Here is a 115,343-nt window from a genome sequence, read left to right on the forward strand (position 1 = left end):
CCTGGCCCTGTGGCACGGGCTGAACCCGGCCCTCGGCCTGTCCTGCGCGGCGTGGGCCGGCGGCCTGCTGCTGTTCCTCGCCGCGAACCCCGTCCTGCGGGTCGGACAGGCCCTCGCCTGGCGCTCCGCCGACCGGGTCTTCGGACGGTGCCTGCTCGCCCTGGAGCGCACCGCCCTGCAGTGCACCGGCTTCGTGCAGCGCGGCTCGCTGTCGGTGTACCTGGTGACGACGATGAGCGTGGTCCTCGCCGGACAGCTCGCCGTCCTCCTCGCGGACGAGCCCTGGACCTCGGTGCCCGCCCCGCGCTGGTGGGACCATCCGGCCCAGGCCGCCGTCGCGGTGCTGACCTGCGCCGCGGCCCTGCTGTGCATGGGCGTGCGGCGCCGGATGAAGGCCGTCGTGCTCGCCGGGCTCACCGGCTACGGCACCGCGCTGCTCTTCGTCACGCAGGGCGCTCCCGACCTCGCGCTGACCCAGTTCTGCGTGGAGACCGTCTCGATGATCGTCTTCGTGCTGGTGCTGCGCCGCATGCCGGTGCACTTCGAGGAGAACTACAGCCGGTGGCGGCGCCTGCTGCGGATGCCGGTGGCGCTCGCGGGCGGCGCCTGTGTCGCCCTCGTCGTCTGGATCATGGCGGGGCACCGGCGGGCCGACAGCGCCGGGGCGGCGATGGTGGAGGAGACCGCCCACCACGGCCTGAAGGACGTCGTCGCCACGATCCTCGTCGACCTCCGGGCCTGGGACACGATGGGGGAGTCCGCGGTGCTCGCCGCCGCCGCGATCGGCGTCACCAGCCTCATCTACCTGCACCGCCGCACCGACGGCGCCGAGCAGCCCGTACTGCCCCTGCCCGGGGACCACCCGCACGCCGCCCTGCGCACCGCGTGGCGGGCGACTCCGTACGAGTCGGCGGGCCTGCCCAGCGGTGACGAGGGCGGGCCGGAGCGGACCTGGCTCGCGGCCAGTTCCACGCTGGCCCCCGAGCGCCGCTCCCTCGTCCTGGAAGTGGTCGCGCGGCTGATCTTCCACCCCATCCTGGTCCTCTCCGTCTACCTGCTGATGTGCGCGGAGAACCTGCCGGGCGGCGGCTTCGTCGCGGGGCTGACCGCCGGTGTCGCCTTCATCACCCGCTACCTCGCGGGCGGCCGGCACGAGCTCGCCGACGCCGTGCCCTTCAAGCCGGGCCTGTTCACCGGGCTCGGCCTGTTCGTCTCGACCGGGGTCGCGCTGGGCGGCCTCGCCGAGGGCACCGTGCTGCACGGCTGGACCTGGAAGGGGCACCTGCCCGTGTGGGGCGACGCCCACCTGTCCACCGCCGTCCTCTTCGACTGCGGCGTCTACCTCCTGGTCCTCGGCGTGGTCCTGGACATCGTCCGGGCCCTCGGCGCGCGCATCGACCGGCACATCGAACGGGCCGCCGCGCGCAGCGCCCCGCACGGAGAGGCGGGCCCCGCGTGACCGTCAGCCTCTCCCTCCTGGTGTCCGCCGCCGTCCTCGCCGCCGTCGGCGCCACCCTGCTGCTGACCCGGTCCCTGACCCGGATCCTGCTCGGCGCGGTCGTCCTCGGCAACGGCGTCAACCTGCTGGTGCTCGCCTCGACCGGCAGCGCCGGCGAGGCGCCGCTGCTCTATCCGAACGTCATCCGCAACCGGGTCACCGACCCGCTGCCCCAGGCCATCGCCCTGACCGCGATCGTCATCACCCTCGCCACCACGGCGTTCCTGCTCGCCATGGCCTACCGCAGCCACCAGGTCACCGGCTCCGACGAGATCAGCGACGACACCGAGGACCGGCTGGTCGCCCTGCGCGCCGAGTTCCTCCACCGGCGCAGCGAACTGCGCGACCGCTACCGCGAGGCCCGCGCCGAGCCGGGCACCGACCCCGAGCTGGACGCCCGCTACCGCGCCGCGCGCAAACGGCTGCGCAGGCGGGTCCGCGAGGAGCGCGCCTACCAGGCCCGCGCCACCGACGTCTCCGGAAACCTGTGGAACGACATCCTCGGCGCCGACCCGGAGGACTACCGCGAGGGCCGGGAGCGGGGCTCCACCGACGCGGCGGGCAGGCCGGGGCCGGCACCGGCCCGCGACGCCGGGCCCTCCAACGACCCCGAGGAGACCGGCCGCGAACCCGACTCGCACCCCGGCGAGGACTCCTGCCACCCGGTGCCCGACCAGCCCGACGACCTCGGGGGCGCCGGTACGGAAGGCACCGAAAGCCCCGAAGGAGCAGAAGGCGCGGAAGGGCCCGAAGGCCCCGAGGACACCGAAGGCCCCGAAGGAACAGACGGCACGGAAGGAACGGAAGAACCCAGGTGAACGCGCTCGTCCCGCTCCCCGTCCTGCTGCCCCTGTGCGTCACGGGCCTGAAGCTGGCCATCGGTCCGCGGCTCCAGCGGTTCCAGCGCTTCATCAGCCTCGCCGTGCTGGGCGCGGTCCTGGTGCTCTCCGTGCTCCTCATGGTGGCCGCCGACCGCCACGGCCCGCTCAGCGTGCACCTCGGCGACTTCGCGCCGCCGATCGGCATCACCCTGGTCGCCGACCGGCTCGCGGGCCTGATGCTCACCGTCTCCAGCGCCGTCACCCTGCTCGTCAACGTGTACTCGCTGGGCCAGGGCATGGCCGACCGGGACGACCGGACGCCGGTCGGCGTCTTCCACCCCGCCTACCTGATCCTCGTGGCGGGCGTCTCCTGCACCTTCCTGGCCGGAGACCTCGTCAACCTCTACGTGGGCTTCGAGATCATGCTCGTGGCGAGCTTCGTCCTGCTCACCATCGGTGGCACCGCGACCCGGATCCGGGCCGGGTCGACGTACGTGATCATCTCGCTGTTCTCCTCGGTGCTCTTCCTCGTCGCCATCGCCATGACCTACGCCGTGGCGGGGACCGTGAACTTCGCCCAGCTCGCGGTGCGGCTGCAGGAAGTGCCGGTCGGGGTGCGCACCCTGCTGGAGGCGATGCTGCTCACGGTCTTCGCGATCAAGGCCGCGGTCTTCCCGCTCGCCGCCTGGCTGCCCGACTCCTACCCGACCGCGCCCGCGCCGGTCACCGCCGTCTTCGCGGGCCTCCTCACCAAGGTCGGCGTGTACTCGATGCTGCGCACCCAGACCCTGCTCTTCCCGGGCCGCCGCCTCGGCGACCTGCTGATGCTCGCCGCGCTCGCCTCCATGGTGATCGGCATCCTGGGAGCGGTGGCCCAGACCGACCTGAAGCGAGTGCTCTCCTTCACGCTCATCAGCCACATCGGCTACATGGTCTTCGGGATCGCGCTGGCCGGGCGCGGTTCGATCAGCGGGGCGATCGTGTACGTGGCCCACCACATCACCGTGCAGACCACCCTCTTCCTCGTCGCCGGGCTCATCGAGCGGCGCGACGGCACCACGGAACTCACCCGTCTCGGCGGCCTGGCGAGGGCGGCACCGCTGCTCGCCGTGCTGTTCTTCGTGCCCGCCATGAACCTCGCGGGCATCCCACCGCTCTCCGGCTTCATCGGCAAGCTCGGCCTGATGCGGGCGGGCGTCGACAACGGCGGCGGCTGGGCCTGGGCGCTGGTCGCCGGGTCCGCCGCCACCAGCCTGCTCACCCTCTACGTCATGGCGAAGGTCTGGAACCTCGCGTTCTGGCGCGACGCGCCGCCCGGCGCCGAGCACGAGGGCGTGGTGCTGGAGTCCGCGGAGGACGAACCGGACGACGACAGCGACGACAGCGACGACCGAGACGACGGCGACGACCGAGTCGACGGCGACGACAGAGTCGACAGCGCCGGCGACGACGGAGACAGGACCGGCGGGCACGGCGCGATGCCCGGCCCCGGCCCCGGCACCGGACTGCCGGTGCCGGCGGGCGCCGTGGTCCCCGCCGGTTTCCTCGGGCAGTCCATCACCACCACCAAGCGGCTGCCCTGGCCGATGCTGGCGGCGACCGGTGCCGCCGTCTCCCTCGGCCTGCTCTACACCGTGCTCGGCGGCCCCCTCACCACGTTCACCGAGGCCGCCGCCGCCGAACTCCTCGCCCGTACCCCCTACATCGAGGCGGTGCTCGGCCGGTGAGCAACCTCTTCCGCGACCGCTCCCCGTACAGCTGGTCCTTCCGTCTGGGCCGCGGCCGGCGCATCCTCGACCTGCCCCTGGTCGCCTGGCTCGCCGTCATCTGGGCCCTGCTGTGGGGCACCCCGTCCTGGGCCAACCTCGTCAACGGCGTCGTCGTCGCGGTGTGCCTGTGCCTCGCCTTCCCGCTGCCCGCCGTGGACATCGGTCTGCGGCTGCGCCCGCTGGGCATCCTGCGGCTGGCGGGCTACCTGCTGTACGACATGTTCTCCTCCAGCGTCGAGGTCACCCGGCAGATCTTCGCCAGGGGCCCGTACCACGCCGCCGTCGTGGCCGTCCCGCTGCGGGTGCGCAGCGACCTCATGCTCACGGCCACCGCCGTCGCCGTCTCCAACGTCCCCGGCGGCTCCGTCATCGAGGTGCGCCGGTCGACCGCCACCGTCTTCCTGCACGTCCTCGACGCCGACGACCCCGGCGAGATCGAGAGCGCCCAGCGGTCGGTGTGGCGCATGGAGGAGCTCGTCGCCCGCGCCTTCGGCACCGCCGAGGACATCGCCCACGCCGCCCAGCCCGTACCGGAAGGGGACTGAGCACCATGACCACCCTGAACGCCGTGGAGGACGCCATGCTGGCCGCCTCCGCCGTGATGGTCCTCCTCGCCGGCGCCCTGCTGCTGTACCGCATCTGGTACGGGCCGTCGATGCTGGACCGCGCCGTCGCCCTGGACGTGGCGGCGGCCCTCATCATCGCCGGCGTCAGCGTCAAGGCCGCCCAGGACGGGGACTCCTTCTACTTCCCGGTGATGCTGGTGCTCGCCTTCCTGGGCTTCACGGGTTCCGTGGGCATCGCCCGGTTCATCGCCGTACGCGACCGGCCCTCGGTGCGCGCGGACGGCCGGGAGGACCACCGGTGAGCGGCTGGGCCGAGGCCGCCGACCTGGTCGGGGCGACGCTGCTGCTCCTCGGCTGTCTCCAGTGCCTGCTCGGTGTGATCGGGATGCTGCGCTTCCCCGACGTGCTCTCCCGCAGCCACGCCGCCACCAAACCGCAGACCCTCGGGATCCTCCTCGTCCTGGTCGGGGTGGCGCTGCGGCTGCGTCACGGAATCGACCTGGGCACCCTCGCGCTCATCGTGTTCTTCCAGTTCCTCACCAGCCCGGTCGCCTCCCACCTGGTGGCACGCTCCGCCTACCGCACCGGACAGACGGGGTCCCGGGGCCTGCTGCGGGACGACCTGGACCCGCAGCTGAGCCCCGGGGAGCGGCCCGAGGAGTAGCCCCGGGCGGTGCTCAGAGCACGCAGCCCACGTGCGCCAGCGCCTGCTTGAGCAGCACCCCGTGCCCGCCCGGCATCTCGCTCTGCACCGCCGGGGACAGGGCCTCCTGAGGGCTGAACCACACCAGGTCCAGCGCGTCCTGGCGGGGCCGGCAGTCGCCGGTCACCGGCACGACGTAGGCGAGCGAGACCGCGTGCTGCCGGGGGTCGTGGTACGGCGTGACACCGTGCGTGGGGAAGTACTCGGCCACCGTGAAGGGCTGGAGCGAGGACGGCACCCGGGGCAGCGCCACCGGCCCGAGGTCCTTCTCCAGGTGGCGCAGCAGGGCGTCCCGGACCCGTTCGTGGTGCAGCACCCGGCCGGAGACCAGCGTCCGGCTGACCGTCCCGTCCGGCCCGATGCGCAGGAGCAGGCCGACGCTCGTGACTTCGCCGCTGTCGTCGACGCGCACGGGCACGGCCTCGACGTACAGGATGGGCATGCGTGCGCGTGCCATCTCGAGTTCGTCGGTCGTCAGCCAGCCCGGCGTGGTTTCGGTCATGTCAGACATCGCTTGATCATACTTTCAGCCGTTCCTGCTTCCCGGGCGGCGCTCCGGGACTGTGACGGGTCCCACGCCGCTCAGCCGTCGTCGGCCGGGCCGCCGGGGAGCCGGTAGACCCGGCGGGCGTTGTCGCGTCCCGCCCAGCGCGCGAGGCGCAGCGCGTCCGGCAGGGACATCTCGTCGGCGGCCAGCCGTTCCCGGAGCAGCCCGGCCAGGCCCTGGCGGAAGGCCAGTGCCCCCAGGTGGTGGAACTCGGCCAGGCCGTAGGCGTCGGAGCTGTACAGGAGTTTGCGGAAGGGGGTGATCTCCAGCGCCTCCGCCAGGATTCGCGCCCGCACGGGCGGGGCCGACGTGGTGCAGGGTGAGCCCCACGTCGAAATAGACCCGTTCGAAGACCGCCGACAGGTAGGCCGCCTGGCGCTGGTAGGGCCAGCAGTGCAGCAGCAGGACGGGGATCGTGCCGGCGGTCAGGTGCAGCCAGTCGGTCAGGCGAGCGGGGTCCACGCGGTGCAGGCGGATGTCGCTGTCGCCGAAGCCGGTGTGCAGTTGCAGGGGCCTCCCCAGGTCCACCGCGGTCCACAGCAGGTGCCGCACCAGCACCGGGTCCTCGAGTCGGCCGCCGCGGGCGAGCCACCGCCGGGCGGCCTCGGTGACCCGGCCGGGCGAGGGGCGGGCCGGGTCCAGGTCGAAACCGGTGCGGTAGGCCGCCACCGACTTGACGCCCACCACGCCCGGTCGCCCCACCGCCTCCCACGCGGCCGTGCGGAACGCCTCCGCGTACGCGTCCGGCTCGACACCCCCGGCCGCCACCGCCTCCGCGACACCCTCCAGCCGGACCACCTCGTACGCCACCGCGCCGGCCGCCCCGGCCAGTTCCCCGGGCGAGGTCGCCCGGTGCGGCGCGTGTCCGGTGTCCACGCAGAACACGCCCGTGCCCGCGGCGCGCAGGAACCGCCGGTTCACCTCGGCCGCGCCCAGCTCCGCCCGGCGGGCCAGGTACGCGTCGACGGGAGCGTGGCGCGGCAGGTCCAGCAGGGGAGCGCAGTGGCGGCGGACGGCGAGGCCCACGGGGGTGTCGAACGGGGAGACGCCGGGCCACGCCTCGCCCTCGGTGAGGAGGGACTCGAAGCCCGCCCGGTCCAGCTCGTCGGTGACGGCGCCGTGGCAGTGGTGGTCCACCAGGTCCAGTGCGGCGAGCGTCTCCTGGACGGCTCCGGCGGTCATGTCAGTACGTCCAGCGGTAGGCCGCCGCCACCCCGTCGTCGTCGAGCCCGTCGACGGCGTCGATCTCCCCCCGCCGGACGGCGGTCACCGCGTCGGCGAGGACCGGCCCCAGCGCGGCCCGGAGCACGTCGTCGGCGCCGAACGCCTCGACCGACTCCGCGAGCGACTCCGGCAGCCGGCGCACACCCCGCGCCGCGGCCTCGGCCGCGTCGTACCGGACCGGGTCGCCGGTGATCTCCTCGGGCAGCGAAGCCGACGACGCGAGCCCGTCCAGACCGGCGGCGATCACCGAGGTCAGGGCGAGATAGGGATTGGCGGCGAGATCGACCGGCTTCACCTCCAGGTTCGACGCCCGCTCGCGCTCCCCGGCCGTGCCGGTGACGACCCGCAGGGCGGCCTCACGCGTCTCCCGGCCCCAGGCGGTGAACACCCCCGCCCATTGCGAGGGGCGCAGCCGCAGACGGCTGGCCGGGCTCGGCGCGGTCAACGCCGTGAGCGCCGGGAGGTGGTCCAGCACGCCCGCCACGAAGGACTCGGCGTCGGCCGTCATGCCGTACCGGCCCGGCCCGCCGGCGTGCAGGTTCCGCCCCTCGCGCCAGGCGGAGATGTGGAGGTGTCCGCCGTTGCCGACGCCCTGCCCGAGGACCGCGGGGGCGAAGGAGACCCGCAGCCCGTGCCGCCGGGCCACCGCCCGGATCGTCTGCCGCACCAGCACGCTGCGGTCGGCCGCCGCCACCGGGTCGAGCGCACCCACCGAGATCTCGAACTGCCCCGCCGCGTACTCGGGGTGCAGCTGGTCCACCTCCACGCCCTGCGCCGCGAGGGCCGCCAGCAGGTCGGCGGCGCAGTCGCTCAGCTCGATCTGCCGGGTGGCGCCGTACGCGGGGCCCGACACCGCCGGGACGAAGGCGTCGCCGTCCGCGTCTCCGCGGCCCGCGGCCCACTCGATCTCGACGGCGGCCCTGAAGGCGATGCCGTGCCGCTCGGCGGCCCGCGTCACCGTCCGGCGCAGCACGGTGCGTCCGCACGCCGGGTGCGGCTCGCCCTCCTGCGTGATCCGGTCGACGGGCGCCCAGGCCCAGCCGGGCTGTGCCGCCAGGACGGTCAGCCGGTCGAGGTCCGGGTAGAGGCGCAGATCACCGTCGGGGGAGCCGAGGACGTCGGTGGCGACGATCGCGTCGTGCGCCAGGAAGGTGTCGAACACCGGTGACATGCCGACGCCCCAGGCCGCCGCCGCGGCGAGCTTCGCGGTGGGGACGGTCTTCACCCGGGCGATCCCCGCGGTGTCGACGTAGGCCAGCACGACGCCGTGCACGCCCTGCCCGGACAGCTCACCGCTGAGGGCGGTGGCCCGCTCGACCTCACCCGGGCGTCCGCCGGGGACGGGGTCGCTCTCGCTCACGTCTCGGCTCCTTCACGCGTGCGCCGTCCGACGCGCACCATTGTGCCGTTCGGTGATCAGGCTGTCCGGGTTTCGCCCGAGGTGCGCACAGGGCGGTGCGCCGGGCGGCGTGCCACGGGGCCTGGTGCCGGAGCCCGCGGTGAGGAGCGGTCAGTCCATGGTGGTGGGCTGCGGCGACGGGGTTCCGCCGTCCAGGACGGTCTTCAGCCGCTCGGTGCCCTGGCGCACCGCCTGCTCCACGGCGGAACCCTGACCACCGTCCAGGCCACCGCCGGTGACGGTGAGGGCCGAGGTGCCGACGCGTACGGCGGCGATGTCCAGGGTGAGCGTGGCCGGGGCGTCGGCGGCGTCTCCCCGCACCGTCACGTGCAGGCCCTGCCGGGCGTCGCCGGTCTCGGGCACCGACGCCTCGGTCACCTCGACCGTGCGCTTCCCGCCCGCGGAGTCGGTCGCGGTGAACCGGTCGCACGTGTCCGGCAGGGTGCCCATCCACTTCAGGCGGGCGTCCAGGCCGGCGCGGTCGTAGCCGGCGACCTGCTCCAGCAGGCGGGAGTCGCCCTGTTCGAAGCCGGTGAGCGCCGACGGTCCCGACGGCTCGCCCAGCAGGTTGTCGCGGTAGAGCCCGTCGAGCAGTTCCTGGCAGTCCGTCGCGTCGGTCTTCGCGGTGAGGAAGTCGGACACGTCGACCTCGCCGACGAGCAGCCGGTCGCGCCACTTGTCCGCGTCCTGCACCTGGTTCCAGCCGCCCTCCAGATCGGCCTCGGTGAGCAGGGCGGCTTTCGCGCCGGACTCGGTGAGGGCGGAGGGCGACGCGCTGGGGGAGCCGGTGGCCGAGCCCGAGGGGGAGCCGGTGGGCGAGTAGGTGGGTGCCTTCTTCGCCGCGTCCTGCTCGGCGGCCCGGGCCCGGGCGGCGGCGGTGTCCGAGGTCGCCTCCGAGGCGCCGCCCCCGTCCGAGCAGGCCGCCGAGGTCAGCAGCGCGCCCGCGGCCAGGGCGGCGGCCAGCAGACGGGCGGGGTGGGACGGACGACGGCTCATCGCGGGATGCCTCCTGGGACGGGAAACGGTGTCCTCAGCGCATCACCGCGCCCGCGGACGCACCAGCGCACGGGGCTGTCCGGGTGACCGTGCCGGAACGGCTTCCCACCGGGCCGCCGACCGTGCGCCGACCGAGGGCTCCTCGCGGCGGTGAGCGGTCGGCGTCCCGTGGCGGTGAGCGGGGGACAGCCGACGGCTACCGGGCGGCGCCGTCACACACCCCCACGGTTCAGTCGGCGTGGTCGAGGGCGTCCCGCGCGACTCCGCGGTCCACCGAGGCGCGGACGAGTGCCGCCGCGAGGACGGCGGGATCGGTCGACCCGGCGAGCTCCAGCAGGCGGCCGGGGTCGTCGGGCAGGCCGAGCCGCTGCGCACCCTGGAGGGCCTTGCGGTCCAGGTAGGGAGCGATCCCCGGCCAGACCCGCTGGACCTCACGCAGGAAGATGTCCGCGCCGGTCGGGCCGATCCCGGGGAACTCCTGGAGCAGCCGCCGCGTCTCGGGGACCTCGCCGTCCGCCTGCTCGCGCAGCCGGCGAAGATCCCCGCCCCACCGCTCGGTCAGCAGTTCGGCGGCGTCGCCGAGCTGGGTGGCGGTCCGCTCGTCGTAGCGCCGGTAGCCGCCCCGGCCGAGGGCGTCCACCCGCTCCTGCCAGTCGGCGCCGGCCATGCGCCGCGGGTCGCGCAGCCCCGCCTCGTGCAGGGCCCGGGCGGTCGCCACGGCGATCGAGCCGCGGATGCGGGCACTGAGCAGATGGGCGAGGACCAGCAGCCGGTACAGCGGCTGCGGGGTGTCCCGCAGCCGGATGCCCGCCTCCTCGGCGTACGTCCGCCCGTGCGCGTCGAGGAGTTCACGCAGGACACGCCCCGGGTCGCGGCTCACGGTCAGGGCTTGAGCGGGTCGTGACCGACTGTCATCAGCCGGTGCCGGAGCCCGGCGTCCTCGGCGCGGGGCTCGTTCTCCAGGTCGGCCTGCGACGTCACGGTCTCCACGACCTGGCGCATCGCACGGAGGTCGTCCTCCGTCAGGTCGGTGCGCCGTTTCTGGAGGATCGCGAGGACGTGCCGGCCGAGCGGCGAGCCGGCGTCGTCCGGCAGCGGCTCGGTCAGCTCGCCGGAGTCGCGTACCCGCAGCCAGTCCGCGAGTTCCGCGGAGGTCATGTTCACCACGCGGTGGAAGTCCTCCCACAGCGCGTCGAGTTCGAGGGCGTCGGCCATCGGGGCCCCTCATTTCGTCGTGCGTACGTGCGTACTCCGTGGTCGTTCCGTGGGAGCGGAGCGAGGCGTCCGACCCGGGGGAAGGCACGGCCCGGCCGCTCCACGGGGGCGCGGGTGCCCGTGGGGCAGCAGGTGCAAACGCCGGTGCGTACTCAGCGGGCGAGCACGCCGTCCAGGAAGTCCGTGACGTCCCTGAAGACCTCGGCCCGGTTCGTCTCGTGGAAGACCTCGTGCCGGGCGCCCGGACAGATCCGCTCGGTCAGGCCGCCGCCGGCGAGCCGCTCGACGCCGACGCGGCTGCCGGGCAGCGGCACCAGCCGGTCGTCGTCCCCGTGCACCCACAGCAGCGGCAGCCCTCCGACGTCACCGCCCTCGGCCACGGCGCCCAGGGTCCGTACGAACGCCTCCAGCGTCGGCCGCTTCATCGGGCCGTGCCACACCAGCGGGTCCGCCGCGTACGCCGCACCGACCGCGGGGTCGCGCGAGAGCGCGGCCGGGCTGATCGGGACGTCGGGGATCTCGTCGTGCGCGAGCAGCCGGCGCGGCAGTTCCCAGTCACCGATGACCGGCCCCGACAGCACGAGCGCGGCGGACCCGCCGGGATGGCGCTGGGCGTAGCGGGAGGCGATGAGACCGCCCATGGAGTGCCCGATCACGACCAGCGGCAGGTCCGGATGGGCGGTCCGGGCCCGCTCCGCCAGGGTGTGCACGTCGGTGACCACGTCCTCGAAGTCCTCGATCAGCACCCGTTCGCCGTCCGACCGCCCGTGTCCGATGTGGTCGACGCCGTACACGGCCGCGCCGTGGTCCGTCAGGACGCCCGCCACCTCGTCGTAGCGGCCGATGTGCTCGCCGTAGCCGTGCACCAGCAGCGCCACGTACCGGGGCGGCCCGGTGGTCCACTCGCGTGCGGCGAGCCGTCCCCGCGTTCCGGTCAGGACGTGCTCGTGGGCCTCGGTCATGGCTGCTCCGGCCGGGTCGGTGAAGGTCGTCCGAGGATCTTCCCAGGGAGGGCGCCGACGGTCTATAGTCCAAAACTAGCAGTGCTAATTAATGTGTGGTCCTCCATGGGGCCCGGATCACGGGTCCGGAGCCGTGGAGGCCGGCCGGACGGTGGTGTGCCGCCCGGCGACCGAGCGACGACGGTCAGGAGCTCTTGTGCGTCCCGTCCACTTCGCGGCCGCCCGCCGCACCCCGATCGGCAAGCTCCGCGGTGCCCTGTCCGGCGTGCGGCCCGACGATCTCGCGGCCACCGTGATCCGGGGCCTGATCGCCGACGTGCCCGCGCTCGACCCCGCCCGGGTCGACGACGTGTACTGGGGCGCCGCCAACCAGGCCGGCGAGGACAACCGCAACGTCGCCCGCATGGCCGCCCTCCTGGCCGGCCTGCCCGAGAGCGTGCCCGGCGCCACGGTGAACCGGCTGTGCGCCTCCGGCCTGGAGGCCGTCACCACCGCCGCCCGCACCATCGCCGCGGGCGAGGCCGACATCGTGCTCGCGGGCGGCTCGGAGTCGATGAGCCGTGCCCCCTTCGTGCTGCCCCGCCCCGACGAGGCGCTGCCGCACCGGATCGAGACCGTCGACACCCGGCTGGGCTGGCGCCTGGTCAACCCCGCGATGAAGGAGCTGCACGGCCTGCTGGCCATGGGCGAGACCGCCGAGGAGGTGGCCGAGCGGTACGGCGTCTCGCGCGAACGCCAGGACGAGTTCGCGCTGCGCAGCCACCGCCTGGCCGCCGAGGCCCGGAAGAACGGCCACTTCGACGACGAGCTGCTCCCGGTGGAGCGCCCCGACGGCGTGATCGTCGACGCCGACGAGTGTGTCCGCGAGGACACCTCCGTCGAGAAGCTGGCCCGTCTGGGGCCGGTCTTCCGCCCCGGCGGCACCGTCACCGCGGGCAACGCCTCCCCGATGAACGACGGCGCAGCCGGCCTCCTCCTGGTCAGCGAGGAGGCACTGAACGAGCTGGGTCTCGAATCCCTCGGACGCTATGTCGCGGGCGGCTCGGCCGGCGTGCACCCGGACGTCATGGGTATCGGCCCCGTCCCCGCCACCCGCAAGGTCCTCGCTCGCGCCGGCTGGAGCGTCGACGACCTCGCGGAGGCCGAGTTCAACGAGGCGTTCGCCGCCCAGGCCCTCGCCTGCGTGGACCAGCTGGGCATCGATCCCGGCCTGGTCAACCCCAGCGGGGGCGCCATCGCGCTGGGCCACCCGCTCGGCTGCTCGGGCGCCCGCATCCTGACCACCCTGCTCCACCGCATGCGCCGTACGGGAGCGGCCCGCGGGCTCGCCACGATGTGCGTCGGCGTGGGGCAGGGCAGCGCGGTGCTCGTCGAACGGCACTAGCCGGCCGCGTACGCCACCCCACCCGCAGAGCCGCAGCAAGGAACGGAGCAACACTCCATGGCAACCCTCTCCGTCGCCGCCGTCCTCGCCGAGAACGCCCGGCGCCGTCCCGACAAGGAGGCGCTGGTCGAGGGCGACCTGCGGCTGACCTTCGCCGAGGTGTGGCGGCGGGCCCGGGCCCAGGCCGGCGCCCTCACCGGCCTGGGTGTGCGGCCGGGGGACCGGGTCGCGCTGATGGCGCCCAACACCGCCGAGTTCCCGCAGGCGTACTACGCGATCGCCGCGATGGGCGGCGTCGTCGTCCCGGTCCACCTGCTGCTGTCGGCGGGCGAGGTCGAGCACGTCCTGCGCGACAGCGGCGCCACCCTGCTGCTGTGCCACCCCGCCCAGGCGGAGACCGGAGCGGCCGCCGCGCGGGAGGCGGGCGTGCGGATGGTCGCCCTCGGTGAGGAGTTCGAGAAGCTGGCGGCGGACGCCGAACCGCTGCACTCGTACGTCACCCGCGACGCCGACGACCCGGCCGTCGTCTTCTACACGAGCGGCACCACCGGCGTCCCCAAGGGCGCGGTGCTCAGTCACTTCAACCTGGTCATGAACGCGACCGTCAACGCCTTCGACGCCAACGACATCCGGCCCGACGACATCGCGCTCGGTGCCCTGCCGCTCTTCCACGCCTTCGGCCAGACGGTCTCCCTGAACTCCACCTGGCGCGCCGGGGCCACCCTCGTCCTGCTGCCGCGCTTCGACGCCGCGCGGGCGATCGACCTGATGGTGAAGGAGAAGGTCAACACCTTCCACGGCGTGCCGACCATGTTCGTCGCCCTCGCCGCCGCGGCGGGTGGCGCCGACGCCCTGCCCGGCCTGCGCGTGTGCGTCTCCGGCGGTGCCTCCCTGCCCGTCGCCGTGCTGGAGCGGTTCGAGGAGGCGTTCGGCGCGAAGATCTACGAGGGGTACGGGCTGTCCGAGACCTCCCCGGCGGCGGCCGTGAACCAGCCCGTGTTCGGGGCCAGGCCCGGCACCATCGGCCACCCCCTGTGGGGCGTGGACGTGGAGATCGCCCGCGCCGAGGTCGAGGGGCGGGTCGAACTGCTGCCGCCCGGGGAGCTGGGCGAGGTCGTCGTCCGCGGCCACAACGTCTTCTCCGGCTACCTGGGCCGTCCCGAGGCCACCGCCGAGGCGCTCGTCGACGGCTGGTTCCGCACCGGGGACCTCGGCACCAAGGACGACGAGGGGTTCCTGAGGATCGTCGACCGCAAGAAGGACGTCATCATCCGGGGCGGTTACAACGTCTATCCGCGGGAGGTCGAGGAGGTGCTGACGCGTCACCCCGGCATCGCGCAGGTCGCCGTCATCGGGCTCCCGGACGAGCTGCACGGCGAGGAGGTGTGCGCCGTGGTCGTCCCCGCGCCGGACGCCCCGCGGGACGCCGTCGGGATCACCGAGTGGTCCAAGCAGTACCTCGGCAAGTACAAGTACCCGCGCCGTGTGGAGTTCGCGGACGAGTTGCCGCTCGGCCCCAGCATGAAGGTGCTCAAGCGGGAGCTGCGCGTGCGGTACGCGGGAGGCTAGACGTGGCGGCCCGCCCCGGACCCGTCGGGGGCCGGGGCGGGGCGGGGTCCTCCGTGGTGTGGCCGGGTCAGCCCCACGCGGGGGCGGCGAACATGCTGGCCGCGTTGTATCCCGAGTGGGGATAGGTGGCGCCCCAGCTCACGGCCTCGGGCTGGCTGCGGGGGAAGTCCGCGGCGACCAGCGTCGCCAGGTCGAAGTAGGCCTCGCGGGTCCGCGGCTTCATCCGCTCCAGGTCGACCTCCGCGCCCGTGGCGAGGTGCTCGTCGAACGGGATCATGACCACGCCCCGGCAGCGGGCCCGGAAGTGGTCCAGGACGTCGTTCACCTTGACCATCTTGCTCTTCTTGCGGGCCTCGGAGATCACCGTGATGCTCCGCTGCACGAGGTCCTCGTAGTGGTGGGCGTTGAGCCAGTCCAGGGTGGTGCTGGCGCTGGTGGCGCCGTCCACGCTCGGCGTGGCGACCACGATCAGCTGGTCGGCGTGGTCCAGGACGGCGCGCATCGCGCTGTGCAGCAGGCCGGTTCCCGAGTCGGTCAGGATGATCGGGTAGTGCTGCCCGAGGCAGCCGACCACCTGCCGGTAGTCCTCGTCGTTGAACGCGGTGGACAGCGTGGGATCGGCCTCGTTGGCGAGGATCTCCAGCCCGCTCGGGGACTGGGAGGTGAAGCGCCGTACCGCCATGTAGTTGTCGAGGGCCGGGATCTCGGCCACCAGATCGCGGATCGTGGCGCCGGTCTCCCGGCGCACCCGGCGGCTGAGCGTGCCCGCGTCGGGGTTCGCGTCGATGGCGACGACCCGGTCCTGGCGCTCGGTGGCGAGCATGGCACCCAGGGCGGTCGTCGTGGTCGTCTTGCCCACACCGCCCTTGAGGCTGATGACAGCGATCTTGTGGCACTTCATCACCGGCGTGCGGAGGATGGCCAGCTTCTGCTCGCGCTCGCGCTCCGCGGACCTGCCGATGATCTTCAGGCGGCTGAGGCCCCGACGGTCGCCCGACCGGCCGCGCAGCAGGCGGTCGGAGGAGAGCTCGACCGCGGCGCTGTGACCGATGCGGCCGGAGTCCGCGGGCGGCCACAGCGCGGGGTTGTGGGGCGCCGGCGGACGCAGGTGCGGCGGCGCCGCGGAGGCGCCCTGCGGCAGGTGCACCCGTCCCGCGTAGGGAGTGGACAGGGGCTGCGCGCCGACGCCGTGCATGACGGGTACCGCGGGGTGGTGTTCCGCCGCGCCGGGGTGCGGCACGGCCTGGTGGGCGGCCGGGACGGCGGGGCCGGGCTCGGTCGGCGCGGCGCTCCGGGACCCGTCGGCGGCGTACGCGCCGGGGGCCGGCGGGGACGTGGCCGGACCCGTCGGCGCCGTCTCCACCCCTGGCGGCGGCGAGCTGTCGGCAGAGGTGTCGCGATCGGTGGTCACGATGAGTCCTTTCGAGAAGACGGTGAATCCGTCGGGCACCGGGACGGTGACGCGTCGACGGTCGTGCTCCTTGGCCGGCAGCACGGTCCTGCTGCCGGCCCGATGACCTGGGTCCTCGGCGCCGCGGAGACCGCCGGCCGGAACGGGGGTGAGTGCCGGCCGGCCGGAGGTCAGGCCCCTGAGCGGCGGTTCGGGCGAGCCGACGATCGTGGGACGGCCGAGACCACGCGCGAAGCGGTGTGCCCGGGGCCCCGCGGGGGCGAGCGCGGGAGGCCCGCCGGGCCCCGCGGGGAGGGCGAGCGGTACGTGCTCCCTCCGGCGCAGGACGGCCGGGGCCGTGCCGTCCGCTGCGGGGCCGACGGCCCGCATCGGTTTCGGCGGCGTGATCAGGGGGATCGGCGGGTCCGCGCGGACGAGGGTGCCGTCCTCGGCGAACGTCAGGCCCATGGATATGAACTGGGCCGCCGTCAGGACCTGCTTGTCCCCGCGCCGGACGAGCGCCGCGAGAGGAACGGCCCGGGCGTCGCCGTCGTGGGGCCCGGCCGACATCGCGTGCGCCGCCGGGCGGAGCCGTCCGGCCTGCACGGTCCGCTGGACGTCCGGCGGGACCTCGAGCCGGCTGCGCACGCGGAACTGGCCCGCCTTGAGGCTCTCCGTCCGCTGGAGCTGCACCTTCAACGGACCGACAAAGGCATATTGTTGCTGGTCGGCGTAGTCGCGCAGCTTCTGGACCAGATCCTCACCGATCATGACGAGGCACGCGCTGTACAGCTCGTGGTCGCCCGGACTGAGCTCCACGATGAAGCCGTTGGGTGCGATGGTGGTGTCCCGGTTCCAGATTCTGGCGTTGACGTCGCATTCGCGCCGCAGTGCTCCGATGAACTCCATGGGCTGGACCGCGGACTTGAAGACCTTGGCGAAAGTGCCGTTGATCAGAGACTCGAAACGCTGTTCGATCTTGGTGAGCGTTCTCACTGCGGCCTCCGAAATGCCGATCTGCCGCAATGCAGTCAGAAGGGGCGAGGGTGACAGATAATACGTATATAGCCACGTTCGGTGACCGGCGTCGGTGTGTCGCCGCAATTCACCGGATCGGTCGCAAAGTCCCTTGTCGCGTCGGTCGTGACGCCCCGCGCGCGGCCGGTCCCGGATGCCGCGACCTGGCCCTCCGGCCGGGCCGGGAGCGAGCCTCCGTCAGGTGCGCATAGCATCGATCTTCGCCATGGACACGATGACACTGTGGAACCTCACCGGCTGGGAGTTCGCCGCACTCGCCTTCGCGGCACTGCTCGTCGGCTTCTCCAAGACCGCCGTGAGCGGGGCCAACACGGTCAGCCTCGCGATCTTCGCGATGGTCCTGCCCGCGCGCGCCTCCACCGGCATCCTGCTGCCGGTCCTCATCGCCGGTGACCTGCTGGCGGTCCTCACCTACCGGCGGCACGCACACTGGCCCACGCTGTGGCGGCTGTTCCCGGCGGTCGCGGCCGGCGTGGTCGTCGGCACCGTCTTCCTCGTGTGGGCGAACGACGCGATCGTACGGACGTCGATCGGCGCTATCCTGCTGCTGATGGCCGCGGTGACGGTACGGCGCCGACGGCGGGCGGGCCCGGACGGGCGACCGGGTGAGGCCACACCCACCACGGGTCGGGCCAGGGCCCGCTCCTACGGCGTCCTGGGCGGCTTCACCACCATGGTGGCCAACGCGGGCGGTCCGGTGATGTCGATGTACCTGCTCTCCGCCGGCTTCCGGAAGCTCGGCTTCCTGGGCACGTCGGCCTTCTTCTTCCTGATCGTCAATGTCGCCAAGCTGCCCTTCAGCGCCGGCCTGGGCCTGATCGACGGCCGTTCGCTGCTGCTCGACGCCGCGCTCCTGGTGTTCGTGGTGCCCGGTGCCCTCCTCGGCACGTGGGCCGTGGGCAGGATCGACCAGCTCCTGTTCGAGCGCCTGGTGATCGCGGCGACCGTGCTGGGCGGCCTCCAGCTGCTGCTGGGCTGACCCGTAGCCTCGACCCATGTCCCCGCACGTGCTGATCCTCGGCGGCACCACCGAGGCCCGCCGCCTGGCCGCCGCTCTCACGGCGCGCCCCGGCGTCCGCGTCACCACCTCGCTCGCGGGGCGGGTGGCCCGGCCGGAGGCGCTGGCCGGGCAGGTGCGCACCGGCGGCTTCGGCGGACCGGAGGGGCTGGCGGCGTGGCTGCGCCGGCATCGCGTGGACGCCCTGGTCGACGCGACCCATCCGTTCGCCGCGACGATCACGGCGAACGCGGCCCGGGCCGCGGCGGCCACCGGCACCCCCGCGGTGATCCTGCGCCGCCCGGGCTGGCAGGCCGGCCCCGGCGACCACTGGCATCCGGTCGCTTCCCTCGCCGAGGCGGCCGACGTGCTGCCGGACCTCGGCCACCGCGTCCTCCTCACCACCGGCCGCCTCGGGCTGGCGGCCTTCGCGCACCTGCGCGACCTGCACTTCGTCGCCCGTTCGGTGGAGCGGCCCGAGCCGCCGCTGCCGCCGGACACCCACGTCGTCCTGGCCCGCGGCCCGTTCACGACGGCGGGGGAGAGGGCCCTGCTCCGCGAGCACCGCATCGACGTACTGGTCACCAAGGACAGCGGGGGAGCGGCCACCGCGGCCAAGCTCACGGCGGCCCGGGAGCTGGCCCTGCCGGTGGTGGTCGTCCGCAGGCCCCCGCTGCCGGAGGGCGCGCAGACGGTGCCCGACGTGCCGGCGGTCCTGGAGCGGCTGGGCCTCGCCGGGACGTGACCGGCGGGCGCGGGCGCCGCCGCGGTGTCCGTACCCTGGCCCGGCGTGTGGGGGCGTCTGTGCCCCGGGCCCGGTGCGTGGGGGCGTCTGTGCCCCGGGCCCGGCGTGTGGGGGCGTCTGTGCCCCGGGCCCGGCGTGTGGGGGGGCGTCTGTGCCCCGGGCCCGGTGCGCGGGGGCGTCCGTGCCCCGGGCCCGGTGCGTGGGGGCGTCCGTACCCCGACCCCGGCGCGCGGGGCCGTAGGTGCGCCGCCGCGTCAGGGGGACCCGCTGGTGGCCGCCTGTCGCACGCGCTCGGGGAAACCGTTGCCGAGGTCCTCGACCAGCAGGCGTTTGGCGATGGCGTCGACCGCCGCGCGCAGCTCCGCGTCCGAGGGGCGGCCGATGTCCTGCTCCACCCGGTCCTCCAGCCAGGCCGCCCAGGCCCGGCCGATCACCAGGGCCTCGCGGGCGCCCGCGTCGGTGTGGGAGAGGAGCGAGCCGTGGCGGGTCAGGAAGCCCTCCTCGACCATCCGGTCGAAGACCGGCAGCAGCACCTCCGGCGGCATCCGGCGACGGGCCGCGATCAGACCGAGGCTGGCGTGTCCGACCAGCCGCGTGAACAGTTCGACCTGCATGACGGCCCAGGCACCGGCGACGTCCAGCCGGGTGTCGCTGCCGGCGATGATCCGGCGGGCGGTGTCCAGCTCCGTACGGCCGATGATCTTCCCGACGGCGGCCTCCAGCGCCCGTCTGCTGCTGGCGTCGTGCGGTGAGGCGAAGCCCTCGCCCATGTCGGTGGAGCCCGCGCGGGCGCTGTCGCGCAACGGGACCTGCTTGAGGAACAGGGCGACGAGGAAACCGAGGGCGGCGACCGGCACCGTCCACAGGAACACGGTCTGGATGGTGTCCGCGTACGCGCCGACGATCGGCGCCGACGCTTCCGCGGGCAGCCGGTGCACGCCCTCCGGACTGGTCGCCGCCCCGCTGATCACGGCCGGATCGGCGGCGCCGGTCCGCGTGGCGTCGGACACGCCGTCCCGCAGGTTGGGGCCGAGCGCGTTGGCGTAGATCGTGCCGAAGACCGCGGTGCCGAAGGAACTGCCCAGCGTGCGGAAGAAGGTGACGCCGGAGGTCGCGGTGCCGAGGTCGGAGTAGTCGACGGTGTTCTGCACGGCGATGGTCAGCACCTGCATGGACAGGCCGATGCCCGTGCCCAGCACGAACATGAACAGCGACTCCAGCCCGGCACCCGTGGACGGCCCCATCAGCGACATCAGGTACAGGCCGACACCCATCACCAGGGTGCCCACGAGGGGGAACAGCCGGTACCGTCCGGTACGGCTCACCACGCTCCCGCTGAAGACCGACGCGATCAGCAGTCCGGCGACCATCGGCAGCGTCCGCACGCCCGAGACGGTGGCCGAGTCTCCGTCGACGTACTGCAGATAGGTCGGCAGATACGTCAGCGCCCCCAGCATCGCGAACCCCACGATGAAACTGAGGACCGAGCAGACCGTGAACACCGGGTTGTCGAAGAGCCGCATCGGCAGCATCGGCTCGGCCGCCCGGGTCTCCGCCCAGCAGAACAGACCGAGCGCGACCAGTCCGCCCGCGAACAGGCCGATGATCACGACCGAGCCCCACGCGTACTCGTTGCCGCCCCAGCTGGTCGCCAGGATCAGCGCGCTCGCACCGACCGCGACCAGCGTGATGCCCAGGTAGTCGACGACGGGCCGGGCGGCCGACTTCACCACCGGGATGGTGCGGGCGGCGGCGATGACGACGACGACCGCGATGGGCACGTTGACGTAGAAGGCCCAGCGCCAGGAGAGGTGGTCGGTGAACAGCCCGCCCAGCAGCGGGCCGATGACCGTGGCCACCCCGAACACCGCGCCGATGGCGCCCTGGTACTTGCCGCGCTCCCGCAGCGGGATGACGTCCGCGATCAGCGCCATCGACGTGACCATGAGACCGCCCGCGCCGACCCCCTGCATCGCCCGCCAGATGATCAGCAGCGGCATGCTCGTGGCCAGCCCGCACAGGAACGAGCCCGTGATGAAGACGATCGCGGAGACCTGGAAGACGACCTTGCGGCCGAACATGTCACCGAACTTGCCGACCAGCACCGTCGCCACGGTCTCCGCGAGCAGGTACGAGGTCACCACCCACGACATGTGCTCGCCGCCGCCCAGATCCGACACGATCGTCGGCAGCGCGGTGCCGACGATCGTCTGGTCCAGGGCCGCGAGCAGCATGCCCAGCATGATCGTGACGAAGACGACGTTGCGGCGGCGCTTGTCCAGTACGGGCGGCTGGGCGGTGGCGGTCCGTGGCGTTCCCTCGGCGACTGTCACACGGTCACGATCACACCGGTGCAGCGGCCACGCATGCGGGGGCGGTCCGCCCGGGTGCGGTGGTCCGCCCGGAGCCCGACCGCTCGGTAAGCGTCGCCCGGGTTGCGCCGTCGGCTATGCGTCGCCCGGGTTGCGCCGCAGGCTAAGCGTCGCCCGGGTTGCGCCGCAGCAGGTACGTGTCCATGATCCAGCCCTTGCGCTCCCGGGCCTCGGCCCGCAGCCGCTCGATGCGGGGCGCGGCCTCGGCGATCGGACCGGAGGCGAGGATCTCGTCCGGGGTGCCGAGATAGGCGCCCCAGTAGATGTCGATGTCCTGGTCCGCGTACCGCCGGAAGGCCTGGTGGGCGTCGAGCATCACGACCACGTCGTCCACGCCCTCCGGGAAGCCCTCCGCGAGCCGCCGCCCGGTCGTGATCTGAACCGGCCGCGCCACCCGGTTCAACCCGGTCCGGTGCCGGGCGACGAGCGAGGAGACACTGCTGATGCCCGGCACCACGTCGTACTCGAACGCCACCGCGCCACGCTCCAGGATCTCCTGCAGGATGCCCAGCGTGCTGTCGTACAGCGCGGGATCGCCCCAGACCAGGAACGCGCCGCTCTCGTCCTCGCCCAGCTCCTCGGCGATCATGCGTTCGTAGATGCCGGCCCGGGCACTGCGCCAGTCCCCGACGGCCGGGGAGTACGCCGCGCCGCCCGCCCTCCGGTCCCGCTCGGGGTCGCGGGCCTCGACGACCCGGTACGTCCCCTCCGGCAGGTGCGTCTCCAGCATCTCCCGGCGCAACCGCACCAGGTCGGCCTTTACCTCGCCCTTGTCCAGGACGAAGAACACGTCCGTGCCCCGCAGCGCCCTGACCGCCTGCAGGGTCAGCTGGTCCGGGTCGCCCGCGCCGATACCGATCACATGAATCTTCCGCACGCCACGAGTCTGCCGTACGCCACCGGCGGTACTCAGACCGGGCCGTCCTGCACCGGCGGTGCTGCCGCACCGGTGGTGCTCAGGCTGGGCCGCCTCGCACCGGTGGTGCTCAGGCTGGGCCGCCTCGCACCGGTGGTGCTCCGGCTGGGCCGCCCCGCACCGGTGGTGCTCCGGCCGGGCCGCCCCGCACTGGCACGGCCGGGCGCCGTACGCCCCCCGCCCGGCCCTTCAGCCCCGCAGCCGGGGTGCCCGCGCCCCCGCGTCCACGGCGGCGCCGCCCTCCACGTCCCCCGCCAGCTGCCGGGCCCATCCGGCGACCCCGCCCAGGTCGATCCCGTACGGCCGCGGGTGCCCGGACGCCGCGGCCGCCCACTCCGACACGGCCCCGGCCCCGCGGCGCAGCAGCCTGGCCCCGCCGGTGACATTGCCGCGTGCCGCGTGCGTGAGCCCGACGGCCAGCTGGGCCAGCCCCCGCCACAGCTCCCGCTCCTCCTCGGGCCCCGACTTCCAGGCGTCCTCGAAGACCTCGTGCGCGTGGAACGGCTTCCCCTCGTCCAGCAGCCGCTGCGCCTCCGTCACCGTCTCCTCGGGGGGCCGCACCACCCCCTCCGGCTGGCGGGGGACGCCGGCCGCGCCGTACGGCAGCGGGCGTCCCAGCCCGTCCCGCGGCCTGGCGTTGCGCGCGCGGCCCTCGTCGTCGCGGTCGCGGGCGTCCACCGGCCGGTCCGAGGCCGTGCTGTCCATGGGGCTGTCGGCAGGACTGTTCATGGGTCCGATTGTCCCCCGGCCGTGCCCGCTTAGGCGTGGCCCGGCGTGTGGGGTAAAGTGCAGTCCGCGTGATCGCGCGGTTCGCCGTGCGTGAGCACATCGGGACGTGGCGCAGCTTGGTAGCGCACTTGACTGGGGGTCAAGGGGTCGCAGGTTCAAATCCTGTCGTCCCGACTCGAAAGAGTCGCAGGTGAGAGGCCGTTCCAGAGAAATCTGGGACGGCCTCTGACGCGTTTGCGGGGGCCTTAGCGCCCAGGGGTGTCGGCCGCCGGCACCGCGCCGCGACCACGCCACCTCTGCCCACCCACCCCGCGGGTGCGGGGAGCGGCCGCCCCGGTTGCTGCGGGGCGGTCCGTCGTCGGGAAAGCGCTCGGAAACTGCCCTCAACGCCGATAAACGCGCAGGTCAAGCAGTCTGCTCTCCGCACCTGCGGTGATGGTCCCCACAAGTCCAGCACTCGGGTGCAGGCTTCGGACTACTCCCCGCGCTCCCGCAGGGATGAGCCTTCCTGGCGGTCAGCGACTGTCGTGCGCGCGCCTACCAGTACTCCTGGACTGGGGCGAGGGCGGAGACGGCGGTGTACGCGGCTTCGGCGCGGCGGGCTTCGGGTGTGCCCTGGGGAGCGTGGGCGAGGAAGGCGTGCGTGGGGCCGGTGAAGGTGATGCGTCCCTCTTGAAGGACGGTGACCTGATCGGCTTCCTCCGCCAGGTCGGCGATGTCGTGGGTGGACATCAGCACGCGGACCTCGTCCGTGGCGAGACCGGTGATCAGGTCCCGGAAGACGCGGCGCTGGGTGGGGTCCATGCCGGCGGTCGGTTCGTCCAGGAGGAGGGTGCGAGCGCCGTGAACGAGGGCGGAGGCGACACCGACGCGGCGGAGCTGGCCGCCGGAGAGCTTCTTCGCTCTGACGTCGGCTCGGTCGGCCATGTTGACCCGGTCCAGGGCGGCGAGTGCGGCGTCCCAGGCGTCGGGCTTCTTCATACCCTTCAGCCAGCCCGTGTAGGCGACCTGCTCCCGTGCGGTCAGGCCGGTCATCGGGATGATGGTCTGCGGCATCCAGGCCACCTGCTTGAGGTAGGCGAACTCGCGGGAGGCGAGGCCGCCCATGCGCACGGTCCCCGACCGGGGCTGGTACAGGCCGCTGGCGAGTTTGAGCAGCGTGGACTTGCCTGCCCCGTTGGGGCCGAGGAGGACGGTGAATCCGTCCGGGACGATGTAGTCGAGGCCGGGGATGACCGGCGTGCCGGCGCGTCCGTAGCCGAAGGAGCAGGAGTCGAAGGCGATGGACATGCGGAGGCCCTTCAGATGCGGCGGAAACGGACGTGAGTGATGAGTCCGGCGGCGAAGACGAGCAGGCAGAACCCGAACGTGGGGAGGTAGTCGGCGGGGTGGAGGGTGACGGCCCACGGCCAGGGCCGGTCGAAGTCCCGGTATCCGACGAACATCACGGCGAGCACCCAACCCACCGGCACGGCGGTGGCGGCCTGTTCGTTGCATACGCGGGCCACCAGCATGAGACCGGTGAGGAACAGGACGTTCCGGCCAGGTATGGACGCTTTCGACGATCCGGTGACGCCCCCGGTGAGGAGGCTGGCTGCGAGGGCCGCCACCGCGACGGCCGTGATCAGGGCGGCGTCCAGGCGCTGTACCTTGCGCTGGGCCACGGCTTCGATCTCGGTGACCGCCTGGGCGAGGCTGTGGGCGAGGGCGGAGGTGACGATCAACGGCACGAGCTGCATGAGGAAGACGCGGTTGCCCCGGGCGGTGAGCAGGCTCGGCAGCTGGACGTACTGGTCGTGTGCCACCACGACCAGCAGCGCGAACGCGGCCAGCGCCGGGCCGAGAGCGGCCTGGACCCGGCGGACCTTGAACCAGAGAGTCACGCGGTGGCCTCCCGCACGAGGCGGCAGGCCTTCTGCTGTTCCTCCTGGAACCACACGCTCTGCTGCTTCGGCGCGAGCCGGGCCGCGTTGCCGGCTCGCTCCTGGACTTTCGCCAGCACCTCGCGAGGGTTCTGGAAGGAGCCGCCGTACTCACCACGACGCCAGCCCAGATACGGTTCGACCGTATCGATGAGCGTGGCGGCCCACAGCATCGCGGCGTCGTGATTGACGATCCAGTCCACCGACTGACCGGGCTGGACGGTCGAGGGAAACGCACAGGGGAACCGCACCGCGGTGAGGAGGACCCCGTAGCGGACCCCGACCATGCCGGGACCGTTCCTCCCTGCCTGCTGCGACAGCGGCAGCCACCACGCCGACCGGGTCGAGGGCTCCTTGTGGCGGCCGGTGAGCAGGTTGTCGGAGACCGTCGCGGGCACCGTCACCTGCACCCCGGCCTGACGGAGCGTCGTGAGAGAGCGGACGATCTCGCCGCGTATGTGCTCCAAACGGTCCTCGGCGCCACCGGCTTCGGCGATGCACACCCGGGGCGCGGTGCCCGCGCACCGGGCGGAGGCGTGGCCGGCGCTCACCGGACCGTTCCCGTAAGGGGCTTGCCCAGTCGATCCGCGGCTGGCTCGACGCCAACCCCTCCCCCCAGCACGGCGCTCGCGGTACCGACCCCGAACGCAAGATCGTCGGCAACCAGAAGGGCGGCGTCGGCAAGACCGCCATCTCCGCCGGCATCGGTGAGGCCTACGCCGAAGCGGGCAAGCGCGTCCTCATCGTCGACTTCGACCCGCAGGGCCACCTCAGCGAACAGCTCGGGGTCCCCCAGATCGAACCCGACCACGACAGCCTGGTCTCGCACATGTGCGGCGACGGCAGCGGAGATCTGCGCGATCTCGTCGTGGTGATAGAGGACCCGCGGTTCGAGAAGCGCCTGCACGTACTGCCCGCCTGCTTCGACGGGTTCCTCCTCGACGCGAAGATCGCCGTCGTGGCGACGCAGAAGCGCGGCTTCCAGAAGGAGGCCGCGCTCGAGCTCGCCCTGCGCCCGCTAGAGGCGGACTACGACGTGATCATCGTCGACTGCCCGCCCAGCCTCTGCATCGCGATGGACGCCGCCCTCTACTACGGTCGCAGGCGCCGCGGGGAAGCCGCCGGCGGCTCCGGGGTCGTCATCCCCGTGCTCGCCGAGGACTCCTCGGCCACCGCCTACGGCATGCTCGCCCAGCAGATCGAGGACCTCTGCGAGGACCTCTCCCAGGAGATCGACTACCTCGGCCTGGTCGTCAACCTCTACGACTCCCGCCGCGGTTACGTCGCCACCTCCTCGCTCGAGAACTGGAAGTCGCTCGGCGACCCGAAGGTCCTCGCCATCATCGGCGACCTGAAGGAACAGCGGGAAGCGGTGCGCAAGCGGATGCCGCTGCTGAGTTACGCGCCTCACAGCGATCAGGCGGAGGCCATGCGACAGGTAGCGAGGGGAGCCACCCGGTGAGCAAGGCCGACACCCTGGGATCGGCACCCGCGTTCGGCGCAGCCCGCGGCGCCCGGTCCTCCCGACGCAACCTCATCGACAAGACCATCGCCGGAGAGGAGTCGACCACGGCGTCCATCACGGAGCTGCCGGTCACCCTCATCAGCGACAACCCCGGCAACCCCCGCAACCACCTGCGCAACCTCGACGAGACGGTCCAGAGCGTCCGCGAGGTCGGCCTCATCATCCCCATCGCCGTCGCCACGGTCGATGCCGACCTGCGCAGCCGTCCGGACCGCGCCGCCGACCTCGACGACGGGGCGCAGTACATCGTCGTCGACGGCCACCGGCGCCTGGAGTCCGCTCGCCGGGTCGGCCTGGCCACCATCCCCGTCCGCGTCGACAACGGGCGCGTCGCCACCGACGAGGCGCTCCTGGAGGCCGTTCGTCGCGAACTACCACCGCGACGACATGACCGACCTGGAGGAGGCGCACGCCCTCAAGACCCTGGTCGACTACTACGGTTCCCAGACCAGGGCGGCCAAACGGCTGGGCATCCCGCAGAACACGATCTCCAGCAAGCTGTCCCTGCTGAAGCTCACGCCCGAGCTCCAGAAGGACCTGGTGACCGGGGCGCGGAAGGTCGAACACGTACGCAACCTCGGCAAGCTGTCCCCCGAGGAGCAGAGGGCCAAGGCGGACGAACGCGCGGAGGCGGCCCGGATCAAGGCGGAGTCCCAGACGGCGCGAGAGGTCGTCGAGCGCTCAGCGGGTCCCGCCGATTATCACGGCGTGATAATCCCGGAGGCGCCCGCCGACGCGGCCATTTCACCTGTTACGGCTCCGCCGTCGGCGCCGGCCCCGACTCCCCCGCTACGGGTCGACGGCACCCGGACCGCGGCCGTCGCGCCCGGGCCGCCTCCCGAGTCCCTCCCAGAACCGCGTACCAGGGCCGCAGGCGGCGAATCCGCCACGGCGAACGCAGAGGCGGCGCAGGCGGCGAGCCAGCCCAAGCGACTCCCCTACGACGACGCCTTCTACTGCGTTCACCATCTGCACCAGAAGATGACGACCGAGACATTCGCCCAGGGCGCCCGGGTGTGGATGAACGTCCTGCGGGATCAGTACCCGGAGGAGTACAAGGCCCTGCTGGCCGAGCTGGAAGCCCGGTAGCGGATCAGCAGTCGCCCGCGGCCCTGTTCGCCCTACTCCGTGACGGCGAGCGGGGCCGTGTTCTTTTGCCTCGCAGTGACGGCGAGGTCGGTACCGGCACTACACCGAAGACCGGCGCCGGTGTCGGAGGCCGCAGTAGCATGTCGGGCCGGACCGTGTGACTCGGTCAACTCGCCTGTTTCGCAAGTGAACTGATGCACCAACAGAAGGGCAACCGCGTGTACCTGAATGTCCCTTTCGAGGACGGCGAGGCCTTCGTCGTCGAGCTGTCCGACGGGCAGGGCTCCGGGATCATCCGGGCCAGCCGCGGCGACGAGCTCTTCGAGACGTCCGCCGAGACGTTCGAGTCGGGCATGGCACGGGTGCAGCGGGTGGCCGCGACCATGCTGGAGCGGCTGGCGGATCTGCCTCGCAGCCCCGACCACGTGCGCGCGGAGTTCGGACTGCGGGTGACAGCTGAGGCCGGTCTCGTCGTGGCGAAAGGATCGGGGGAGGCCCACATCAAACTGGAACTGGAGTGGGGCCGGACCGAGGGCGGTGCGTGATACCGGCGGCCGTGCCGGGCATCGCGTGGGAGCGGGGGACGGCCCGTGTGCTGCACGAGGGCCGTCCGGTCGGGGTGGCGTTCCTGATCCCCGACCGGTTGCTGCTCACGTGCGCGCACGTCGTCGCCTCCACCGCGGGTCTTCCGGAGGATGAACCGCTGCCGGAACTCCTCCCGGTCACCCTCGACTTCCCGCTGCTGCCCGGTCGGCCCGAGGCAGCAGCCATCGTGCACTTCAGTGTGCCGGTGGCCGGCGACAGCAGCGGTGACGTCGCCGTCCTGCAGCTGACCGGTGAGCCCCCGCCGGGTGTCGTACCGCTGCGGATCGTGGAGGCGGACGATCTGGCCGGGCACCGCTGGCGGGCCTTCGGATTCCCGAAGTACCCGGAACGGGGCGGCAGCAAGGACGCCGGCATCTGGACCCGCGGCATGGTCGAGGGCCGCGAGGGCACTGGTTGGTGGCAACTGACCTGCGACGACGATGCACCGTTTCCTCTGGCGGGCGGATTCAGCGGAGCGCCGGTGTGGGACGAGGAGTGCGGCGGTGTCATCGGCGTCGTCGTCGCCGTCGAGGGGGACCAGCGGCGCCGGACCGGCTACGCGCTGACCGTGGAGTCCCTCACCCGAGAGTGGCCCCAGCTGCGTAGGAGGCTGCTGGCGGACAGCCCGTACCGGGAGCTGTTGCCGTTCACCGAGCATGACCGCGCCGTCTTCCACGGCCGCCGGAACGAGACACAGCGGCTGGTCGAACTCCTCGACCAACAGCAGATGCCCCTCTTGCCTGTGCTCGGGCCCTCCGGCGTCGGCAAGTCCTCACTGGTCGGTGCAGGCCTGCTCGGAAGCCTCGACCACGACCGCTACGTGATCGCCCGCATCCCGCTGGGGCTGCGCCTCACCGCCGAGGAACTGCTGGCCTGGGCCCTGGCCTCGGCGGGAGACACGGACACCATGAGGGCCGACTGGTACGACCTGTGGTCGGCCCTGACAAGGCAGCTCACCGACGAGCAGGGCATCCGTACCGCCGTGGAGCAGACGCTGGCCCGCCACGGTGGACGGTCCCGGCTCGTGCTGGTGGCCGACCAGTTCGAGACGCTGCTCGCCGACGCGCCGAGCAGCGCCCGCCGACTGGACACCATGCTCGGGGTGCTGACGGAACGCCGCACCGACGGAAGCCGCCCCGCCCAGGCCGTGGTCGTCATCCGGATCGACTTCCTTCGGCACATCGAGCAGCTCCCCCACCTTCGTACGGCGTGGGACGCCACGTCGATCGTGGTGCAGCCGATGATGCGGAACCAGCTGACCGAGGTGATCAGCGGTCCGCTGGCGGGCCGCGCGGGGATCAGGTTCGCCGAGGGCCTGGTCGAGCGGATGCTGCGGGACGCCCCACCCGGGCCCGCGGCACTGCCGATGCTGGAGTACGCCCTGAGTCGATTGTGGGAGCGGCAGGAACGCGGCTGGCTGACCACCACCGCCTACCAGGAGCTCGGCGGTGTGCAGGGCGCCCTGGCGGGCGACGCGGATCAGAGGCTCTGGGCCTGGGCGGACAGGACCGAGCGACAGGCGCTGGAACGGATCTTCATCCAGCTCGTACGCCCCGGAGAGGAGCTCGACGCCGGGGAACGCGGCCCGGACACCCGCCGGGTCGCCGCCCGCACCGAGTTCTCCGAGGGGGACTGGGCGTTGATCCACCGGCTGGCCAGCACGCGGCTGGTCGTGGTGACGCGCCGCCCGACGGGCCGGGACACGGCCGAGCTCGCCCATCAGGCACTGGTGGAGACATGGCCGCGGCTGCGACGCTGGCTCGAGGAGAACCGCGCGTTCCGCAGCTGGCAGGAGGAGCTGCGCCGCTCGCTGCGGCTCTGGCAGGAGCAGGGCCGCCCACGCGAACTGACCCTCGCCCGGGAGCAGGTCGCCCGGGCCCGGCAGTGGATTGATGAACGCGGCGACGAGGTCCCCGCCGAAGAAGCCGAGTTCGTGGCGGTCAGTGACCAGGTCCGGCAGCGCCGTGTCCGTCGGCGCCGTCTGGTCCTCGCGAGTTTCGCCGTGCTGACCGTGCTCGTTGTCGTCGCGGTGTCCCTGGCCACGCGCAGTGCCCGCGACAGCAGTGAGCAACGGGCGCTGGCCGCCAGCCGGAGCCTGATGGAACAGAGCAGGCAGTACGCCAATGCCGACCCGGCCCTGGCGGCCCGCCTCGCCCTGGCCGCTCAGCGAGTTTCCCCCACTCCGGAGACCCGAGCCCAGCTTCTGTCCACGGTCTCCGCGCCCCTGCGGACCACGCTCACGGGACATACGACGGGGGTGAGCTCGGTCGATTTCTCACCGGACGGCAAGACCCTCGTGACCGGTGGAAGCGGCACGGCACGGCTGTGGGACATGACAGGGCGCCGGCAGCCGACTTCGCTTGGCGGCCGCAGCGGTCAGATCGACACGGCACACTTCAGCCCTGATGGCCGTACCCTCCTCACTGGCCCGGAGGTACAGCTGTGGGACGTCCACACCCGAAAGCGGACAGGAGCCTTGGCCGGCGCCGATAGACCGGCGGTCTTCAGCCCCGACGGAGACATGATCGCCACCAGCGGCCGGCGGGGCGAGGTTCTGCTCTGGGACGCTCGTACACGTCAGAGGATCGACGTGCTCCAGGTCGTCGACAGCGATGACACCGCCTTGCCCTCCCGCCTCGCATTCAGCCCGGACGGCAGGACCCTTGCCGTCACCCTGTCCAACTTCGTCTCCAGCGAGCGAGAGAAGGCAGCGGTGCAGCTCTGGGACGTACGGGAGAGGCGCCGCACCGCCATGCTGAAGGGCCATACGGGACAGGTGGCCTCGCTGGCGTTCAGCCCGGACGGCGCCACCCTGGCCACGGGGGCGAGCGACGCCACGATACGCCTGTGGGACGTGCGGCGGCACCGTTTTCTGGCCGCTCTGACCGGACACAGCACCACCGTGTTCGCCCTGGCCTTCAGCCCGGACGGCCGGACCCTGGCGAGCGGAGGCCAGGACCGCTCCGCACGGCTGTGGGACGTGAGGGAGCGCACGGCCCTGGTCGTGCTGAACGGTCACACGGGATACGTGAACGCGCTCGCCTTCAGCCCTGACGGTTCTACGCTGGCCAGCGGGTCCGCGGACGCCAGGGTCCGGCTGTGGGACATGCGGGTCGGACGGCCGCGCGCCACCATCACCGGCTCGAACGGCTCGGTGTCCCAGACCGTGGTCTCGAGACCTCAAGCCGTGTACAGCCCGGACGGGAAGGTGCTGGCGGTCGGCGACAACAGCGGGACCGTGCGACTGTACGACGCCCGTACGCGGCGCACGCTGGGCCGACTGACCGGGCACCGCAGCAAGGTGTCCTCGCTACGGTTCAGCCCGGACAGCAGGTTCGTCGCTGCGAGCAGCCATGACAGCTCGTTGGTGATGCTGTGGGACGCGCGCACTCACCGTCGCCTCGCCACCCTCGACGGCCATGAGAGGCCTGTGCAGTCCGTCGCCTTCAGCCCGGATGCCCGGACCCTTGCGACCAGCAGTTTCATCGACGGAACGACCCGTCTGTGGAGCGTGCCGACGCACCGGCAGCTGGCGTCCATCGACGCCGGGGCCGGCTGGGCACGGTTCAGCCCGGACGGCAGAACCCTCGTGACCAGCGGCTTCCAGTCTTCGTCCATGCAACTGGTCGACGTTCGTACCCACCGTCGCCTCGGTACCCTCGACGCGATCGACAAGAGCATCCACTCCGTCACCTTCAGCCCGGACGGCAACACCCTGGCCCTGGCGAGCGGGAACGGACGGTTGAGGCTGTGGGACCTGGGTCGCCGCAGCCTCACTGCGACACTCGTGGGGCACACCGACAAGGTGCAATCGGTTTCCTTCACCCCGGACGGGACGACCCTCGTCAGCAGTGACGATGCCGGCGCGGTCATGGTGTGGGACGTGCGCACCCACCGTCGCCTCACCACCCTCACGGGCCACACTGGCGTCGTCTGGTCGGCCGTCGTCAGCCCGGACGGAAAGACTCTGGCAACGGCCGGCGACGACCGGGTCATACGCCTCTGGGACATCGAGACCCACCGGTACTCGGCCATGTATGCCGGCCACACCGGTGTCGTGAACTCCGCCTTCTTCTCCCCGGACGGGAACACCCTCGTCACCAGCAGTTCCGATCTGACCGTACGGTTGTGGGACACCCGAGCCTTCAGTGACCGCGCCTCACTCATGGATCGGGCCTGCACCCTCGCGGGCGGGTCCATGACCGAACAGGAATGGCACCAGTACGTCCCTGAAGGAGTTGCGTACCGCCGGACATGCCCATGACGGTGACGGCTCGGTACCAGGGCAACCGCGCCTTCGCGACGGGCCTGTCGGTCATGACACACCGTGCCAGGTGTCCTGGCCGAAGGAGCCCTTGATGTCGGAGGCGATCGTGGCCGCGTTCACCATCGACCCGAGCAGGTAGACCGTGGTCTTCCGCGGGCCGCGTACGAGGAGGTGGACGGGGCTCTCGCCGGGGTGGGAGCCCATGATCCACTTGAGTTCGCCGACCATCCGCTCGTTGACGCGGTGGTAGGGGAACTCCAGCTGAACCGGTGCTGCTCCGCTGCGTTCGGCGGCTGTCACGTCGAGGACCTGGAGCTCCTGCCCGAAGATGCTGATGGCGCCGTCCCGGTCGTTGATGCGCCCTTGGACGGAGATCACGCTGTCCTCCACCAGGGCGCCCAGGACCAGCTGGTAGACGGCAGGGAAGAAGAGGATCTCGATCGTGCCGTCACGGTCGGCGAGGTTCACGATCGCCCAGGCGTTGCCCTGCTTGGTCACCTTGTTCTGGACGCTGGTGATGAGCCCGGCAAGCCGCACCGTCCCCTCGGTCCGGCCGGAGGCCAGCAGGTCGGGGATGGTGGTGTCCCGGTGGGCGGCGAGGATGTGCTCGGTGCCGTCCAGGGGGTGGGCGGACACGTACATGCCGAGCATCTCGCGCTCGGTGGAGAGGAGTTGCTTGCGCGGCCATTCGCTGTCGTCGATCCTCACGTCGAGGCCGAAGCCGGACTCGCCGTCGTCGCTGCCGCCGCCCAGCCCGGCGAAGAGGTCGTCCTGGCCCTAGGCCGCGGCCTTCTTCAGCGGTACGACCGCGTCGATGGCCGTCTCGTGCACGGCGCACAGGCCCCTGCGGGTGTGGCCGAGCGAGTCGAAGGCGCCGGCCTTGATGAGCGATTCGACGGCCCGCTTGTTGAGCGCCGGCTGGTCGGCCTTGTCGAGGAAGTCGGCGAAGCCGGTGAACTTCCCTTTCGCCTTCCGGGCCGTGATGACCGTGTCGATGACGTTGTCGCCGACGTTGCGGACGGAGCGAAGGCCGAAGCGCACGTCGTCGCCGACGGCGGTGAACTCGGCGACGGACTCGTTGACGTCCGGAGGCAGGACGGTCACGCCGAGCTTGCGGGCGTCGGCGAGGTAGATGCCGGCCTTGTCCTTGTCGTCGCCGACGGACGTCAGCAGTGCCGCCATGTACTCGGCCGGGTAGTTGGCCTTGAGGTACGCCGTCCAGTAGGAGACGAGGCCGTAGCCCGCGGTGTGGGACTTGTTGAAGGCGTAGCCGGAGAAGGGGAGCATCACGTCCCAGATGGCCTTGATGGCCTCCTCCGAGTAGTCGTTGGCCTTCATCCCGTCGTGGAACTTCTGCCACTCGGCGGCCAGGACCTCGGGCTTCTTCTTGCCCATCGCGCGGCGCAGCATGTCGGCACCGCCGAGCGTGTAGCCGGCCAGGGACCGGGCGATGGCCATGATCTGCTCCTGGAAGATGAGCAGGTGGTGGGTCGAACCCAGGATCGGGTCGAGGACCTCCTTGAGTTCCGGGTGGATCGGTTCGGGCTCCTGCTTGCCGTTCTGCCGCAGGGCGTAGTTCGTGTGCGCGTTGGCGGCCATGGGGCCGGGCCGGTACAGGGCGAGGGCGGCCGCGATGTCCTCGAAGCGGGTCGGTTCCATCAGCTTGAGCAGCGCGCGCATGCCGCCGCCGTCGAGCTGGAACACGCCGAAGGTGTCGCCGCGGCCGAGGAGCTCGTAGGTCTTCCTGTCGTCGAGCGGGATGACGACGGTGCCGGTGCCGCCGTGCATCGGGTCGACGGTGGCGAGCTTGACGCCGCGGTTCTCGCGGATGTTCTCGATGGCGTGGTCGATGACGCCCAGGTTCCGCAGGCCCAGGAAGTCCATCTTGACCAGCCCCATGTTCTCGCAGCTGGGGTAGTCGAAGCCGGTGATCTTCACGCCGTCGGAGGCGCGCATGTGCAGCGGGATGCGGTCGGTGAGCCGGGTCTTGGACAGGATGACGGCTGCCGCGTGCACTCTGGTGCCGCGGGTCAGGCCCTCGACGCCCTTGGCGGTGTCGATGACCTTCTTGACGTCCGGCTCGTTCTCGTACATCGTCCGGATCTCGCCGGCCTCGCCGTAGCGCGGGTGGGCGGGGTCGAAGATCCCGTCGAGCGGGATCGACTTGCCCATGATGTCCGGCGGAAGCGCCTTGGTGATGCGTTCCCTGTGGCTGAAGGGGTAGCCGAGGATCCGCGAGGAGTCCTTGATCGCGTTCTTGGCCTTGATCTTGCCGAACGTGTTCACCATGGCGGTGTACTCGTCGCCGTACTTCTCGGTGACGTAGCGGACCATCTTGTCGCGCTGACGGTCGTCGAAGTCGAGGTCGACGTCGGGCGGGTTGATCCGCTCGGGGTTGAGGAACCGTTCGAAGAGCAGGCCGTGCTCCAGGGGACACAGCTCGGTGATGCGGGTCGCGTAGGCGACGATGGAGCCGGTGGCCGACCCGCGGCCGGGGCCGACGGGCACGCCGTTGTCCCGGGCGTACCTGCAGATGTCGGCGACCACGAGGAAGCAGGAACTGAAGCCCATGGGGCCGATGACCGACATCTCGGTCTCGAAGCGCTCCATGACCTCGGCCGGGACCGGATCGCCGTAGCGCATGGCGAGGCCGCCCAGGACCTCCTTGCGCAGCCAGGACTCCTGGGTCTCCCCGTCGGGCACGTCGGGGAACCGCGGCATCTCGTCGACGTTGTCGAAAACCTCGTCGTACGACCCGACCCGCTCGGCGATCAGGAGCGTGTTGTCGCAGGCCGCGGGCAGCTCCGCGAACAGGGCCCGCATCTCGGCGGCGGACTTCAGGTAGTAGCCACTGCCGCTGAACCGGAACCGCTTCTCGTCGGCCTTGTTCTTACCCACGCCGATGCACAGCAGGTTGTCGTGCGCGTCGGCCTGGCTCTCGTGGACGTAGTGCGCGTCGTTGGTGGCCAGGAGCGGGATGTCCAGCTCCTTGGCCAGGCGGAGCAGGCCCTCCCGCACATCCCGCTCGATGGACAGGCCATGGTCCATCAGCTCCAGGAAGTAGTTCTCCTTGCCGAAGACGTCCTGGTATGCGGAGGCGACCTGCCTGGCCTCGTCGTACTGGTTCAGGCGCAGCCGCGTCTGGACGGCGCCGGACGGGCATCCGGTCGTCGCGATGACGCCCTCGGCATGCTCGGCGATCAGTTCCATGTCCATGCGGGGCTTGCCCGCCGGGAACTGCCCCGAGTACGACGCCTCGGTGGACAGGTGGAAGAGGTTTCGCAGGCCCTGTGCCCCCGTCGCCCACATGGTCATGTGAGTGAAGCGGCCACCACCGCTGACGTCCGTCGAACCCTCGCCGTCGTCCGACATGGCGCGCTGGCCGCCGGGCCCCCAGAACTCCTGCCGCCGGTTCCGGCGCGAGGAGGGGGCCACGTACGCCTCGATCCCGATGATCGGCTTGACCGAGCCGAAGCCCTTCGCCACCTGCTGGAACTCGTAGGCCCCGAACATGTTGCCGTGGTCGCTCATGGCCACCGCCGGCATGCCCTGGCGGTCCACTTCGGTGAACATCGGCTTCAGCTTCTGAGCGCCGTCGAGCATCGAGTATTCGGTGTGATTGTGCAGGTGAACAAAGCTGTCGGCCACCAGGCGCGCACCTCCGAGGGCAGTCTCGTGAAGCCGCACCTTATCCCCGGGTCCAAGATCGATCCGGGCTCTCCGGCGCCTGTCCGGGCGCGTCAACTGGGTTCGGTGCGGGTGACCTTGGCCTATCGCGTGGCGAGCGGAATTCAGCTCGGCGTGTCGGGTGGGGCCTTGTCGGTGAGGGTCTTGAGGAGGCGTGATTGGTGATCGGTCATGGGCCGCCGAGGTGCGTGGGATCGGGATAGGCACCCGCGCAGCGGTAGGGCTGGGGGAGGCCTCGGCCGTGGGGCCGCGGGGCAGGCCGGTGGGGCCGCGGGGCAGGCCGGCCGGTGGGTGCGCCCGCAGGGCGTCGGCCCCGGCGGTCCGCCCGGCGCGCAGCGCAGGACCGCAGCGAGGGGGAGCGTAGCGGACCCGCGCGTCGCGCCCGGGGGGCCCGCAGGGCGCTCCCAGCCAGACGGCCCCCCGACCCACCGCGTAGCGCTCGGGGCCACCGCGTAGCTCCCCGGGCCACCACCACGCCGGAAAAGCGTCTCCTGGCCGAGGGGGGCGCCTTGAAGCTGCAGCCACTGCACGAGTAGGGCAAGGGTCGCGCAAGTACCTACCGGTTCGAATGCCGAGCGAACGGGTCCCCCTCTCGCGCCAGTGGTTCAGTGGGGCGAGCTACTCACCTTCTCCTATGAAAATGCGATATGAGCAAGCCGCAGGTACCGACGCAAGCAAGTCCCAAGGCGCTCCACCAGACGGGCATGACGTCGAGAGCGTTGGGCGAGGAGATGATCAAGCACGGCACCGCAACTATGAGGCACCCTAGAAAGACACCCCTAAGGCCTTCCGGCAATGTGGTCACCTTCCTGCGAGGACGGCCTGGTCTCCTCTGCCAGGAGACCAGGCTGGATATCGGTAGCTAGCCGCGCCACCCAAGTTACCCATAGGTCAAACCTTCCATTTTGCGAAACTCGACATACTCAGCCCCGTCAGCCGCCATCTGGCTTTCTGCGCCCCACCTTTTCTCGCCTGACTCGAGCAACCGTCTTTATGGCGCGCCAGCAGAAGATGATGACGAGCCACATGAGAGCCCCACCGAGTCCGTTCGAGGCGGACTGCCCCGCACTTGCGTCTGTGAACACCAACGCACCAAGGAAGATAATGACCCCCCAAGCGGCAGAAACGCCGATGATGGCGGGAAGTTCACGGCTCAAACTCTTCACTTATCCTCCTCTGGGCGAGTCCTCGTATTGGATTCTTTCTGGGGCTGCATACGGCGAAGCGCAGCCAGGGTGGGAGCAGTCCCAGCCCTGGCTGCAACCGATCCTTCGAATTGTTCTGCCAGAGGTGGGAGTCGGAATTTCCGGGCAGCCCAATTGCTTTGGCAGGAAAGAGCCTGTCCCGCATCACGATTGAGATTTTGCCACGCTACCGGGTCGTCATCTCGAACCGAGTTGTTCACGTAGCATGCCAACCCGATGACATCTGCGGGCTTCGAATACTTTCCGAAGACGCTCCCAACTTTTTTCGTGCCGTTCTTGAGCCAGTCAGGGATGTCAGGTGTGGGGAAAAGTCCCGTCGGGTCCACCAGGTTTACAGGGTCGCCGACGGCGTACAGGTAGGGGTTGGTTTCCTGGCCGGAGGGGTCGGGTTGGGTGAAGCGGCCGAGGGTGGGGTCGTAGTAGCGGTGCCCCATCTTGTACAGGCCGGTCGGGTCGGCGTAGGTGCCCGCGCAGCGGTAGGGCTGGGGGACGGCCTCGGTGGTGGCTCTGCCGAGAAAAGACGCGACACACGCAAGGGCCTCGAAACGGTTCCGAGGCCCTTGCATCGCGGCTTCACCGAATCAGCGCCAACATATCGCGCTGAGTGACACGCGATAAGGACTGGGGCGCCCTGTGCTGGTCTCTTTCAGTCACCGCCTGCGATTCTTGGCCACGACGATCAGCACGATTCCGATGAGAAAGGCGATGCCCAGGATGACACTGATGACCGTGCTACCGCCGCTTGCGCCGCCCGCTGCGAAGATCATGCTGCATACTCCCTAGCTAGTGATCAACTTGTTGGCTCCGTAGCCGAGAGCCGCATACCCAGCGTCGACTCCGGTGGCAGCCCTGCCGGCAGCTCCGCTTCCCTTCGCCAACGCTGACGCGCCACCCCCGACACCAAGAGTGAATGCACTGACCACAGCCACTCCCGCGATCTCGGATCCGGAGGCACCGCTGACAGCAGCACCTGCGATGTCTGCACCAGCCGCTGCTACGCCAAGGCCGATACCCAAAGGCCCCGAAGCCACGAGCGCACCCAGCGTCAAGCCGATGCCGACGCCTTCGAGTACTCCGCCGAGAGACAACAACCCACTCGGATCGCTGTTGTTGATGGGGTCACCGGCCGCATAGAGGTACGCGTTCTTCTCCTGGCCGGAGGGGTCGGGTTGGGTGAAGCGGCCGAGGGTGGGGTCGTAGTAGCGGTGGCCCATCTTGTACAGGCCGGTCGGGTCGGCGTAGGCGCCCGCGTAGCGGTACGGCTGGGGGACGGCCTCGGTGGTGGTGCCGCGAGGCAGGCCCGTGGGTCCGTATGCGTAGGTGTGGGTGCGCTTGCCCGCGTCGTCGGCGAGACCGAGGACGTTGCCGGTGGCGTCGGTGAGGTAGTAGTAGGACTTCCCCCCAGTCGTCATGGAGTTCAACGTGCCCGCCGGTTCGCGGATGAATCCGGTGTCCACACCGCTGGTGGTCGTGGAGGCGAGGCCGAGGGCCGTGTGGTGGAACCACGTGTCGCCTAGCTTGGTGCGCTCCGCGTTGGTGGTGCCGGCGTGGACCAGGTCGTAGGTCTTGCCGCCGGTGGTGATGCCGGCCAGCTGGCTGTAGTCGGTCCACGACTCGCCGGTACGCGGGGTGGTGTCGGCTGCGGCGGTTTCGTTGCCGAGCTTGTCGTAGGACCAGCCGGTCGCGGTCCCGTTCTTGCCGGTCAGCTGTGAGGCGTCGTTGTAGGTGTACGTGGTGGCGCCGGGGCAGGTGTTCTTGCTGCCGTCCCGGCTGGTGAGGTTTCCGGCCTTGTCGAAGCAGTACAGCCACGACGCCTTCCGCGCACCGGCGGAGTCGGCTTCCAGGGCGTAGGTGAGGCGGTCCTGGGAGTCGTAGGTGTAGGTGGTCTTGTACTGGGTGAGGTTGTCGGTGCGGGTGCGGATCTTGGTGGTGTCCTTGCCCGCGCTCGTGTAGCTGTAGGTGAGGTCGATGAAGGTTTGAGTACCGGAGGTGGTCTTGATCTTCTCCGGGCGGCCGTTCTTGTCGATGGTGACCGCCTGGGTGGTGCCGCCGGGGTAGACGGTCTTGGTGCGCTTGTCGTTGTTGTTGTACTCGAAGTCGGTCTTCTTGCCGTCCGGCGCCGTCAGGTGATCGAGGCGGCCGGCCGCGTCCCAGGTGTAGTCCGTCGTCCCGGTCGGGTCGGTGTAGAAGTCGACATCGCCGCCGGGGGTGTAGGCGAGGGCAGTCTGGGCGCCGTTTTGCAGGGTGCGGCGCTTCTCGCGGTTGAGCTTGTCGTACTCCCAGGTGGTGGTGCCGGAGGCGTCGGTGCGGGTCTTGACGTTGCCGTCACCGTCGTAGGTGTAGGTGACGGTGGAGTTGGCGGAGGAGACCTCGCGCACGCGGTCGCGGTTGTCGTAGGTGTAGACGGTTTTGATGCCGCGGCCGTCGGTGACGGTCTCGACCCTGCCCAGTGCGTCGTAGGTGTTGGTCGTCTCGCCCAGCGGGGCTGGCGGCTTCACCTTCCACAGGTTGCCGTGGTCGTCGTAGGTGAAGGAGGTGACCTTGCCGCCCGCGTCCTTGGCGGTGCAGCGCTGGCCCTCGAAGCCGCCGCACTTGGGGGTGGCTTCGTTGTAGGTGTACTCGCGGGTGCCGCCGGCGGTGCCCGACGTCGTCACCGACATCGTGTTGCCGTTGGCGTCGTACTTGAAGGAGTCCTTGCGGCCGTCCGCGGTGGTGAAGTCGTTGGGCAGGTCGGTGCCGGCGACCGTCTGGTACGCCGTCACGGACGCCGTCGCCCCGAGCGGGAGCTTCTGGGAGACGGCGTTGTTGCGGCCGTCCCAGCCGTAGGTGGTGGTGTTGCCGCCGGTGCCGTCCGTGCCGGTGCCCATCGCGTCGATCGCGGTCTGGGTGAGGTGGTTCTTGTAGGTGGAGTGGCGTGAGTGGTCGAGGGGGTCGGTGACCTTGGTGACCTCGCCGTCGGCGTTGTGCGTGTAGATCGTCTCGTCGCCGTCCGGGTCCGTCACGGTCGTGGTGCCGGCGTCGGAGGGGGTGGCCGCGCTGTAGTCGTAGCGCCAGGTCGGGCCCGTGTGACCGGTCGACGAGGACTCGGTGGCGCGTTGCATGGAGGTGACGCGGTTGTGGCTGTCGTAGGTGAACAGGGTGACGGTGCCTTCGGGGGTGGTCACCTTCGTCACGCGGCGGGAGGAGTCGTAGTCGTAGGTGGTGGCTTTGCCGGCGGTGTCGGTGACCTTGGCGAGGTTGCCCGCGCTGTCGAGGTCGAGGACGGCGGTGCGGCCGGTGTGGTCCTTGGCCTGCCACTGGTTCGGGTAGGTCTTGACGAGGTCGATCCAGCGACCCGAGCGGGTCTCGGTGAGCTTGAAGCCCTTGTGCTCGGCGCCTTCGTCGTGCTGGTCGACGGTGATCGTGCCCTTGTTCTTGTCCGTGACCTTCGTCAGGGTGCCGTGTTCGTTGTAGGTGTCTTTGGTGCCGGACTTGCGGTCGGTGAGGGTGTAGGTGCCGTCCGCGTTCTTCTTCAGGTCCTTGGAGTAGCCGGCTGGGGTGGTGTAGCCGCCGTCCGTCTTGGCGGTGAAGCGCAGCAGGGCGCCGGTGGCGTCGAAGGCGTCGACCTCGCCGTCGTTGATCTGCAGGTAGCGCTCGTATGCCTGCCACCAGCGCTGCGACACCTTCCCCCACGGGGCTTCGAGGGAGTTGTAGGTGCGGGTGAGCTGGAGTTTCTGGCCGACGCCGGCGATGTCGAAGTCGGTGGCGGCGAGCATCAGGTTGCCGTTGGAGATGTTCATGCGAGCGACGAGCGCGTCGTTGAGGCGGGTGTCGAGGATCTGGTGCCAGGGCACCTCGCCCTGGCCTTCGGGCAGGTAGTCGGACGCCGCGGCAGCGGTAGCCGCCGAGCGGGACGCCGAGTCCTTGGCCGGTTCCTCGCCGGTGGCACGGGCCTTCTGCGCTGCCCTCCAGGCTGCGACATCGGCCGGCGGTTTGGCTTCGGCCTCCGATTCCGGCGCCGTGATCGAGCCGGCCGGTGTCGCGGGCGCTTCCACCTTGGTCGGCTTCGTCCACGGGCTTTCCGGCTGCGGTAGCTCGGGCTTCGGTGTCGCCGCCAGGCCGGGAGCCGCGGCGATCACCACGGCGGCCGTGGTGATCGCCGAGACGAGAGCGGTTCTGTGTGTTCTCCGGGCACGCCGAAACGGCGTGCTTCCAGCACGCGAGATCATCAGCTTCCCCCCACAGGAAGTCAGACGTTCAGTCGGTCACCGGCGACGCACAAGTTGTCACAAGAAGCACACAAAATGGCGCGGCGTCCCCCTAAACGTCCCGGGCATGCGGGCCGGAATGAGCCCCGCCGCTTCGTCAGGCGTCGTCATGACATATACGCCCGAATCGACGTGCGACCTGGGCGGAATTGATGGTTCTGTCACCGCTCGCCGCGAGCACCTTGTCCGAAAACCTGTGAGCTGGGCGTTCTCCGTGAAAGGCGAGGTCAGCAGCCGCTTCTTTTCGGCCAGGTTCACACCTGCTTCCTGTGTTGCCGGGCGTCGCCCGTCGATCATCGTCGCCGGTCATGGACGGAAAGCGCTGTCTGGGCAAGTTGTCTCAGACCAGGCGGCAGACGCGAGACGTCCCCGCATGCACGACTTCACGGAATGCACACTTCTCCCGTCCCGTATGCGTGGTCCCCCAGCCCGCGGCAACCACCCCTGCTGTGAAGGACGTTCTCGATGAACGCACTGGGCAGACGCATGCCCTGCTCCAACCCCACCCGCCGGCGCTCCTCTGCCGCACGCCGGACGACCACCCATGCCGTGCAGCGGGCCGGACGCCTGCTGTGCTGGAGCCTCGCCGCCAGCATGGCCACCGCCGCCACCGACCTGCTCCTGACACCGCAAGGGCCGTGGTGGGGCGCCCTGTGGCCCCTGCCCTGGTACCTCACCGGCCTGTCCATCCCGGCCTGGGCCATCCTGCGCATCCGCGAGAAGGCCACACAGCACCCGACCGACGAGGACACCCTCCCGGACAGCTGGGACCAGGCCGCGTAGAGCGCGCTGCGTTCAGGTGCTCGCAGCAAGCCGTATCCCGCGCAAAAGCGGACCTGGCCGCTGCTGAAGCCTCGCGCGGACCCGAGCAGGCCGGCGTTCGGCACCCTGTGCGCATACCGAGCTCGCGCTGTGCGGCTCGACGGGGTGGCTCACCAGCTGTTCGAGGCTCGCTTCAGCGCCTTCTGGCCGGGGGAGCCCTCAGGGGTGCGGGGAGCAGTGCTTCGCGTTCCGCGGGTCCGTGCCGCTGGCGGGATCATCCCCGCGGGTGCGGGGAGCAGGGGCGAGAACAGGAACGTTGCTCGTGCCCAGAGGGACCATCCCCGCGGGTGCGGGGAGCAGGTGACCGGGTCGACGTCCACGCACCGGACCTTGGGACCATCCCCGCGGGTGCGGGGAGCAGGACTGCCGCGCAAACGGCAGCCCGGCCTGCCCCGGGACCATCCCCGCGGGTGCGGGGAGCAGACCTGGTCCTGGGCGGCGTTGAACGCGGCCCGGGGACCATCCCCGCGGGTGCGGGGAGCAGCCCTGCCCTGATCCGGCGCGGGCGAGGGCCCGGGGACCATCCCCGCGGGTGCGGGGAGCAGAGCGCGTGCAAGGCACCACCACGGCGCTGTGGGGGACCATCCCCGCGGGTGCGGGGAGCAGATGGACCTCACGCTGCTGGACGCCAACGGCGCGGGACCATCCCCGCGGGTGCGGGGAGCAGATGGACCTCACGCTGCTGGACGCCAACGGCGCGGGACCATCCCCGCGGGTGCGGGGAGCAGGCCTACGAGATCGGCGCCCGCGTGGAGGCGTGGGGACCATCCCCGCGGGTGCGGGGAGCAGGTCTCGCCGGGGAAGAGGTCGAGCTGTGTCTCGGGACCATCCCCGCGGGTGCGGGGAGCAGGTCCACCCACAACCGCGGTCAGCGCGGGGATGGGGACCATCCCCGCGGGTGCGGGGAGCAGCGGCGGGGGGCGTCCAGTGGGTGTGCTGGCAGGGGACCATCCCCGCGGGTGCGGGGAGCAGACTGGATGACCTGCGGGTTTACTGAGGCCGCAGGCTGTTTTCGAGCAGCTTCTTCGATTCGGGTAAATGGGATATAAGTCGCTCGATGTGCATCAGCCCCTACCGAATCGTCGGCGTTTGGAGGCTCTGCTCCAGCCTGATGGTGGGCTGTTGCGGGGAGCGGGGTCGGTGGTGGGTGCTTTCGGGTCGGGGCGGTGGATCAGGGTGATGCCTTCGTGGTCGGTCGGGTGCCAGGCGTGGTCGTGGGTGCGGAAAGTGAAGCCCTGTTCGTTGTTCGTGGTGTGGGCCAGCAGGGCGCGGCCCTGACCCGCGTACTGCTGGACCTCTTCCCAGAGGGCGTCGCGGACCCGTGCCGAGGGGTTGCCCACGAAGACGCCCGCGGAGATTTCCAGCAGCCAGCGTGTGAGGAAGCCGCGTAGTCCGGCGGGGCAGTTGGTGAGGACGATGGCGGTCACCAGAGGTCGTCCCCGTAGTCCTCGGGGCCGTCGTAGTTGATGCCGGAGGCGACCTGGTGGCCACGGTCGCTCTGGAGGGTGACTACGTCCCGGTCGTCGCCCGGGGCGGTCGTCGGGCCCGCTGTGTCCGGAAGGAGCAGGCGTTTGATGTCGTCGACGCATCGGTTCAGGAGGGACGTCTCGTTGATGCGGTCCCGTAGGGCGCGTCGGGTGCGGGGGCCGGTGTCCTCCTCGTCCTGGGCGGCCACGTCGAAGGCGAGCGGGATGCCGATCTCTGTCTTGTAGAGGTCGGCGACGTCCAGGACGAAGGACAGTTCGTGGCCGGAGTGGATGAAGCCGAGGGCCGGGCTGCAGCCCAGGGAGGTGACGACGGCGTGGGCGATGCCGTACATGCACTGGGCGGCGGCGGTGGTGGCCTGGTTGACGGGGTCACCGCTGGTGAAGTCGCCGGGGGTGTAGCGGCGGCCGCGCCAGGTGACGCCGGTGCGGGCGGTCTCGGTGCGGTAGCAGTCCTTGACCCGCTTGCCCTCGCGGCCGAGGAGTTCGTGCCGGGTGAGGCCGGCGGGGTCCTCGTCCGGAAAGCGCAGCCGGTACATCGCTCGGGCCACAGCGAGGCGGCTGCGTTGACTGGCCCATTGCCGGACCTGGGCCTCCATCAGGGCGGAGGAGCGGCTGAGGGCGCGGCCGGAGGCGTAGTAGCGCACGCCGTGTTCGCCGACCCAGCAGACTGCCGCGCCGGTCTCTCCGAGCACGCTCATGGCCTGGTGGGTGACGCGGGTACCGGGGCCGAGGAGGAGGGTGCCGATGGTCGCCGAGGGGATGTGGGTGGTGCCTTCGGCGTCCTGGGCCGTGATGGCGTTGGCGTCGCGGTGGACCGTGCAGCGTTCCAGGTAGACGAAGGAGAGGCGTTCGCCGGTGCGGGTGAGCTGCCGGGGAGTGAGCGCCGGGCGCCGGGAGACGCTGCTCACGGTGCTCGGTGACCGGGCTGGGTGGCGGGGGCCAGGGTGAGCAGGCCGCAGCCGTAGGCGCGGGCCCGGCCGATGCCCTGGGTGAGGGTGCGGCGCATGGTGGCGGGGTCGGTGACCTCCAGCCGGCCTTCGAACGTGACGGTGACGACCGTGACCGGCTTGTCCCGGCGGGCGCCGGGGCCGCGGGACTTGTCGAAGGCGAGGGATCGCGTGTCCCTGATGGTCAGTTCGTAGCGGTCGCCGGGGTGGGGGTGCTTGTGGTGGGTGGTGCCCTCGGGCAGGAGGCGTCGGCCTGCCGGCTTCTCGCAGACGCGGAAGCCGAGACGCTTCTGGCGTTCCTCGTCGAGCAGCCAGCCCATCTGGTGGACGGGCGTGAGGTGGGCGGTGAGCTTGCGGGGTTCGCCCTCCTTGCGGCGGACGGTGTGCACGGGATTCGCCGTCAGCCGGAACGCCCAGCGGTCGCCGGCGGCCAGGCGGTCGAGCAGGGGAGCGTAGGGCCGTGTCTGCCAGCCGGGGTTCTCGCGGTCGGCGACGGCGGGCCATCCGGCCTGCTCCACCAGGTGCGTCAGGTCGGGACGGTCGGGGCTGACGACGTACAGCAAGACCTCGGCGCGGGCCCGCTGGTCCAGGCGCCACAGGACGCGCGGGGCCTCGGGCTGCGGGCTGTCGGAGGGCAGGATGTGGGGGAAGGAGGACATGACGGCCGCGTGCATGGCCTGGGGCGAGGACAGCAGGCGGCGAGCGCCGGGCCGCGCCGTGTTGACGCGGAAGCGGGAGAGGAACATCAGGCGCTCTCATTCTCCAGGTCGTCGAGGGCGGCGAACGGGTCGTGCGTGCCGTGCGGGCTGCCGTCGCCCGCGGGGAGGGGAGTGGGGACGGCGGTGGTGACGACGGTGCGCAGCGCATGCCGGCGGTGAGCGGCGTCGAAGCTGACCGGCTGGTCGCGCAGGACGTCGGCCGCATCGGTGGACTCGGTGGCGGTGGTCTCGCGCAGTACGGTCAGGGTCTGCGGGGATCGGTGGCGTCTGCGGTACCAGGCGGAGGCCTGCCACGGCACGCTCGTCAGCGCGTCCTCGAGCGTCGTCTCCTCGTATCGCCCGAGATCGACCGGTTCGGCAGGCGGACACGAACGCCGACCGAGGAACGGTGCGTAGACCGGGGAGCGCAGGGCGTCGTGCAGGCCGGCGATCAGGCGTTGGTCTCCCTCGACGGCGGCGACGAAGACGGCGTCGGCGAGGTAGAACCGCTCGGACAGCGGCATGGACGCCCCGGTGACGCCGTGGCGGGCGGTGTGGAAGTCCCGGATGCGTGTGCCGGGCTGGTCGATGCGGACTCCGAACCGCAGAGCCGCGAGGGGGGCCAGGCGCGTGTCGTCGCCGCGTTCGATGCCGGCGGCCGCGGCGAGCAGGCCGACGATGCCGCTCTTGGTGGGGGCGGATTCGGTGGTGCGGCGGGTGAAGCGGGAAGAGGCCCCCCAGGACTGCAGGGGGCCTGCCAGGCGCAGCACGAGCACGCCGGTGTGGCTCATGCGGGCTTCTCCAGGCGTTCGGTGACGGCCTGCCCCACAGCGGCGGCCAGCTCGCGCAGCGTCGATGCCTCGGTTCCGAGGTCGGCGATCTTCTGCGTGGCGGGGCCGACGCGCAGAACCCAGGTGAGGGTGGTGTCGGGGTCGCCGTAGGCACGCTCGACGTCCGAGGCGTAGGCGGCGAGCCGGTCGGCGGCCTCGCGCAGGTGACCGCCGCCGTCGCTGCGGACCGGATCCTCGAAGGCGGCGACGTAACTGATGGGGCGGGTGGTGCGGAGCTTGACGACGACGGCGTCGGGCTCGGTGTGGTGACCGAAGGTGTTGATCTTCCCGGTGGGCAGCGAGTCGACGAAGGCCTGCACGAACGCCTCGACGGCCCGGCGGACCGGCTCGGTGCGCGGTTCGTCGTCGCGCAGGCCCTGGCCGAGGTTGTCGGCGAGCAGGTGCACGCCGAGGGCGGCGTATCGGTAGAGGGTCGCGGAGTTGAAGTCGATGGTGCCGATCATTCCGGCGCCGGTCTCCTCGTCGGTGTTCTCGTCGTCCACGGCCGTGTAGTAGTCGGACTCGTTGTCGACCCGGTGGACGCTGAGGGCGTGGGCGACCTGCACGGCGGCGTCGACGTTGATGTCGGCGACATCGGCGACCATCCGTCCGAAGAGGGCGATGTCCACGGAGTGGCGGGTGTCCGCGAGTTCCTTGGCCCGGGCCTTGTTCTCCTTCTTCCTCAGGAACGCCGTGATGTCGGCGGCGCCTTCCAGCGCGAGGCGGGCCATGCCGTCGAGCTGCCGGGAGCTGAGGAAGACCAGGTACTTGGCCTCCGGGGCGGGGACGGGAGCGTCGTCCTTCTTCGCCTGGTCGGCCTTTCGTTTGGGGACCTCGGTCTTGAAGCCGGCGGCCCGCACCGCCTCGTCGGCGAGCTTCAGCGCCGTCTCCCGCTCGACGGCCGGGTCGAGCCCGGCGATCCGGTCGGCCAGGAGCTCCACGATCTTCTTCGTCCGCACACCCAGCTCGGCGGGGTCGAGCAGGTGCTCGTCCGCGAAGCAGGTGCGGATGGCCCGCTTCCACGCCTGGCTGGAGACACGGGCGCGGGGGACTCCGCCGTAGACGGCCGTCTTGGGCGCGCCCGTGTCGTCGCGGTTGAGGTTGCTGGGCGGGACGGTCTGCAGGGCGTGCACGTCCAGGAAGATGCGGTTCACGAGGCGTCCTTGTCGGTGTCCGGGGTGGTGTTCTCGTCGGAGGCCGGGGTGGTGTTCTTCTCGGAGGCCGGAGCCGTGTTCTTCTCGCTGTCCGGCAGGGTCCGCGGCAGTTCGTGGAAGGAGCGGCCCCACCGGCGGCGCACGGCGGCGGGGCCGTCGGGCCACTGCCAGAGGTAGAGCTGGCCGGCGAGGAGCCCGTAGTCGAGCGGGACCGGAGTCTTCGCGCCGCGCAGCAGGGCGACGATGTCGCGCAGCCGCTGGGTGAGCGTGGAGAGGTCGGGGGCGGTACCCGCGCGGACCAGGCGCTTGCGGACGGGGGCGTCGGTGCCGTCGGCCGGCATGAGCCGTCGGACCGCCGCGCCCAGACCGCCCGGCCGTTCACGGGTGTGCCGGCGGTGCATGGGGACGCCGCGGGACTGCTGATGGAACGCCCACAGGGTGAGGGCCGCGTGCAGCGCGCTCTCGGCACGCTCCAGTTCCCGCTCGCTCAGCTGCCGCGACCCCTCGGCCGGAGCGTGGAGCGGGCCGGTGTCGATCAGGCTCCACAGATCGGGTGTCTCGCCCGCCTCACGGCCCGCGCCGCGACGCAGCCGGGCGAGAGCGGCGACCGCCGGGGACCTGTCCTTGAGGTACCCCTCCTGCCAGGAGGCGATGAGCGCGGCGGCGAGCTCCGCGACCCGCTGATGCACCGGGGCTGCGGAGGCCGGGGCGGATGTGGATGGGGTGGTGGTCATACGTGCACCTCCGGTTCGGTCACGGCGTGTTCGGTCTCCGTCGGGCCGGCGGGCCCCGGGACGGACGGACCGTCGTCGGGCGAGGCGGTGCCCCTCTCGCCGGAGCCCCTCTCGCCGGAGCCGGGCGAGCCCTGTGCGTCCGGGTCCCCCAGAGCCCTGGCCAGGCGTCCCCGGAACCACACGTCGGCCAGACCGGCGTTCAGCCAATGGGTGCCGCCCCGGCTGTCGGTGTGCATCCGCCCCTCCCAGGCCGCTTCCCCCGCGGCGGCGATGAGACCGTCGCCGAGACTGCTCACCACCTGCCACACCTGGCGCTGCCAGGCGTGCCGGTGCTCGAAGGGGTCGGGCACCTCCGCCATGTGGGCCAGCCAGCCGCGGTAGCGATGATCCAGCGCGTCGAAGGCCTCGGCCCGGGCGACGGCCTTCGGCCCCTCCTGATCGGATCCGGCCGCCCGGGCCAGGTCGGCCGCGAGGTCGCCCAGGACCCGTACCGCCCTGTCGGCGTCCTCGGCCGCGGCGATGGCCTGCCTGGCGTAGGAGGGGTCCTGCCCGTGCAGCAGGACGACCGGCATCGCCAAGCGGTCGTCGACCACCTCGTCGACCACGGACTGCTGGGTCCCGTACCTGACACCCGCCACCCGGGCGCGGACGAGGAAGCGGCGGGGCAGGTGGTTCTCGGTCACCAACCGCGCGACCCACTCGAGGATCCGCGGCCGCAACCGCGAGGCCCCCTCGGCACCGCCGGTGTCTTCCAGCCGGTCGGCGAGGAGCGCGGCGATGCCCCGCCAGGCCGAACGGGCCGGATCGTGTTCCAGCGGCAGATACACGGGGGACTGCCCGAGCTTCTTCTCCTGCGCGGGGCTGCGCCGCCACGCGGTCATCGGCTCACGGCCGTGCATGTTCCGGGGGACCAGCGGATCGCCGTAGCCGAGGACGACCCCGTGGACACCATCGGCGTCGTGGTGCAGACGCACCCGGCGCGACTGCCATGTGTACAGATCACGCAGCCCTGTCGCGGACCGTCCGTCGGAGCCCGGCCCGCAGGGCTCACAGCGCCAGGCCGGCAGGTCGGCGGGGGTGAACTCCAGCTTCTCGGTGTCCGCCGCGACCAGGTTGAGCAGCAGGGTCTCGCGCAGGGTGGCGCCCTCGACGAAGACGCCGCCCAGCCCGCCTGCCCAGCCGGTGCCGAGCGGGTACACCTTGCCGCCCTTGACCCTCTCGTCGCCGACCATGCCGGTCTTGATGCCGGACGTGTCGTAGGCGTGGACGTGGACGACCCAACGCGCCGCCTCGGCGAAGGTGAGGCGCTCGACGTTCGGCATCCGCGCGCTGAAGAAGGGCTCCCCGGCCGGTACGTCGGCCACGATCCGGTTGAGGGAGAAGACCTCGTCCTTGACCGTCCGCAGGCCGGCGGTCTGCATGAACGGCGAGACGGGGTGCAGGAGGTCGAACCGCTCGCGCTGCCGCTCCAGGTACGCCTGTACCGGAGCGAAGCAGTCACGGTCCTCCCACAGGTCCGCCCAGTCCTCGATGTCGCCAGGACCGTCCAGGGCGTCGTGCGCGACGGCCAGAAGGAGGCGGACCAGGGAGAACTCCTGGGTGGCCAGTTCACCCACGACGCACCGCACATCATCGGCCTGGGCGAAGACCTGGCGGAGCGACAGCTCATCCTCGGAGCCGTCACACCGCAGCACAGCGATCCATGGTCGGCTGGTCAAGTCGAAGGACAGCACCTCACCCCCGCCCGCGCCGGCATCGGAGGGCTCAGTCGTCTGCGTCACGGGTCACCTCAAGACCGTCACTGGGGCTGTAGCGGAGTGCAAACCCTGCCAGGTGGGTCTGACAGTCCTCGTCGAGAGCGAGAATCAGCTGGTCGGAGAGCCAAGGGCTGTCCTTGCCCTGCCACTTGGGCAGGTACAGCCGCTCCAGTTCCTCGATCGCCCGGTCCATCGTCTCGCCGGAGAACTGCAAGGGGAGCCGCAGCCCGCAGCTCGCCGCCGTACGGGCCGCGAACGGCGTCGGCGTCGCGTCCTGCGGCAGTTCGAGGCCCGCGCGTCGGCGTCCCCTGCCGTCCGCCTCGAGCCACGGCAGGGCGGCGAGACTCCCGTCCTCGCGCCGCTGGACCACCACGACCTCAAGGCTGTCCCGACTGTCCCGGACCTGCGCGCGCCCGGCACGGGTGTCGTCGGTGTCCCCCACACCGGCGGCGACCCAGCCGAACAGCGGCCGTCCCGCTCTGCCCACGTCTCCCAGACGGAACACGGCAGCGCGCTCGGCCTGATCGTCGCGGTGCCGCTCGAACCGCTCGCCCGCTGCCTTCATGGCGTCCTGCCAGTGGTCAGGCCCGACCGGCCCGTCCCCGTAAGCCTCCTGTACGAGTGGGCTGATGTCCGTCGGAAGCCGTACGGGGCGCCGGGATCCGCCGTCCAGGTGGGGGAGGAGTACCGCGGCTGACCGCAGCAGGGCGTGCTGCCCGTACACCGCGACCGACCCCCGCACCGGAGCGGGCACGTCCGCGGTCCAATCCACCCCCGTCACCAGGCAGCGCGCGATGCGCAGACGTTCCGGCCGCTCCCGCTGCCCTGGTCCGCGCCGGTGGCGGTGCAGGCGGCCCATGCGCTGCAGGAGCAGGTCGACCGGGCACAGGTCGCTGACCAGCAGGTCGAAGTCGACGTCCAGGGACTGCTCGGCGACCTGGCTCGCCACCAAGATGTGCCGGCCCGAGGGCCTCGCGTCCGTCTTCTCCGGAGGCCCGAAAAGACGGAGCAGTTCCCTGTCCTTGCCCGCCCGGTCGAGATCGACGAAGCACGAGTGGGCGACGGTCACATCCCCGGCACCGAACCGGTCGCGCAGCGCGCGCGCCGTTTCCAGCACCCGTCTGACCGTGTTCCGGATCACCAGGACACACCCGCCGTCGGCCAGCTCGCCCTCCAGCCGGTCGGCCAGGACGCCCACGCCGTCGGCGAGCCGCTCCACCCGCACCCCCGACGACCGGGCGGACGCCCGCGGGCGGCGGACCATCGGCACACCACCCAGAGTGACGGCGGTCAGCAGTGGATACGCGTCCGACAACACGGTCGCGTCCGCCCCTTCGGAGCTGAAGCTCAGGGTTTCCTCCCGACCGGAGTACGCCGTCACCAGCTCACGCCTGCGTGAGGCCGGCAGCGTCGCGGACAGCACCACGACCGGGACCCGGTACGCACCCAGCCACGACAGCACCCGGTCCAGGTACACGCTCATGTAGGAGTCGTAGGCGTGCGCCTCGTCGATGACGACGACCTTCCCGGCCACGGCGAGGTGCCGCAGCGCCAGGTGTCTGCTCTTCAGCCCGGCGAACAGCAACTGGTCGATCGTGCCGGCGACGAACGACGCCAGCATGGCCTTCTTACGGCCCCGCAGCCAGGCATGCGCCACGAGTTCGGCTCCCGCGCGGTGCCGCTCCTGCGACTTGTGCCGGGAGGCCGGCGGCGCTTCGTCCACGCCGACGGCCTCGACCTGTCCCGTACGGGACATCAGACCGGCGAAGTCCTCGTTGAGAGCCGCTTTGGAGTGGGCCAGATGCACCGAGTGGCGCGAGCCGGCCACCCCCGGCAGTCGGTCCAGCCAGTCGAGCAGACGGGGAAACATCGCGTTGCCGGTGGCCATGGTGGGCAGGGTGAAGAACACCCCGCCCGCACCCGAGCGCGCCGCGAAGATCTCGGCCGCGGCGAGTGCCGCTTCCGTCTTCCCCTCACCCATCGGCGCTTCGACGATCATCAGACCGGGCGCCTCCAACTCCTGGGCGAGTTCCACGACCGTTTCCTGGACGGGCCGTACCTCCGCTCCCGCCGGCAGGGCGAACCGGGAGGCGAACAGCTCCTGAGCGCTGCAGTCCGTTTTCTCGGCCCGCCACGGTTCCGGCAGGTCCAGCCCCTCCCAGGCCGCGGCAAGACGCTCCTGGCCAGTGCGCGACGCCCCATCGGGAAAGTACGGGAAGAGGTCCGGATTGCTGGCGATCCAGTCGGAGACGATGACCAGCGCGGTGAGCAGCACCTGCACCGGTTGCGGCAGCTTGACCCGTCGCCATTCACCTAATCGTCCGGCCACACCGAACTGCTCGGCACAGGCGTCGAGCAGTTCGGTCTGCACCCGCTGCCAGACACGGCTGCTCGCGCCGGGTGTGCGCAGCAACTCCTCGTGCTCGTACAGGGCCTTGATCTGCCCGTGCTCGGGCGGCACGCCGTGATGTCCGCCCACAGCGACCGTGAACTGCCCGGTCCGAGCGGACGCCCACTCGTGCCGTTCCTCCAGCCATTCCCCCAGCAGCACCTGCCCGGCCAGTCCATGCGGCGCGATCCGGCGATCAGGCCCCAAGGCCCGCACGGAACGCATCTCCAGCCCTTGGTCGCGCATCCCGTCGGCGAGCTGCTCGACCTGGCACGCGAACGCCGGTGTGGCCTTGCCGATGTCGTGCACACCGGCCAGCCATACGGCGAGGGCCCGCGCGTCCGGTTCCCCCTGCGGCAATATCTCGGCGATCAGCTTCCGCACGCCTTGGGGCAGCCACCGGTCCCACAACAGGCCGGCCACTGCGGCACTGTCCTCCATGTGCCGCCACAACGGCAGCCAACCGTCACTGTCGAAGTCGTGCTTCGCCCAAACCGACCTAGCCGGCCCCCCAAGCCGACGTAACAGACCGGAACGGGCGTTCCCCCCATCCGTCATGAGTGATTGATACAGGTAAAGCCCGGCTTCACACGCCGAAACGAGAAAAGAGAACGGTCTGCCAGCAGGCGGCACCCTCAAGACGTAGGATGACCAGCTAATTTTCGACGCCTCTCGGACTCGGAAGTCGACGCATGTCCCATTTACCCGAATCAAGGAAAGTGCTCGGAAACCGTCCCCAGCGCCAATAAACTCGCAGGTCAAACAGTCTGCTCCCCGCACCCGCGGGGATGGTCCCAGATCGGTCTCGCCCTGGTACAGGGTGAGCTGCTCCCCGCACCCGCGGGGATGGTCCCACGCGTCGCACCAAGCAGGGCGCGGGCATGGGCTGCTCCCCGCACCCGCGGGGATGGTCCCCAATTGGCGGAAGAAAGGCCGCAGGTCAGGCCCTGCTCCCCGCACCCGCGGGGATGGTCCCAGAGTTGAGAACCGCATCGGCGTCCGACGGGTCTGCTCCCCGCACCCGCGGGGATGGTCCCGCCATCGACACGGTGTTCGGGTCCTGACACCACTGCTCCCCGCACCCGCGGGGATGGTCCCGAAACTCCGGGGGCCCCGGAGAAACGTGGGAACTGCTCCCCGCACCCGCGGGGATGGTCTGCCGTGTCCAGCCCCCACGTGTCCTCGTAGGCCCTGCTCCCCGCACCCGCGGGGATGGTCCCCGCGCCCCAGATCGAGCGGACGAGATCGGCGTCTGCTCCCCGCACCCGCGGGGATGGTCCCAGCTTGGGCCGGTTCATTCCGATGGTCAGGGCCTGCTCCCCGCACCCGCGGGGATGGTCCCTCGGAGTGGACCCAGGAAGCCGCTGATCTGCTCTGCTCCCCGCACCCGCAGGGATGGTCCCAAGTGCACGGGCGGCAACACCGCGGCCGAGTACCTGCTCCCCGCACCCGCGGGGATGGTCCCTCCGCGGTGCCGTCGGCGTTCACCGTCCAACCCTGCTCCCCGCGCCCTGCGGGGATGGGCTCCGGCCCGGCAGAGGAGGCTATGCCGTTGACCCCCACCCCTTTAGGGTCTCGCTCGTTGTGGCGGCATCCCGCCGGGGCTTACATGGCGGGCCGGACCCCGGCCGACGGCATCGCTGTTGTGCGCATGGACAGGCTGGCGGGGAGGGGAAGGGGAAGCGGTTGCGGTCCGGGTTTCCGGCTGCCCCCGTCCGCGGGCGGGTCGCCGTACTGTCGCCGTCGCGGACGCGTGAGCAGACAGCACCGTCCGGTCGTGGTGGAGGGGGAGCAGCTGCTGCCGCGATCGGGTCCGGCCGTCGAGCTGTTCAGCCCCGTCCGCATCGCCGTGGTCGAGGGTCCGGCCTCGCCGCCGGCAGGGCTGGGGCTGACACCAGCAGCCCTCCTTCCGACGGCATCAGCGCGCCTCGCGAACCATTTCGTGAGGAACGGAGTGGACGGGTGGCCACGATGGTGAGCGGATGTACGTCCGTGACGCTGATGAGGTCGGTGGACCGCGGATCGGCCGATGGGGGAGCGACCGCTAGGAAGGGCTCCGGCACGGGGCGCATCGTCCGCGTACGGGTCGTCAACTGGAAGCGGCGCCCAGCGTCGCGCCATCGGCTGTAGCCGCGCCGTTCTGAGAAGGGATCTCGCCCGCCAGTGAGCCGTCCTCGGTGGCCGGCCCGGACGACTGGCCGCCGGTCGTTCTCGTCGACGGCCGCGAGCGCCTGGAGCGGACCCGCGGCCGCTTCACCGGCTCGTCCGCACCGAGCTTCGCCAGTTCCTCCGGCGTCCACCCCGCCGCTTCGGCGTCCACGTACGCCTTGCCGTAGGGCTCGTCGAGTTCGGCGAGCTGCTCCAGCAGCCTGCTCCGCCTGGCCAGAATCTCCACCAGCGGGCCTACGGCCGCTTCCCGACGTTCCTGAAGTGCCCTCATCTTCTGCAAGATCTCATCAGCGCTCGGCATGCGGTGATCGTAGCGTCGTCCGGCATCCCTTCGGCCGCCCGGACCTCAGACGAAGCGCCCTTGATCAGAGCGGTTTTGAGCGCGTGTTAAGAAGATCCGGGACCTTGTATGCAGGCAGTAAACACCGCCAGCGAGTTGTGGCTCACTGATATCAGTAAGCCGGCTTTTCTGGCCTTGATCTACTAGGGTGGGCGGCCGGCAACGGGGTCAGAGGACGGACCGGTGGGGTGAGAGCAGGAGGGCGCCGTGGTGCAGCCGCCGAGGGCAAGGAAGCCGCAGAAGGAGCGTCCCCGCCGCCGGGCCCGCGAGAGCGGTGGGCCTCGGTCCAACCGCTTTCTGGTCTCGTACAACGATGACGAGCTGGCGGTCCTCCTCGAGGCTGCCGCGCGTGACAATTCTGCCCTCGCCTCATGGGTCGCGGACAACGCCCTTCAGGTGGCCGCGGGCATCCTGGTACCGGTATCGGCGGACGCCAAGGAAGTGCTGCGCGAGCAGGTCAACGCCCGCGCCCAGGCCGCGCGGATCGGCAACAAACTCGACCAGATGCGGCGCAGCCTGAATGCCGTCGACGGGACGGCCGTCGCGCACTGGGACGCGGACGACAACGAAGTGACGGCCGCTCAGGTTCAGCGCATCCTGACGATGGTCGAGACGGCGGTGAGGCACCTCGACGAGGCCACGCTCCAGGTCATGCGGGAGCGGCGGCCGCGCGCGTGATCCCGAAGGAAGCGAGACCCGGGGACGACACCGCCGGGCTGTTGTTCTACCTGTACGGGCCGGGCAAGCGTGATGAACACGTGGACCCGCATCTGGTGGCCGCGTGGGATTGCTACGTTCCTGATCCGGTGAGGTCGCAGGAGTTCTCCATCCCGGATCTCGCCGCGCTGCTGGATGCGCCCGTGCACACTCTGCTCGGTACGAAGCCGCCGCTGCACGTCTTCCACGTGGCGGTGCGCAACCCCCCTGAGGACCGACAGCTGTCGGACGAGGAGTGGGGCCGTGTGGCCCGCGAGATGATGCACGCCGCCGGCATCGCCCCCCACACCGATGACCGGGGCTGTCGATGGGTGGCCGTGCGCCATGCCGACGACCACATCCACATCGTGGCCACCCGTGCCTGTGAGGACGGACGCGTGCCGGACACGAGCTGGAGCAAGCTCCGGATGCAGGAGGCCGCGCGCAGGTTCGAAGCCGAGTGGGGTCTGCGCCGACTCGTGCACGGCGACGGCACGGCTCGCCGGTGGTCGAAGACAGGAGAGACGGAGAAGGCCGTCCGCCGGGGCCTCGCCGAGCCGGCCCGCGAGACACTCCTGCGAACCGTGCGTGCATCGGCGGCCGCTGCAATCGGCGACAGTGACTTCTTCACCCGGCTCTCCTCGGCGGGACTGCGGGTGCAACAGAGGATTGCCCCGGACGGCACCGTGACCGGGTACTCCGTAGCGATGCCCGGGGACCGCGACAAGGGACAGGCTCCGGTGTGGTTCTCCGGCTCTCGGCTCGCCCCCGACCTGTCCCTTCCGCGGGTACGAGAGCGATGGAGCCGCTCGCCGTCGGCGAGTCCGACGGCTACATCGGCGACGATGTGGCGCGTGGCGGAGGATAAGGTCCGCCAGGCGGCGGCCCAGCTCGGCGCCGGAGGACTGCACGAGGGGGCGGGGGATGTCGCCGCGCTTGGCGACCTGATCGTGGTCGCCGCCGTCGTCTCCCCGCACCTGGTGCGCGTTCGGATGCGTCAGGCCGCGTGCGAGTTCGAGCGCGCCGCCAGGGCCCCCGCCGCACGCACCTTGGAAGGACGGGCGCGCGCGTTGTACCGCGAGTCGGCCTACGTCCTGTCCCGAAGCACGGCGGCGTTCGGCGGCCCCGACACGGGAGCCGTGCTCGGTCTGCTGACCGCTCTGGTGATGGCCGTGGACGGCTCGCGTTCGTGGCACATGGCCCAGGAGTACCGGGTGCAGGCTCAAGCCGCTGGACGTGCGGGTCGACTGTTGCGGGAGGCGGTCGAGGTGGCCGTCGGTGCCAGAGCCGCGCGTGGCTACGAGCCGCGACGTCGACCGGTCGCGAGGAGCAGCGGAGGAGGGCAGCGTCTGGCAGTCGCAGCCGGGGCGCGGCCGATGGCGGCGGTGGTGCAGCAGGCGCTGCCGGAACAGGCACGTGAGGTCATGGCGGACGCGGGGTGGCCCGCTCTGCGGACCCGGCTGATCGAGATCGAGCGCACCGGCAGCGATCCCGTGGACGTGCTGTCAGTGGTGGTCAAGCAACGAGAGCTGACGTCAGCCGACAGCGTGGCGGAGGTGCTTACATGGCGACTGGAGGGGTGGCGCGAGCACCGTCCACCGGCCATCACCGCTACCGCTGGAGCCGCACCGGACCGGGCCCCGAGAGGGCCGGGAGGCTCCGCACCGGCACGCAGTGAAGGGAAGTCGGAGACGATTCGGCGGCGGCTTGGAGACGAACAGGGCCAGGGCCCGAGACGGACTCGCTGAAACGAGGGGAGCAAGGCATGGTGACACCCGGGCACGAAGGGGACCCGCTCGTCGACGCGACGCGTGAGGCGGTGTCTACGGCCGTCGAGGCATGGCGGCTGATGATGGCCGTGGCGGATGCCGTTCGCCGGCATCAACAGCGGCGGCGCGGGGGTGTGGAGGAGGACTTGCCGCCCGCGGGCGAAGCGGCGACCGACATCGCCTCGACGGTGAGGGACCTGGTCCCGGACGACATCGCCGTGGCCCTCATGGGGGGAGCGGACTGGCCGCAGATGGCACAGCAGACAGCTGCCCTGCGTCGGGCGGGCGTGGACCTTGGGGTGTTCCTGCCGCAGCTCGCCGAGGTGGCGGTTACGGTGCGCGACGCCGTCGCCGAGAACGCGATCCGGATCTCCCGTGACGGCACGGGGGAGTGGGAGCGGATGCTGCGCGAGACACTGCCGGCGGGACCGGTGCGCGAGGCCATCCTGTCCTCCCCGACCTGGCCGGACATCGCGGCGACGATGGCGAGGCTGAACGCGGACGGCATCGACGTCCGGCAGATCCTCGCGTCCGCGCACAACGAGGGCGTCGGCCTCGACCAGGCCGTCGCACGCGTCCTGGGTGCGGAATCGGCTCCGGCCACGAGTCGCGATGCCACGCTCTCGTACGGTCCGCTGACGACCGGGCTCGACCTCCCTCGTGACCTCGACCTCTCCGACCGCGCGCGAGCCATGCGTCAGCTGGCCATCTCCCCGGTGGAGAACGAGCGCTACGGCCGCTGGGTGCAGGAGGCGATGTTCGGCCGCGAGCGAGAGGCTGGGCTGCTGCTGGCGGCCCGCCAGTGGCCGCTGCTGGCCACGCGGATGGCAGAGATGGAGCGGGAGGGGAAACCGGTGCGCGATCACCTGGACCGTCTGCTGGCGGACACCTCGTGGGAGCAGGGGTCCTCTGCGCGGTTGAGCGCCCGGCTGGTGCAGGCCACGCACAACGCCCTGCGCCGTCCTCTCGAAGAGGTCGACTCGTCACGTGCTGCGGTCGACACCGCGGCGGCCCGCTCGCAGTCGGCCAGCGTGGACCCTGCCAAGCGGCGGTCGGCGGCCAAGAGCCCGGCATCCGCTGAGCCTGCCATTGCCGCTCATCGTGCGGTGGGGCAGGCCCCGGCCCGCGGTAGAGGGAAGTAGAGCGCTGCAGGCTCCGCTGCTCGTGGCACCGTTGGCGGCGGCCGCCGTGGCGCCGACGGGACCGCCTCGCGACGTGATGAGGGCGGCTCGCTCGCCCCGGGCCGCCCTCATCACGTGGCATGCTCGACGGGTGGTCCTTCACTCGCGCGAGCCCTGGCGAGGCGTGAGAGGGAGCGCGTGCTGTCGTCGTCGCCCTCGCCGATGTCTCTCCAGTAGGAACTACGGCAGCCGGCGATCGTGCCGCCGTCGTCGTCGAAGTTGGGGCGGTGTGCCCGGGTGGACAGCTCGCACATCGTCTTGGCGTCGGCGGGATTCTGGGCATGCTGCGCGACCATGTAGGCGCGGGCGTTCTTGGCGACGAGTGCGTCGTCGGACGGGCCGGGCGGCGATTTCGTGGGCTTGTGGTCGGTGGCGGGGGCGTCGCCGGTGTCGTTCGAGCAGGCCGCCAGAGGGATGAGCGCGGTCAATGCCAGAACGGCGGCGATGCTGCGAAGCGCACGTGGGGTCATTCAGGTCTGTCTCTTCGGTGGGGATGGGCTGGCACGGGCGATTGGAGGGCGTGCGGGGCCGTCAGGACAGGCCGCGTTCGGCTCTCCATATGTGGCGTCGACGAGCTAAGGCGTTTGCGCCGGGTCGGGGTCGGGTTCCGGCCGGCGCCGGGCATGGCGGTACTCATTCAGTCGTTGCGTGGCCTGGTCGTAGAGGTCGGCTCCGATGTTCGAGCGCGCGACATCGGCTTCGGGAATGGCTCTCACCGCCCCGGCGAACTGGACGGCGGCCTCGAGGACGAGGAAGTTGGCGCTGACGAAGGTGGCCCATGCGGTGAAGTTCGCGAGCCACGGTGCCGGGCCGGGGTTCTCCGTGGCGGTCCAGAAGACCGACCCCACGAGGCCGGTGACCAGCGCCATGGACAGGACTCCCCACAGTGAGCCCAGAAGACCCACGGACGCCGCGGGCAGGAAGCTGGGACGGCTGTGCCTGTCGGCCTGCGCCAACTCCTCAGCGGTGGGTTCCTCGCCCGCCTGCAGCCTGTTGCTGAGCGCCCGCATGGCCGTCTCGCGGCGCTTCTGGAGCCGTACGAAGGTCGCGGTCGCTGACTTGGCCAGCGTGTGGGACTGGACGGTGCCCACGACCAGGAGGGCAGCGTCGACGGAGACCACAAGGGCCGCGTACTCCTTGCTCATCACGAAGTCCATGCGGTCTCCGGCTTCCGGTCAGGGGCGCGTGGCGCCGTAGTAGTCGCGGTCCGGCATGGCCGTGGCCAGAGCGACGAGCTCGACGGTCTTGCCGGTGCGGGGGGCGTGGAGGACGTTCCCGTCTCCGGCGTACAGGGCGACGTGGTAGATCGCGCCGGAGCCGCCGTGGCTCCAGAAGAGCAGGTCGCCCGGCTTAAGGTCCTGGCGGGAGACGGCGCGGTCGGAGGTTGCCCCGTATTGGGCGGCTGCGGTGCGCGGCAGTTTCAGGTCGGGCCAGTAGGCGTACTGGACGAGGGAGGAACAGTCGAAGCCGACGGTGTCGTCGGCGACGCAGGTGCCGTTGCGATAGCCGCCGCCTCCGGTGCAGAAGCCCAGGGAGGGGCCGCCGGGTCCGCCGCCGCCGTAGGCGTAGGGGGTGCCGAGGCGTCCGGCGGCCTTGCGCAGGGCGTCGGCGCCGGAGCCGGATCCTTCGATCTGGAGGCGGTTCGGGCCCTCGAACCGCTTCATGGTCGACAGGATGATTCTCACGTAGTTCTGGGTCTCGGCGTACGGGGGGATGCCCCGGTACTTCTCGACCGCGCCCCACCCGGCGTTGTAGCCGGCCAGGGCCAGGGATCGGGCGTCCCCGCCGTAGCCGGAGCTATTGGCCTGCTTGATCAGCGAGCACATCATGCGGCCCTGTGCCATGACGGCGTCGCCGATGTCCCAGGGGCTGGCCTCGCCGTTGTTGTCGGAGTCCCGGCCCCAGGTCGCCCAGGTGCCGGGCATGAACTGGGCCGGGCCCTGCGCACCGACGTGGGAGCGGGCCAGGGTCTCGAACCGGCTCTCCTGGTAGAGCTGCGCGGCGAGCAGTGCAGGGCTCATCTCGGGCTGCTCGCACTCCTCAGCGGCCTTGAGGATCCAGGTGCGGAACTCTTCCGGGACGCCCTTGAGGCCGCCGGCGCCCCCTCCGCCGGAGACTTCGGTGGCTTCGGCGTCGCCGTCGACGAGCACCATGGCCATCAGACCGGTGACGGCCAGCACGAGCAGTGCGGCCACCGCGGCGGCAGCTCTGATGAGCACCTTCACGCGTCAGATCCCCCCGTTGACTGCTTGCCGCGCCGACGTGCTTGGACGGCAACCCCGTGTCTTACTAGATCACGAGCCGCTTCGTGGGCGCTTGACCATGGGGTGAGCGTCAGACCTTGGGTAGCGGCCCAGGTGGATGCGAAGCGCATTCCGGCCGCGCCACGCTCGACCGGGGAGACCTGCCGGCGGACGACACTGACGCGGACTCCCGTTTGTGCCCGGGTGGTTCCAAGGCGCCAACGTGTGTCACGTAGGGTCAGAGGCCGCTCACGGTGCAGGAGTTCACTGACCGGAACTCCCAGCACCCGGGCGATGGCATTGGCGACTGGGGGGCGTGGCTCATGACGGCCGTTTTCGGCGACGCGCACGGTGTGGAGGCTTACCCCTGCGGTGGCGGCCAGGTCTTCGACGGAGATCCCGGCCTGGAGCCGCAGGGCGCGGGCCCCGGCACCGTCGTGCAGCGCCACTGCTCATCCGACCTTTCGCCGACGCAAAATTGCTACTCACTGTTGTCAGCGGATCACGTTAGCCTCAGTAGTCCCACAGCCCAAGATCACAGTCGGCCAAACGCGAGCAGACAGGGGGGAGTTGCGACGTGATGACCCAACCCGGGGTGACAACCCCGCAAGCCAGTGGACCAGTTGGACTCCGGCACGCGCTGATTCCGGTGCACGGATACGGCATCGCCGGGGCGGTGGTGTCCCGGATGCTCGATCCCCAGGGCGAGGGCACGGCCCGCCTGCTGCACCCCAACGAGTCCATTCCGTACGGGGCTCTGCCGGTGCTGCTGGCCGAGACCACGGTGTACGGGGCGAGCTGCGTGGAGCAGATGCTGCGGAACTGGACGAGCGGCCTGCCGCGTCCCTGGCTGGTGCTGGTCTCCGACGCACCGGTCAGGCCGGTTCCTGCGGCGCGCTACCGCGTCCGGGCCCTCGAGAGCCGCCTGGCGGGGGTCGCGCGGGTGCCGTATCTGCCCGTGCTGCGCACGGTCGAGGGCGCCGACGAGGCGCTGGAGCACAAAGACGTGAGGGCCGCGGCAGAGAAGCTGCGGCGCCAGATGGAAGGGAACTGAAACGATGTACCTGGCCATGGCCCACGAGGCGGTCACGCTCGCCGGCATCATCCCCGGCGCCGAGCCCACGGAGATCCCCGGGCTCAGTGACCCCGTGTCCAAGCTGTTCGGCTACGGCCTGTGGATTTTGATCCTGGCCGGCGCCGGGGGAGCGGGCTTCGGCGTCTACAAGCTGGCGGTCGCCGACAAGTCCCGCCATGGCGGCGGCAGCGAGCCGTTCAAGTGGATGGGAGGCGGTGTGGCCACGATTCTGCTGGCCGGAAGCCTGATCACCATCCTCAACGGCATCGCGGGTTAGGCGGCGCACTGTGTCACGGACGAGGGGAACCTGGAACACCCGCGGCACCTGGCTGGCCGGCATCGCCCTCGCGGCGGTGGTGGCCCTGACCGGCTACGCGGTGCTGGCGGGCGGCGGCGACGACGAGCCAACGGGCAAGGGGACGCCGAGCGCGTCCAGCTCCGCCACCGCGACCGCCGGCCCGGCCCCGGACTACACGGTGCCGGACGACTGGACCGAGCCCGAGCAGTGGGCGGCGCTCCCGCGCGGCAGCCGTACCGACAAGTACGGCAGCGAGGTCGGTTATCCGCACACCACCGAGGGTGCGGTGTCGATGGCGGTCAACGCGACCAACACCAGCATCGAGCCGGGCAAGGACGCGGTCGACGGGCAGGTGCGCGTCTACAACTCGTACATCAGCGCCGCCGATCACAGCGACCAGGCAGCCCAGCAGATCGAGCAGGCCGGACAGGAGACCGACAAGAAGTTCCGCCGGCAGATGGGTGTGCCCGCGGACGGCGAGATGCCGCCCGGCTCCTACGTGCGTACCACCGTGATCGGCTTCAAGGTGCTCGAGAAGAGCGACGACGAGGTCAGCGTCTGGCTGCTGGGGCGGGTGGCGATGAAGAAGGGCGAGCTGGAGAAGGAATCCATCTCCCACATTCGCCTGCTGATGGGGGCCCGGTGGGAGGACGGCGACTGGAAGCTGTCGGGCCAGGCGAGTGTCGACGCCCAGAAGCAGGCCGGTTCCAGCAAGCCGGGCATGGCTGTTCTGGGCGATGCGCAGTTCAGCGAGTACGGGTGGGTCGCCATCCGTGAGGCGTCGTGAGGCGTCTTTGGGCGGTGCTGCTGTCCCTGGTCGCGGTGCTCGGGCTGGCCGTGGCCGCGCCGCAGCCCGCGGCGGCCGACGGGCCGGTCGGTACGGGCGTCGAGTTCGCCTGTGACGGCGCGGCCACCGCGTCTCCGATCGGTGTCATCGGCAACATCATCACCGGCGGCGGCGTGTACGACATGTGCGAGAAGATCGGTGACACCGCCCAGGAGAAGGTCAAAGAGGCTTGGGACGAGGTCTGGGAGAGCGTCCTCGGCGACGTCATCAACTCGGCCGCCGACGTGACGAAGTGGACCATCAAGAAGGTCCTCACCGTCTCCTTGATGGGCCCGTCGGTCGACCTCGAAGGCACCGGTCTTTTCGGCAAGGACGCCACCCTGGCGGGCATGCTGACCTGGCTGGGCCTGGTCATCGCCACAGCCGGGGCGATGTGGCAGATCGGGAAGATGGCCATCACCGGCCAGTCCAGACACATCGGCCGGGCCCTGCTCGGATGGGTGGAGAACACCGTCCTGTCCGCCGTCGGCGTCGCCCTGATCGCCCTGCTGCTGGTGGCCGGGGACGCGCTGACCACCGGTCTGGTGGACGCGGCCTTCAAGGACGACGGCAAGGCCTACGAGACCATCGTCACCGTGATGGTGCCCGCCGCCGTCAAGAACCCGGTCACCATGCTGTGCGTGGTGACGGTCCTGCTGCTCATCGGCTTCGTCCAGCTGATCCTGGTGTTCCTGCGGCAGTCCGCGATCCCGATCCAGTGCCTGCTGCTGCCGGTGGCCGCCGGCGGCCGCGTCGGCGGCGACGCCACCCGGCAGTGGGCGCCCCGCCTGATCACCTCGATCCTCGTGGTCATCGCCTACAAGCCGATCCTCGCCCTCATCATCTGCGTCGGCTTCAGCGAGTTCGGCCACGCCAACACCCTGGCCGAATGGCTGCGGGGCTGCGCCACCTTCCTCCTGGCGATCCTCGCGCCTGGCCCGCTGACCCGCCTGTTCGCCCCGTTCGGTGAGGCGGTCGGGGGCGGCATGGCTTCCGGCGGCTTCGGTGGAGCACTGTCCGCGGCCGGGGGCTACTTCAAGGGCAAACAGGACGGCGGCGACTCCGGTGGTGCCGCCCCGATGACGCCCCTGGAGTACGCCCGCTACGTCGAGCAGTCCATGGGCAGCCGGAACGGACCGGACGACCCCCCGGACAACACGGATGGCCCGGACCGGAGCGGGCCGAACGGCCCGGACGGCACGCCGGGCCGCGACGCCCAGCTGCATGCGGCCCGCAACGAGACGAGCCGGGTCCCCGGACAGGCAACGACCGGAGAAGGCGCTCCGTCCGCACCCGGTGTGCCAGGCGGCGCAAGCACCAAGGCAGGCACCGCGAGCACCACCGGCGGGGCCGCGGTCGCCGGCGGCGTCGGACTCGCCATCGAGGTCCTGGACGGCGTGAACGACACGCTGCAGGACGCCAGCGGACAGATCGGAAACGGGGGGAACTCCCAGTGAGCACCCAGCACGAGGTACCCAGAGCCCTCATGGTCGACGGGTTCCGCACCCGCAGGAGCTTCGGTTTCGGCGGGCTCAGCAAGGGCGCCACGATGGTGGCGGCCGCGGTCCTGGTCGCCGAGGGCATCATCGGCACCCAGGCGCCGATCTCCCTGCTCGTGACCATCCCGGTCACCCTGGCGATCCTCGCGCTGGCCGCCTCCAGCCGCCACGGCATGCCCGCCCTGTCCTACTACTGGGCCAAGATGTCGTGGCGGCGCGCCGCCCGCGTGGACGCCACCTCCTACCGGCGGGTGCTGCTCCCGCACCCCTACGCGCTGGACCTGCCGGGCGTGGGTGCGTCCTCCACCCTGATCAAGGCCTACGACCCGACCAGCGGCCGGTCGGTCGGCGTCGTCCACGACCGGGGCAGCGGCCACATGGCCGTCACCACGCTCCTGGCGCCCGGCGGCAGCCTGATGGCCCCCACCGGGACCGTGCAGAGCAGCCTGCGCACCTGATCCTCGGTCCTGGACGCCATGTCCACCGACGAGCAGGTCAAGGGCGCATCGGTGACCATCCAGATCACCCCCGGCGCGGGGGAGGCCCTGGGCGACGACGTGAAGGCCCGCCAGGATCCGGGCGCCCCCCGGCTCGCCAAGCAGATCGTCTCCGAGCTGGTCCGCACGACCCCGCACGCCACCGCCAGCGTCGCCCCGTGGATGACGGTCGTCGTCGACCCCACCGCCGGCGCCAACCCGCCGCAGGAGCTGTCCGACCAGGTCGCCGAGGCGCTGAAGGTCGTGGACTCGCTCGACCTGTCCGGCACCGGCACCGACATCGAGCGCCGCGCCACCGACGTCGACCTGCGCCGTCTGGTCAGGAGCGCCTACGACCCGGACGTCTTCAACGCCCGTGACGCCGAGTTCGCGGACCTGTCCTGGTCGGAGTGCGGGCCGCAGGCCGCCGACGACGGCTGGGAGGAGTACAGCCACGACGGCGGGGTGTCCCTCTCGTGGGTGCTGCGCGAGATGCCGCGCCGTCCCATTGCCTACAGCGTGCTCCTGCCGCTGCTGGCACCCGGCCGCTTCCAGCGCCGCATCACCCTCGTCTACCGGGTGCTGGACCCCTACGAGGGCGAGGCGGTGCTGGAGCGGGAGATCTCCCACGCCCACCAGCGCGCCCAGGCGACCGCCGAGGTCAAGGGCCGCGCCAAGTGGTCCCAGCGCGCGGACACGCAGCGCGCCGAGCAGGCGGCCGCCCAGATGGCCGGCGGCAGCCAGGTCGTGGACTGGACGCTGATGGTGACCGTCACCGCCCGCCGCACCGCCGACCTGCCTGCCGCCCGCCAGGAACTGGAGCGGGCGGTGAAGGCGACCCGAGGCATCCGCATGCGGCCCGCCTACGGTGCCCAGGCCGCCGTCTTCGCGGCCGGTCTGCCGCTGGGCTACAACCCCCTCGTGAAGGACTGACGATGGCGCGCAAGCCCAAGACGCCCGCGGTGGCCAGCCCGCGGCGGATGGCCCCCGTGGCCGAGCAGGCGCCCACCCGCGAGCAGCGCCGCGAGGAGAAGAAGCTCCGCAGTCGCTTCGCGCCCCGTCTTGGCTGGGGCGGCCGGTTCGGCGGCCGCGTCCCCGTCGAAGACGCCGGGACCGTCTACACCGGACCCACCTCGCAGGCCGGCGCGATCTACCCGTTCCTGCTCGGCTCCGGTCTGCCGCCGCGCGGCGTGCCGGTCGGCAGGGACGTACTGACCGGCGAGCTGGTGGCCATAGACCCCAGCGGTTGGACCGGGCGGCTGACCACCAACCCGGGCGTGTGGGTCATGTCCCAGCCCGGCGCGGGCAAGTCCGCGCTGGTCAAGCGGATCTGCCTGGTGTACTCCGCCTACGGGCACATGGTGTGCGTGCCCGGCGACGTCAAGGGCGAGTACTCCACCCTGATCGGTGAGCTCGGCGGCTCGGTGGTGCGCATCGGTGACGGCGTCGGCCGGATCAACCCGCTTGACTCCGGACCGCTCAAGGGCCGGGTGCAGACCCTGCCCGTCGACCGGCGCCAGGCCCTGCTGGACGTCCTCAACGGCCGCAGGCTCGAGACGCTCGTCGCGCTGCTGTCCACCAAGCACGGGCTGGGCCGGGCCCCGGACGAGATCGAGCGCAGCGCACTGGACACCGCGGTGCAAGTGGCCTCCGCCGCCCAGGACTCGGGCAGCGACCCCATCGTCAAGGACGTCGTGGACGTCCTGCGCTCCGCTCCGGAGGAACTGCGGACCAAGCTCGCCGCCGACGGCGAGCGCTACCAGGACCTCACCCGCTCCGTCGTCGCCGGACTCGACAACTTGATCGGCGGCCCCCTCAAGGGCCTCTTCGACGGGCCGACGACCACGCCGCTCGACATCAACGCCCCCGCCGTCTCGGTGGACATCAGCGCCCTGCGGGCCCGCGGCAACGACGTCGTCTCCGCCGGGATGATCGCCACCTGGGCGTACACGTACAGCTCGATCGACTCCGCCCGCAGCATCGGCCTGATGGACCGCAAGCTGGTGCTGCCCATGGACGAGATGTGGCGGGCGCTGCGCTCCGGGCCCGGGCTCGTCGACGCGATGGACGCGATCTCGCGCCTCAACCGCACCACCGACGACGTCACGATCTACGTGACGCACTCCCTGCTGGACGTCGAGGCCCTGCCCACCGAGATGGACCGGGCCAAGGCCCGCGGCCTGATGGACCGCTGCGACACGTGGGTGCTCGGCGCCTCCACCACCGAGGAGCTGGGCCGGGTCACGGGTAAACGGATGCTGACCGAGCAGGAGGTGATGATGGTCAGCTCCTGGGCGTCGGCCACCTCCACCGGCCTGGACATCGACCCCACCACCTACGACGACGGTGACGCGCGGCCCGTGGAGGAGGAGACCGTCCGCCACCCCGGCCGCGGCAAGTACCTGATCAAGCTGGGGACACGGCCGGGCATCGCGGCCGCGCTCGAACTCACCGCAACCGAACAGCGGCTCTACAAGACGGACAACAACCGCCGCAGGGTGACCACACGGGAGGCCAGCTGATGATGACCGAGTCCGACCGCGCATGGGCCTTCGGCGGGATCGTGTTCGGCGGTGCGGTCACCCTGTCCGCCGCCAGCTGGGCCGGAGCCGCCGCCGGCGCCGTCCTCACCGGCGACCAGGCCGCCCCCGCCTCCCCGCTGACCGTCTACCGCATGGCCACCGACTGGTCGGGCGTGTGGGCGCACTCCCAGACCGCCTCCGCGATCGGCGCCGCCCTGGTCGACGTCGCCGTCGTCGGCCTCATCGTGTGGGGCCTGCGCTGGTCCTTCCGCTGGTTCCGCAACCCGTCCAGCCTGGCCACGCTCCACCAGGTGCGCGAGCTCGCGCCGAAGGCCGCCGCCCGCACCGCCATCCGCCTGCGGGTCTCCCTCAGGGACACCAAGCCCAAGGAGATCCCGGCCCGTGACCGGGGCGTCCTGCTCGGTGACCACCTGCCCTCCGGCGTCGAACTGCGCGGTTCGGACGAGGACACCTACGTCGCCATCATGGCCCCGCGGGCCGGCAAATCCACGTCGCTGGCCATCCCGGTCGCCGAGGAGGCCCCGGCCGGCCTCCTCATGACGTCGAACAAGGCCGACGTCTACGCCGCCACCCTCGCCTCCCGCTCACGCGTCGGGCACGCCTGGATCCTGGACACCCAGGGCGTCGCCCAGACCGAACGCGCGATGTGGTGGGACATGATCGCCCAGGCGGAGACCCTGGAAGGCGCCGAGCGGCTGGCCTCCCACTTCATCACCCAGATCACCAGCGAGCAGGCCGACCCCTTCTGGAGCCAGGCCGCCGGCGACCTCCTCGTAGGCCTCTTCCGCGCCGCGTACCACGACGGCGGCACCGTCCGCGACGTCATGAAGTGGCTCGCCGACCCGCGCGAGAAGGCCCCGATGCGGATCCTGTACGACCACGAGCCGGTGCTCGCCGAACAGGTCGAATCCAGCATCAACATCGCCGAGGAGACCCAGTCCGGAATCTTCCAGAACGCACGGACCGCGGTATCAGCGCTGCGCGACGAGCGGGTCCTGGCGTGGGTCACGCCGGACAAGGGCCTGCCCCGCTTCGATCCCGAGGCCTTCGCCACCAGCCGCGACACCCTCTACCTGCTCTCCAAGAAGGGCGGCCCCGCGAGCGCGGTCGTCGCCGCCCTGGCCGACAGCGTGTTCACCGCGGCCGCCGAAGCCGGCGAGCGCCACGGCGGGCGCCTGCCCGAGCCGATGCGCGCCGTCCTGGACGAGGCCGCCAACATCTGCCGCATCGCCGACCTGCCCGACCTGTACTCCCACCTCGGCTCCCGGGGCATCACCCCCTACGTCATCCTGCAGAGCTACCGCCAGGGCGTGAAGGCGTGGGGCGAGGTCGGCATGGACGCGATGTGGTCGGCGGCCACGAAGAAGCTCATCGGCGTCGGCCTAGACGACGCGAAGTTCGCCCAGGACGTCTCCACCCTCACCGGCGCCCACTTCATCGACCGCGGCTCCTACTCCAAGTCCAAGGAGGGTTACTCCTACAGCGTCGGCGAACAGCGGGAGCAGGTCATGGACCCCGCCGAGATCCGCGCCATGAAGAAGGGCACCGCCCTGCTCATGTCCACCGGCATGCCCGTCGCTCAGATCTCCCTGCGCCCCTGGTACGCCGAGAAGGCCCTCGCCCACATCGGCCCCCAGATGAAGGCAGAGGAGAAGGCCATCACCGGCCGCGCCGTCCTGGCCTACGAAGAGAAGAAGGCCGCCCGCCGTGGCCGATGACGAGACCCCCGACTTCGAGGTCCCCGTCGGCCTCCTCCAGGACCTCGAAGACCTCAAGGCCCACGTCACCGCCCTGACCGCCCAGGTCAAGGCGCTCACCGACGCCGCCGACACCGACCCCGGCGAGGCCCCGGCCGAGGAAGAGCCGGAGGCCGGCGAGGAGGATGCCGCAGGCGGGGAAGAGGCGGGGGAGGGGTGGCAGTTCCCGCCGTTCATCCTCCTGCTCGACCCGCCCGTGTACGACGACGAGCTCCGGGCCCTGATCGAGTGGGTCGAAGGCGTCCTCGTGCCCGGCTACCTCGCCGAGCCCAGCGCGGACGCCCGCTGGTGCCACCTGTGGTTCGAGCACCCCGTCGCCGTCGCCCGCCTCCACGCCTGCTGGCTGGCCTGGCAGGAACTCACCGACCCCGCCACCTGCGGCTACACCGGGCCCAGCGTCTGGCACCGCGACCACCTGGACCCGTGCCTGCGCGAGCTGCGCGGCGCCGGCGGTCCCTTCGCTGGGTGCACCAAGGGCGAGCACCAGGTCGACCACCGCATGCCCGGCACCGTACCCAGCGCGTGGCGCCACGAGAACAGCTGACTGGGAAGTGATCATGCAGCCCTACCGAGACGAAGCCCACCCGTTGTGGGCCCACCCGCGCGGCCGGCACCAGCGGCTCGCCGCGCTCACTGGAGGCGACCGTGGCTGAGCTTGCCGCCGTCCGAGCGCAGGAGTACGCGACGGTGTACGACGAGCTGATCGAGGCGGCAGCCCGTCTCGACATGCTGCGCCGTCTGGAAGGGAACGCCGTCGATGCCCACGCCACAGCCGCCATGCACGCTGTTCGCTTCGCCGCCACGATGCTGTGGCCTGTCGCCCCGGAAGGCACACCGCAGCCCGGTTTCCGGCACGACACGGCATGGCAGGTACAGCTGATCGCCAAGTGGCGGGAGGCAGCGCTGGAGATCGGCCCGTTCGAACCGGAGCGGCCTGTGCTTCGCGTCGTGACCGACGGTCAGCGGGGGTAGCACTGGAAGGGACGCGCCTCGCCGTGCGAAGGTGGTGTTGCGTATTCGCATTTCAATGTGCGGATTGGTGGAGGCGGCACTCGTCTCCGGGTGCGTATTCGGGGTACTCGTAGACAGAGGGGCCCCTGCCCTCCGCGTCACCGGGGAGCAGAGGCCCAGTCGTGCCGCATCTGGATGAGGTCCGCTCCGGCGTACTAGCACTATGCCGGAGCGGGCTTCACAGGCGAGGAAGCACGTGCTCCCGAACCGTTCGGCCCATCCAGTACACGGCCGCCGAAACGGGCGCCAGCCAGAGCCGGACGCGCCGTCGCACGCCCCTCCAGTCCACGCCCTTCGGCTTGGTGTGCTTCTCTTCCATCGGATCTCCTTCAGTGGCGGACCGGATCGATTGCCAGACCCGGACGTCCCTGGGTCCGGTACATCGACCCGCCTGACGGCCCGTGGGGAGAAGCAGAACCCACATTAGCGGCCCCGGTGGGAAACCGCACCGGCCCTCAATCCGGCCCCGTTAGACGGCAATTGGCTGCCCTTTCACAGAGTCACCCGGCCGGGCGGCCGGCCGGGACGAGCGCTTCGGCAGCAAAGGTACGGCCTGTTCGTCAACATCGGAGATTCATTCCCACCTTGAGGGCGCGCGAGTGCGCTGTCGGCCGGACGGCCTCCCGCCCGGCCGGGTAGCGGAGGGTGAGTGGTAGCGGATGAGCTGCTCGGCGCGGGCGCCGCCGGCGTCACGCAGCGCGGCGGAGACCTCAGCCACGGCCGACCGCAGGTCGGCGAGGGCCGCTTCGTAGGGAAGGTCCCCGTACAGGCCGCCGGGTACCGGCTCGACGTGCGCGAGGATCGGATCGGTGGGGGAGTGGTCGGTCATACGTGCCTCATTCCTTCCATGTCGTCCAGAGAGGTCAGGTGAGTGGTGTCACCCCAGACGGCCAGACGCAGCCGGTGGCCGTCACCGTTCCACTGCGACACCGAGGCGTTCGGGACCGGCGGCAGTTCCTCGGGCGCGACGGCACCGATCCCGGCGAGGACGTAGCGCAAGGCGCTGACCACCCCGTCGTGCGCGACAACCAGGACCCGCCGCCCGGGCGCAGCCCGCCCCAGATCGGAGACGAACTGACCGACGCGTACGGCGACGTCGGTGAAGGCCTCCCCGCCGGGGGGCCGGTAGTACCACTCGCCCATCAGCTTCCGGCGGGTGGCCTCCTCAGGCGCCCGGGCCCGGAGTGCGGCCGGGGGATGCAGCTCGAAGACCCCCATCTCCCGATCCCGCAACCGTTCGTCGACCAGCACATCCAGCCGCGGTCTGCCGAGCTGAGCGGCTCGGGCGGCCATCCCCTCCCAGGTCTGGAGCGCGCGTCTATACGGGGAGCACACCACCAGGTCCGGACCGGCCTCCGGTGTCTGTCCGGCCAGCCAGTTGCCCAGCGCGGCTGCCTGCGCGGCGCCCGGATCGGAGAGCGGCACGTCGTGGTCGCGCCCGGGAACCGGCACGGTGGCACCGGACTCCTCTGCCGTGGCGAAGGCGACGTTGGCTGTGCTCTGCCCGTGCCGCACGGCCCACATTCCGGCCAGCGCGCAGGGCGGCACCAGGGCAGTCGGCGGCATCTCATCAGCCGGCATTCGCATGGTCATGACGTCCCTTCATCGGAGTTTCAGGCATCGGCACGGAGCTGAACGGCGGGAGCCCGAGCCTCCTCTGCCTGCTGCGCAGCGTCAGCGCGGTCTTCGCCCCCGGCTATGCGGTCGAGCAGTGCGGCCTTGCGCTCGGGCCTCCGGGGCCGGCGGGGTGCGGGCATCAACGTAGGGGTGATTGAGGGCGTCCGCCGTCGAGTTCCGCCGACCAGCTCAGTAAGGGCCGTCGATCAGCAGAGGACCCCCGGAAAGTAGTGCGCTGTCGTCAAGCGACGGTCAGGCCCTGGGGCCTCGGCCGTGGTCACGCTCGAGGCCGGGATCGCGTCGCAGGTGGGGCGGCTGCTCGATGCCGGGTGCGGCAGGCCGGTCGTGGTCCGGTCTGCGGCGGGCCGTCGTGGACTTGGACCGTGCCGCGGCAGCCGACGGTCGGCCGGGTGCCGGTGACCGTGCCGGTTCGGAGATCCGAGACCGGGGCGTACGCCAGGCCATGGGGCTGTCGGGGCGGTGAATGATCCAGTCGGTGTCCTTGAAGTGGGAGGACAGGGCACGGCCGAGTCTGGTGGCGTCGAAGGGCCCGGCGGATTCGAAGACGCCCAGGGACAGCGGTCGGCCCAGCTTCGTTTCCCAGGTGCCGGCCCAGGCCGCCAGGGAGGGGAGGGTGCTGGCCACCGTCTTCTTGTCCAGGTAGCCGTGGCCTCCCATGAAGTCGCCCGGGTACCGATCGGTGTGGTGGGCACGCCAGTGGTCCCGGGCCGCGCGGATGATGGCGGTGCTGTTGATGTCGAGGTCGAAGTCGCTGGGCTCCTGCTCCAGGCCCAGGCGCCACATGGCGTCGTACGGCCGGCGCAGGGGACGGTGCTGGTCGTCGCCGAACCACTCCTGCAGGCGTTGGACGGCCGACGGGTTGCCGGTCAGGTCCGCTTCGCGGGGCAGGGTCTTGTGGATGCCGGAGAAGAAGCCGGCACCTGTGCCCTTGAGACGTATGTCGACCTGAGACGGTTCGATGCCGTCGAGCTGTAGCGCCGCCAGCATCTCGGTGCCGAACTGCTGGTAGAGCTCCGGCGTCATGCCCATGGGCGCCTCGCCGGTGAGCATCCACTTGATCTGGACCGGGCTGATGCCGAGGAAGTCGAGGTCGCGGCGGGCTATGGCGTAGTCGGAGTCGTCCCGCGGCCACCAGCGCGGGGCCGCTTCCGTGCCGTCCAGGATCCGGATGATCCTGCTGTCGAGCGGGTCGGCCGGATCGAGGGCCTGGGAGATCGGAAGGGGCCGCCACCGCTTGTCGGTCTCCGCGCCGACGATCGGTGCCGGCGGCGGGCCGTCCGCGGCGTCGGACAGAGCCGGGGCGCCGAGGGAGACAGCGGAGGCCGCGGTCTGCTGCACGGCGGCGGTCGGCGAGGTGTGGGAGACCATGCCGTCCAACGTGGCCTGGTGGTCACCCGGCAGCGCCACCCATTCCTTCTGCCCCAGGTACCCCATACCGGTGGTGGGCAGGGACAGGATCTCTCGCGCGGGCTGCCGGGTTGCGAGGATCACGCCGTTGCCCCGGCGCTGTTCCAGCCAGTCGGCGACGATCTGTCGGTCGGCCGACCAGCTCGCCAGCGGCCGCTGCCGGGCCTCCACGGTCACACCGATGTTCCGGGCGGCCGCCCACTGTGGCTGCTCCGCCTCCTCCGGCCAGCTCAGCGCCCGGTAGGCGAGCAACTCGGTGATGCCACGGGCGGCGAGGACTTCCTGGGTCATCTGGTACTGGGTACGGAGGAAATCCCGCAGCGCGTCGCGGTTGTAGTCGAGTTCGAGGCCGACGGCGAACCGGGTCTTGGCGTCCACCTGCCACTCCAGCGTCCCGGAGAGGCCGAACTCCTCTTGGGCGGCCTGCTGCAGCGCCAGGACCCGCACGTTGTTGTTGGACCCGTACGCCCAAGCACCCATCAGCTCACTGACCGCGATCATGCGGATCAGGGTCTCGGCCTGTTCGGTGTCCATGCGTACTGCTCGGTTCGGCGTATGACGGGGGTCGGCGGGATCCAGCTCGTCGACGTGGAGAACGTCGGCGCCCATGGACGGGTACCGCTCCTGGTGAGGAACCAGCACGTACCTGCTGTCACCGAGATGGGCGGCCATGTCGTTTCCGACGACCAGGCCCATCGAGGCGAGGATCAGGGCGGGCGTGGAGGACCGCATCCGCCCGGCGAGCGCCTGGATGCCGGCCGTCTTCGCTTGGGGCGTGTCGGTGATACGACCGTCGTCGGTCAGCAGCGCCTCGCCGATCCGCTGCTGATCCGCCCGTTCCGGCGATCCCGGCGGTGGGAACGGGCTGCCGTCCGGCTCGCCCGTCTCGTTGATCGGCTGCTCGCTCACTCCAGTCCCCCTGTGGTGGTGTCACGTCATGGATCCGTTGCCGCCGTGTCCGACGGCCGCTCTCTGTGGGTCAGTCACCGCTGAGGAATTCCTCGGCCTGGCGCTGCAGGTCCACGGGAGCGGCGGCCCAGGCCGGAGTGCGCATCAGCTCGCGCAGCTTGACCTCCTTCACCTCCCGCGGGGCGTCCTCGCGCAGGCCGAGGTGGGGCCACACACGGCGCAGCTCGGCGGGCAGGTCCCAGTGGGCGCCCAGGGCGGAGGCGGGTGCGTCGGCGGGCTCCGGCGCCGGGGTCAGGACCTCGTCGGCCGTTGCGGCCGGACTGATCTCGACCAGGGTGAGCCCCAGCCGGTCGATGACGTCACGGAACAGGGTCCGGTGGGCTTCGACGGTGCCGGTGGCGGGCTGCCGGCCGGTGTGGAACAGGGTGAACACCCAGCCGGCCTCGCCGGTGCGGGCCAGGTCGAGGACCAGGCGATCGCCCTCTTCGCCGGTGAACGAGCGGTGCGCGATGCTCTGCGCCGCCCCGGGACCCTCGGTGCGGGGACCGGCATCGAGGCGGAATGTGTCGCGCAGCCAGGTCTGCTGGCTGGAGGTGAGCTCCCCGTGGGACAGCGCGCGCAGCGCGGGCCAGAACATGTGGGCGATCCTTTCGTCGGTCTTCACGGACGTCGTGTCACTGAGGGAGGGGCTACGCCTCGGCCGAGGCGGTGTTCCCGGGCGGGGCCGCCAGGTGAATCGGGTTGGTCCAGGCCCGCCCGCCCGCGGCGTCCTCGACGGTGACCCGGCAGTACCCGTGCCGAAACATCTCCACGGGTAGGGAGCACTCCGTCAGTGCTTCGCCCTGGGCGACCTGGGCTCCCGGCACTCCGCCGGTGAGCAGGACCTTGCGCGCCGGCGAGCAGCGCACCGAGACCAGGCCGCCGTCGACCCGGACGTCGTGCAGCTCGGGACCGGTGCTGGAGTAGAAGTGGCCCGCCTTGAGCGCCGCCACGAGCTGGTCGGGGTCCAGGGATTCAGCACGTACCTGGACCCAGGCCGCGCAGCCCGGCGGGTCCTGCGGCTGGAAGTGAGCGTCGTCGGCGGCGTAGACGGTGAGCCGGTGGCCGCGGTTGAGCAGAACGTCCGTCAGGTGCCAGCTGTCGCCCCGGTCCTCGCGCGCCGACAGGGCGTTGTACACCTCGACCGCATGGGCTGCCTCCAGGCTCTCGGCGTCAGCGGCGGTCAGTAGGGACGCCGAGGGGTGGGCCATGCCGACGAACGCGCCCGCGTTCCTCGCACGGCGGGCCAGCTGCGGTCCGGTCTCGCCGGGCCGGAGAGGAGCGAAGTCCAGCGGCAGTCCCACCGCGACGATGTGCCACGACGGTCCGGCCTCGGTACGCGGGGCGTGAAGTTCGGCACCCAGCAGTGTGGTGAACCCGGCGGTGCGCAGGGGCCGGGTGTCCGTCACGGGGAAGCCGTACTCCGCCCGGAAGTGGTCGGTGAGGGCCACGAAGTCGTAGCCGGCGTCACGGTAGTGACGCAACGACTCCTCCGGGGACAGCGCCCCGTCCGACCGGTTGGAGTGGGTGTGCAGATTGCCCCGCCAGAAGCGGCCGGGCCGGTCGAAGGGCAGCCCGGTCATACCCGTCCCCCGTCAGCCCTGAGTCGCCGATTCGCACGTACGAACGTGATCAACATTACCAATCACCCGCTGTCGGGTCGTTCGCGATACGCGTTGCGCTCTTGGCCTGGAGCAGATCGGCATACTCACGGTCGGCAGTCGCATCGGCGCGGTACCGCTCGCACGTGGCGCGGTGCTCGTCCGCCAGTTCCGGCTCGGCCCCGGTCAAGTCGTCGTACAGGTCGGACATCTGGTCCTGCAGGACGGCCCGGCGGCGCAGCACCGCGGCGCGCTCGCCCGGGTCGGCCCGGTCGTCGGTCAGCTGCTTCAACCGGTCGATCGATGCCCGGTACTGCGTGGTGATCGCTTCAAGACGGTGGTGCAGGTCGGCGGCGCGTTCGCGGCGGGCCCTCTCGGCGGCCACCGCGCCGGGAAAGCGCACGGCGTCCAGTCCGGAGCTGACGGCGGCGCCTCGTTGGTCGTCCATCCGGCGTGCGTAGACCCGGTCGAGGCGGGCGGCGGCGTCCAGTGCGTTGAAGCCGCTGGCTCGGCCGTGCATGGTCCGGCCGAGACTGGCCCAGGTGGTGACGTCACCGCTCCAGCGTTCGTGGGCGGCCTGTCGGCTCATACCGGCGGCCGCCGCCAGCTGCGCCCAGGTGGTGCCCTCTTCTCGTTCGGCGATGACGGCGCCGGCGACGAGATGGTCCAGTCGCGCACGCAGGCTGAGGGCGCGGCGCAGCCGGTCGCCGCGCGGCGCATCGGGGTCGATGGGCAGCAGGGCGAGAGCCAGCTCCGCGAGCTCGTTGGCTTCATGAGCGAACTGGACGCGGGCCTCGTCGCGCGGGGACAGTGCGCGCGGCGCTGCGGGCCTCTCGGTATCGTCAGTCATGCCGTCAAGCTAAACCTGACATGTGTCAGTCGTCAGGCCATACTTGACGGATTGGCGCGTAAGGCTTTGCTCAAGGTCTCGTTCTCGCCGGGTGTAGCACGCCTTGCATGCCTGTCAGGCTCGCCCTGGCGGATGGCGGCGGTTGCCTCCCTGGTTCAGCCCTTCCGGGTAGGTATCGGCGGCGACTTCGGTTTGACGGGCGACGGCGTGCCTGGCTGCGGGCCGACAGCGGTCGGTCAGGTGGTCATGGACGGTGGCCTCGGCTCCGCTGGGGTGGCTGTAGGCCTGGCGTTTCGCGCAGGCGTGAGGGAGAGGGGCCTTCCGGGGCCGGCCGACGGGTGGTCCTGGCCACGGTGGTCGACCGTGACCGGGCAGCCTGGGCCGAGGGTTGCGTGGTCTTCGGCTGCTGTTCCGTCAGGAGGTCGGCGGGCAGCCACGGCTGACCGGAGCGGATCTGCTCGTGGGCGGTCGCGTCCAGCTGGGCGCGTGCCATGTCCATGCCTGTGTGGGGCGCCGTGCGCAGGATGGCGGCTGCTGCTGCCTGCTCGGCCTCCATCACGTGCTCGTACGGCTCCACGAGCCGTCTCGCCTGGTGATCGGGCAGGGGGTAGAAGCGATGCACGGCCTTCGGGGACCGGTGATCCACATTGTCGGTGACCAGGGTCGATTCGATGCGCCGGACGGCGGTGGGCATGGCCGCGGCGAGCTGCCAGCCCGTAGCTGCCACCCGGTACACCGTCTCCGCCAGCCCTGCCGGCCCTCCAGCGTCGGCCAGGACCTCGCGGGCGTCCCGCTCGACCGGGCGGCCCGGTGTCTCCGGGGTCCAGGCCATGCCGTACAGCAGCTGCCCGATGCGTGTCGCGTGCGCGGTGAGGCAGGGCGGGGTGCGGAGGCGTCTTCGGCATCGGCGCGAACTGGCCGCTGCGCGCGAGGCCGTAGCTGGGCAGCGGCAGCTTCGGGTGGACGCGGGGGTCGGAGAGGTCGACGACCCGGTGCCATCGCGTCGCGGTCTGCTGCCAGGCCTGTGCCGCCGCCCGCAGCCGGCCCGCGGACTCCCGCAACGCCTCGGCGGTGGGCGGATCGGCGTGCGCGGCGGCGTGAAGCAGGAGACGACCGGACAGCAGGTCGTTCATCGCACGCCATCGGGCCAGTTGCTGCACGTCGGATCCGCTCAGGGCGGGTTCGCCACGGCCGTGCAGGGCCTCGAAGGCGACCCGGGACAGGCGCTCGCAGTCGTCGGCGAGATGGAGGGGGATGCTCCCGGTCGCGTCGGTGGCCCGGGCCGGGCGTGGATCGAGCGGCGGTACGAGAGGGAACGCCGCGATGGCCCGGTTCTTCTGTCCGTCGGCGGCGCGGCCGAAGGTTGGGGTCGGCGCCGTGTTCGAGGAGTGCGCGTACGGCCTCGGTGTGCCCCCAGCAGGCCGCGCCGCACAGGGGCGTGCCCTCCGAGCCGATCCCGCTCTCCGTGTCGGGCGAGGCGCCGGCCGCCAGCAGCACGCGGACGATGTCGGCGGCGCCGTTCACGGCGGCCAGGTACAGCGGCGTGGTGCCCGCGGTGTCGGTCGTCTCGGCCGGGGCCCCGGCCCGCAGCGCCGCCCTCACCCCCGCGAGGTCGCCGACCAGCGCGGCGTCGACGAGGCGCCGGGACAGCTTCTTGTGGCGCCGCCTGTTCACGGGGCCGCCACGACCGGCGGCTCACCGCGCGGCAGGGTCAGGGCGGCACGCAGCGCGGCGGCCTCCGCGACGCCGATGCGGTCGGACAGGACCTCCTCGACGACGGCGAGGGTCGCCTGGGCGCGTCGGTGGACGCGGGCACCCTCCGCGGTGATGCGGATCAGACGGTTGCGTGCGGAGGCCGGGTCGGGGACCTGTTCGAGCAGGCCCAGCGCGAGCAGACCGTGTACGGCCTGATGGGCGGTCTGGCGGGTGACGCCGAGGCGCCGGGCCAGTTCGGCGACCGTGGTGCCCTCGGCGTCCAGGAGGGCGAAGACCTGGCCCTGGGCGCTGCTCAGCGGCTGCTCGCCGGCCGCCCGCATGCTCGCCGTCAGGGCGTCGTCGAACCAGCGCTTGGCTCCGGCCAGGAGCAGGGGCAGGTTCTGCGCCGCTTCCTGGGCTTCGGTGACTTCGGCGACTTCCTCGGCTGGCGTCATGGCTCCTCGGGCTTCTCGGTCACGAGCATACGGCGCGGCGGCGTGGTGCCCTCGCCGTTCCGAGCGAAGGGCCCGGCGCCCGGCTGATCGTCAGGTAGCCTGACACTAGAGCGTCAGGTCACCTGACGCTCTCCGTCCCGTGCCGCGTCGAGCCGGAGGCTTCCATGACCATCGAATTCGCCAGGCGCTCCCACTCCCTCATCCCCGCCGAACCGGGCGAGCCGTACTTCATCGAGAAGGGCATGGGCGACCGCGCCCACCTCTTCGGCGACCTCGTCACCGTCTACGCGGGCGGCCCGCAGACCGAGAACACCTTCAACTTCTTCACCTGCGAGGGCCCCCGGGGCGACATCATCCCGGCCCACTCCCACCCCGACACCTACGAGGTCTTCTTCGTCACGCAGGGCGCCGTCCGCCTGTTCGTGGAGGACCTGCGGGGCGAGCAGGAGGAGAGACTGCTCACCGCCGGCGACTTCGGCTTCGTACCGAAGAACTGCCCGCACGCCTACCGCATCGAGCGCCACCACAGCCAGATCGTCGGTGTCGCGGCCGGTCCCGGCGGCACCTTCGAGCGGTTCTTCGAGACCCTCGGTACCGACACCGACGAACTCGGCCTGCCCCAGCGTCCGTTCGTGCCCGAACCGCACAAGTTCGGCACCGTGCCGCAGCAGTACGACGTGACCTTCCTGCCCGACCACCAGTGGCGCACCGGGAGCTGAGCCCACGACGGACCGCGACGGCGTACGGAGCGGCACACTCGGCGCGTCCCCGGCGCCACCGGCTCCTCGGCTTCGTACGGAACCGGACGGGGTGATAGAAGCGGGCATGACCAACTCGATCCACCTCGCGCCCCGCTCCCCGCACCCGGGCGGCCGCCGATGACCGCCGGGATCGACACCCCGGACCGCCGGGGCCGCACCGGACTCGACCGGGCGGGCCAGGACCTGACCGGCAACCCCCGGGTCCGGGTCCGGGACGTGCGCCTCCTCTCCAGCCACTGGTACGTCGAACGCACCACGACCTTCGACTTCCGGCGCGCCGACGGCACCTGGAGCACCCAGGAGCGCGAGACCCACGACCGCGGCAACGGCGCCACCGTGCTGCTCCACGACGTCGAGCGCGCGACCGTGCTGCTCACCCGTCAGTTCCGCCTCCCCGTCTACGTCAACGGCCACCCCGACGGCATGCTGATCGAGACGCCCGGCGGCCTGCTCGACGACGCTGACGAGCACCCGGAGACCGCGGTGCGGCGCGAGGTCGTCGAGGAGACCGGCCACACCGTCGGCGAGGTCCGGCACGTCTTCGACGTCTACATGAGCCCCGGTTCCGTCACCGAGCGCGTCAGCTTCTACGCCGCCGCCTACGGCCCCGCCACCCGGACCCACCGGGGCGGCGGTCTGGACGAGGAGGGCGAGGAGATCGAGACCCTCGAACTGCCCTTCCAGCGGGCCCTGGAGATGATCCGAACGGGGGAGATCGCCGACGCGAAGACCATCATGCTGCTCCAGTGGGCGGCCCTGGAGGGCCCGTTCGCCGGCTCCCGGCACGACGCGTGACCTCGGGAGGACCGGCCCGGCCGCGGCGCCCCGGCGGGCGGAGCCGCACGGGCACCGCTCGCCGGGACACGCCGCCTACCCCCTCACCAGCAGCTGGAAGTCGAACGAGTAGCGCGACGCACGGTAGAGGTGCGTCCCGTACTCGACCGGCCGCCCGGTGTCGTCGTACGTCGTACGCCGCATGGTCAGCAGCGCGGCGCCCTCCTCCTCGTCGAGACGCGCGGCCTCCTGCCCGGTGGCGGTGCGGGCACCGACGGTCTGGCGGGCGCTGTGCAGGGTGATGCCGCGGGCGCGCATCATCCGGTACAGGCCGGTCGACTCCAGCCGGGCGGTGTCGAGGTCCAGCAGCTCGGCCGGCAGGTGGTTGCACAGCAGGGCCACCGGCCGGCCGTGGGTGAGGCGCAGCCGCTCCAGAACGGTGACCTCGGCGCCCTCCGGAACCCCGAGGGCCGCCGCCACGTCGGGGCCGGCCGGGACGCCCTCGTTGCGCATCACCCGCGTGGTGGGGCCCTGGCCGGCCGCCACCAGGTCGTCGTAGAGACTGCTCAGTTCCAGTGGCCGCTTGACCTGGCTGTGCACCACCTGGGTGCCGACCCCGCGCCGCCGGACCAGGAGCCCCTTGTCGACCAGGGACTGGATGGCCTGGCGGACGGTCGGCCGCGACAGGCCGAGGCGGACGGACAGGTCGACCTCGTTGCCCAGGAGGTTCCCCGGGGCGAGGACACCGTGCTCTATCGCCGCCTCCAGCTGCTGGGCGAGCTGGTGGTAGAGCGGCACGGGACTGCCGCGGTCCAGGGTGAAGTCCAGGGCGCCGAGCGCGGAGGCGGTCACGGCTCGTGCGTGGTCGCCGGTTCTCGCCATGGACGTACCTCCCATGCCTAGGTGACGGTCGGTCAGAGGTGGTGGCGGCGGTCGGCGACGGCGCGCTCGTACTCCGCGCGGGCGCCGGTGGCGGGCTCGCGGGTGGACACCTCGGCCACCGGCACGTCCCACCAGGCCTCGGCCGGGGGAGCGGTCGGTGCCGGGTCGGTCTCGACGTAGACACAGGTCGGCCGGGTCGCCGCGCGGGCCGCGGTCAGCGCCTCGCGCAGCTCGCGGACCGTCTTGGCGCGCAGCACCTCCATGCCGAGGCTGGCCGCGTTGGCGGCGAGGTCGACGGGGAGCGGGGCGCCGGTGAAGGTGCCGTCGGCGGCGCGGTGGCGGTAGTCGGTGCCGAAGCGCTCGGCGCCCACCGACTCGGAGAGGCCGCCGATGGAGGCGTAGCCGTGGTTCTGGACCAGGACCAGCTTGACCGGCAGGTTCTCCTGGACGGCGGTGACGATCTCCGTCGGGTTCATCAGGTACGTGCCGTCGCCGACCAGGGCCCACACGCGGGTGCCGGGCGCGGCCTGCTGGACGCCCAGCGCGGCCGGGATCTCGTAGCCCATGCAGGAGTAGCCGTACTCCAGGTGGTACTGGCGCGGGGACCGGGCACGCCACAGCTTGTGCAGGTCGCCCGGGAGCGAACCGGCCGCGTTGATCACCACGTCCGTGTCGCCGACGACCGCGTCCAGCGCGCCCAGCACCTGTGTCTGGGTCGGTACGCCGCCCTCGTCCTCCGCGCGGAAGGACGCCTCGACCGCCTCGTCCCAGCGGTCCTTGCCCGCGCGGTACTCGGCCTCGAACGCCGCGTCCACTCGGTGCGCGGACAGTCCCTCCGCCAGCGCCGCGAGCCCCGCCCGGGCGTCGCAGACCAGGGTGCGGGCGGCGAGCTTGTGGGCGTCGAAGGCGGTGATGTTGAGGTTCAGGAAGCGGACGTCCGGTCGCTGGAAGAGGGTGCCGGAGGCCGTGGTGAAGTCGGAGTAGCGGGTGCCGACGCCGATCACGAGGTCGGCGGTGCGGGCGAGGTCGTCGCTGACGGCGGTGCCGGTGTGGCCGATGCCGCCCAGGTCGGCCGGGTGGTCGTGGCGCAGCGCGCCCTTGCCGGCCTGGGTGGAGGCGACCGGGATGCCCGTGGCGTCCACCAGTGCCCGCAGCGCCTCTTCGGCCTCGCTGTGGTGGACGCCGCCGCCCGCGACGATCAGCGGGCGCCCGGCGGCGCGGATCGCCTTCACCGCCCCGGCCAGTTCCACCGGGTCGGGCGCCGGGCGCCGCACCTGCCAGACCCGGTCCGCGAAGAACTCCTCCGGCCAGTCGTGCGCCTCGGCCTGCACGTCCTGGGGCAGCGCGAGGGTGACCGCGCCGGTCTCCGCCGGGTCGGCGAGCACCCGCATCGCCCGGAGCGCGGAGGAGATCAGGGCCTCGGGGCGGGTGATCCGGTCGAAGTACCGGGAGACGGGGCGCAGGGTGTCGTTGACCGACACGTCCGCCTCGCTCGGGTGCTCCAGCTGCTGGAGCAGGGGGTCGGCGGCGTGCGAGGCGAAGTAGTCGCCGGGGAGCAGGAGGACCGGCAGGCGGTTGATCGTGGCGAGTGCGGCGCCGGTGACGAGGTTGGTGGCCCCGGGGCCGATGGAGGTCGTCACGGCCTGCGCGGACAGGCGGTTGAGGTGCCGCGCGTGGCCGACGGCCGCGTGCACCATGGCCTGCTCGTTGCGCCCCTGGTGGTACGGCATCACGGCGGCGTACTCGACGAGGGCCTGGCCGAGGCCGGCCACGTTGCCGTGGCCGAAGATGCCCCAGGTGCCCGCGATGAGGCGGTGCCGTACGCCGTCGCGTTCGGTGTACTGGGCGGCCAGGAACCGCACCAGGGCCTGGGCGGTGGTCAGTCGGCGGGTGGCGGCGCTCATGCGGACCTCTCCGGTGCGGTGTAGAGGGGGAGCCGGGGGTCGACGGGGCGGTCCGGCCAGGTGTCGCGGATCCAGGCGTGGTCGGGGTGGTCGCAGATCAGCCAGGCGCGTTCGGCCTCCGGGCCCGCCATGACGTTGAGGTAGTACATGTCGTGGCCGGGGACGGCCATCGACGGCCCGTGCCATCCGTCGGGAATGAGCACCACGTCACCGTCGCGCACCTCGGCCAGCACGTCCGTGCCCCGCCCCTGGCCGGACGGGGAGACCCGCTGGTAGCCGAGGCCCGGGGTACCGTCGTGGTCGGCGAACTCGAAGTAGTAGATCTCCTCCAGCACCGACTCCTCGCCAGGGCGGTGCTCGTCGTGCTTGTGCGGCGGGAAGGAGGACCAGTTGCCGCCCGGCGTGATCACCTCGACCGCGATCAGCTTGTCGCACTCGAACACCCCCGCGGCACCGAAGTTGTTGACCTGCCGAGAGCAGGTGCCGGTGCCCCGCAGCTCGACCGGCACCGACGACGCCGGGCCGTACCGCGCGGGCAGACGGCGCGTGCAGCGGGCTCCGGTGAGCGCGAACCGCCCGCCGCCCGTGGAGGTCACGGTCGTACGGGCGTCGCGCGGCACGTACGCGAAGTCGCTCACGCCGGTGAACACACTCTCGCGGCCGTCGAGTTCGAAGGTCTCCTGGCCGAAGTCGTCGGCCGTGGCGACCGTGCAGCCGCCGCTCAGGGGGAGGACGATCCACTCGCTGTCGCCGCTGTCGAAGGTGTGGGAGGCGCCGGGCGGCAGGTGCAGCACGCGCAGCCCCGCGTGGCCCCAGCCGGCCTTCTCGGGCGTCAGGTCCACGGCACAGGCGCCGCTCGCCGCCTTGCCCGCCGGCAGGTGGTACGTCATCTCCGCGTCCTCTCCTCGGTCTTCTCGGGCTTCTCGGGCTTCCCTGACTCCTCGGCCGCCTCGGCCGCCGCGGCCCTCGACGTCTCCTCGTAGGTCACAGCAGTCCGACGGCCGTGTCCACCGCCTGTTCCACACTGCCCTCGGCCGGGTAGAGCAGCGAGCGGCCGACGACCATGCCCTGCACGGTGGGCAGCCTGAGCGCCTTGCGCCAGCGTTCGTAGGCGGCGGTCTGGTCCGCGGGCGAGCCTCCTATGTCGCCGCCGAGCAGGACGGCGGGCAGCGTGGAGGTCTCCAGGACCTCGCCCATGTCGTCGGGGTCGTGGGTGACGGGGAGCTTCAGCCAGGTGTAGGCGGAGGTCCCGCCCAGACCCGAGGCGATGGCGACGGACCGGGTGACGGCCTCGGCGGACAGGTCGTTGCGGACCCGGCCCTCGACGCGGCGGGAGATGAACGGCTCCACGAAGAGCGGCAGTTGGCGCTCGGCCATGGCGTCGACCGCGCGGGCACCGGCCTCCATGGTGTCCAGTGAGCCCGGGTCGTCGTAGTCGATGCGCAGCAGCAGCTTCCCCGCGTCGAAGCGCAGCCGGGCGAGGTCCTCGGCGCGGTGGCCGGTGAAGCGGTCGTCCATCTCGAAGGCGGCGCCCGCGAGGCCGCCTCGGTTCATCGAACCCATGACGACCTTGTTCTCCAGCACCCCGAGCAGCAGCAGGTCCTCCAGCACGTCGGCGGTGGCGAGCACCCCGTCGACGCCGGGCCGGGACAGCGCGGTGCACAGGCGTTCGAGCAGGTCGGCCCGGTTGGCCATGGCGAGCCTGCGGTCGCCGACGCCGAGCGCGCCGCGTGCCGGGTGGTCGGCGGCCACGATCATCAGGCGGCCGGAGTCACCGATCAGCGGACGGCGTGCCCGGCGGGCCGCGGCCTCCGCGATGGCCTGCGGATGCCGGGCTCTGACCGCGGTGAGGTCGGGAATGCTGAGGGACAAGACGTAGCTCCGTTCAGGGAGTGGCTCGCGCGAGGAGGTCGTCGACCTCCGCCTCGGTGGGCATCGCGGAGGAGCAGGCGAGACGGGAGGCGACCAGGGCGCCGGCCGCGTTGGCGTACCGCACGGTCCGTTCCAGCTCCCAGCCGGAGAGCAGGCCGTGGCAGAGCGAGCCGCCGAACGCGTCGCCGGCGCCCAGGCCGTTGACCACCTCGACCGGCACGGGCTCCACCTCGGCCCGGCGGCCGTCGCGGTGCACGGCGAGCACGCCCTTCGGGCCCTGCTTGACCACGGCCAGCTCCACGCCGGCCGCGAGCAGCGCCTCGGCGCAGGCCTGCGGCTCGCGCACGCCGGTGGCGACCTCGCACTCGTCGAGGTTGCCCACCGCGACGGTCGCGTGCCGCAGCGCCTCGGCGTAGTGCGGGCGGGCCTGGTCGGGGTCGGCCCAGAACATGGGGCGCCAGTCCAGGTCGAAGACCGTGGTGCCGGACTTGGCGCGGTGGGCGAGGGCGGTCAGGGTCGCGGTGCGGCTCGGTTCCTCGCTGAGCCCGGTGCCGGTGATCCAGAAGACGCGGGCGGCGCGGATCGCGTCGAGGTCCAGCTCCTCGGGGTGGATCTCGAGGTCGGGAGCCTTGGGCCGGCGGTAGAAGTACAGCGGGAAGTCGTCCGGCGGGAAGATCTCGCAGAAGGTGACGGGGGTCGGGTACGCGGCGACCGGGGTGACCCAGCGGTCGTCGACGCCGAACTCCCGCAGCGCCCGGTGCAGATAGCCGCCGAACGGGTCGTCGCCCGTGCGGGTGATGACGGCCGCGGCGCGGCCGAGACGGGCGGCGGCGACCGCCACGTTGCTGGCCGAACCGCCGAGGAATTTGCCGAAGCTCTCCACCTCCGCCAGGGGTACACCCGTCTGCAGGGGATAGAGATCGACCCCGATGCGGCCCATCGTGATCAGATCGAAACGTGGGACTGACTCGGCCATGTGCGACGCTCCTCGGGCTGGGCGGGGGGCCTGCCGCCTCCCAGGTGTATGACTCCGAGGCGACCGTGTCAATAGTTTGTACTTACATTCGGACCTGCTCGTGAAATGATGTCTTGACAAAGTATTGACAGCGGGCGTCTCAAGGACTTGTATCCGGTCCCAGCGCAACAGACGTCGTTCTCTGGTCTGGCACACGGCTTCCCCGTCGCACAGTCGCACAGTGAGGTGCAGGAAAGATGGACCGCTCTTCGCACGCCCGCCCCCGTGGATTCGCCCCGGCCGTGGCCCTCGCCGCCGCCGCGGCCCTGACCCTCGCCGGCTGCTCCAGCAGCTCGGGAGGGAAGAAGGCCGACGAGGAGGGCGGCTCGGGCGGCTCCGCCGGGAAGGCGAACACCCCGCGCATGACCGTCGCCCTGGTCACCCATCAGGCGCCGGGCGACACCTTCTGGGACATCGTCCGCAAGGGTGCGGAGGCCGCCGCCGCCAAGGACAACGTCAAGCTCGTCTACTCCGCCGACCCGAACGCGGGCAACCAGGCCAACCTGGTGCAGAACGCGATCGACCAGAAGGTCGACGGCATCGCCGTCACCCTCGCCAAGCCGGACGCCCTGCGCGGCGTCCTCGGCAAGGCCGAGAAGGCGGGGATACCCGTCGTGGGGCTCAACTCGGGCCTCGCGGACTGGAAGAAGCTCGGCCTGATGGAGTTCTTCGGCCAGGACGAGACCGTGGCCGGCGAGGCGCTCGGCAAGCGGCTGAACGAGGACGGCGCGAAGAAGGCCGTCTGCGTGATCCACGAGCAGGGCAACGTCGGCCTGACCCAGCGCTGCGACGGCGTGAAGAACACCTTCGAGGGCGCGATCGAGAACCTCTACGTCAACGGCACCGACATGCCCTCGGTGAAGTCGACGATCACCGCCAAGCTCAAGCAGGACGGCGACATCGACCACCTCGTCACCCTCGGCGCCCCCTTCGCCATGACCGCCGTGCAGTCGGTGGACGAGGGCGGCAGCGAGGCCAAGGTCGCCACCTTCGACCTCAACAAGGAACTGACCGGCGCCATCGAGAAGGGCGACATCGAGTTCGCCGTCGACCAGCAGCCCTACCTGCAGGGCTATCTGGCCGTCGACGGCCTGTGGCTCTACAAGAACAACGGCAACTACAGCGGCGGCGGCGAGCAGCCGGTGCTGACCGGCCCGGCCTTCGTCGACAAGTCCAACGTGAAGGCCGTCGCCGAGTTCGCCGCGAAGGGCACCCGGTGATGAGCACGGCCCAGCAGGCCGGGCCGGCGGTGGCCCCGCCGCCGGCCCCCGGCCCCAAGGAGGCCGACGGGCGGACCCGGCAGCGCTCCATGGCGCTGCGCCTGCTCGCCCGGCCCGAGGTCGGGGTCTTCCTCGGCGCCGTCGCCGTGTTCGTCTTCTTCCTGATCGCCGCCCCCTCGGTCCGCGAGGGCAGCTCCATGGCGACGGTCCTGTACCAGTCGTCCACCATCGGCATCATGGCACTGCCGGTCGCCCTGCTGATGATCGGCGGCGAGTTCGACCTGTCGGCCGGTGTCGCCGTGGTCGCCTCGGCGCTCACCGCCGGCATGCTCAGCTACCAGCTGACCATGAACGTGTGGATGGGTGTGATCGTCGCCCTCGTGGTCTCCCTCGCCGTCGGCGCGTTCAACGGCTGGGTGCTGATGAAGACGGGACTGCCGAGCTTCCTGGTGACGCTCGGCACCTTCCTGATCCTCCAGGGCGTCAACCTCGCGGTCACCAAGATGGTCACCGGGAACGTCGCCACCGACGACATCAGCGACATGGACGGCTTCGACCAGGCCGAGGCGGTCTTCGCCTCCTCCTTCGACGTCGGCGGCGTCCAGGTGAAGATCACCGTGGTGTGGTGGCTGGTCTTCGCGGCGCTGGCCACGTGGGTGCTGCTGCGCACCAAGTACGGCAACTGGATCTTCGCGGTGGGCGGCAACCAGGAGTCCGCCCGCGCGGTCGGCGTTCCCGTCAGGTTCACCAAGATCACTCTGTTCATGCTGGTCGGCTTCGGTGCCTGGTTCGTCGGCATGCACCAGCTGTTCTCCTTCAACACCGTGCAGTCCGGCGAGGGCGTCGGCCAGGAGCTGATCTACATCGCCGCGGCGGTGATCGGCGGCTGCCTGCTCACCGGCGGCTACGGCTCCGCCGTCGGCCCGGTCTTCGGCGCCTTCATGTTCGGCATGGTGAACCAGGGCATCGTCTACGCCGGCTGGAACCCCGACTGGTTCAAGGCCTTCCTCGGCGTGATGCTCATCGGCGCCGTCCTCATCAATCTGTGGGTCCGCCGCGCGGCGACCCGGAGGTGATCGGAAATGACCAGCAAGACCACCGGCACCCACGGAGCCGTCCTCGCGGACACCCCGCCCGAGCGGGACCGGCCGATCGTCGAACTGCGCGGCGCGGGCAAGGCCTACGGCAACATCCGCGCTCTGCACGGCGTGGACCTCGCCGTCCATCCCGGGCGGGTAACCTGCGTGCTCGGCGACAACGGGGCCGGCAAGTCCACCCTCATCAAGATCATTTCAGGGTTGCACCAGCACACCGAGGGCGAGGTCCTCGTCGACGGCGAACCGGTGCGCTTCGGCACGCCGCGCGACGCCCTCGCCCGGGGCATCGCCACCGTCTACCAGGACCTCGCGACCGTGCCCCTGATGCCGGTGTGGCGCAACTTCTTCCTCGGCTCCGAGATGACCAAGGGCCCCTGGCCCGTCCGCCGTCTCGACATCGCCCGGATGAAGCGGACCGCCGACGAGGAACTGCGCAACATGGGCATCGTCCTCGACGACCTGGAACAGCCCATCGGCACCCTCTCCGGCGGCCAGCGCCAGTGCGTCGCCATCGCCCGCGCCGTCTACTTCGGCGCCCGCGTCCTGATCCTCGACGAACCCACCGCCGCCCTCGGCGTCAAGCAGTCCGGCGTGGTCCTCAAGTACGTCGCCGCCGCCCGCGAGCGCGGCCTCGGCGTCATCTTCATCACCCACAACCCCCACCACGCCTACCTGGTCGGCGACCACTTCAGCGTGCTGCGCCTGGGCACCCTCGAACTCAGCGCCGCCCGCGCCGACATCACCCTCGAACAACTCACCAACCACATGGCGGGCGGCGCCGAACTCGCCGCCCTCAAGCACGAGCTGGCGCAGGTCGGCGGGGTCGACGTCGACGCGCTGCCGGCTACGGATCCGGAGATCCCCGCGCCCGGCGGCGCGGCGCACGATGCCACCGGTTCCGCGGCAGCTCCGGGTTCCGCGACGGCCGCCGGTTCCGCCGCGGCCGTCGACACCACCGGAGCCGCCGACTCCACCACATCCGCCGAAGGGAAGGCCTGACATGCCCGCTGCCCTGGACCGCATCCGCGTCGGCTCGGCCCCGGACTCCTGGGGCGTCTGGTTCCCGGACGACGACCAGCAGGTGCCCTGGGAGCGGTTCCTGGACGAGGTCGCCGAGGCCGGCTACGAGTGGATCGAGCTGGGCCCCTACGGCTACCTCCCCACCGACCCGGCCCGGCTCACCGACGAGGTGGCCCGGCGCGGCCTCAGGGTCTCCGCCGGCACCATCTTCTGCGGCCTGCACCGCGGCCCCTCCGCGTGGGACGCCACCTGGGAGCAGGTCGGCCGCGTCGCCGCCCTCACCCGGGCCATGGACGCGAAGCACCTCGTCGTCATCCCGTCCTTCTGGCGCGACGACAAGACCGCCGAGATCCTGGAGCCCCAGGAGCTGACCGGCGAGCAGTGGGCGCACCTCACCAAGGGCATGGAACGGCTCGGCCGCGAGGTGCGGGACACGTACGGCCTGGACATCGTCGTCCACCCGCACGCCGACACCCACATCGACACCGAGGAGCACGTCGAGCGCTTCCTCGACTCCACCGACTCCGGCCTGGTCAACCTCTGTCTCGACACCGGCCACTACTCCTACTGCGGCGGCGACAGCGTCAAGCTGATCGAGACCTACGGTGAGCGCATCGGATACCTGCACCTCAAGCAGGTCGACCCGGAGATCCTCGCCGAGGTGCGGGCGGGCGGGGTGCCGTTCGGGCCGGCCGTGCGGCGCGGGGTGATGTGCGAGCCGCCCAGCGGGGTGCCCGAGCTGGGCCCGGTGCTGACCGCCGCCCAGAAGCTGGGCGTGGACCTGTTCGCCATCGTGGAGCAGGACATGTACCCCTGCGAGCCGGACAAGCCGCTCCCCATCGCGGTGCGCACCCGCAGGTTCCTGCGCTCCTGCGGCGCCTGAGGCGACCGGGCCGGCGGGACGGGTCCCGCCGGCGCGCCGCTCGGCGGGCCGTTGTCAGTGGTGCGCGCTAGCGTGCAGAGAACTGGCATTTCGTCCCGTTCCGGGAGGCAGTCATGACCTCACGTCTCAATCCCTACCTCAGCTTCGACGGCGACGCCCGACAGGCGATGGAGTTCTACGAGCAGGTGTTCGGCGGCACACTGGCGCTGAACACGTTCGGCGCGTCCGGCATGGCCGACAGTCCGCAGGCCGACAACATCATGCACGGCATGCTCCAGACGCCGAGCGGCTTCACCCTGATGGGCGCCGACATGCCGCCGGGGGAGGAGTACCGCCCGGGCAACACCTTCGCCGTGAGCCTCAGCGGCGACGACGAGGCCGAGCTGCGCGGCTACTGGGAGAAGCTCTCCGCGGGCGGCTCCGTCACCGTGCCGCTGGAGAAGCAGATGTGGGGCGACGTCTTCGGCATGTGCACGGACCGGTTCGGCGTCCCGTGGATGGTGAACATCGGCGAGCCGACGAGCTGACCGCTCGGCCCGCGGGGCCACCCGCCCGCGCTCGCCCCGCCGCACCCGGCCCTCAGGCGTACCCGCCCCGCCGTGCCCCCCTCGACCTCTGCCCCGTCCGCCCCGCTCAGCCCCGTCGTACCTCCGCGATCGTCACCGGACGGTGCTCCCGCACCGACAGCGTGCACGCCTCCGCGATCCAGCCCGCCTCCAGCGCGTCCTCGATCGTGCAGGGGGAGGGCCGGGCCCCGGCGACCACCTGGGTGAACGCGGTCAGTTCGGCGCGGTAGGCGGCGGCGAAGCGGTCCATGAAGAAGTCGTGCGGAGGGCCGCCCGGGAAGCTCACGCCCGGCTCGACCGAGCGCAGCGGCAGTTTGTCCTCCAGACCGACCGCGATGGAGTCCGCGAAGCCGTGGAGTTCCATCCGGACGTCGTAACCGCGCGCGTTGTGGCGGCTGTTGGACACCACGCCGATCGTGCCGTCGTCGAGGGTGAGGACCGCGCCGGTGGTGTCGGCGTCGCCGGCGTCCTTGATGAAGTCGGCGCCGCGGTTGCCGCCGACGGCGTAGACCTCGGTCACCTCGCGGCCGGTCACCCAGCGGATGACGTCGAAGTCGTGCACCGCGCAGTCGCGGAAGATGCCCCCGGACGCGGCGATGTACCCGGCCGGCGGCGGCGCCGGGTCCAGCGTGGTCGACCGCACGGTGTGCAGCGCGCCCAGCTCACCCGACCGCACGGCCGCCCGCGCGGCCACGAACCCGGCGTCGAAGCGGCGGTTGTACCCGATCTGGACCGGCACGTCGCGGCCCGCGACCGCCTTGAGCACCTCGACGCCCTCCACCATGGTGCGGGCGACGGGCTTCTCGCAGAAGACGGGCAGGCCCGCCTCCACGGCGGCCAGGATCAGGCCCGGGTGGGCGTCGGTCGCCGCCGCGACCACCACTCCGTCGACCCCCGCGGCCAGCACCGCCTCGGGCGAGTCCGCCACGTCGGCCCCGAACCGCTCGGCGGCGGTCTTCGCGGCGTCCGCGAACGGGTCGGCGACGACGAGCGACTCGACGGCGGCGAGTCCGGCGAGGGTTTCGGCGTGGAAGGCGCCGATGCGGCCGAGGCCGAGGATTCCGATGCGCATACGGGTCTTGCTCCTTGATGAGTCGGGCCGCTCGACGAGCGCGCGGAACATGTCGCGCCGACCGGTGTGGGCCTACCGGCGGCACCTGGCCGGCTGTACCGGCCTCACCCCTGCGGTCGCACCTCGACCCAGGCGCCGCGCTCGGCCGACCGCGCCATCGCGTCCAGCACGGCCGCGCTGTGCACGGCGTCCACGAGGGTGGCGCCGTACGGGGTGCCCTCGGCGATCGAGCGCAGGAAGCGGTGGGCCTCGACCACCTTCAGGTCGTCGTAGCCCATGGCGTTCGCGGCCCCCGGCTGGAAGGCCGCGAAGTCGCCGTGCCCGGGGCCGACGTGGACGGTGCTGACCGGCTGGTCCTGGTACGCCGTGCCGCGGCTGACGCCCAGTTCGTTCATGCGGCGGAAGTCCCAGAAGACCGCGCCGGTGGTGCCGTGCACCTCGAAGCCGTAGTTGTTCTGCTCACCGACCGAGACCCGGCAGGCCTCCAGGACGCCGCGGGCGCCGGAGGCGAAGCGCAGCAGGCAGCTGACGTAGTCCTCGTTCTCGACCGGGCCCCGTTCGCCGCCCGCGGCGCGGGAGTGACCGGCCGTCGCGGCGGTCGGACGGGCCCGCTCGGGCAGGAAGATCGCCGTGTCGGCGGTCAGGGACGCGACGTCGCCGAGCAGGAACCGGGCCAGGTCGGCGCCGTGCGAGGCGAGGTCGCCGAGCACGCCGCTGCCGCCGCGCTCCCGCTCGTAGCGCCAGGTCAGCGCGGACTCCGGATGGGCCGCGTAGTCGCTGAAGAGCCGGATGCGGACATGCGTGACGGTGCCGATCCCGCCGGACGCGATCAGGTCGCGGGCGGCCTCCACGGCGGGCGCGTTGCGGTAGTTGAAGCCGACCGCTCCCTGGACGCCGGCCTTGGCGACCGCGTCCGCCACCGCCCGGGCGTCCTCGGCGGTCAGGCCGACCGGCTTCTCGATCCAGAGGTGTTTGCCGGCCTCGGCCATCGCGACGGCGATCTCGCGGTGCAGGAAGTTCGGGGCGGTGATGCTCACCGCCCCGATCCGCGGATCGGCGGCCACCTCGCGCCAGTCGCGGGTCGTCGAGGCGAACCCGAACTGCGCGGCGGCCTCCTCGGCCCGCCCCGGCACCTCCTCGGCGACCGTCACGAGCTCCGGGCGCACGGCCAACTGCGGGTAGTGGTGCCGGACCCGGGCGTACGCCTGGGTGTGCACCCGGCCCATCCAGCCGAAACCGACGACGGCGACACCGAGTGCGTCCACCATGAGAGCCCCTCTTCGGACCGGTCCCTGCTCTGTCCCGCCCACCCTGGGCGGAGCGTCGGCATCATGTCAACCTTTTGACAGGACAAAGTACGGCCCGACCGTGCGCGTTCACCCGAGGTTGATCGCGTACGCCTTCCGCAGCGTCTCGTGCACCGTCCACGTCGTCCGGTCGCCCTCCCGCAGGACGACCAGGTCGCCCGGCCCGACCGTCAGCGTCGGCCCGTCCGCGACCTCGATCGTGGCCGAGCCGCTGAGGACGACGAACATCTCGTCCGCCTCGGTGTCGGTGACGACTCCCGGAGTGATCTGCCAGATGCCGCGCACCTGGCGGCGGTCCGCGGACTCCCAGACGACCTTGCCGGTCACCTCCGGGGTGCCGGACACGATCTGGTCGGGGGAGAGGGGCTCGGGTTCGAGCTCGGAGCCGGGGACGTGGACGACGAAGCTGTGGGTCATGCCGCGACGCTAACCGGGGCGGACGGGCCCCCGGGGGCGACAGGGTGTGCCGTATCCGGCCGGGCGCGCCGACACATCGTCGCGCCCACCTCACCCGCACGCCCTCCCGTGGACCCACCTCCCCCCGCGGACCCGCACAACGCGGACAAAATCGTTGACACTCTTGGCTGGCTGGATTCACGTTCGACAGGCACTCACTCAGGGAGGGCAACCATGCCGAACCAAACCCGTCCGGGCACCGGGGAGCAGGCCAAACAGCTTGCACTCGGGCAGCTGCGGCAGGCGATCCTGCGCGGCGACATGGCACCGGCGCAGCGGCTGGTGGAGAACGAACTCGCCGAGCAGTTCGGTGTGACCCGGGCCAGTATCCGGGCCGCGCTGATCGACCTGGAGTCCCAGGGGCTCGTGGAGCGGATCCGCAACCGTGGCTCACGGGTACGGGTGGTCACCGTGGAGGAGGCGGTCGCGATCACCGAGTGCCGCCTGGTCCTCGAAGGGCTCTGCGCGGCCAAGGCGGCCTCGGCCGTCGACGACGGCCAACTCGGCGAACTGAAGGACCTGGGTACGGCGATGCGCAAGGCCGTGGCCGACGGCGAACCGCTGGTCTACTCGGACCTCAACCACGAACTGCACGCGAGGATCCGGGAGTTCTCCGGGCAGCGGACGGCCGTGGAGCTGCTGGAGCGGCTCAACGCGCAACTGGTGCGGCACCGCTTCCAGCTGGCGCTGCGCCCGGGGCGTCCGCAGCAGTCCCTGAACGAACACCTGGCCATGATCGAGGCGATCGAGGCCAGGGACCCACAGGCGGCCGAGGCGGCCGTCCGGGCCCACCTCACCAGTGTGATCGAGGCGCTGCGCGACTGACACACGCGTCGAGGCGAGCGTCACCTGTCCAGCAGGGCGATTTCACCCATGACGCACGGCGACGCGCCCGCCGCCACCCCACGGTCGACACGCGTCGTCACCGCGCACGCGGGGGACTTCGTGCGGCGGGCGGGCGGCGCCATCGCCCTGGCCGCCTCGCGCGGGCAGAAGGTCACCCTCGCGTGCCTGGCCTTCGGCGAGCGCGGCGAGTCCGCCAAGGCCTGGCGCGAGGGGAAGAAGCCGGAGGAGGGCGCTGCGCCCGGCCGCGGGCGCCCGGTGCGGTGCGGCCCGACGGCTGTACGAGCGGCACGGGTTCACCGTCGGGACCGGGACGCCCGGGGACGTGTCCATGGTGCGCGAGCCGGCCGTACCCGACCGGCGGCAGCGGGGCCCACCCGCCCGCGGTCACCGCCCGCGGCGCGAGAGCCACGCGGCGGTCACGGCGCCGGAGACGTTGTGCCAGACGGAGAAGACCGCGGCCGGCAGCGCCGCCAGGGGGCTGAAGTGGGCGGTGGCCAGGGAGGCCGCGAGGCCCGAGTTCTGCATGCCGACCTCGAAGGCCATGGCACGGCTCGCCGGTTCACCGAGCCGGGCGACCCGGCCGGCGCCGTAACCGAGCGCCAGCCCGAGGCCGTTGTGCAGCACCACGGCGACGAACACCAGCCCGGCCGCCGACTTGATGGCATCGGCGCTGCCCGCCACGACCACCGCCACGATCACCGAGATCGTCAGCGCCGACAGCCACGGCAGCGCCGGCAGTGCGCGCTCCACGTACCGCCCCGCCAGCAGCCGTACGGCCAGGCCCGCGAGGACCGGCAGGAGCACCGTCTTGAGGATGTCGGTGACCATGGACCCGGCGTCCACCGGGAGGTACTCACCGGCGAGCAGCAGCGTCAGCGGCGGGGTGACCAGCGGGGCGACGAGCGTCGACACGGTCGCGACGGACACCGACAGGGCGACGTCGCCCCGGGCCAGGTACGTCACCACGTTGGAGGCGGTGCCGCTGGGCGCGCAGCCGACGAGGATCACGCCGGCGGCCAGTTGCGGGGGGAGGTCGAGCAGGTGGGCGACGGCCCAGCCGAGCCCCGGCATGATGACGTAGTGCGCGACCAGCCCGAGGGCCACCGCCCAGGGGCGCCTGGCGACCCCGCGGAAGTCCTCCGGGGTCATGGTGATGCCCATGCAGAACATCACGACGCCCAGGAGGTACGGGACCGACTCGCTCCACCCGGTGAAACCTCCGGGGAGCAGCAGGCCCAGCGCACCGGCCGCGAGGACGAGGATCGGGAAGACGGTGACGGCGCGCCGCGCGGAGCGGTCACCGGTGGCGTCGTCGCCGGCGTTGCTGTCGTTGCTGAGGTGTTCGGGTCGTTCGGTTCGCACGGTGCGAGGTAACGCCTGGCGGGCGGCGTGGCGCAAAGCCGTCTCGCGATGTGATCATCGGGACGGTTCGCGGCAGCGACCGCCGGCGGCTCCAGGGCGACGCTGCCCTACGCGCGGATGAGGTAGGCTTGACCAGCGCGATCACACGGAAACCGGGCATCCGGGCGAGCAGAACCGTGCGGCGCGCACCGGGACGTGGCGCAGCTTGGTAGCGCACTTGACTGGGGGTCAAGGGGTCGCAGGTTCAAATCCTGTCGTCCCGACGGTGACGGAGGGCCCTCGCGGGCAGCGGTTCGCGAGGGCCCTCCGTCGTTGCGTGTCCGTCTCACGGCCCGGCCCGTCGAGCGGCCCGGCCGGACGATGTGACCGGGCCCGCCGCCTCCCCCGAAGCGGCGGGCCCGGTCGGCCGAGGGCGTCACCCCTGTTCAGTGTCCGAAGACACCGTCCCCCGAAGGTGACGTACCCCGGCCGTCCCCGGCGCCGGACTGTGGCCGCGGCGCCCGGGTGCTGCGGAGCCGCGCGGTCACCAGCACATGACCGCCGTCTCACCCGCACCCCACGAGGAGTACAGGCGCACCCGGACCACATAGCGGCGGCCCTTGACGAAACGGGCCCTGATCGTGGCGTTGCGGGGTGTTCCCCCGTCGTCCTGCCCCGCGAGGTAGCGGGGCTCCCCGTCCCGCATCTCGAAGATCACGACGACGGCGTCACTGTCACCGAAGGTGCCCACGGTGTACTCGCGGGTCTCCGGCGGGTCCACGCGGAAGTCGGCCTGCTCGCCCGGTCCGAGCCCCAGCGGCACCGAGCGGAACGGCACCAGTGGCCCCGGCCGGTTGATCGGCGGGTACCAGCGCAGCGCGAACTCCTTGTCGGCCGCCGAGAGGGTGCCGGGCGGGTGCAGACCGGACCGGTAGTGCTCGGGCTCCAGTATCAGTCCCGACGGGAAGGGGTACTCCATGATCGACTGCGGGTCCCAGACCGGGCCGTTGACCTCGTCCGTGTCGAGCTTGCGCAGGATGTTGTGGTACGTCAGATCCCGGCTCCAGTGGTTCGGCGGACCCGCCAACTCGGCGTACACGGCCTCGTCGTCCCAGAGGATGCCGGAGAACGGGCTCTGGTGCTCGTGCAGCATGCCGAGCGCGTGCCCGATCTGGTGCAGCACCGTCGCGCGCTCCCCGGGCGCGGTCAGGTCCCAGCCGAAGTTCATCGTCCGGTCGTTCAGGCCGACCCGGAGCGCGTCCTTGCCCACCGCCGACCAGGACCCGTCGCCGGGCCGGAAGCCGATGCGCAGCTCCGCCTCCGACCGGTCGCCGACCTCGGTGAGCACCAGCCCGAGGCCCAGGTCCCGCCACTCCCGGAAGCAGTCGCGCACCACGTCCCGCTGCTCCTCGGTGCCCACCCAGGACCCCCGCCGCGGCCGGCCGGTGCCCGGCATGGGAACGACGCTGGAGTCGGTGTCGCCACCAAGGAAGCAGTAGTGCAGAACCGTCCCGTTGACCCACATCCGCTGTCCGCCCACGAGCGCGGCGAGGCGCTCGGCGGCCAGCCCCGGCGCGAACGCGGGGTCCGGCTGCTGCGCGAGCGAGCAGTAACGTGCGGTCATGCCCCCCAGACTGCCGTCCGGGCCGCTCCCGGCGCCTGAGTCGGGGGCTACTCAAGTCACCCTGTATCAGGGATGAGTAAGCCGACTCATGTTGCCGTGACGATTTCACCGCGGGACGCGAAGACGCTGGAGACCGCCTGGCCGTTCACCGGGCGTGCGGACGAACTGGAACGGGTGCGCCGGTCCCTGACCGCCGGGCGCGGCGGCATCGTGGTCACGGGCCCGGCGGGCCGCGGCAAGTCCCGGCTCGTGACCGAGGCCCTCCGCGGCACGGACCGCGCCGTCGCGGCCGGGACGCCCGAGACCCGGGGCATTCCCTTCGCCGCCTTCGCCCACCTGCTGCCCGGCACCGTCACCCTGCACGACGCGGTGCGCGTCCTGTCCGGCGTGCGGCTCCTCCTGGTCGACGACGCGCACCTGCTCGACGACGCCTCCGCCGCCCTCGTGCACCAACTGGCCGTGCACGGCCGTACCCGGCTCCTGGTCGTCGCCGCGGAGGGGGTGCCCGTACCGGGGGCGGTGTCCCGGCTGTGGTCCGGTGAGCTGCTGCCGCGGCTCGCCCTGGAACCGCTGCCCCGCGAGGAGACCGCCGAACTCCTCACGGCCGGCGCGGGCGTCGCCCTGGATCCGCTCACCACCGACCGGCTGCACCGCCTGTGCCGGGGGGACCTGCGGCTGCTGCGCGAACTGCTGACCGCCGTGCGCGAGCGCGGCCTGCTCGAACCGGTCCCGGACACGGACCGGCGGGCATGGCGCGGGCCGGTGCCGGTCACGGCCACCGTCCGCGAGCGCACCGCCCACGTGCTCGACCGCGCTCTCCCCGGCGAACGGGAGACGCTCGAACGCCTCGCGTTCGCCGAGCCGCTGCCCCTCGGCCCCGACGACCTCGACGACCTCGACACGGGCATCCTGGAACACCTGGAGACCGAAGGCCTGGTCGCCGTCGACGACCACGGTGCCACCCGGCTCGCCCACCCCCTGCACGGCCCGGTCCTGCGCGCCGCCGCGGGCCGGCTGCGGGCCCGGCGCCTCTCCCGCACCCCGGACCGGTGCGGGCCCGCCCTCGCGGCGGAGGAGGCCCTGCTGGCCCAGCGCATCGAACGGGCGGACGTACGGGCGTCGCGGACACCCGTGGGGGAGTGGCTCGCGGCCGAGGGCGAACCCCTGCCGGCCCGGTACGCCGCGTTGCGCGCCCGCTTCGCGCGCCTGCGCGGACTGCTCGGCGAGGCCGCGGCCTGGGCCCGCGAGGGGCTGCGGACGAGTCCCGGCGACGCGTCCTGCCGGGACGAACTCGCCCTGGCGGCGGCCCAGTCGGGCGACATCCCGTCGGCACACGGAGGCGCGGCCGCCGCCTGGGCCGCCGCCGCGCGCGGGGATCTGGACGAAGCGGTCCGGCTGGCCGCCGCCGGCGATCCGTACGACGCCGTCCGGCTCGGTGCCCCGGAGCGGGCGGCCGGCCGGCTGACCGGCGTCTTCGCCGCCCACGCCGACGCGCTCGCGCGGGGCGACGGACCGGCGCTGGACGAGGTGGCCGCGCAACTGGAGCGGCGGGGCTTCCTGCTCTTCGCCGCCGAAGCACACGCCCAGGCGGTGGGCGCCCACCGCGACCCCGGCGCCGCCCGCACCGCCCGTACCCGTGCCGTCGCCCTCGCCCGGCGCTGCGAGGGCGCCCGCACCCCGGCCCTGTCCGGCCTGGCACTGGGCGAACTCACCGCCCGGCAGCGGCAGATCGTGACACTCGCCGCCGCCGGACTGAGCAACCGGCAGATCGCGGAGCGGCTGACCCTGTCCGTCCGCACCGTCGGCAACCACCTCTACGGCGCCTACACGCGCCTCGGCGCCGGTGACCGCGGCGCGCTGCCGTGGCTGATGGAGCTGCCCGAACCCCAGCCCGCGTGAGCCGCCGGGCGTCAGGCGGCCCCGAATGCGGAGAACGCCCACCCCGTCGCCTGGTGCACCGCGTCGCCCGGCAGCGCGGCCCGTGCGTCGCGCAGCGCCTCCGCAAGGGACAGCCCGGCGTCCAGGCCCTTGTGCAGCGCGAGCATCAGCGGCACCACCGCGGCGTCGTTGACCGGCGCGCTGCACGCCACCACCCCGGCGGTGCCCAGCGGCAGCAGCGCGGTGACCAGACCGAGCAGCTCGTCCGCGCCGACCGAGGCGAACCGCGCGGTGTCGCAGCAGGACAGGATGATCCGGTACGGGCTGCGGTCCAGCCGCTCGAAGTCGTGCACGATGAGCGGCCCGTCCGCCATCCGCAACGACGAGAACAAGGGGCTGTCCGCGCGGAAGGTGCCGTGCGCGGCGATGTGCGCCAACGCCGCCCCGTCCAACTCCCGCAACACCCGCGGCACCCGAGCGTCGTCCGCCTCCAGCAGGGTGGGCCGGGGCCCCGGTGCCGGGCCGTCCGACCGCCCGACCGCGGTGTCGCCCGGCCCGCCGGCCTGCGGTCCGCGCGTCCGGCCGCCGTCCGGCGCGGTCGTCCCGGGTCTCGCGCCGGTGCGCCGCGACCCTCGCGCCCGGCCCGCGTCCGCCTCTTCCGCCCCGCCCGGTGCGCCGTATCCGCCCGCCGCCGACGGCGGGTACGCCCTCCCGCCCTCCGGAGCCCCGTAGCGGCCGGCGAGCTCCGGTACCTCGGCTCCGCCGCTCGCCAGCCCCGGCCCGCGCACCAGCACCTGACGGCCGCCGGGCGGCGGCGCGGTCTCCTTCGCGCGCAGCCAGCTGCTCGCCGACGGGGAGACGCTCAGGACCCGTTCGCGCAGGGCGGGCAGCAGGGCCCACGGCACGCGGTGCAGCCGGCCCGGCGGCACCACGACGACCGGACCGGTGCCGAGATGCGCCGCGGCGGGACCGAGCAGGAGCTCCTGGAGGCGCGCGCCCGCCGCCTCCACCAGCGGCAGCCGGGCCTCCGCACCGGGGTGGGCGAGCCGCCGCAGACCGGCCTGCACGTGCTCGGCCTCCCTCTCCGCCTCGGCCAGCAGCCCGGCCTCGAACCGCCGCACCCGCCCCTGTCCGCACAGCAGCACGTGCACCCGCCCGTCGAGCACGGCCAGCTCCACCAGGCGTACGTCGTCGCCGAGCCGGTCCAGCAGCCGCGCGACGTCGAAACGGTCGCCGTCGCCCGGGGCCTCGCCCCGCATGTGCAGGGTGCGGGAGCGGATCTCCCGCTCCAGGCGCCGCTGTTCGCGCTCCAGCGCGGGGACGGGCCGGCCACCGCCCGTGCGGGCGTCGTCCGCACGGGCGGCCAGCTCCCGGAAGGCCGTCATCGCGCTCAGCAGCACCGGATCGGCCGGCGGCCGGGTGGGCGGCGCCGTCAGCACCGTCGCCCGCCAGCGTTCGCTCCACACCAGCAGCCGCCGTGGTCCGCCCGAGACCAGACTCGCCCGCTGCGCCAGCGCCGCCAGCTCCGCCCCCTGGGCGGTGGCCCGGGCCCGCAGCTCCGAGGCGCCCAGCGTCATCAGGTGATCGTCCAGGACGTCCAGCCCGCGCCGGCAGGCCTCGAGCACACCCCGCGCCGAACCCGCCGCGCGCGCCCGCAGCGCCTGTGCCGCCCAGCCCGTCATCCGCGCGAGCGGCGGCCCGCCGTGCCGGCTGCGCGCGGCGACCGCCAGATGCCGCTCCGCGTCCGCCGTCCAGCCCAGGCCCAGCGCGATCCGGCCCGCGAGCAGGGACGCCTCCGGAGCGGCCGGCGCACCGAAGGCGGCCAGCCGCTCCGCCACCGCCGCCGCGTCCGCGACCAGCCGGCCCGACCCGTGCCCCGTGGCGACCCGGGCCTCGATCAGCACCAGCCGGGCGTGCGTCTCGTACCAGGTGCGCCGCTGCCCGGCGAACAGCCGTACCGCGACGGCCGCGCGCGCGAGCGCGGTCTGCGCCTCACCCGCCAGCCGGGCCGCCCGGGCGGCGACCAGCAGCAGCTCCGCCTTGCGGGTGGACTGTCCGCCGATCCCGTCCAGCGCCGCGATCGCCCCGTCCGCCTCGGCCAGGGCCTCCGTGGCCAGCCCCGCCGCCATCAGCACCTCGCAGCGCCGGATGGTGAGCATGAACGTCGGCGTGCCCAGCTTGGCGTAGCGCTCCTCGGCCTCGTCGAGCAGCCGCAGCGCCGTCGGCACGTCACCCGAACGGAACGCCGCTAGCCCCCGGCTCTCCACCGCGTCGGCCTTGTCGTGCTCCTGGCCGGTGGTGTCCCACAGCGCCTCCGCCTCGGTGAAGTCGGCGTCCGCCCGCTCCACCGCGCCGAGCGCCAGATGCACCGTGGCCCGCAGGGTCAGGGCCCGCGCCGTCCAGATCACGTCGTCCGCCTGCCGCAGCACCGGAATCGCCCGCCGTACGTCCTCCAGCGCCTCCCGGTGCCGCCCCAGCACCCACCACACGTACGCCCGCCGGTACAGCACCCGGGCCCGGGTGTGCCCGCTGCCGCGTGCCACGCCCCGCTCGAAGGCCGCCAGCCCCTCACGGGTGCGGCCGGAGTGCACCAGCGCCACCCCGAGCGTCGCCAGTACGTCCGCCTCCCGCTCGGCCGAGTCCGCCCGGGCCGCCAGGTCGCGGGCGCGCCGCAGATGGGCCAGGGCCTGCCGGGTGTCCCCGAAGTCGCGCTGCCAGATGCCGATCACCTGATGGGCGATCGAGGCGTGCAGCGGTGCGGGATCGGCCCCGAGCAGCTCCTCCGCCCGCGCCAGCGCTTCGTTGGGGGCGGCGAACACCATCGGCAGCAGTTGGAGAACCGACTCGTTTCCCGCTGTCACTCCACGGATGGTAGTGCTCCGGAACCACGCCCCACAGGTACGTGTCTGTATCAATCAGCCACCCCGGGACTCTGATTGACGACCGCAGCCACGACCGCAGCCACGGCCGCGACCGTCACCGCCGCCGCCTCAGTGGAGGACATGCCATGGCACCACAGCGATTCCGCGAGCAGTTCGACCAGATCCAGCGCTCGATGCCGGACGTCCCGCTGGTGATGGGCCCGGACGACTCCGCCGAGTTCTTCTACGAGAAGGGCGTCGTCCTCGCCCGTGACGGCGAGGAGGCCCGCCTCGTCGAGGACACCGTGCGCGACCACTTCACCACCTTCGCCGGACTCACCCCGGACCAGGTACGCCGGGCGAGCCCCGAGACCAACCGCACCGGCATCACCCGCATCCGGGTCGGCGACCCGGGCGAGGGCGACCGGAGCGGCGACCTCGCCGTGGCGAACGCCCTGCGTTCCCTCAGGACCGTGGAGGGCAGGGCCGGCCGCCGGCTGATCAGCCGCAACCACGTCGTCTCCATCGCGGTCAACGCCTGCCCCGGTGACGAGCCCATCCCCGTCCCGATCAGCGAGCCGCCCAACCCGGCCGCCGCCGAGACCCCCTACGACGAGGGGACCGCCGTCGGCGTCCTCGTCATCGACACGGGCCTCATGGGCGACTACCGGTCCTACCCGCTGCTCGCCCACACCGACGGCGACGCCCAGATCAGGGAGTGCGACGACGACGGAGTCCTCCAGCAGTACGTCGGCCACGGCACCTTCATCGCCGGGCTCGTCGCGGCCGTCGCCCCCAACACCGACGTGACCGTCCGCAACACGCTCAACGACGCCGGCGCCATCCTGGAGTCCGAGCTGGGCGAGAAGCTCTTCGAGGCCGTCGACCGCGGCGGCTGGCCCGACGTCCTCAGCCTCTCCGCCGGCACGTCCAACGGCCGCACCGACGGGCTGCTCGGCGTGCACGCCTTCATGGAGGAACTGCGCGAGCAGCGCACCCTGCTGGTCGCCGCCGCCGGCAACAACGCCAGCGCCACCCCCTTCTGGCCCGCCGCCTACGCCGACCTGCCGGGCTGGGAGAAGTCCGTGCTGTCGGTCGGCGCGCTGCGCGCCGACGGCGAGTTCGGCGCCTGCTTCAGCAACCACGGCGGCTGGGTGAAGGTCTACGCTCCCGGCGAGCGCCTCACCAGTGCCCTCACCGGCTTCGCGACCCCCGTGCCGTACGTCTACCAGCACTCCACCTACGACGCCTGCCGGTACGGCTTCGCCTACGCCTGCACCTGCCAGTACCCCCGGCACAACGGGGTGCTGAGCGAGCCCGGCGAGGCCCCCGCCAAGCCGGACCAGGTGATGTTCGAGGGGCACGCCCAGTGGAGCGGCACCTCCTTCGCCACGCCCGTGGTCGCGGGCCTGGTCGCCTCCCACATGACGGAGCACAAGGAGCGGGACCCGCGAGCGGCCCGCAAGCAGCTGCTCAGGGCCAACTCCGAGTACGCGGAGGTGCGCGGGGCGCACGTGCCGGCGCTGCTGCCGCCGACCTGGCACCCGGTCACCGTCGAGGCGCCGGCCGGCGGGGCGTGAGCGGCCCTGTGCCGGGCGGAACCACCTGCTCCACGGCGTACGATGACGTGTCGTACACGAGGGGTGGGACCGTGGACCGTGCAGATGTCGGGGTGCTCGTCCAGTTGGCCGCCGACGGGGACGCGGCGGCCTGGAAGTCACTGGTGGACGGGCTGGGCCCGCTGGTGTGGTCCGTCGTGCGGGCGCACGGGCTGTCCGACGCCGACGCGCACGAGGTGTACCAGACCGCCTGGTTCCGGTTCGCCCAGCACCTGGGGCGGATCCGCGAACCGGAGAAGACGGGCTCCTGGCTGGCGAGCACGGCACGGCACGAGTGCCTGAAGCTGATCAGGGCGTCGAAGCGGTGGACGCCGACCGACGATCCGCAGCTTCTGGACCGCCCGAGCGAGGAACGTACGCCGGAGGAGTCGGTGCTCGACTCCGAGGAGGCCGCCGCGCAGACCGAGCGCGTGCGGCGACTGTGGCAGGAGTTCGAGGAACTGGGCGAGCGCTGCCGCCAGTTGCTCCGCGTGCTGATCTCCTCGCCACCACCCAGTTATCAGGAGGTGTCCGCCGCGCTGGGGATCGCGGTGGGCAGCATCGGGCCGATGCGCCAGCGCTGTCTGCGCAGGCTGCGGGCCCGACTCGAGGCACGGGGGACGTCATGAGCGACCTGCACGACGACGGATTCGACGAGGGGCCCCGCGAAGGGCCCGGCGACGGCGCCTTCACGGACGGCGAGTGGGACACCGGACTGCTGGAGGAGGAGCTGCGGCAGGCCGCCGCGATCCTCGACCCGGTCCCGACGGAGCTGCGGCGGATCGCCGTCGACGCCTTCGCACTGCACGACCTGGACGCCCGCGTCGCCGAGCTGACCTTCGACTCGCTGGTCGACGCCATCCCGGTCAGAGGAGCGAGCGACCCGCCCCGCATGCTGACCTTCAGCGCGGACGAGGTGACCGTCGACGTCGAGGTGACGGCGGACGGACTGATCGGACAGGTGCTGCCGCCGGGGCCGGCCCGGATCGAGGTGCTCAGCGGCCCCCGGCCCCACGCGCTGCTGACCGCGGACGACATGGGCCGTTTCACCGGCGAGTCCCCGCCCAGCGGCCCGTTCGCGCTGCGGCTGCGGACCGGCCGCGAGGTGGTCGTGACGGAGTGGCTGCGCGCCTGACCCACCGGCCGGCCGGCGCGGTGTCGCCCCCGCGGCCTGCGCTCGCTCGTCGGGCACGCGGGAGCGCCGGAGCCGGTGGCCCGGCCGGTGCTCGCTCCGCTGGTCAGGACGACGCGGCGTCGACGAGCGCCGCCAGCGAGGCGGCGAGGTGGGACAGTCCGGGCCCGGCCGGGCCGCCCGGTTCGGTCATGTAGGTGTCCCGGCGGATCTCCACCATCAGGGCCCCGACCTCGCGCCGCTTCCCGTAGAACTCCAGCGGCACGTACGTCCCGCCGAACGGGCTGTCCAGACCGGTCTCCCCGCACGGGGCGAACGCCTCCCGCGCCGCGGCGAGCAGCTCGGGCGACGTGTGGAAGGCGTCGGTGCCCAGGCAGACCGGTGGGCGCGGGCCCCGGCCGTGCAGCTCGTAGGGGAGGGGCGCGGTGGGGTAGGAGTGCACGTCGACGATCACGGCGCGGCCGGTGGCGGCGAGCCGTTCGGCGACCGCCTCGGTCATCGCCCGCGCGTAGGGCCGGAAGTACCGTTCGATCAGCGGCGCCGGGTCGGTGCCCTCGGCCCGCAGCACCTCGCGGTGCGTGGTCCGCGTGTACACGGCGCCCATCCCGACGGCCGTCATCTCCTCCCGCTCGTCCGGGAACCGTTCCGGATCGACGACCAGCCGCGACGTCCGGTTGACGAACCGCCAGGGCGTGACCCCGGCCAGCCCGGCCGCCGCCTCGGCGATCCGCGCGGTGTGCGCGTCGGTGAGGTGGTCCAGCTCCCGTTCCAGCGCCGGGTCGTCCAGGACGATGCCGGGGCGGACGTCGGCCGGAACGTGCCGCGAGGAGTGCGGCACATGGAGGATCACGGGGGACGCCGCGGCGCCGGGCAGCAGCTCGAAGGCGTGCGGGGCGTCGGTCATGGACGGCTCCGTGAGGTCAGGGGGTCGACACGGACGGGCACCCCGTCTCCGCCGAGCGGAAACGGGGTGCCTGTCGGGACGTGCGCGGGACCGCGAGGATCAGGCGAGGGACGCCAGCGCCTCGTTCCAGGTGGCCGACGGACGCATGATCTCGGCGGCCTTGGCCGGGTCGGGCTGGTAGTAGCCGCCGATCTCGGCCGGCTCGCCCTGGACGGCGTTCAGCTCCTCGACGATCTTCTGCTCGTTCGCGGACAGCGTCTCGGCGAGCGGGGCGAAGGCCTTGGCCAGGTCCGCGTCGTCGGTCTGCCTGGCCAGCTCCTGCGCCCAGTACAGGGACAGGAAGAAGTGGCTGCCGCGGTTGTCGATGCCGCCGACGCGCCGGGTCGGGGACTTGTCCTCGTTGAGGAAGGTCGCCGTGGCGCGGTCGAGGGCGTCGGCGAGGACCTTGGCCCGGGTGTTGCCGGTGACCTCGGCGTACTGCTCCAGGGACGGCACCAGGGCGAAGAACTCGCCGAGGGAGTCCCAGCGCAGGTAGTTCTCTTTCACGAGCTGCTGCACGTGCTTGGGCGCGGAGCCGCCGGCGCCGGTCTCGAAGAGGCCACCGCCCGCCATCAGCGGGACGACCGACAGCATCTTGGCGCTGGTGCCCAGCTCCAGGATGGGGAAGAGGTCGGTCAGGTAGTCGCGCAGCACGTTGCCGGTGACGGAGATGGTGTTCTCACCGCGGCGGATGCGCTCCACCGACAGCTTGGTCGCCTCCACGGGGGACAGGATCCTGATGTCCAGGCCCTCGGTGTCGTGCTCCGGCAGGTACGCCTTCACCTTGGCGATCAGGTTGGCGTCGTGGGCGCGGCCCTCGTCCAGCCAGAAGACCGCCGGGTCGCCGGTGGCGCGGGCGCGGGTGACGGCCAGCTTCACCCAGTCGCGGATCGGGGCGTCCTTGGTCTGGCAGGCGCGGAAGATGTCGCCGGCGGAGACCGCCTGCTCCAGGACGGCGTTGCCGTCGGCGTCGACCAGGCGGACCGTGCCGGTGGTCGGGATCTCGAAGGTCTTGTCGTGGCTGCCGTACTCCTCGGCCTTCTGCGCCATGAGGCCGACGTTCGGTACCGAGCCCATGGTGGAGGGGTCGTAGGCGCCGTTGGCGCGGCAGTCGTCGATGACGGCCTGGTACACGCCGGCGTAGGACGAGTCCGGGATGACGGCGAGCGCGTCGTGCTCCTGGCCGTCCGGGCCCCACATGTGGCCGGAGGTGCGGATCATGGCCGGCATGGAGGCGTCGATGATGACGTCGGAGGGCACGTGCAGGTTGCTGATGCCCTTGTCGGAGTCGACCATCGCCAGCTCCGGGCCCTCGGCGAGCTCGGCGTCGAAGGAGGCCTTGATCTCGGCGCCCTCGGGCAGGGACTCCAGGCCCTTGTAGATGCCGCCCAGACCGTCGTTCGGGGTGAGGCCGGCCTTGGCGAGCGTCTCACCGTACTGCGCGAAGGTCTTCGGGAAGAAGGCGCGGACCACGTGGCCGAAGATGATCGGGTCGGAGACCTTCATCATCGTGGCCTTCAGGTGCACCGAGTACAGGATGCCCTCGGCCTTGGCGCGGGCGACCTGCGCCGTGAGGAACTCGCGCAGCGCGGCAACGCGCAGCACCGAGGCGTCGACGACCTCGTCCTTCTTCACCGGCACCGACTCGCGCAGCACCGTGGTGGTGCCGTCGTCGCCGACCAGCTCGATCCGCAGCGCGCCGTCCTCGGCGATCACCACGGACTTCTCGGTGGAGCGGAAGTCGTTCTCGCCCATGGTCGCCACGTCGGTCTTGGACTCGGCGGTCCAGGCGCCCATGCGGTGCGGGTGGTTCTTGGCGTAGTTCTTCACCGAGGCCGGGGCACGGCGGTCGGAGTTGCCCTCGCGCAGGACCGGGTTGACCGCGGAGCCCTTGACCTTGTCGTAGCGGGCGCGGATGTCGCGCTCCTCGTCGGTCTTCGGGTCGTCCGGGTAGGCCGGCAGCGCGTAGCCCTGGCCCTGGAGCTCGGCGATCGCGGCCTTGAGCTGCGGGATGGACGCCGAGATGTTCGGCAGCTTGATGATGTTGGCCGCGGGCGTCTTGGCCAGCTCGCCGAGTTCCGCGAGGGCGTCCGGGATGCGCTGGTCCTCGGTCAGGTACTCCGGGAACAGGGCGATGATCCGGCCGGCCAGCGAGATGTCCCGGGTCTCGACGGGGACACCCGCCTGCGAGGCGTACGCCCGGATCACCGGCAGGAACGAATACGTCGCCAGGGCCGGGGCCTCGTCAGTGTGCGTATAGATGATGGTCGAGTCAGTCACCGGGTGCTCCGCTCCACGTCTGCAACATTGCTCGACATCAAGATATCTCGTGACCGTCCTCGGCTCGACAGGGGTCGCACGGTGATTCCGGACAACCGGCCGCACGACCCTGGCCGAACAGGTGAACGAAACGGTGCGAGGTCAGGCGAAAGGAACGGCGTCCTCGCCCGCCCGCTGCTGCGGGAAGACCACCGCGCCCTGCTGGAGCGCCACCGTCCGGGCGGGCGCCGGGATGCGGATGCCCTCCTCGCGGTAGCGCCGGTGCAGGCGCTTGATGAACTCGTGCTTGATCCGGTACTGGTCGCTGAACTCGCCGACGCCCAGGATCACCGTGAAGCCGATCCGCGAGTCGCCGAAGGTGTGGAACCGCACCGCCGGCTCGTGCTCCGGCACCGCGCCGGCGATCTCGGTCATCACCTCGGCGACCACCTCGGTCGTCACCCGCTCCACGTGCTCCAGGTCGCTGTCGTAGGAGACGCCGGCCTGGACCATGATGGTCAGCTGCTGCTCGGGACGCATGAAGTTGGTCATGTTCGACTGCGCGAGCTTGCCGTTCGGGATCACGACCAGGTTGTTGGACAGGTCACGGACGGTGGTCTGCCGCCAGTTGATGTCCTCGACGTAGCCGTCCTCCCCGCTGCTGAGCTGGATGTAGTCACCGGGCTGGACGGTCTTCGAGGCCAGGATGTGGATGCCGGCGAAGAGGTTGGCCAGCGTGTCCTGCAGGGCCAGCGCGACCGCCAGACCGCCCACGCCCAGGGCGGTGAGCAGCGGTGCTATGGAGATGCCCAGCGTCTGCAGCATCACCAGGAAGCCGATGGCGAGCACCAGGATGCGGGTGATGTTCACGAAGATCGTGGCCGACCCGGCGACCCCGGAACGGGACGTCGTCACCGTCCGCACCAGACCGGCGATCACCCGGGCGGCCGTCACCGTCGCCACGAAGATCAACAGGACCGTCAGCACCTGGTTGGTGCCGTGCTGCACCGCTCGCTTCAGCGGCAGCGCCGCCGCGGCACCCGCCACGCCGGCCGAGACCGCCGCCCACGGCACCACCGTGCGCAGCGCGGCCACGATGACATCGTCCCCGCCCCACCGGGTGCGATCGGCGTGACCGGCCAGCCAGCGCAGCGCCATGCGCAGCAGGAACGCCCCGGCCAGGCCCGCGGCCAGCGCGATGGCGGCGGGTACCAGGTGGTCCACGGTCAGGTCGTCCGTCACCGGTCGCCTCCAGGGGATACGGCTCGGGCGAAGGCCCTGGCCGACAGCCGGATGTGAAGTTGCGTCACGTCGTCACCTGCTCGATTCCGGGGTGTGCGATCACACCGGTCCGCAAGACAGTTCGACCGGCGCGAGCGTTCATCCTGCCGTATCCGGAGCGGTGGTTCGCACCGCTCCGGGGAGCGGGGGTCCGTTCCGTGGCCGACGGTCGCGCCTGTGCCTGCCCGCCGCGCGGCCGGGCGCGTCCGTCCTCGAGGCGGCCGAGGCGAGCCCGTGCCGCCCGCGGTGACCGTCACGGGGCCGGGGCCCGGAAGGGGCGGGCGGGGGCGAGGCACCGGCGTCCGTCGGTGGACGCCGGGTGCCGCCGGCGGCCCCTCCCCCTAGATCACCCGCATCCGCACCAGCGCGGCCAGCGTCAGGGCCCCCGGCAACAGCGGCAGCCAGACCGTGAGGAGCCGGAAGGCGAGCACCACCGCCGTGGCCACGGCCGCCGGGCCGCCCGCCGCGACCAGCGCCACCACCAGCGCCGCCTCGACGGAACCGATACCGCCCGGCGTGGGCACCAGCGCGACCGCGACCGTCGCCGCCAGATACGCGACCGCCATGTGCGCGGCCGGAACCGGCAGCGCCAGCGCCCGCCCCACCAGGACCAGTGCCGTCGCCTGGAGCGCCGGGAAGGCCAGCGCGCCGCCCCACAGGGCCAGGGCCCGCGCCGGGCGGGCGTGGACCGCGCGGGCCTCGCCCAACGCCGTACGCAGGAAGGACTCCACCGCTCCGCGCGCCCGGGGCACCAGCACGAGTACGCCCGCCGCGACGACCGGCACGGCGCCGACGGCGATCAGCAGCGGTCCCACGGCCCCCTGGGGCAGCAGCGTGCCCAGCCGCAGCGCGTCGGGGAACGCGATCAGCAAGGCGCCCAGCAGGGCCACCCGGCCGACGCTCTCCGCCAGCAGGTACAGGGCGAGGGCGGCCGAGGAACGGGCGAGCGAGAGCCCGCACACCGACATGAACCGCAGGTTGACCGCGCTCGCGCCCAGCCCCGTCGGCAGCAGGTGGTTCGCCGCGCCCGCGGCGAACTGCGTGGCGACCAGGCGCCGGCGGGGCAGCCGTTCCACCACGGCGCCCTGCCGCGTGCAGGCCGCGGCGACCCAGGTCAGACAGGTCGCGCAGGCCGCGGCCAGCAGCCAGGGCCACCGGGCGGTGGCGAGATGGCCGAAGCCCTCGGCGAGCACGGGCAGGTGCCGCACCGCGACCACGGCCACCAGCAGCAGGGGGAGCACGCAGAAGACCCGCCGGACCAGGCGGGCACGGCCGTTGCGGCGCACGGGGGCCCGGACGGGGACGAGGCCGGGGACGGGCTTCTCGGGGAGGTGTACCGCTGTCACACCACAAGAGATTCCCCCAGCCGAGCCAACTACGGATGGCCGACGCGCGGACGAAGGCTTACGGAGCGCGGGCGACGGGTTCGCCCCCGCCATACGGAGCCTCGGCGACGGGTTCGCCCCCGCGCCCTTGACCTCAAGGAAGATCGAGGTTCTACGGTCACTCGCATGAGCATGGAGACCACAGCCTGGACCCAGCTGCACAGCGTCATGAACGCCGAGCAGGAGCGCCGACCCCTCGCCCGCGCGACGCTGCGCCGCATCGGCGCGTTCGCCCGCCCGCACCGCCGCCGCATCGCCCGATTCGTCCTGCTGGGGGTGGCCACCGCGCTGCTCGCCGTCGCCACCCCCGTCCTGGCCGGCCGCGTCGTCAACGCGATCGTGTCGGGCGACGACGAGGGCACGGTCGTACGCCTCGCCCTGCTGATCGCGCTCATCGCGGTCGCGGAGGCGGGCCTCGGCATCCTCTCCCGCAGGCTCTCGGCGGTGCTCGGGGAGGGGCTCATCCTCGATCTGCGCACGGCTGTGTTCGATCATGTGCAGCGCATGCCCGTGGCGTTCTTCACACGTACTCGTACGGGAGCGCTGGTCTCCCGTCTCAACAACGACGTCATCGGCGCCCAGCGGGCCTTCAGCAACACGCTCTCCGGCGTGGTCAGCAACCTGGTCACCCTGCTGCTCACCCTCGCCGTCATGCTCACCCTGTCCTGGCAGATCACCCTGCTCGCGCTGGTGCTGCTCCCGGTGTTCGTGCTCCCGGCCCGGCACATGGGCCGCCGCATGGCCCGCATGCAACGCGAGGCCGCCACCCTGAACGCCGCCATGGGCACCCGTATGACCGAGCGCTTCTCCGCCCCCGGCGCCACACTGATCAAGCTCTTCGGCCGCCCGGAGGACGAGTCGGCCGAGTTCGCCGACCGCGCCCGCCGCGTCGCGGACATCGGTGTGCGCACCGCCACCGCCCAGGCGGCGTTCATCACCGCGCTCACCCTGGTCTCCGCACTCGCCCTGGCCCTCGTCTACGGCCTCGGCGGATTCCTCGCCCTGCGCGGCACCCTGGACGCCGGCGCCGTCGTGGCACTCGCGCTGCTCCTGACCCGCCTGTACGCGCCGCTCACCGCGCTCGCCGGGGCCCGCGTGGAGGTGATGAGCGCCCTCGTCAGCTTCGAGCGCGTCTTCGAGGTGCTGGACCTGACCCCGCTCATCGACGAGAAGCCCGACGCCCGCCCGGTCCCCGAGGGCCCGGTCGCCGTGGAGTTCGACGAGGTCCGCTTCGGCTACCCGTCCGCCGACAAGGTCTCCCTGGCCTCCCTCGAAGAGGTCGCCTCGCTGGACACCCGGGGCGGCGCCGAGGTCCTGCACGGCCTCTCCTTCCGCGCCGAACCCGGCCAGACCATCGCGCTCGTCGGCTCCTCCGGCGCGGGCAAGTCGACCATCGCCCAGCTGCTGCCGCGGCTGTACGACACCGACGGCGGCACCGTGCGCGTCGGCGGCGTCGACGTCCGCGACCTGAGCGCGCGGTCACTGCGCGACACCGTGGGCATGGTCACCCAGGACGGTCACCTCTTCCACGACACGGTCCGCGCCAACCTGCTGCTGGCCCGGCCCGGGGCCACCGACACCGAGCTGTGGGACGCGCTGGGCCGCGCCCGCCTGGTCGATCTCGTACGGTCCCTGCCCGACGGCCTCGACACCGTGGTCGGCGAACGCGGCTACCGCCTCTCCGGCGGTGAGCGCCAGCGCATGACCATCGCCCGGCTGCTGCTGGCCCGCCAGCGCGTCGTCATCCTCGACGAGGCCACCGCCCACCTCGACAACACCTCCGAGGCGGCCGTCCAGGAGGCCCTCACCGAAGCCCTGGCGGGCCGGACCGCCGTGGTCATCGCGCACCGGCTGTCCACGATCCGGGCGGCCGACCAGATCCTGGTGGTGGAGGCCGGCCGCATCGTGGAACGCGGCACCCACGACGAACTCGTGACCGCCGGCGGCCGCTACGCCCAGCTGCACCGGACCCAGTTCGGACGGCGGACGCCGGACAAGGCGGAGCAGGCGGCGTGAGGGCGTAGCGGACGGACGGGCCGGGCACGGGAGGGTGCGGGCCGGGGCGGGCGCTGTCACGGGCCGGCCGTCCCGGCCCGCACCGGCAGGTCCTGCTCGGCCCAGACGACCTTCCCCTCGGGCGTACGGCAGGAGCCCCAGCGCCTGCACAGCATGTTGATCAGCTGGAGACCGCGCCCGCTCTCGTCGCTCACGTCCGCGTGCTGGATCTGCGGCAGATCCGGCCCGGAGTCGGAGACCTCCACCGAGAGGCGCTCGTCGCGCAGCAGCCGCAGCTCACCGGGCGCGTTCCCGTACCGCAGGGCGTTGCCGACCAGCTCGCTGACCACCAGCTCCGTCGTGTCGACCAGGTCGTGCAGGCCCCACTTCACCAACTGCTCGCGCACCGCGGTCCGGGCCTGCCCGGCGGCCTTGCCGTCCGGCGGCAGCGTCCGGACGTACACATCGCCCTCGGGACCGAGCGGCCGGGCGCCGGCGACCAGGACGATCGTGTCGTCGGAGCGGTCGCCGCCGACCCGCTCGACGATCGACCGGCCCGCCGTGCCGTCCCCGGGCACACCACCGCCGACCGCCTCGCGCAGCCGGTCCAGCAGCGTGTCGAGCCCGGCGGTCCGCGACCTGAGCAGGCCGTCCGTGTACAGCGTCAGCCGGCCCCGCTCGGGGACGGGGCAGTCGACCGGGTCGTACGGGATCACCCCCGCACCCAGCGGCGCCCCGGCGGGTACGTCCAGGAACGAGGCGGTGCCGTCGGGACCGGTCAGCAGCGGCGGCGGGTGGCCGGCGCTGGCGATGCGGAACGTGCCGCCGTGCGGGTCGTAGACCGCGCACAGGCAGGTGGCGACCTGGTCCTCCTCCAGGTCGCGGGCGGCCAGGTCCAGCCGGGCCAGCAGCCGTTCGGGCGCGATGTCGAGCGCCATCAGCGTCCGGGCCACCGTGCGCAGCCTGCCCATCGTCGCGGCGGCGGCCAGGCCGCGGCCCATCACGTCGCCCACCATCAGCGCGGTACGGCCGCTGGGCAGGGCCACGACGTCGAACCAGTCGCCGCCCACCGCGGCCGGATCATCGGCCGGGTCGTAGAACGAGGACACGTCGAGACCGGGCGTGCTCGGGCTGGACCGGGGCAGCAGGGCGCGCTGCAGCGTCACCACGTGCTCGTGCTCGCGCCCGTAGAGCCGGGCGTTGTCGATGTACAGGGCGGCTCGCGACGCCAGCTCCATGACCAGCGCCACGTCGGCCTGGGTGAACGGTGACCGGCTGCCGGCCCGGACGAAATCGGCCAGACCCAGCAGCACTCCCCGGGCGATCAGCGGCACCGCCAGGTACGAGTGCACACCGGCGCGACGCATCACCTCGGCCGCCTTCCGGCTGGGGGCCACGGCGTCGAAGTCGGACGGCCGCATGCGCGCGACCAGGACGGGTTTGCGCGTGGTCAGGCACGTACGCACCAGCCGGTCGGCGGTGTACACGGACAACTCGCCGACCAGGTCCGGCGCGAGATTCAGCCCCGGGATCTCGGAGACCGCCATGGCCCGCAGCTCGGGCGTGCCGGTCGCCCCGTCGAAGCGGTCGACCTCCTGGAACCGGAGCACGGACTCCAGCAGGTCCACCGCGCAGCCGTCGGCCAGTTCCGGCACGGTGAAACCGGCCAGTTCCTCGGCCGTCCGGCGCAGGTCGAGGGTGGTCCCGATCCGCATGCCGGCCTCGTTCAGCCAGGCCAGCCGGCGCCGGGCGCGCACCGCCTCGGTCACCGGGTGCAGCGCGGCCTTCAACGCGCGGCGGCGGCCGTAGAGGGGCTCGGGATGCCGACGGGCCCCGCGCAGCCTGGGTCGTTCCCGCACGCGTCGCCTCCTCCCAGGGCCTCCTCCCCCCGATTCTGCCTTGCCTCGGGGCGACCGGCTACGGCGGCGACCGGCTCGGCGGGCCCGCAGTCCGGGCGGGCCCACCGGCATCACCTCAGTCGCGCAGCCACACCGCGGTGTCCCGCGGCAGCCGACCGTCCGCGTCGAGGGGCCCGCTGCCCAGCAGGAGCACGCCGTGTGCGGGCAGCCCCACCGGCTCGGCGGACAGGTTGACGACGCAGGTCAGGCCCGCCGCCCGCCGGAACGCGAGGACGCCGTCCGGCGCCGGCAGCCAGTGCAGCGGGCCGTCCCCGAAACCGTCGGTGGAGCGCCGTAGGAGCAGTGCCCGGCGGTAGAGCGAGAGCATCGACTCCGGATCGGCCTCCTGGCGGTCGGCCGCGTACGCCGGCCAGCCCTCCGGCTGCGGCAGCCACGGCTCCGTCTCCGAGCCGAAGCCGCAGTACGGTGCGTCGGCCGACCACGGCAGCGGCACCCGGCAGCCGTCCCGGCCCGGATCGACGCCGCCGGAGCGGAAGTGCATGGGGTCCTGGATGCGGTCCAGCGGGACGTCGGCCTCGGGCAGTCCGAGTTCCTCCCCCTGGTACACGTAGACGGACCCGGGCAGGGCCAGCGTCAGCAGCGCGGCGGCCCTGGCCCGCCGGGTGCCCACGGACAGGTCGGTGGGGGTGTCGAAGGCCTTCTTCGCGAAGTCGAAGGCGGTGTCCTCGCGGCCGTACCGGGTCACGGTGCGGGTCACGTCGTGGTTGCAGAGTACCCAGGTGGCGGGGGCGCCGACCGGAGCGTGCTCGGCCAGGGTGTCATCGATGGTGCGGCGCAGCCGGTCCGCCTC

90 protein-coding genes, 2 tRNA genes, 8 pseudogenes and 2 CRISPR repeat arrays (2 of these 102 only partly in view) are annotated in these 115,343 nt (G+C 72.0%); of the genes and pseudogenes, 43 read left to right on the top strand and 57 right to left on the bottom strand.

Annotated elements, in window-relative coordinates:
• The 6 genes in view from SAM23877_RS30570 to mnhG are tightly spaced (at most 5 nt apart) and all read left to right on the top strand, a layout consistent with a single transcriptional unit that may run on beyond the window.
• Positions 1-1,459, top strand: the 3' portion of a protein-coding gene (locus SAM23877_RS30570) for a Na+/H+ antiporter subunit A (protein ID WP_053140032.1). 1,457 nt of this gene lie to the left of the window's left edge; only the last 1,459 of its 2,916 coding nucleotides appear in the window; its start codon lies beyond the left edge, outside the window; it ends in the stop codon at positions 1,457-1,459.
• The gene (locus tag SAM23877_RS30575) at positions 1,456-2,316 is read left to right on the top strand and encodes a Na(+)/H(+) antiporter subunit C (protein ID WP_079030532.1); all 861 of its coding nucleotides are present in this window, start codon (positions 1,456-1,458) and stop codon (positions 2,314-2,316) included. Before SAM23877_RS30570 ends, SAM23877_RS30575 begins: the two co-directional genes overlap by 4 nt.
• A complete protein-coding gene (locus SAM23877_RS30580) occupies positions 2,313-4,046 on the top strand; it encodes a Na+/H+ antiporter subunit D (protein ID WP_053140034.1) in 1,734 nt (577 codons plus the stop codon). The genes SAM23877_RS30575 and SAM23877_RS30580 overlap by 4 nt, the downstream gene beginning before the upstream one ends.
• Complete coding sequence (locus tag SAM23877_RS30585; protein ID WP_053140036.1) at positions 4,043-4,633, top strand: Na+/H+ antiporter subunit E; 591 nt, start codon at positions 4,043-4,045, stop codon at positions 4,631-4,633. Before SAM23877_RS30580 ends, SAM23877_RS30585 begins: the two co-directional genes overlap by 4 nt.
• 5 nt (positions 4,634-4,638) lie before the next feature.
• On the top strand, positions 4,639-4,956 hold the full coding sequence (locus SAM23877_RS30590; RefSeq protein ID WP_053140038.1) for an MrpF/PhaF family protein: 318 nt from the start codon (positions 4,639-4,641) through the stop codon (positions 4,954-4,956).
• Positions 4,953-5,318, top strand: a complete 366-nt coding sequence (mnhG, locus tag SAM23877_RS30595; protein ID WP_053140040.1) for a monovalent cation/H(+) antiporter subunit G — start codon at positions 4,953-4,955, stop codon at positions 5,316-5,318. Before SAM23877_RS30590 ends, mnhG begins: the two co-directional genes overlap by 4 nt.
• A gap of 13 nt (positions 5,319-5,331) precedes the next feature.
• On the opposite strand, the gene SAM23877_RS30600 is transcribed toward mnhG, so the two are convergent.
• The 7 genes and pseudogenes from SAM23877_RS30600 to SAM23877_RS30630 form a co-directional block, all read right to left on the bottom strand.
• Positions 5,332-5,859 (bottom strand): NUDIX hydrolase family protein, encoded by a 528-nt coding sequence (locus SAM23877_RS30600; protein WP_053140042.1) that lies wholly within the window; start codon positions 5,857-5,859, stop codon positions 5,332-5,334.
• An 80-nt stretch (positions 5,860-5,939) separates the two neighbouring features.
• Positions 5,940-7,086 (bottom strand): annotated as a pseudogene (locus tag SAM23877_RS30605) (amidohydrolase family protein).
• A gap of 1 nt (position 7,087) precedes the next feature.
• Positions 7,088-8,488, bottom strand: coding sequence for a type I glutamate--ammonia ligase (locus SAM23877_RS30610; RefSeq protein ID WP_053140044.1), 1,401 nt, complete (start codon positions 8,486-8,488; stop codon positions 7,088-7,090).
• A gap of 150 nt (positions 8,489-8,638) precedes the next feature.
• Entirely contained in the window at positions 8,639-9,523 is an 885-nt protein-coding gene (locus tag SAM23877_RS30615; protein WP_053140046.1) for a hypothetical protein, read from the bottom strand.
• Between the two features lie 229 nt (positions 9,524-9,752).
• Positions 9,753-10,403, bottom strand: a complete 651-nt coding sequence (locus SAM23877_RS30620) for an HhH-GDP family DNA glycosylase (RefSeq protein WP_053140047.1) — start codon at positions 10,401-10,403, stop codon at positions 9,753-9,755.
• 2 nt (positions 10,404-10,405) lie between these two features.
• Positions 10,406-10,738 carry a DUF3140 domain-containing protein gene (locus SAM23877_RS30625; protein ID WP_053140050.1) on the bottom strand — a complete coding sequence of 111 codons (333 nt, stop codon included), beginning with the start codon at positions 10,736-10,738 and terminating at the stop codon, positions 10,406-10,408.
• Between the two features lie 152 nt (positions 10,739-10,890).
• Entirely contained in the window at positions 10,891-11,700 is an 810-nt protein-coding gene (locus SAM23877_RS30630) for an alpha/beta hydrolase (RefSeq protein WP_053140052.1), read from the bottom strand.
• 196 nt (positions 11,701-11,896) lie between these two features.
• Between SAM23877_RS30630 and SAM23877_RS30635 the strand changes: the two genes are divergently transcribed.
• Both SAM23877_RS30635 and SAM23877_RS30640 read left to right on the top strand, forming a co-directional pair.
• Positions 11,897-13,084, top strand: coding sequence for a thiolase family protein (locus tag SAM23877_RS30635; protein ID WP_053140054.1), 1,188 nt, complete (start codon positions 11,897-11,899; stop codon positions 13,082-13,084).
• A 57-nt stretch (positions 13,085-13,141) separates the two neighbouring features.
• Positions 13,142-14,653, top strand: coding sequence for a long-chain-fatty-acid--CoA ligase (locus tag SAM23877_RS30640; RefSeq protein WP_053140056.1), 1,512 nt, complete (start codon positions 13,142-13,144; stop codon positions 14,651-14,653).
• Between the two features lie 67 nt (positions 14,654-14,720).
• Here SAM23877_RS30640 and SAM23877_RS30645 read toward each other — a convergent pair whose 3' ends face one another.
• Entirely contained in the window at positions 14,721-17,039 is a 2,319-nt protein-coding gene (locus SAM23877_RS30645) for an FhaA domain-containing protein (RefSeq protein WP_053140058.1), read from the bottom strand.
• A gap of 247 nt (positions 17,040-17,286) precedes the next feature.
• On the opposite strand from SAM23877_RS30645, the gene SAM23877_RS30650 reads away from it, so the two are divergent.
• Positions 17,287-18,060 (top strand): sulfite exporter TauE/SafE family protein, encoded by a 774-nt coding sequence (locus SAM23877_RS30650; protein WP_053140060.1) that lies wholly within the window; start codon positions 17,287-17,289, stop codon positions 18,058-18,060.
• Between the two features lie 16 nt (positions 18,061-18,076).
• A complete protein-coding gene (locus SAM23877_RS30655; protein ID WP_053140061.1) occupies positions 18,077-18,823 on the top strand; it encodes a cobalt-precorrin-6A reductase in 747 nt (248 codons plus the stop codon).
• Positions 18,824-19,077: 254 nt separating this feature from the next.
• On the opposite strand, the gene SAM23877_RS30660 is transcribed toward SAM23877_RS30655, so the two are convergent.
• From SAM23877_RS30660 to SAM23877_RS30670, 3 genes are all read right to left on the bottom strand, one after another.
• Complete coding sequence (locus SAM23877_RS30660) at positions 19,078-21,156, bottom strand: MDR family MFS transporter (protein WP_053140063.1); 2,079 nt, start codon at positions 21,154-21,156, stop codon at positions 19,078-19,080.
• A 142-nt stretch (positions 21,157-21,298) separates the two neighbouring features.
• On the bottom strand, positions 21,299-22,072 hold the full coding sequence (gene cobF / locus SAM23877_RS30665) for a precorrin-6A synthase (deacetylating) (protein ID WP_053140065.1): 774 nt from the start codon (positions 22,070-22,072) through the stop codon (positions 21,299-21,301).
• Between the two features lie 228 nt (positions 22,073-22,300).
• Positions 22,301-22,840, bottom strand: a complete 540-nt coding sequence (locus SAM23877_RS30670) for a DUF309 domain-containing protein (RefSeq protein WP_053140067.1) — start codon at positions 22,838-22,840, stop codon at positions 22,301-22,303.
• 100 nt (positions 22,841-22,940) lie between these two features.
• Here SAM23877_RS30670 and SAM23877_RS30675 point away from each other — a divergent pair.
• A tRNA-Pro gene (locus tag SAM23877_RS30675) sits at positions 22,941-23,014 on the top strand.
• 363 nt (positions 23,015-23,377) lie between these two features.
• On the opposite strand, the gene SAM23877_RS30680 is transcribed toward SAM23877_RS30675, so the two are convergent.
• The 3 genes from SAM23877_RS30680 to SAM23877_RS30690 are packed head-to-tail and all read right to left on the bottom strand — an operon-like array spanning position 23,378 to position 25,313.
• Positions 23,378-24,130 carry an ABC transporter ATP-binding protein gene (locus tag SAM23877_RS30680; protein WP_053140070.1) on the bottom strand — a complete coding sequence of 251 codons (753 nt, stop codon included), beginning with the start codon at positions 24,128-24,130 and terminating at the stop codon, positions 23,378-23,380.
• An 11-nt stretch (positions 24,131-24,141) separates the two neighbouring features.
• Positions 24,142-24,723, bottom strand: coding sequence for a hypothetical protein (locus SAM23877_RS30685; RefSeq protein ID WP_053140071.1), 582 nt, complete (start codon positions 24,721-24,723; stop codon positions 24,142-24,144).
• Complete coding sequence (locus SAM23877_RS30690; RefSeq protein WP_053140073.1) at positions 24,720-25,313, bottom strand: hypothetical protein; 594 nt, start codon at positions 25,311-25,313, stop codon at positions 24,720-24,722. The genes SAM23877_RS30685 and SAM23877_RS30690 overlap by 4 nt, the downstream gene beginning before the upstream one ends.
• A 14-nt stretch (positions 25,314-25,327) precedes the next feature.
• Here SAM23877_RS30690 and SAM23877_RS30695 point away from each other — a divergent pair.
• From SAM23877_RS30695 to SAM23877_RS30710, 4 genes and pseudogenes are all read left to right on the top strand, one after another.
• Positions 25,328-26,224 (top strand): annotated as a pseudogene (locus SAM23877_RS30695) (ParA family protein); the annotation flags it as partial.
• A pseudogene (locus SAM23877_RS30700) lies at positions 26,221-27,376 on the top strand (ParB/RepB/Spo0J family partition protein). The pseudogenes SAM23877_RS30695 and SAM23877_RS30700, both read left to right, overlap by 4 nt.
• Before the next feature lie 194 nt (positions 27,377-27,570).
• Positions 27,571-27,921: a CU044_2847 family protein gene (locus tag SAM23877_RS30705; RefSeq protein ID WP_244903028.1), complete on the top strand. Its 351-nt coding sequence runs from the start codon at positions 27,571-27,573 to the stop codon at positions 27,919-27,921.
• Positions 27,922-27,932: 11 nt separating this feature from the next.
• A complete protein-coding gene (locus tag SAM23877_RS30710) occupies positions 27,933-32,225 on the top strand; it encodes an nSTAND1 domain-containing NTPase (protein WP_159042023.1) in 4,293 nt (1,430 codons plus the stop codon).
• Between the two features lie 51 nt (positions 32,226-32,276).
• Here SAM23877_RS30710 and dnaE read toward each other — a convergent pair.
• The 3 genes and pseudogenes from dnaE to SAM23877_RS30720 form a co-directional block, all read right to left on the bottom strand.
• Positions 32,277-35,876: pseudogene (dnaE, locus tag SAM23877_RS30715) on the bottom strand (DNA polymerase III subunit alpha).
• A gap of 1,534 nt (positions 35,877-37,410) precedes the next feature.
• Positions 37,411-37,620, bottom strand: a pseudogene (locus SAM23877_RS42165) (RHS repeat-associated core domain-containing protein); the annotation flags it as partial.
• 279 nt (positions 37,621-37,899) lie between these two features.
• Positions 37,900-41,241 (bottom strand): RHS repeat-associated core domain-containing protein, encoded by a 3,342-nt coding sequence (locus SAM23877_RS30720; RefSeq protein ID WP_244903029.1) that lies wholly within the window; start codon positions 41,239-41,241, stop codon positions 37,900-37,902.
• Between the two features lie 591 nt (positions 41,242-41,832).
• On the opposite strand from SAM23877_RS30720, the gene SAM23877_RS40090 reads away from it, so the two are divergent.
• A complete protein-coding gene (locus SAM23877_RS40090) occupies positions 41,833-42,150 on the top strand; it encodes a hypothetical protein (RefSeq protein ID WP_053140077.1) in 318 nt (105 codons plus the stop codon).
• A gap of 249 nt (positions 42,151-42,399) precedes the next feature.
• Positions 42,400-43,161: direct repeats of the CRISPR family, unit length 29 nt; unit sequence GGGACCATCCCCGCGGGTGCGGGGAGCAG.
• A 92-nt stretch (positions 43,162-43,253) separates the two neighbouring features.
• Here the strand turns inward: SAM23877_RS40090 and cas2e are convergent.
• From cas2e to SAM23877_RS30770, 9 genes are all read right to left on the bottom strand, one after another.
• Positions 43,254-43,616 (bottom strand): type I-E CRISPR-associated endoribonuclease Cas2e, encoded by a 363-nt coding sequence (cas2e, locus tag SAM23877_RS30730; RefSeq protein WP_053140079.1) that lies wholly within the window; start codon positions 43,614-43,616, stop codon positions 43,254-43,256.
• Positions 43,613-44,584 (bottom strand): type I-E CRISPR-associated endonuclease Cas1e, encoded by a 972-nt coding sequence (gene cas1e / locus SAM23877_RS30735; protein WP_053140081.1) that lies wholly within the window; start codon positions 44,582-44,584, stop codon positions 43,613-43,615. Before cas1e ends, cas2e begins: the two co-directional genes overlap by 4 nt.
• Positions 44,581-45,369 (bottom strand): type I-E CRISPR-associated protein Cas6/Cse3/CasE, encoded by a 789-nt coding sequence (gene cas6e / locus SAM23877_RS30740; protein ID WP_053140083.1) that lies wholly within the window; start codon positions 45,367-45,369, stop codon positions 44,581-44,583. Before cas6e ends, cas1e begins: the two co-directional genes overlap by 4 nt.
• On the bottom strand, positions 45,369-46,112 hold the full coding sequence (gene cas5e / locus SAM23877_RS30745; protein ID WP_053140085.1) for a type I-E CRISPR-associated protein Cas5/CasD: 744 nt from the start codon (positions 46,110-46,112) through the stop codon (positions 45,369-45,371). The genes cas6e and cas5e overlap by 1 nt, the downstream gene beginning before the upstream one ends.
• Complete coding sequence (gene cas7e, locus SAM23877_RS30750) at positions 46,109-47,305, bottom strand: type I-E CRISPR-associated protein Cas7/Cse4/CasC (protein WP_053140087.1); 1,197 nt, start codon at positions 47,303-47,305, stop codon at positions 46,109-46,111. Before cas7e ends, cas5e begins: the two co-directional genes overlap by 4 nt.
• A complete protein-coding gene (casB, locus tag SAM23877_RS30755; protein ID WP_053140089.1) occupies positions 47,302-48,039 on the bottom strand; it encodes a type I-E CRISPR-associated protein Cse2/CasB in 738 nt (245 codons plus the stop codon). The genes cas7e and casB overlap by 4 nt, the downstream gene beginning before the upstream one ends.
• The gene (gene casA, locus SAM23877_RS40585; RefSeq protein ID WP_053140091.1) at positions 48,036-49,820 is read right to left on the bottom strand and encodes a type I-E CRISPR-associated protein Cse1/CasA; all 1,785 of its coding nucleotides are present in this window, start codon (positions 49,818-49,820) and stop codon (positions 48,036-48,038) included. Before casA ends, casB begins: the two co-directional genes overlap by 4 nt.
• On the bottom strand, positions 49,804-52,626 hold the full coding sequence (cas3, locus tag SAM23877_RS40590) for a CRISPR-associated helicase Cas3' (RefSeq protein ID WP_244903030.1): 2,823 nt from the start codon (positions 52,624-52,626) through the stop codon (positions 49,804-49,806). Before cas3 ends, casA begins: the two co-directional genes overlap by 17 nt.
• 326 nt (positions 52,627-52,952) lie before the next feature.
• Positions 52,953-53,650: direct repeats of the CRISPR family, unit length 29 nt; unit sequence CTGCTCCCCGCACCCGCGGGGATGGTCCC.
• Positions 53,651-54,274: 624 nt separating this feature from the next.
• Positions 54,275-54,655, bottom strand: coding sequence for a hypothetical protein (locus tag SAM23877_RS30770; protein ID WP_053140095.1), 381 nt, complete (start codon positions 54,653-54,655; stop codon positions 54,275-54,277).
• Between the two features lie 246 nt (positions 54,656-54,901).
• Between SAM23877_RS30770 and SAM23877_RS30775 the strand changes: the two genes are divergently transcribed.
• From SAM23877_RS30775 to SAM23877_RS30785, 3 genes are read left to right on the top strand one after another with little or no spacing between them, the layout of a single operon-like run.
• Entirely contained in the window at positions 54,902-55,372 is a 471-nt protein-coding gene (locus SAM23877_RS30775; protein ID WP_053140097.1) for a hypothetical protein, read from the top strand.
• Positions 55,369-57,138 (top strand): relaxase/mobilization nuclease domain-containing protein, encoded by a 1,770-nt coding sequence (locus tag SAM23877_RS30780; protein ID WP_053140099.1) that lies wholly within the window; start codon positions 55,369-55,371, stop codon positions 57,136-57,138. Before SAM23877_RS30775 ends, SAM23877_RS30780 begins: the two co-directional genes overlap by 4 nt.
• A 17-nt stretch (positions 57,139-57,155) precedes the next feature.
• Positions 57,156-58,301, top strand: coding sequence for a hypothetical protein (locus tag SAM23877_RS30785; protein ID WP_053140101.1), 1,146 nt, complete (start codon positions 57,156-57,158; stop codon positions 58,299-58,301).
• Positions 58,302-58,411: 110 nt separating this feature from the next.
• Here SAM23877_RS30785 and SAM23877_RS30790 read toward each other — a convergent pair whose 3' ends face one another.
• The 4 genes from SAM23877_RS30790 to SAM23877_RS42170 all read right to left on the bottom strand — a co-directional run bounded on the left by SAM23877_RS30790 (position 58,412) and on the right by SAM23877_RS42170 (position 61,032).
• The gene (locus tag SAM23877_RS30790) at positions 58,412-58,810 is read right to left on the bottom strand and encodes a hypothetical protein (protein WP_159042024.1); all 399 of its coding nucleotides are present in this window, start codon (positions 58,808-58,810) and stop codon (positions 58,412-58,414) included.
• 105 nt (positions 58,811-58,915) lie between these two features.
• On the bottom strand, positions 58,916-59,497 hold the full coding sequence (locus tag SAM23877_RS30795) for a hypothetical protein (protein WP_053140105.1): 582 nt from the start codon (positions 59,495-59,497) through the stop codon (positions 58,916-58,918).
• A gap of 18 nt (positions 59,498-59,515) precedes the next feature.
• Positions 59,516-60,565 (bottom strand): NlpC/P60 family protein, encoded by a 1,050-nt coding sequence (locus SAM23877_RS41855; RefSeq protein WP_079030538.1) that lies wholly within the window; start codon positions 60,563-60,565, stop codon positions 59,516-59,518.
• Complete coding sequence (locus tag SAM23877_RS42170; RefSeq protein ID WP_079030539.1) at positions 60,562-61,032, bottom strand: helix-turn-helix transcriptional regulator; 471 nt, start codon at positions 61,030-61,032, stop codon at positions 60,562-60,564. The genes SAM23877_RS41855 and SAM23877_RS42170 overlap by 4 nt, the downstream gene beginning before the upstream one ends.
• Before the next feature lie 239 nt (positions 61,033-61,271).
• On the opposite strand from SAM23877_RS42170, the gene SAM23877_RS30805 reads away from it, so the two are divergent.
• The 9 genes and pseudogenes from SAM23877_RS30805 to SAM23877_RS30845 all read left to right on the top strand — a co-directional run bounded on the left by SAM23877_RS30805 (position 61,272) and on the right by SAM23877_RS30845 (position 70,029).
• Entirely contained in the window at positions 61,272-61,637 is a 366-nt protein-coding gene (locus tag SAM23877_RS30805) for a hypothetical protein (RefSeq protein ID WP_159042025.1), read from the top strand.
• 4 nt (positions 61,638-61,641) lie between these two features.
• Positions 61,642-61,935: a hypothetical protein gene (locus tag SAM23877_RS30810; protein WP_244903031.1), complete on the top strand. Its 294-nt coding sequence runs from the start codon at positions 61,642-61,644 to the stop codon at positions 61,933-61,935.
• A gap of 10 nt (positions 61,936-61,945) precedes the next feature.
• On the top strand, positions 61,946-62,743 hold the full coding sequence (locus SAM23877_RS30815; protein WP_053140109.1) for a DUF8175 domain-containg protein: 798 nt from the start codon (positions 61,946-61,948) through the stop codon (positions 62,741-62,743).
• The gene (locus tag SAM23877_RS30820) at positions 62,740-64,239 is read left to right on the top strand and encodes a hypothetical protein (RefSeq protein ID WP_159042026.1); all 1,500 of its coding nucleotides are present in this window, start codon (positions 62,740-62,742) and stop codon (positions 64,237-64,239) included. The genes SAM23877_RS30815 and SAM23877_RS30820 overlap by 4 nt, the downstream gene beginning before the upstream one ends.
• Positions 64,240-64,268: 29 nt before the next feature.
• Positions 64,269-65,690 (top strand): annotated as a pseudogene (locus SAM23877_RS30825) (SCO6880 family protein).
• A gap of 2 nt (positions 65,691-65,692) precedes the next feature.
• Positions 65,693-67,279: an ATP-binding protein gene (locus SAM23877_RS30830; RefSeq protein ID WP_053140113.1), complete on the top strand. Its 1,587-nt coding sequence runs from the start codon at positions 65,693-65,695 to the stop codon at positions 67,277-67,279.
• On the top strand, positions 67,279-69,018 hold the full coding sequence (locus SAM23877_RS30835; protein WP_053140115.1) for a type IV secretory system conjugative DNA transfer family protein: 1,740 nt from the start codon (positions 67,279-67,281) through the stop codon (positions 69,016-69,018). Before SAM23877_RS30830 ends, SAM23877_RS30835 begins: the two co-directional genes overlap by 1 nt.
• Positions 69,008-69,601 (top strand): DUF4913 domain-containing protein, encoded by a 594-nt coding sequence (locus SAM23877_RS30840; RefSeq protein ID WP_053140118.1) that lies wholly within the window; start codon positions 69,008-69,010, stop codon positions 69,599-69,601. Before SAM23877_RS30835 ends, SAM23877_RS30840 begins: the two co-directional genes overlap by 11 nt.
• 101 nt (positions 69,602-69,702) lie before the next feature.
• On the top strand, positions 69,703-70,029 hold the full coding sequence (locus tag SAM23877_RS30845; protein WP_053140120.1) for a hypothetical protein: 327 nt from the start codon (positions 69,703-69,705) through the stop codon (positions 70,027-70,029).
• Positions 70,030-70,246: 217 nt separating this feature from the next.
• Here SAM23877_RS30845 and SAM23877_RS39755 read toward each other — a convergent pair whose 3' ends face one another.
• The 10 genes and pseudogenes from SAM23877_RS39755 to SAM23877_RS30885 form a co-directional block, all read right to left on the bottom strand.
• Complete coding sequence (locus SAM23877_RS39755; RefSeq protein ID WP_159042027.1) at positions 70,247-70,387, bottom strand: hypothetical protein; 141 nt, start codon at positions 70,385-70,387, stop codon at positions 70,247-70,249.
• 255 nt (positions 70,388-70,642) lie between these two features.
• Positions 70,643-70,897: a hypothetical protein gene (locus tag SAM23877_RS30850; protein WP_053140123.1), complete on the bottom strand. Its 255-nt coding sequence runs from the start codon at positions 70,895-70,897 to the stop codon at positions 70,643-70,645.
• On the bottom strand, positions 70,894-71,655 hold the full coding sequence (locus SAM23877_RS30855; RefSeq protein ID WP_425314790.1) for a histidine phosphatase family protein: 762 nt from the start codon (positions 71,653-71,655) through the stop codon (positions 70,894-70,896). Before SAM23877_RS30855 ends, SAM23877_RS30850 begins: the two co-directional genes overlap by 4 nt.
• A 282-nt stretch (positions 71,656-71,937) precedes the next feature.
• Positions 71,938-74,022 carry a hypothetical protein gene (locus tag SAM23877_RS30860; RefSeq protein ID WP_174532266.1) on the bottom strand — a complete coding sequence of 695 codons (2,085 nt, stop codon included), beginning with the start codon at positions 74,020-74,022 and terminating at the stop codon, positions 71,938-71,940.
• Positions 74,023-74,092: 70 nt separating this feature from the next.
• Positions 74,093-74,686: a hypothetical protein gene (locus SAM23877_RS40595; protein WP_218922754.1), complete on the bottom strand. Its 594-nt coding sequence runs from the start codon at positions 74,684-74,686 to the stop codon at positions 74,093-74,095.
• Positions 74,687-74,711: 25 nt separating this feature from the next.
• The gene (locus SAM23877_RS30870) at positions 74,712-75,644 is read right to left on the bottom strand and encodes a CehA/McbA family metallohydrolase (protein ID WP_053140129.1); all 933 of its coding nucleotides are present in this window, start codon (positions 75,642-75,644) and stop codon (positions 74,712-74,714) included.
• A gap of 55 nt (positions 75,645-75,699) precedes the next feature.
• Positions 75,700-76,512: a hypothetical protein gene (locus SAM23877_RS40600; protein WP_053140132.1), complete on the bottom strand. Its 813-nt coding sequence runs from the start codon at positions 76,510-76,512 to the stop codon at positions 75,700-75,702.
• A 244-nt stretch (positions 76,513-76,756) separates the two neighbouring features.
• Positions 76,757-77,344, bottom strand: a complete 588-nt coding sequence (locus tag SAM23877_RS40095; protein ID WP_053140135.1) for a hypothetical protein — start codon at positions 77,342-77,344, stop codon at positions 76,757-76,759.
• Positions 77,345-77,868: 524 nt separating this feature from the next.
• A pseudogene (locus SAM23877_RS38135) lies at positions 77,869-78,186 on the bottom strand (ankyrin repeat domain-containing protein); the annotation flags it as partial.
• Complete coding sequence (locus tag SAM23877_RS30885; RefSeq protein ID WP_053140138.1) at positions 78,183-78,662, bottom strand: MarR family winged helix-turn-helix transcriptional regulator; 480 nt, start codon at positions 78,660-78,662, stop codon at positions 78,183-78,185. The gene SAM23877_RS30885 and the pseudogene SAM23877_RS38135, both read right to left, overlap by 4 nt.
• Positions 78,663-78,826: 164 nt before the next feature.
• On the opposite strand from SAM23877_RS30885, the gene SAM23877_RS30890 reads away from it, so the two are divergent.
• Both SAM23877_RS30890 and SAM23877_RS30895 read left to right on the top strand, forming a co-directional pair.
• Positions 78,827-79,381, top strand: coding sequence for a quercetin 2,3-dioxygenase (locus tag SAM23877_RS30890; RefSeq protein WP_053140141.1), 555 nt, complete (start codon positions 78,827-78,829; stop codon positions 79,379-79,381).
• 159 nt (positions 79,382-79,540) lie between these two features.
• Positions 79,541-80,218 carry an NUDIX domain-containing protein gene (locus SAM23877_RS30895; RefSeq protein ID WP_053140144.1) on the top strand — a complete coding sequence of 226 codons (678 nt, stop codon included), beginning with the start codon at positions 79,541-79,543 and terminating at the stop codon, positions 80,216-80,218.
• A 75-nt stretch (positions 80,219-80,293) separates the two neighbouring features.
• On the opposite strand, the gene SAM23877_RS30900 is transcribed toward SAM23877_RS30895, so the two are convergent.
• The 5 genes from SAM23877_RS30900 to iolC all read right to left on the bottom strand — a co-directional run bounded on the left by SAM23877_RS30900 (position 80,294) and on the right by iolC (position 85,831).
• Complete coding sequence (locus SAM23877_RS30900; RefSeq protein WP_053140147.1) at positions 80,294-81,079, bottom strand: GntR family transcriptional regulator; 786 nt, start codon at positions 81,077-81,079, stop codon at positions 80,294-80,296.
• A gap of 32 nt (positions 81,080-81,111) precedes the next feature.
• Positions 81,112-82,983, bottom strand: a complete 1,872-nt coding sequence (gene iolD / locus SAM23877_RS30905) for a 3D-(3,5/4)-trihydroxycyclohexane-1,2-dione acylhydrolase (decyclizing) (RefSeq protein WP_053140149.1) — start codon at positions 82,981-82,983, stop codon at positions 81,112-81,114.
• On the bottom strand, positions 82,980-83,873 hold the full coding sequence (gene iolB / locus SAM23877_RS30910) for a 5-deoxy-glucuronate isomerase (RefSeq protein ID WP_053140152.1): 894 nt from the start codon (positions 83,871-83,873) through the stop codon (positions 82,980-82,982). The genes iolD and iolB overlap by 4 nt, the downstream gene beginning before the upstream one ends.
• Positions 83,874-83,967: 94 nt before the next feature.
• The gene (locus SAM23877_RS30915) at positions 83,968-84,855 is read right to left on the bottom strand and encodes a Cgl0159 family (beta/alpha)8-fold protein (protein ID WP_053140155.1); all 888 of its coding nucleotides are present in this window, start codon (positions 84,853-84,855) and stop codon (positions 83,968-83,970) included.
• 13 nt (positions 84,856-84,868) lie between these two features.
• A complete protein-coding gene (iolC, locus tag SAM23877_RS30920; RefSeq protein WP_053140158.1) occupies positions 84,869-85,831 on the bottom strand; it encodes a 5-dehydro-2-deoxygluconokinase in 963 nt (320 codons plus the stop codon).
• Between the two features lie 236 nt (positions 85,832-86,067).
• Between iolC and SAM23877_RS30925 the strand changes: the two genes are divergently transcribed.
• The 5 genes from SAM23877_RS30925 to SAM23877_RS30945 all read left to right on the top strand — a co-directional run bounded on the left by SAM23877_RS30925 (position 86,068) and on the right by SAM23877_RS30945 (position 90,617).
• The gene (locus SAM23877_RS30925; protein ID WP_053140161.1) at positions 86,068-87,090 is read left to right on the top strand and encodes a sugar ABC transporter substrate-binding protein; all 1,023 of its coding nucleotides are present in this window, start codon (positions 86,068-86,070) and stop codon (positions 87,088-87,090) included.
• Positions 87,090-88,166 (top strand): ABC transporter permease, encoded by a 1,077-nt coding sequence (locus SAM23877_RS30930; protein ID WP_053140164.1) that lies wholly within the window; start codon positions 87,090-87,092, stop codon positions 88,164-88,166. Before SAM23877_RS30925 ends, SAM23877_RS30930 begins: the two co-directional genes overlap by 1 nt.
• Before the next feature lie 6 nt (positions 88,167-88,172).
• Complete coding sequence (locus SAM23877_RS30935; protein WP_053140165.1) at positions 88,173-89,186, top strand: ATP-binding cassette domain-containing protein; 1,014 nt, start codon at positions 88,173-88,175, stop codon at positions 89,184-89,186.
• Position 89,187: 1 nt separating this feature from the next.
• A complete protein-coding gene (locus SAM23877_RS30940) occupies positions 89,188-90,090 on the top strand; it encodes a sugar phosphate isomerase/epimerase family protein (RefSeq protein WP_053140168.1) in 903 nt (300 codons plus the stop codon).
• Between the two features lie 113 nt (positions 90,091-90,203).
• On the top strand, positions 90,204-90,617 hold the full coding sequence (locus SAM23877_RS30945) for a VOC family protein (RefSeq protein ID WP_053140171.1): 414 nt from the start codon (positions 90,204-90,206) through the stop codon (positions 90,615-90,617).
• A 106-nt stretch (positions 90,618-90,723) separates the two neighbouring features.
• On the opposite strand, the gene SAM23877_RS30950 is transcribed toward SAM23877_RS30945, so the two are convergent.
• From SAM23877_RS30950 to SAM23877_RS30960, 3 genes are all read right to left on the bottom strand, one after another.
• Positions 90,724-91,728, bottom strand: a complete 1,005-nt coding sequence (locus tag SAM23877_RS30950) for a Gfo/Idh/MocA family protein (RefSeq protein ID WP_053140174.1) — start codon at positions 91,726-91,728, stop codon at positions 90,724-90,726.
• A 104-nt stretch (positions 91,729-91,832) separates the two neighbouring features.
• Positions 91,833-92,996 (bottom strand): Gfo/Idh/MocA family protein, encoded by a 1,164-nt coding sequence (locus tag SAM23877_RS30955; RefSeq protein WP_053140177.1) that lies wholly within the window; start codon positions 92,994-92,996, stop codon positions 91,833-91,835.
• Positions 92,997-93,104: 108 nt separating this feature from the next.
• A complete protein-coding gene (locus SAM23877_RS30960) occupies positions 93,105-93,452 on the bottom strand; it encodes a cupin domain-containing protein (RefSeq protein WP_053140180.1) in 348 nt (115 codons plus the stop codon).
• Positions 93,453-93,665: 213 nt separating this feature from the next.
• On the opposite strand from SAM23877_RS30960, the gene SAM23877_RS30965 reads away from it, so the two are divergent.
• Together SAM23877_RS30965 and SAM23877_RS41485 are read left to right on the top strand one after the other, a co-directional pair.
• The gene (locus SAM23877_RS30965; protein ID WP_053140182.1) at positions 93,666-94,316 is read left to right on the top strand and encodes a GntR family transcriptional regulator; all 651 of its coding nucleotides are present in this window, start codon (positions 93,666-93,668) and stop codon (positions 94,314-94,316) included.
• 48 nt (positions 94,317-94,364) lie between these two features.
• Positions 94,365-94,610: pseudogene (locus SAM23877_RS41485) on the top strand (PIG-L family deacetylase); the annotation flags it as partial.
• A gap of 111 nt (positions 94,611-94,721) precedes the next feature.
• Here the strand turns inward: SAM23877_RS41485 and SAM23877_RS30970 are convergent.
• Positions 94,722-95,699 (bottom strand): bile acid:sodium symporter family protein, encoded by a 978-nt coding sequence (locus tag SAM23877_RS30970; protein ID WP_053140185.1) that lies wholly within the window; start codon positions 95,697-95,699, stop codon positions 94,722-94,724.
• A gap of 189 nt (positions 95,700-95,888) precedes the next feature.
• Here SAM23877_RS30970 and SAM23877_RS30975 point away from each other — a divergent pair.
• Positions 95,889-95,962, top strand: a tRNA-Pro gene (locus tag SAM23877_RS30975).
• Positions 95,963-96,222: 260 nt separating this feature from the next.
• On the opposite strand, the gene absR1 is transcribed toward SAM23877_RS30975, so the two are convergent.
• Complete coding sequence (gene absR1 / locus SAM23877_RS30980; protein WP_053140188.1) at positions 96,223-97,302, bottom strand: beta-glucuronidase AbsR1; 1,080 nt, start codon at positions 97,300-97,302, stop codon at positions 96,223-96,225.
• A gap of 72 nt (positions 97,303-97,374) precedes the next feature.
• Here absR1 and SAM23877_RS30985 point away from each other — a divergent pair, with 72 nt between their 5' ends.
• Positions 97,375-99,201, top strand: coding sequence for a LuxR family transcriptional regulator AbsR2 (locus SAM23877_RS30985; protein WP_053140191.1), 1,827 nt, complete (start codon positions 97,375-97,377; stop codon positions 99,199-99,201).
• An 11-nt stretch (positions 99,202-99,212) separates the two neighbouring features.
• Here the strand turns inward: SAM23877_RS30985 and SAM23877_RS30990 are convergent, their stop codons facing one another.
• On the bottom strand, positions 99,213-102,041 hold the full coding sequence (locus tag SAM23877_RS30990; protein WP_053140193.1) for a CHAT domain-containing protein: 2,829 nt from the start codon (positions 102,039-102,041) through the stop codon (positions 99,213-99,215).
• A 146-nt stretch (positions 102,042-102,187) separates the two neighbouring features.
• On the opposite strand from SAM23877_RS30990, the gene SAM23877_RS30995 reads away from it, so the two are divergent.
• From SAM23877_RS30995 to SAM23877_RS31005, 3 genes are all read left to right on the top strand, one after another.
• Positions 102,188-103,621, top strand: a complete 1,434-nt coding sequence (locus SAM23877_RS30995) for a S8/S53 family peptidase (protein WP_053140196.1) — start codon at positions 102,188-102,190, stop codon at positions 103,619-103,621.
• 71 nt (positions 103,622-103,692) lie between these two features.
• On the top strand, positions 103,693-104,268 hold the full coding sequence (locus SAM23877_RS31000) for an RNA polymerase sigma factor (RefSeq protein ID WP_053140199.1): 576 nt from the start codon (positions 103,693-103,695) through the stop codon (positions 104,266-104,268).
• The gene (locus SAM23877_RS31005; protein WP_053140202.1) at positions 104,265-104,774 is read left to right on the top strand and encodes a hypothetical protein; all 510 of its coding nucleotides are present in this window, start codon (positions 104,265-104,267) and stop codon (positions 104,772-104,774) included. Before SAM23877_RS31000 ends, SAM23877_RS31005 begins: the two co-directional genes overlap by 4 nt.
• 103 nt (positions 104,775-104,877) lie before the next feature.
• Here the strand turns inward: SAM23877_RS31005 and SAM23877_RS31010 are convergent, their stop codons facing one another.
• From SAM23877_RS31010 to SAM23877_RS31025, 4 genes are all read right to left on the bottom strand, one after another.
• On the bottom strand, positions 104,878-105,675 hold the full coding sequence (locus SAM23877_RS31010; RefSeq protein WP_053140205.1) for an N-formylglutamate amidohydrolase: 798 nt from the start codon (positions 105,673-105,675) through the stop codon (positions 104,878-104,880).
• Between the two features lie 99 nt (positions 105,676-105,774).
• Positions 105,775-107,994: an NADP-dependent isocitrate dehydrogenase gene (locus tag SAM23877_RS31015; protein WP_053140208.1), complete on the bottom strand. Its 2,220-nt coding sequence runs from the start codon at positions 107,992-107,994 to the stop codon at positions 105,775-105,777.
• A 141-nt stretch (positions 107,995-108,135) separates the two neighbouring features.
• Positions 108,136-109,215 (bottom strand): mechanosensitive ion channel family protein, encoded by a 1,080-nt coding sequence (locus tag SAM23877_RS31020; RefSeq protein WP_053140211.1) that lies wholly within the window; start codon positions 109,213-109,215, stop codon positions 108,136-108,138.
• A 380-nt stretch (positions 109,216-109,595) separates the two neighbouring features.
• A complete protein-coding gene (locus SAM23877_RS31025; RefSeq protein ID WP_053143046.1) occupies positions 109,596-110,495 on the bottom strand; it encodes a lysylphosphatidylglycerol synthase transmembrane domain-containing protein in 900 nt (299 codons plus the stop codon).
• Positions 110,496-110,771: 276 nt separating this feature from the next.
• Here SAM23877_RS31025 and SAM23877_RS31030 point away from each other — a divergent pair, with 276 nt between their 5' ends.
• Positions 110,772-112,655, top strand: a complete 1,884-nt coding sequence (locus SAM23877_RS31030; protein WP_079030837.1) for an ABC transporter ATP-binding protein — start codon at positions 110,772-110,774, stop codon at positions 112,653-112,655.
• Between the two features lie 56 nt (positions 112,656-112,711).
• On the opposite strand, the gene SAM23877_RS31035 is transcribed toward SAM23877_RS31030, so the two are convergent.
• Together SAM23877_RS31035 and SAM23877_RS31040 are read right to left on the bottom strand one after the other, a co-directional pair.
• A complete protein-coding gene (locus SAM23877_RS31035; RefSeq protein ID WP_053140217.1) occupies positions 112,712-114,493 on the bottom strand; it encodes an ATP-binding SpoIIE family protein phosphatase in 1,782 nt (593 codons plus the stop codon).
• 115 nt (positions 114,494-114,608) lie between these two features.
• Positions 114,609-115,343: the 3' end of a glycoside hydrolase family 13 protein gene (locus SAM23877_RS31040; protein WP_053140220.1), read on the bottom strand. The gene runs 870 nt beyond the window's last position; only the last 735 of its 1,605 coding nucleotides appear in the window; the start codon falls outside the window, past its right edge; the stop codon is at positions 114,609-114,611.

The organism is Streptomyces ambofaciens ATCC 23877 (assembly GCF_001267885.1).
Taxonomy (GTDB): Bacteria; Actinomycetota; Actinomycetes; order Streptomycetales; family Streptomycetaceae; genus Streptomyces; species Streptomyces ambofaciens.

What these genes read in the sequence shown, in the direction of transcription:
- SAM23877_RS30590 (WP_053140038.1), top strand. Translation starts at nt 4,639, where the DNA reads ATGACCACCCTGAACGCCGTGGAGGACGCCATGCTGGCCGCCTCCGCC.
- SAM23877_RS30600 (WP_053140042.1), bottom strand. Translation starts at nt 5,859, where the DNA reads ATGACCGAAACCACGCCGGGCTGGCTGACGACCGACGAACTCGAGATG.
- SAM23877_RS30615 (WP_053140046.1), bottom strand. Translation starts at nt 9,523, where the DNA reads ATGAGCCGTCGTCCGTCCCACCCCGCCCGTCTGCTGGCCGCCGCCCTG.
- SAM23877_RS30625 (WP_053140050.1), bottom strand. Translation starts at nt 10,738, where the DNA reads ATGGCCGACGCCCTCGAACTCGACGCGCTGTGGGAGGACTTCCACCGC.
- SAM23877_RS30630 (WP_053140052.1), bottom strand. Translation starts at nt 11,700, where the DNA reads ATGACCGAGGCCCACGAGCACGTCCTGACCGGAACGCGGGGACGGCTC.
- SAM23877_RS30640 (WP_053140056.1), top strand. Translation starts at nt 13,142, where the DNA reads ATGGCAACCCTCTCCGTCGCCGCCGTCCTCGCCGAGAACGCCCGGCGC.
- SAM23877_RS30650 (WP_053140060.1), top strand. Translation starts at nt 17,287, where the DNA reads ATGGACACGATGACACTGTGGAACCTCACCGGCTGGGAGTTCGCCGCA.
- SAM23877_RS30655 (WP_053140061.1), top strand. Translation starts at nt 18,077, where the DNA reads ATGTCCCCGCACGTGCTGATCCTCGGCGGCACCACCGAGGCCCGCCGC.
- SAM23877_RS30670 (WP_053140067.1), bottom strand. Translation starts at nt 22,840, where the DNA reads ATGAACAGTCCTGCCGACAGCCCCATGGACAGCACGGCCTCGGACCGG.
- SAM23877_RS30680 (WP_053140070.1), bottom strand. Translation starts at nt 24,130, where the DNA reads ATGTCCATCGCCTTCGACTCCTGCTCCTTCGGCTACGGACGCGCCGGC.
- SAM23877_RS30705 (WP_244903028.1), top strand. Translation starts at nt 27,571, where the DNA reads ATGCACCAACAGAAGGGCAACCGCGTGTACCTGAATGTCCCTTTCGAG.
- SAM23877_RS40090 (WP_053140077.1), top strand. Translation starts at nt 41,833, where the DNA reads ATGAACGCACTGGGCAGACGCATGCCCTGCTCCAACCCCACCCGCCGG.
- cas6e (WP_053140083.1), bottom strand. Translation starts at nt 45,369, where the DNA reads ATGTTCCTCTCCCGCTTCCGCGTCAACACGGCGCGGCCCGGCGCTCGC.
- cas5e (WP_053140085.1), bottom strand. Translation starts at nt 46,112, where the DNA reads ATGAGCCACACCGGCGTGCTCGTGCTGCGCCTGGCAGGCCCCCTGCAG.
- casB (WP_053140089.1), bottom strand. Translation starts at nt 48,039, where the DNA reads ATGACCACCACCCCATCCACATCCGCCCCGGCCTCCGCAGCCCCGGTG.
- cas3 (WP_244903030.1), bottom strand. Translation starts at nt 52,626, where the DNA reads ATGGAGGACAGTGCCGCAGTGGCCGGCCTGTTGTGGGACCGGTGGCTG.
- SAM23877_RS30770 (WP_053140095.1), bottom strand. Translation starts at nt 54,655, where the DNA reads ATGCCGAGCGCTGATGAGATCTTGCAGAAGATGAGGGCACTTCAGGAA.
- SAM23877_RS30785 (WP_053140101.1), top strand. Translation starts at nt 57,156, where the DNA reads ATGGTGACACCCGGGCACGAAGGGGACCCGCTCGTCGACGCGACGCGT.
- SAM23877_RS30790 (WP_159042024.1), bottom strand. Translation starts at nt 58,810, where the DNA reads ATGACCCCACGTGCGCTTCGCAGCATCGCCGCCGTTCTGGCATTGACC.
- SAM23877_RS30795 (WP_053140105.1), bottom strand. Translation starts at nt 59,497, where the DNA reads ATGGACTTCGTGATGAGCAAGGAGTACGCGGCCCTTGTGGTCTCCGTC.
- SAM23877_RS30805 (WP_159042025.1), top strand. Translation starts at nt 61,272, where the DNA reads ATGCTCGATCCCCAGGGCGAGGGCACGGCCCGCCTGCTGCACCCCAAC.
- SAM23877_RS30810 (WP_244903031.1), top strand. Translation starts at nt 61,642, where the DNA reads ATGTACCTGGCCATGGCCCACGAGGCGGTCACGCTCGCCGGCATCATC.
- SAM23877_RS30830 (WP_053140113.1), top strand. Translation starts at nt 65,693, where the DNA reads ATGGCGCGCAAGCCCAAGACGCCCGCGGTGGCCAGCCCGCGGCGGATG.
- SAM23877_RS30835 (WP_053140115.1), top strand. Translation starts at nt 67,279, where the DNA reads ATGATGACCGAGTCCGACCGCGCATGGGCCTTCGGCGGGATCGTGTTC.
- SAM23877_RS39755 (WP_159042027.1), bottom strand. Translation starts at nt 70,387, where the DNA reads ATGGAAGAGAAGCACACCAAGCCGAAGGGCGTGGACTGGAGGGGCGTG.
- SAM23877_RS30850 (WP_053140123.1), bottom strand. Translation starts at nt 70,897, where the DNA reads ATGACCGACCACTCCCCCACCGATCCGATCCTCGCGCACGTCGAGCCG.
- SAM23877_RS30855 (WP_425314790.1), bottom strand. Translation starts at nt 71,655, where the DNA reads ATGCGAATGCCGGCTGATGAGATGCCGCCGACTGCCCTGGTGCCGCCC.
- SAM23877_RS30870 (WP_053140129.1), bottom strand. Translation starts at nt 75,644, where the DNA reads ATGACCGGGCTGCCCTTCGACCGGCCCGGCCGCTTCTGGCGGGGCAAT.
- SAM23877_RS40600 (WP_053140132.1), bottom strand. Translation starts at nt 76,512, where the DNA reads ATGACTGACGATACCGAGAGGCCCGCAGCGCCGCGCGCACTGTCCCCG.
- SAM23877_RS40095 (WP_053140135.1), bottom strand. Translation starts at nt 77,344, where the DNA reads ATGGCCTGGACCCCGGAGACACCGGGCCGCCCGGTCGAGCGGGACGCC.
- SAM23877_RS30885 (WP_053140138.1), bottom strand. Translation starts at nt 78,662, where the DNA reads ATGACGCCAGCCGAGGAAGTCGCCGAAGTCACCGAAGCCCAGGAAGCG.
- SAM23877_RS30890 (WP_053140141.1), top strand. Translation starts at nt 78,827, where the DNA reads ATGACCATCGAATTCGCCAGGCGCTCCCACTCCCTCATCCCCGCCGAA.
- SAM23877_RS30895 (WP_053140144.1), top strand. Translation starts at nt 79,541, where the DNA reads ATGACCGCCGGGATCGACACCCCGGACCGCCGGGGCCGCACCGGACTC.
- SAM23877_RS30900 (WP_053140147.1), bottom strand. Translation starts at nt 81,079, where the DNA reads ATGGCGAGAACCGGCGACCACGCACGAGCCGTGACCGCCTCCGCGCTC.
- iolD (WP_053140149.1), bottom strand. Translation starts at nt 82,983, where the DNA reads ATGAGCGCCGCCACCCGCCGACTGACCACCGCCCAGGCCCTGGTGCGG.
- iolB (WP_053140152.1), bottom strand. Translation starts at nt 83,873, where the DNA reads ATGACGTACCACCTGCCGGCGGGCAAGGCGGCGAGCGGCGCCTGTGCC.
- iolC (WP_053140158.1), bottom strand. Translation starts at nt 85,831, where the DNA reads ATGGCCGAGTCAGTCCCACGTTTCGATCTGATCACGATGGGCCGCATC.
- SAM23877_RS30925 (WP_053140161.1), top strand. Translation starts at nt 86,068, where the DNA reads ATGGACCGCTCTTCGCACGCCCGCCCCCGTGGATTCGCCCCGGCCGTG.
- SAM23877_RS30930 (WP_053140164.1), top strand. Translation starts at nt 87,090, where the DNA reads ATGAGCACGGCCCAGCAGGCCGGGCCGGCGGTGGCCCCGCCGCCGGCC.
- SAM23877_RS30935 (WP_053140165.1), top strand. Translation starts at nt 88,173, where the DNA reads ATGACCAGCAAGACCACCGGCACCCACGGAGCCGTCCTCGCGGACACC.
- SAM23877_RS30940 (WP_053140168.1), top strand. Translation starts at nt 89,188, where the DNA reads ATGCCCGCTGCCCTGGACCGCATCCGCGTCGGCTCGGCCCCGGACTCC.
- SAM23877_RS30945 (WP_053140171.1), top strand. Translation starts at nt 90,204, where the DNA reads ATGACCTCACGTCTCAATCCCTACCTCAGCTTCGACGGCGACGCCCGA.
- SAM23877_RS30950 (WP_053140174.1), bottom strand. Translation starts at nt 91,728, where the DNA reads ATGCGCATCGGAATCCTCGGCCTCGGCCGCATCGGCGCCTTCCACGCC.
- SAM23877_RS30955 (WP_053140177.1), bottom strand. Translation starts at nt 92,996, where the DNA reads ATGGTGGACGCACTCGGTGTCGCCGTCGTCGGTTTCGGCTGGATGGGC.
- SAM23877_RS30960 (WP_053140180.1), bottom strand. Translation starts at nt 93,452, where the DNA reads ATGACCCACAGCTTCGTCGTCCACGTCCCCGGCTCCGAGCTCGAACCC.
- SAM23877_RS30965 (WP_053140182.1), top strand. Translation starts at nt 93,666, where the DNA reads ATGCCGAACCAAACCCGTCCGGGCACCGGGGAGCAGGCCAAACAGCTT.
- absR1 (WP_053140188.1), bottom strand. Translation starts at nt 97,302, where the DNA reads ATGACCGCACGTTACTGCTCGCTCGCGCAGCAGCCGGACCCCGCGTTC.
- SAM23877_RS30985 (WP_053140191.1), top strand. Translation starts at nt 97,375, where the DNA reads ATGAGTAAGCCGACTCATGTTGCCGTGACGATTTCACCGCGGGACGCG.
- SAM23877_RS30995 (WP_053140196.1), top strand. Translation starts at nt 102,188, where the DNA reads ATGGCACCACAGCGATTCCGCGAGCAGTTCGACCAGATCCAGCGCTCG.
- SAM23877_RS31005 (WP_053140202.1), top strand. Translation starts at nt 104,265, where the DNA reads ATGAGCGACCTGCACGACGACGGATTCGACGAGGGGCCCCGCGAAGGG.
- SAM23877_RS31010 (WP_053140205.1), bottom strand. Translation starts at nt 105,675, where the DNA reads ATGACCGACGCCCCGCACGCCTTCGAGCTGCTGCCCGGCGCCGCGGCG.
- SAM23877_RS31030 (WP_079030837.1), top strand. Translation starts at nt 110,772, where the DNA reads ATGGAGACCACAGCCTGGACCCAGCTGCACAGCGTCATGAACGCCGAG.